Annotated in this window: 88 protein-coding genes, 1 tRNA gene and 7 pseudogenes (2 of these 96 running past the window's edge); 48 read left to right on the forward strand and 48 right to left on the reverse strand. The window is 53.8% G+C overall.

Going from position 1 to position 115,343, the window contains the following annotated elements; all coding sequences use genetic code 11:
* The 3 genes in view from citC to M1D91_RS19430 are tightly spaced (at most 22 nt apart) and all read right to left on the reverse strand, a layout consistent with a single transcriptional unit that may run on beyond the window.
* Positions 1-300 carry the 5' end (the start) of a [citrate (pro-3S)-lyase] ligase gene (citC, locus tag M1D91_RS19420; protein ID WP_437433567.1) on the reverse strand. 720 nt of this gene lie to the left of the window's left edge, so only the first 300 of its 1,020 coding nucleotides appear in the window; its start codon is at positions 298-300; its stop codon lies off the left edge, out of view.
* Between the two features lie 16 nt (positions 301-316).
* Complete coding sequence (locus tag M1D91_RS19425) at positions 317-1,183, reverse strand: fumarylacetoacetate hydrolase family protein (protein ID WP_437433568.1); 867 nt, start codon at positions 1,181-1,183, stop codon at positions 317-319.
* 22 nt (positions 1,184-1,205) lie between these two features.
* Positions 1,206-2,570, reverse strand: coding sequence for a 2-hydroxycarboxylate transporter family protein (locus tag M1D91_RS19430; protein ID WP_437433569.1), 1,365 nt, complete (start codon positions 2,568-2,570; stop codon positions 1,206-1,208).
* A 330-nt stretch (positions 2,571-2,900) separates the two neighbouring features.
* Between M1D91_RS19430 and M1D91_RS19435 the strand changes: the two genes are divergently transcribed.
* Complete coding sequence (locus M1D91_RS19435) at positions 2,901-4,532, forward strand: ATP-binding protein (RefSeq protein WP_437433592.1); 1,632 nt, start codon at positions 2,901-2,903, stop codon at positions 4,530-4,532.
* Positions 4,533-4,652: 120 nt separating this feature from the next.
* The gene (locus M1D91_RS19440; RefSeq protein ID WP_437433570.1) at positions 4,653-5,351 is read left to right on the forward strand and encodes a response regulator; all 699 of its coding nucleotides are present in this window, start codon (positions 4,653-4,655) and stop codon (positions 5,349-5,351) included.
* A gap of 146 nt (positions 5,352-5,497) precedes the next feature.
* On the opposite strand, the gene M1D91_RS19445 is transcribed toward M1D91_RS19440, so the two are convergent.
* Entirely contained in the window at positions 5,498-7,648 is a 2,151-nt protein-coding gene (locus M1D91_RS19445; protein WP_437433571.1) for an ornithine decarboxylase, read from the reverse strand.
* 493 nt (positions 7,649-8,141) lie between these two features.
* On the opposite strand from M1D91_RS19445, the pseudogene M1D91_RS19450 reads away from it, so the two are divergent.
* From M1D91_RS19450 to M1D91_RS19460, 3 genes and pseudogenes are all read left to right on the forward strand, one after another.
* A pseudogene (locus M1D91_RS19450) lies at positions 8,142-8,860 on the forward strand (DUF554 domain-containing protein).
* 105 nt (positions 8,861-8,965) lie between these two features.
* Positions 8,966-9,041 (forward strand) — tRNA-Phe (locus tag M1D91_RS19455).
* A gap of 322 nt (positions 9,042-9,363) precedes the next feature.
* A pseudogene (locus M1D91_RS19460) lies at positions 9,364-10,368 on the forward strand (tyrosine-type recombinase/integrase).
* Between the two features lie 187 nt (positions 10,369-10,555).
* Here M1D91_RS19460 and M1D91_RS19465 read toward each other — a convergent pair.
* Positions 10,556-11,242, reverse strand: a pseudogene (locus M1D91_RS19465) (integrase domain-containing protein); the annotation flags it as partial.
* Between the two features lies 1 nt (position 11,243).
* Positions 11,244-11,504: pseudogene (locus M1D91_RS19470) on the reverse strand (hypothetical protein); the annotation flags it as partial.
* A 541-nt stretch (positions 11,505-12,045) separates the two neighbouring features.
* Here M1D91_RS19470 and M1D91_RS19475 point away from each other — a divergent pair.
* The 4 genes and pseudogenes from M1D91_RS19475 (at position 12,046) to M1D91_RS19490 (ending at position 20,344) form a co-directional block, all read left to right on the forward strand.
* Positions 12,046-14,151, forward strand: coding sequence for a type VI secretion system Vgr family protein (locus tag M1D91_RS19475; RefSeq protein WP_437433572.1), 2,106 nt, complete (start codon positions 12,046-12,048; stop codon positions 14,149-14,151).
* A gap of 66 nt (positions 14,152-14,217) precedes the next feature.
* Positions 14,218-18,369 (forward strand): RHS element core protein, encoded by a 4,152-nt coding sequence (locus tag M1D91_RS19480; protein WP_437433573.1) that lies wholly within the window; start codon positions 14,218-14,220, stop codon positions 18,367-18,369.
* Positions 18,369-19,049, forward strand: coding sequence for an ankyrin repeat domain-containing protein (locus M1D91_RS19485; protein ID WP_437433574.1), 681 nt, complete (start codon positions 18,369-18,371; stop codon positions 19,047-19,049). Before M1D91_RS19480 ends, M1D91_RS19485 begins: the two co-directional genes overlap by 1 nt.
* Before the next feature lie 263 nt (positions 19,050-19,312).
* Positions 19,313-20,344: pseudogene (locus M1D91_RS19490) on the forward strand (IS630 family transposase).
* A 65-nt stretch (positions 20,345-20,409) separates the two neighbouring features.
* On the opposite strand, the gene M1D91_RS19495 reads toward M1D91_RS19490, so the two are convergent.
* The 3 genes and pseudogenes from M1D91_RS19495 to M1D91_RS19505 all read right to left on the reverse strand — a co-directional run bounded on the left by M1D91_RS19495 (position 20,410) and on the right by M1D91_RS19505 (position 22,788).
* Positions 20,410-21,552, reverse strand: coding sequence for a Fic family protein (locus tag M1D91_RS19495; protein ID WP_437433575.1), 1,143 nt, complete (start codon positions 21,550-21,552; stop codon positions 20,410-20,412).
* A gap of 395 nt (positions 21,553-21,947) precedes the next feature.
* Positions 21,948-22,457, reverse strand: a pseudogene (locus tag M1D91_RS19500) (Wadjet anti-phage system protein JetD domain-containing protein); the annotation flags it as partial.
* Positions 22,423-22,788, reverse strand: a complete 366-nt coding sequence (locus tag M1D91_RS19505; RefSeq protein ID WP_437433576.1) for a hypothetical protein — start codon at positions 22,786-22,788, stop codon at positions 22,423-22,425. The pseudogene M1D91_RS19500 and the gene M1D91_RS19505, both read right to left, overlap by 35 nt.
* A gap of 538 nt (positions 22,789-23,326) precedes the next feature.
* Here M1D91_RS19505 and M1D91_RS19510 point away from each other — a divergent pair.
* Positions 23,327-25,516, forward strand: coding sequence for a TonB-dependent siderophore receptor (locus M1D91_RS19510; protein WP_437433577.1), 2,190 nt, complete (start codon positions 23,327-23,329; stop codon positions 25,514-25,516).
* 896 nt (positions 25,517-26,412) lie between these two features.
* Here the strand turns inward: M1D91_RS19510 and M1D91_RS19515 are convergent.
* The gene (locus tag M1D91_RS19515) at positions 26,413-26,997 is read right to left on the reverse strand and encodes an NAD(P)H-dependent oxidoreductase (RefSeq protein WP_437433578.1); all 585 of its coding nucleotides are present in this window, start codon (positions 26,995-26,997) and stop codon (positions 26,413-26,415) included.
* A 114-nt stretch (positions 26,998-27,111) separates the two neighbouring features.
* Between M1D91_RS19515 and M1D91_RS19520 the strand changes: the two genes are divergently transcribed.
* Positions 27,112-27,705, forward strand: a complete 594-nt coding sequence (locus tag M1D91_RS19520) for a TetR/AcrR family transcriptional regulator (RefSeq protein WP_437433579.1) — start codon at positions 27,112-27,114, stop codon at positions 27,703-27,705.
* 207 nt (positions 27,706-27,912) lie between these two features.
* Here the strand turns inward: M1D91_RS19520 and M1D91_RS19525 are convergent, their stop codons facing one another.
* From M1D91_RS19525 to M1D91_RS19545, 5 genes are all read right to left on the reverse strand, one after another.
* Positions 27,913-28,947 carry a substrate-binding domain-containing protein gene (locus M1D91_RS19525; protein WP_437433580.1) on the reverse strand — a complete coding sequence of 345 codons (1,035 nt, stop codon included), beginning with the start codon at positions 28,945-28,947 and terminating at the stop codon, positions 27,913-27,915.
* Positions 28,948-28,976: 29 nt separating this feature from the next.
* On the reverse strand, positions 28,977-30,386 hold the full coding sequence (locus M1D91_RS19530; protein ID WP_437433581.1) for a sucrose-6-phosphate hydrolase: 1,410 nt from the start codon (positions 30,384-30,386) through the stop codon (positions 28,977-28,979).
* The gene (locus tag M1D91_RS19535; RefSeq protein WP_437433582.1) at positions 30,386-31,756 is read right to left on the reverse strand and encodes a sucrose-specific PTS transporter subunit IIBC; all 1,371 of its coding nucleotides are present in this window, start codon (positions 31,754-31,756) and stop codon (positions 30,386-30,388) included. Before M1D91_RS19535 ends, M1D91_RS19530 begins: the two co-directional genes overlap by 1 nt.
* Before the next feature lie 67 nt (positions 31,757-31,823).
* Entirely contained in the window at positions 31,824-33,341 is a 1,518-nt protein-coding gene (locus tag M1D91_RS19540; RefSeq protein ID WP_437433583.1) for a carbohydrate porin, read from the reverse strand.
* A 147-nt stretch (positions 33,342-33,488) separates the two neighbouring features.
* Positions 33,489-34,415: an aminoimidazole riboside kinase gene (locus tag M1D91_RS19545; protein WP_437433584.1), complete on the reverse strand. Its 927-nt coding sequence runs from the start codon at positions 34,413-34,415 to the stop codon at positions 33,489-33,491.
* 259 nt (positions 34,416-34,674) lie between these two features.
* On the opposite strand from M1D91_RS19545, the gene M1D91_RS19550 reads away from it, so the two are divergent.
* From M1D91_RS19550 to fucR, 4 genes are all read left to right on the forward strand, one after another.
* Positions 34,675-35,229 (forward strand): DsbA family protein, encoded by a 555-nt coding sequence (locus M1D91_RS19550; RefSeq protein WP_437433585.1) that lies wholly within the window; start codon positions 34,675-34,677, stop codon positions 35,227-35,229.
* Between the two features lie 89 nt (positions 35,230-35,318).
* A complete protein-coding gene (gene yghU, locus M1D91_RS19555) occupies positions 35,319-36,185 on the forward strand; it encodes a glutathione-dependent disulfide-bond oxidoreductase (RefSeq protein ID WP_437433586.1) in 867 nt (288 codons plus the stop codon).
* 130 nt (positions 36,186-36,315) lie between these two features.
* A complete protein-coding gene (locus M1D91_RS19560) occupies positions 36,316-37,302 on the forward strand; it encodes a diguanylate cyclase domain-containing protein (RefSeq protein WP_437433587.1) in 987 nt (328 codons plus the stop codon).
* Entirely contained in the window at positions 37,299-38,021 is a 723-nt protein-coding gene (fucR, locus tag M1D91_RS19565; protein ID WP_437433588.1) for an L-fucose operon activator, read from the forward strand. Before M1D91_RS19560 ends, fucR begins: the two co-directional genes overlap by 4 nt.
* 191 nt (positions 38,022-38,212) lie before the next feature.
* On the opposite strand, the gene M1D91_RS19570 is transcribed toward fucR, so the two are convergent.
* A complete protein-coding gene (locus M1D91_RS19570) occupies positions 38,213-39,862 on the reverse strand; it encodes a methyl-accepting chemotaxis protein (RefSeq protein ID WP_437433589.1) in 1,650 nt (549 codons plus the stop codon).
* 1,192 nt (positions 39,863-41,054) lie between these two features.
* On the opposite strand from M1D91_RS19570, the gene M1D91_RS19575 reads away from it, so the two are divergent.
* On the forward strand, positions 41,055-42,098 hold the full coding sequence (locus M1D91_RS19575; protein ID WP_437433590.1) for an aldo/keto reductase: 1,044 nt from the start codon (positions 41,055-41,057) through the stop codon (positions 42,096-42,098).
* A gap of 2,408 nt (positions 42,099-44,506) precedes the next feature.
* Here M1D91_RS19575 and M1D91_RS19580 read toward each other — a convergent pair.
* Both M1D91_RS19580 and M1D91_RS19585 read right to left on the reverse strand, forming a co-directional pair.
* Positions 44,507-45,001 carry a TIGR00645 family protein gene (locus M1D91_RS19580; protein WP_437434500.1) on the reverse strand — a complete coding sequence of 165 codons (495 nt, stop codon included), beginning with the start codon at positions 44,999-45,001 and terminating at the stop codon, positions 44,507-44,509.
* Positions 45,002-45,104: 103 nt separating this feature from the next.
* Entirely contained in the window at positions 45,105-45,611 is a 507-nt protein-coding gene (locus M1D91_RS19585; protein WP_437434499.1) for an ESA_00282 family adhesion-associated protein, read from the reverse strand.
* Between the two features lie 103 nt (positions 45,612-45,714).
* Here M1D91_RS19585 and M1D91_RS19590 point away from each other — a divergent pair, with 103 nt between their 5' ends.
* Positions 45,715-46,119, forward strand: a complete 405-nt coding sequence (locus M1D91_RS19590; RefSeq protein WP_437434498.1) for a hypothetical protein — start codon at positions 45,715-45,717, stop codon at positions 46,117-46,119.
* 1 nt (position 46,120) lies between these two features.
* Positions 46,121-46,579 carry a cytoplasmic protein gene (locus M1D91_RS19595; protein ID WP_437434497.1) on the forward strand — a complete coding sequence of 153 codons (459 nt, stop codon included), beginning with the start codon at positions 46,121-46,123 and terminating at the stop codon, positions 46,577-46,579.
* Positions 46,580-46,750: 171 nt separating this feature from the next.
* On the opposite strand, the gene exbD is transcribed toward M1D91_RS19595, so the two are convergent.
* On the reverse strand, positions 46,751-47,179 hold the full coding sequence (gene exbD, locus M1D91_RS19600; protein WP_437434496.1) for a TonB system transport protein ExbD: 429 nt from the start codon (positions 47,177-47,179) through the stop codon (positions 46,751-46,753).
* Between the two features lie 6 nt (positions 47,180-47,185).
* The gene (exbB, locus tag M1D91_RS19605) at positions 47,186-47,920 is read right to left on the reverse strand and encodes a tol-pal system-associated acyl-CoA thioesterase (protein ID WP_437434495.1); all 735 of its coding nucleotides are present in this window, start codon (positions 47,918-47,920) and stop codon (positions 47,186-47,188) included.
* A gap of 249 nt (positions 47,921-48,169) precedes the next feature.
* On the opposite strand from exbB, the gene metC reads away from it, so the two are divergent.
* Together metC and M1D91_RS19615 are read left to right on the forward strand one after the other, a co-directional pair.
* Positions 48,170-49,357, forward strand: a complete 1,188-nt coding sequence (gene metC / locus M1D91_RS19610; protein ID WP_437434494.1) for a cystathionine beta-lyase — start codon at positions 48,170-48,172, stop codon at positions 49,355-49,357.
* Between the two features lie 130 nt (positions 49,358-49,487).
* On the forward strand, positions 49,488-50,147 hold the full coding sequence (locus M1D91_RS19615; RefSeq protein WP_437434493.1) for a DedA family protein: 660 nt from the start codon (positions 49,488-49,490) through the stop codon (positions 50,145-50,147).
* Positions 50,148-50,190: 43 nt separating this feature from the next.
* Here M1D91_RS19615 and M1D91_RS19620 read toward each other — a convergent pair whose 3' ends face one another.
* Positions 50,191-51,090, reverse strand: coding sequence for an AraC family transcriptional regulator (locus M1D91_RS19620; RefSeq protein WP_437434492.1), 900 nt, complete (start codon positions 51,088-51,090; stop codon positions 50,191-50,193).
* 191 nt (positions 51,091-51,281) lie between these two features.
* Here M1D91_RS19620 and yqhD point away from each other — a divergent pair, with 191 nt between their 5' ends.
* Both yqhD and dkgA read left to right on the forward strand, forming a co-directional pair.
* The gene (gene yqhD / locus M1D91_RS19625) at positions 51,282-52,445 is read left to right on the forward strand and encodes an alcohol dehydrogenase (RefSeq protein ID WP_437434491.1); all 1,164 of its coding nucleotides are present in this window, start codon (positions 51,282-51,284) and stop codon (positions 52,443-52,445) included.
* A 101-nt stretch (positions 52,446-52,546) separates the two neighbouring features.
* A complete protein-coding gene (gene dkgA / locus M1D91_RS19630; RefSeq protein WP_437434490.1) occupies positions 52,547-53,374 on the forward strand; it encodes a 2,5-didehydrogluconate reductase DkgA in 828 nt (275 codons plus the stop codon).
* A 34-nt stretch (positions 53,375-53,408) separates the two neighbouring features.
* On the opposite strand, the gene M1D91_RS19635 is transcribed toward dkgA, so the two are convergent.
* On the reverse strand, positions 53,409-53,870 hold the full coding sequence (locus M1D91_RS19635; protein WP_437434489.1) for a carboxypeptidase-like regulatory domain-containing protein: 462 nt from the start codon (positions 53,868-53,870) through the stop codon (positions 53,409-53,411).
* A gap of 105 nt (positions 53,871-53,975) precedes the next feature.
* Here M1D91_RS19635 and M1D91_RS19640 point away from each other — a divergent pair, with 105 nt between their 5' ends.
* Entirely contained in the window at positions 53,976-54,509 is a 534-nt protein-coding gene (locus M1D91_RS19640; RefSeq protein WP_437434488.1) for a DUF3828 domain-containing protein, read from the forward strand.
* 116 nt (positions 54,510-54,625) lie between these two features.
* Here the strand turns inward: M1D91_RS19640 and M1D91_RS19645 are convergent, their stop codons facing one another.
* The 6 genes and pseudogenes from M1D91_RS19645 to M1D91_RS19670 all read right to left on the reverse strand — a co-directional run bounded on the left by M1D91_RS19645 (position 54,626) and on the right by M1D91_RS19670 (position 64,024).
* Complete coding sequence (locus M1D91_RS19645; protein ID WP_457975816.1) at positions 54,626-55,585, reverse strand: IS110 family RNA-guided transposase; 960 nt, start codon at positions 55,583-55,585, stop codon at positions 54,626-54,628.
* A 788-nt stretch (positions 55,586-56,373) separates the two neighbouring features.
* Positions 56,374-58,609, reverse strand: a pseudogene (locus M1D91_RS19650) (YgiQ family radical SAM protein); the annotation flags it as partial.
* Positions 58,610-58,836: 227 nt separating this feature from the next.
* Positions 58,837-60,249 carry a cell division protein FtsP gene (ftsP, locus tag M1D91_RS19655; protein ID WP_437432454.1) on the reverse strand — a complete coding sequence of 471 codons (1,413 nt, stop codon included), beginning with the start codon at positions 60,247-60,249 and terminating at the stop codon, positions 58,837-58,839.
* 67 nt (positions 60,250-60,316) lie between these two features.
* Positions 60,317-61,054, reverse strand: coding sequence for a 1-acylglycerol-3-phosphate O-acyltransferase (locus tag M1D91_RS19660; RefSeq protein ID WP_437432453.1), 738 nt, complete (start codon positions 61,052-61,054; stop codon positions 60,317-60,319).
* Between the two features lie 178 nt (positions 61,055-61,232).
* Positions 61,233-63,491 carry a DNA topoisomerase IV subunit A gene (gene parC, locus M1D91_RS19665; protein ID WP_437432452.1) on the reverse strand — a complete coding sequence of 753 codons (2,259 nt, stop codon included), beginning with the start codon at positions 63,489-63,491 and terminating at the stop codon, positions 61,233-61,235.
* Positions 63,492-63,610: 119 nt separating this feature from the next.
* Positions 63,611-64,024, reverse strand: coding sequence for a YgiW/YdeI family stress tolerance OB fold protein (locus M1D91_RS19670; RefSeq protein WP_437432451.1), 414 nt, complete (start codon positions 64,022-64,024; stop codon positions 63,611-63,613).
* 148 nt (positions 64,025-64,172) lie between these two features.
* On the opposite strand from M1D91_RS19670, the gene qseB reads away from it, so the two are divergent.
* The 4 genes from qseB to M1D91_RS19690 all read left to right on the forward strand — a co-directional run bounded on the left by qseB (position 64,173) and on the right by M1D91_RS19690 (position 67,210).
* Positions 64,173-64,832 carry a quorum sensing response regulator transcription factor QseB gene (qseB, locus tag M1D91_RS19675; RefSeq protein WP_437432450.1) on the forward strand — a complete coding sequence of 220 codons (660 nt, stop codon included), beginning with the start codon at positions 64,173-64,175 and terminating at the stop codon, positions 64,830-64,832.
* Positions 64,829-66,181 carry a quorum sensing histidine kinase QseC gene (qseC, locus tag M1D91_RS19680; RefSeq protein WP_437432449.1) on the forward strand — a complete coding sequence of 451 codons (1,353 nt, stop codon included), beginning with the start codon at positions 64,829-64,831 and terminating at the stop codon, positions 66,179-66,181. Before qseB ends, qseC begins: the two co-directional genes overlap by 4 nt.
* Before the next feature lie 102 nt (positions 66,182-66,283).
* Entirely contained in the window at positions 66,284-66,865 is a 582-nt protein-coding gene (locus M1D91_RS19685; RefSeq protein ID WP_437432448.1) for an NAD(P)H-dependent oxidoreductase, read from the forward strand.
* Positions 66,866-66,895: 30 nt separating this feature from the next.
* Positions 66,896-67,210 (forward strand): putative quinol monooxygenase, encoded by a 315-nt coding sequence (locus M1D91_RS19690; protein WP_437432447.1) that lies wholly within the window; start codon positions 66,896-66,898, stop codon positions 67,208-67,210.
* A 471-nt stretch (positions 67,211-67,681) separates the two neighbouring features.
* On the opposite strand, the gene M1D91_RS19695 is transcribed toward M1D91_RS19690, so the two are convergent.
* From M1D91_RS19695 to M1D91_RS19705, 3 genes are all read right to left on the reverse strand, one after another.
* The gene (locus M1D91_RS19695) at positions 67,682-68,872 is read right to left on the reverse strand and encodes a glycoside hydrolase family 88 protein (protein WP_437432446.1); all 1,191 of its coding nucleotides are present in this window, start codon (positions 68,870-68,872) and stop codon (positions 67,682-67,684) included.
* A 34-nt stretch (positions 68,873-68,906) separates the two neighbouring features.
* Positions 68,907-70,175: an oligosaccharide MFS transporter gene (locus M1D91_RS19700; protein WP_437432445.1), complete on the reverse strand. Its 1,269-nt coding sequence runs from the start codon at positions 70,173-70,175 to the stop codon at positions 68,907-68,909.
* A 78-nt stretch (positions 70,176-70,253) separates the two neighbouring features.
* A complete protein-coding gene (locus M1D91_RS19705; RefSeq protein ID WP_437432444.1) occupies positions 70,254-72,092 on the reverse strand; it encodes a DUF2264 domain-containing protein in 1,839 nt (612 codons plus the stop codon).
* A gap of 164 nt (positions 72,093-72,256) precedes the next feature.
* Between M1D91_RS19705 and M1D91_RS19710 the strand changes: the two genes are divergently transcribed.
* Complete coding sequence (locus tag M1D91_RS19710) at positions 72,257-73,114, forward strand: helix-turn-helix transcriptional regulator (protein ID WP_437432443.1); 858 nt, start codon at positions 72,257-72,259, stop codon at positions 73,112-73,114.
* 54 nt (positions 73,115-73,168) lie between these two features.
* On the opposite strand, the gene M1D91_RS19715 is transcribed toward M1D91_RS19710, so the two are convergent.
* The 3 genes from M1D91_RS19715 to uxuA form a co-directional block, all read right to left on the reverse strand.
* Positions 73,169-73,507, reverse strand: a complete 339-nt coding sequence (locus tag M1D91_RS19715) for a DUF1869 domain-containing protein (protein ID WP_437432442.1) — start codon at positions 73,505-73,507, stop codon at positions 73,169-73,171.
* An 11-nt stretch (positions 73,508-73,518) separates the two neighbouring features.
* A complete protein-coding gene (locus M1D91_RS19720; protein WP_437432441.1) occupies positions 73,519-73,851 on the reverse strand; it encodes a DUF1971 domain-containing protein in 333 nt (110 codons plus the stop codon).
* A gap of 186 nt (positions 73,852-74,037) precedes the next feature.
* Positions 74,038-75,102 carry a mannonate dehydratase gene (gene uxuA, locus M1D91_RS19725; RefSeq protein ID WP_437432440.1) on the reverse strand — a complete coding sequence of 355 codons (1,065 nt, stop codon included), beginning with the start codon at positions 75,100-75,102 and terminating at the stop codon, positions 74,038-74,040.
* 327 nt (positions 75,103-75,429) lie between these two features.
* Between uxuA and uxaC the strand changes: the two genes are divergently transcribed.
* Together uxaC and M1D91_RS19735 are read left to right on the forward strand one after the other, a co-directional pair.
* Positions 75,430-76,836, forward strand: coding sequence for a glucuronate isomerase (gene uxaC / locus M1D91_RS19730; protein WP_437432439.1), 1,407 nt, complete (start codon positions 75,430-75,432; stop codon positions 76,834-76,836).
* A 24-nt stretch (positions 76,837-76,860) separates the two neighbouring features.
* A complete protein-coding gene (locus tag M1D91_RS19735) occupies positions 76,861-78,393 on the forward strand; it encodes an MFS transporter (RefSeq protein ID WP_437432438.1) in 1,533 nt (510 codons plus the stop codon).
* 49 nt (positions 78,394-78,442) lie between these two features.
* Here M1D91_RS19735 and parE read toward each other — a convergent pair whose 3' ends face one another.
* The 5 genes from parE to nudF are packed head-to-tail and all read right to left on the reverse strand — an operon-like array spanning position 78,443 to position 82,855.
* Positions 78,443-80,335: a DNA topoisomerase IV subunit B gene (gene parE, locus M1D91_RS19740; protein WP_437432437.1), complete on the reverse strand. Its 1,893-nt coding sequence runs from the start codon at positions 80,333-80,335 to the stop codon at positions 78,443-78,445.
* Positions 80,336-80,376: 41 nt separating this feature from the next.
* The gene (gene yqiA / locus M1D91_RS19745; RefSeq protein ID WP_437432436.1) at positions 80,377-80,952 is read right to left on the reverse strand and encodes an esterase YqiA; all 576 of its coding nucleotides are present in this window, start codon (positions 80,950-80,952) and stop codon (positions 80,377-80,379) included.
* Complete coding sequence (cpdA, locus tag M1D91_RS19750; RefSeq protein WP_437432435.1) at positions 80,952-81,779, reverse strand: 3',5'-cyclic-AMP phosphodiesterase; 828 nt, start codon at positions 81,777-81,779, stop codon at positions 80,952-80,954. The genes yqiA and cpdA overlap by 1 nt, the downstream gene beginning before the upstream one ends.
* A 24-nt stretch (positions 81,780-81,803) precedes the next feature.
* Positions 81,804-82,226, reverse strand: a complete 423-nt coding sequence (locus tag M1D91_RS19755; protein ID WP_437432434.1) for a DUF1249 family protein — start codon at positions 82,224-82,226, stop codon at positions 81,804-81,806.
* A complete protein-coding gene (nudF, locus tag M1D91_RS19760; protein ID WP_437432433.1) occupies positions 82,223-82,855 on the reverse strand; it encodes an ADP-ribose diphosphatase in 633 nt (210 codons plus the stop codon). The genes M1D91_RS19755 and nudF overlap by 4 nt, the downstream gene beginning before the upstream one ends.
* Before the next feature lie 198 nt (positions 82,856-83,053).
* Between nudF and tolC the strand changes: the two genes are divergently transcribed.
* From tolC to M1D91_RS19775, 3 genes are all read left to right on the forward strand, one after another.
* Complete coding sequence (gene tolC / locus M1D91_RS19765; RefSeq protein ID WP_437432432.1) at positions 83,054-84,514, forward strand: outer membrane channel protein TolC; 1,461 nt, start codon at positions 83,054-83,056, stop codon at positions 84,512-84,514.
* Between the two features lie 153 nt (positions 84,515-84,667).
* Entirely contained in the window at positions 84,668-85,342 is a 675-nt protein-coding gene (locus tag M1D91_RS19770; RefSeq protein ID WP_437432431.1) for a DUF1190 family protein, read from the forward strand.
* Between the two features lie 5 nt (positions 85,343-85,347).
* Positions 85,348-86,508, forward strand: coding sequence for a glutathionylspermidine synthase family protein (locus M1D91_RS19775; RefSeq protein WP_437432430.1), 1,161 nt, complete (start codon positions 85,348-85,350; stop codon positions 86,506-86,508).
* A gap of 81 nt (positions 86,509-86,589) precedes the next feature.
* On the opposite strand, the gene ygiD is transcribed toward M1D91_RS19775, so the two are convergent.
* The gene (ygiD, locus tag M1D91_RS19780; RefSeq protein WP_437432429.1) at positions 86,590-87,378 is read right to left on the reverse strand and encodes a 4,5-DOPA-extradiol-dioxygenase; all 789 of its coding nucleotides are present in this window, start codon (positions 87,376-87,378) and stop codon (positions 86,590-86,592) included.
* A 196-nt stretch (positions 87,379-87,574) separates the two neighbouring features.
* Here ygiD and zupT point away from each other — a divergent pair, with 196 nt between their 5' ends.
* Complete coding sequence (zupT, locus tag M1D91_RS19785; protein WP_437432428.1) at positions 87,575-88,354, forward strand: zinc transporter ZupT; 780 nt, start codon at positions 87,575-87,577, stop codon at positions 88,352-88,354.
* An 18-nt stretch (positions 88,355-88,372) separates the two neighbouring features.
* Here the strand turns inward: zupT and M1D91_RS19790 are convergent, their stop codons facing one another.
* Both M1D91_RS19790 and ribB read right to left on the reverse strand, forming a co-directional pair.
* Complete coding sequence (locus tag M1D91_RS19790; RefSeq protein WP_437432427.1) at positions 88,373-88,618, reverse strand: hypothetical protein; 246 nt, start codon at positions 88,616-88,618, stop codon at positions 88,373-88,375.
* 149 nt (positions 88,619-88,767) lie between these two features.
* Complete coding sequence (gene ribB / locus M1D91_RS19795) at positions 88,768-89,421, reverse strand: 3,4-dihydroxy-2-butanone-4-phosphate synthase (protein WP_437432426.1); 654 nt, start codon at positions 89,419-89,421, stop codon at positions 88,768-88,770.
* Positions 89,422-89,909: 488 nt separating this feature from the next.
* Between ribB and ubiK the strand changes: the two genes are divergently transcribed.
* The 3 genes from ubiK (at position 89,910) to M1D91_RS19810 (ending at position 92,733) form a co-directional block, all read left to right on the forward strand.
* On the forward strand, positions 89,910-90,215 hold the full coding sequence (gene ubiK, locus M1D91_RS19800; RefSeq protein ID WP_437432425.1) for a ubiquinone biosynthesis accessory factor UbiK: 306 nt from the start codon (positions 89,910-89,912) through the stop codon (positions 90,213-90,215).
* A 145-nt stretch (positions 90,216-90,360) separates the two neighbouring features.
* Positions 90,361-90,990, forward strand: coding sequence for an OB-fold-containig protein (locus M1D91_RS19805; RefSeq protein ID WP_437432424.1), 630 nt, complete (start codon positions 90,361-90,363; stop codon positions 90,988-90,990).
* A gap of 18 nt (positions 90,991-91,008) precedes the next feature.
* A complete protein-coding gene (locus tag M1D91_RS19810) occupies positions 91,009-92,733 on the forward strand; it encodes a flotillin family protein (RefSeq protein ID WP_437432423.1) in 1,725 nt (574 codons plus the stop codon).
* A 54-nt stretch (positions 92,734-92,787) separates the two neighbouring features.
* Here the strand turns inward: M1D91_RS19810 and hldE are convergent, their stop codons facing one another.
* The 3 genes from hldE to M1D91_RS19825 are packed head-to-tail and all read right to left on the reverse strand — an operon-like array spanning position 92,788 to position 98,445.
* Positions 92,788-94,221, reverse strand: a complete 1,434-nt coding sequence (gene hldE, locus M1D91_RS19815; protein ID WP_437432422.1) for a bifunctional D-glycero-beta-D-manno-heptose-7-phosphate kinase/D-glycero-beta-D-manno-heptose 1-phosphate adenylyltransferase HldE — start codon at positions 94,219-94,221, stop codon at positions 92,788-92,790.
* 46 nt (positions 94,222-94,267) lie between these two features.
* On the reverse strand, positions 94,268-97,123 hold the full coding sequence (glnE, locus tag M1D91_RS19820; RefSeq protein ID WP_437432421.1) for a bifunctional [glutamate--ammonia ligase]-adenylyl-L-tyrosine phosphorylase/[glutamate--ammonia-ligase] adenylyltransferase: 2,856 nt from the start codon (positions 97,121-97,123) through the stop codon (positions 94,268-94,270).
* 20 nt (positions 97,124-97,143) lie between these two features.
* Positions 97,144-98,445 carry a CYTH domain-containing protein gene (locus M1D91_RS19825; RefSeq protein WP_437432420.1) on the reverse strand — a complete coding sequence of 434 codons (1,302 nt, stop codon included), beginning with the start codon at positions 98,443-98,445 and terminating at the stop codon, positions 97,144-97,146.
* Positions 98,446-98,683: 238 nt separating this feature from the next.
* Here M1D91_RS19825 and M1D91_RS19830 point away from each other — a divergent pair, with 238 nt between their 5' ends.
* Positions 98,684-99,304 carry a TIGR04211 family SH3 domain-containing protein gene (locus M1D91_RS19830; protein WP_437432419.1) on the forward strand — a complete coding sequence of 207 codons (621 nt, stop codon included), beginning with the start codon at positions 98,684-98,686 and terminating at the stop codon, positions 99,302-99,304.
* A 114-nt stretch (positions 99,305-99,418) separates the two neighbouring features.
* The gene (locus tag M1D91_RS19835; RefSeq protein WP_437432418.1) at positions 99,419-100,660 is read left to right on the forward strand and encodes a multifunctional CCA addition/repair protein; all 1,242 of its coding nucleotides are present in this window, start codon (positions 99,419-99,421) and stop codon (positions 100,658-100,660) included.
* An 11-nt stretch (positions 100,661-100,671) separates the two neighbouring features.
* Here M1D91_RS19835 and bacA read toward each other — a convergent pair whose 3' ends face one another.
* Entirely contained in the window at positions 100,672-101,490 is an 819-nt protein-coding gene (bacA, locus tag M1D91_RS19840) for an undecaprenyl-diphosphate phosphatase (RefSeq protein WP_437432417.1), read from the reverse strand.
* A gap of 101 nt (positions 101,491-101,591) precedes the next feature.
* Positions 101,592-101,960 carry a bifunctional dihydroneopterin aldolase/7,8-dihydroneopterin epimerase gene (gene folB / locus M1D91_RS19845; protein WP_437432416.1) on the reverse strand — a complete coding sequence of 123 codons (369 nt, stop codon included), beginning with the start codon at positions 101,958-101,960 and terminating at the stop codon, positions 101,592-101,594.
* A 107-nt stretch (positions 101,961-102,067) separates the two neighbouring features.
* Here folB and plsY point away from each other — a divergent pair, with 107 nt between their 5' ends.
* Positions 102,068-102,685, forward strand: coding sequence for a glycerol-3-phosphate 1-O-acyltransferase PlsY (gene plsY / locus M1D91_RS19850; protein ID WP_437432415.1), 618 nt, complete (start codon positions 102,068-102,070; stop codon positions 102,683-102,685).
* A 46-nt stretch (positions 102,686-102,731) separates the two neighbouring features.
* Here plsY and tsaD read toward each other — a convergent pair whose 3' ends face one another.
* On the reverse strand, positions 102,732-103,745 hold the full coding sequence (gene tsaD / locus M1D91_RS19855) for a tRNA (adenosine(37)-N6)-threonylcarbamoyltransferase complex transferase subunit TsaD (protein ID WP_437432414.1): 1,014 nt from the start codon (positions 103,743-103,745) through the stop codon (positions 102,732-102,734).
* A gap of 236 nt (positions 103,746-103,981) precedes the next feature.
* Here tsaD and rpsU point away from each other — a divergent pair, with 236 nt between their 5' ends.
* The 8 genes from rpsU to M1D91_RS19895 form a co-directional block, all read left to right on the forward strand.
* The gene (rpsU, locus tag M1D91_RS19860) at positions 103,982-104,197 is read left to right on the forward strand and encodes a 30S ribosomal protein S21 (protein ID WP_001144069.1); all 216 of its coding nucleotides are present in this window, start codon (positions 103,982-103,984) and stop codon (positions 104,195-104,197) included.
* A gap of 114 nt (positions 104,198-104,311) precedes the next feature.
* On the forward strand, positions 104,312-106,057 hold the full coding sequence (dnaG, locus tag M1D91_RS19865) for a DNA primase (RefSeq protein WP_437432413.1): 1,746 nt from the start codon (positions 104,312-104,314) through the stop codon (positions 106,055-106,057).
* A gap of 158 nt (positions 106,058-106,215) precedes the next feature.
* Positions 106,216-108,054 carry an RNA polymerase sigma factor RpoD gene (gene rpoD, locus M1D91_RS19870; protein WP_437432412.1) on the forward strand — a complete coding sequence of 613 codons (1,839 nt, stop codon included), beginning with the start codon at positions 106,216-106,218 and terminating at the stop codon, positions 108,052-108,054.
* 571 nt (positions 108,055-108,625) lie between these two features.
* Positions 108,626-109,594 carry a KpsF/GutQ family sugar-phosphate isomerase gene (locus M1D91_RS19875; protein ID WP_437432411.1) on the forward strand — a complete coding sequence of 323 codons (969 nt, stop codon included), beginning with the start codon at positions 108,626-108,628 and terminating at the stop codon, positions 109,592-109,594.
* A 73-nt stretch (positions 109,595-109,667) separates the two neighbouring features.
* Positions 109,668-110,819: a capsule biosynthesis protein gene (locus M1D91_RS19880; RefSeq protein WP_437432410.1), complete on the forward strand. Its 1,152-nt coding sequence runs from the start codon at positions 109,668-109,670 to the stop codon at positions 110,817-110,819.
* A 34-nt stretch (positions 110,820-110,853) separates the two neighbouring features.
* Positions 110,854-112,530 carry a polysaccharide biosynthesis/export family protein gene (locus M1D91_RS19885; RefSeq protein WP_437432409.1) on the forward strand — a complete coding sequence of 559 codons (1,677 nt, stop codon included), beginning with the start codon at positions 110,854-110,856 and terminating at the stop codon, positions 112,528-112,530.
* 106 nt (positions 112,531-112,636) lie between these two features.
* A complete protein-coding gene (locus M1D91_RS19890; RefSeq protein ID WP_437432457.1) occupies positions 112,637-114,661 on the forward strand; it encodes a capsular polysaccharide biosynthesis protein in 2,025 nt (674 codons plus the stop codon).
* A gap of 16 nt (positions 114,662-114,677) precedes the next feature.
* Positions 114,678-115,343, forward strand: the 5' portion of a protein-coding gene (locus M1D91_RS19895; protein ID WP_437432456.1) for a capsule biosynthesis protein. 591 nt of this gene lie beyond the right edge of the window; 666 of the gene's 1,257 nt are visible here — the first part of the coding sequence; its start codon is at positions 114,678-114,680; its stop codon lies beyond the right edge, outside the window.

A 115,343-nucleotide genomic window follows, 5' to 3' on the forward strand; every position in this document is an offset into this window, starting at 1 on the left:
TGTGCAGAGAAACAGATGAAAATGGCCTCTGGCGAGCGCCAGGTGCTCGACTTCCGCCAGCAACCGGGCGCTGAGATTTTCTCCACGCAGGGCTTCATCTACCGCCACACACTTGATGACGTTAGCGGTCAGACCCGCACAACCCACCAGCCGCGTACCGGACCAGGCTTCAACGAAGGTGGTGATATCGCTGTCCAGACCTAAGCCGCTGTCGGCGAGCAGTGAACGGATCTGCATAAAGCGCTGCGATCCGCTTGCCACGTCTGCCACGCGAAAATCGATGGGGAGTTGTGTTTGCATGATGCTGCCTGCTTCCTTAGTGCGCCGCCGCCAGGGTTTGCTGCATGGGTGCATCGGCGATCACATTGCTGAGGTGACCGATGTTTTCGATCTCCACTTCAATGCGATCCCCGGCATGCATGAACAGCGGAGGCGTGCGTTTTTTACCCACGCCGCCCGGAGAGCCCGTAATGATCACGTCGCCAGCGTTCAGGCGGGTAAAGGTACTGATGTACTCGATAAGCTCTGCCACCTTGTGGATCATGCTGGCGGTGTTGTCTTCCTGCACCATGCGACCATTCAGCCAGGTGCGGATGGCAAGACTATGCGGATCAGGGATCTCATCCGCCGTGGCCATCCAGGGGCCAAAGGCACCGGTCTGACGCCAGTTTTTACCGGCGGTAAACCAGGTGTGCTGCCAGTCGCGGGCGGAACCGTCCATGTAGCAGCTGTAGCCTGCGACAAAGTTCAGCGCCTCGTCGCGGGAGATGTCTTCTCCGCTTTTGCCGATGATCACCGCCAGCTCGCCCTCATAGTCAAACTCCCTGGAGTGGCGCGGCTTGAGGACGGGCGTCTGGTGTCCGGTTTGTGAATCAGCGAAGCGGATAAACAGCGTCGGCGCCGGATTGTGCTGGTCAAACTCTTTGCGTTTTTCGGCGTAGTTCATGCCAACGCAGAGAATTTTTCCTGGGTTATCAATCACCGGTAAAAATTCCAGTGCATCGAAGTGCAGATCCGCCTGGTCACCGGCAAACTGCCGGGCTTCGCTTAACGCGTCGGCGGCGAGCAGCGATTTCAAATCACTGTAACGGCTCCCCAGACGGCGTCCCAGATCGACCACACCATCCGCTTTCACGATCCCGTAACTGCGGATCCCCTGATGGACAAAGCTTGCGAGTTTCATATCAGTTCCTGTAACACATGAATCAAACGAGGAAGTTGCCAAGGACCAGCAGCGATACCGAGACATTGATTGCGCCGCCAATACGGGTGGCAATCTGCGCGAACGGCATCAGACTCATACGGTTACCCGCAGTGAGGATGGCAACATCCCCGGTGCCACCCTGCCCGCTCTGACAGCAGGAGACGATGGCAACATCAATCGGATGCATACCGATTTTTTCACCGACGAAGAAGCCGGTCGCGACAAGGGCAGACACGGTGCTGACGATAACCAGCAGGTTCGTCAGGGTGAAAGCGTGAACCAGCTCCTGCCACGGCGTGATAGCTACACCAACGGCAAAAAGGATGGGATAGGTCACGGAGGTCTGGAAGAATTTGTAAACGACCTGCGAGCCTTCAAGGATTTTCGGCGACACGCCGTGCACCAGCTTGACCAGCACCGCCATGAACAGCATGCCAACCGGTGCAGGCAGACCAATCAGCTTGTGGCCCAGCATACCCAGCATATAGAGCAGTACCGCCAGCAGCGCGCCGGAGGCAATGGTCGTGACGTCCGCTTTGCCGCTGAATGCCGGTGCAGGCGTTGACTTCTCAGCGCTGTTCGGTTGGTCAGGCATCAACTGGCCTTCGCCAGTCAGGTGCGGGAAGCGTTTACCCAGCTGGTTCAGGCAGCCGGAGATGATGATGGCGGTCAGCCCACCCAGCATCACCATCGGCAACACGCGACCGAGCGCAACACCCTGATCCATATGCAGAATAGTGGCGTAACCGATGGAGAGCGGAATAGCCCCTTCACCCACGCCGCCGGCCATAATAGGCAGAATAATAAAGAAGAAGATCTGGAAGGGTTCAAGACCGAGCAGCATACCGACGCTCATTCCCACGATCATGCCGACAATCTCGCCGCACAGCATCGGGAAGAAAATGCGCAGAAAGCCCTGAATCAGCGTGGTGCGGTTCATGCTCATGATACTGCCCACGATAATGCAGCAGATATAGAGATAGAGAATGTTGGTGGACTTGTAGAATTTGGTGGTGGACTCCACTACCACGTCGGGCAGCAGGCCATAATAGACCATTGCGGACGGGATAAAGGTGGCGCAAATTGCCGCCGCACCGAGTTTACCGATAATCGGCAGGCGTTTGCCAAATTCGCCGCAGGCGAAGCCGAAAAACGCGAGGGTAGCGACCATCACCACGATATCGCTCGGCAATTTCCCACCCAGACAGTCAACTGCTATCAATGCACCAGCGAGAACAAATAATGGCAATGGAATAATCCCGACCTTCCAGGTATCCATGATGTGCCACCATCTGTCTTTTAAAGATGTTTTTTGAATCGAGAGCGATTCAGAGGTAATAGAAAAAGAATCATCAGTTGTGCTCATAATTAAGCCCCTTGGTTATTTTGCAGCGTAAGAGTAAAGGGACAAGCGTTTACAATATGTGAGGGGTCGCATAATAAAACCAGAGTTTTAATGGCATCTATGGTTTTTATGGTTTCTATTTTTTAATGTGATTAACGCCGTAATTATTCCCGTGGTTTTTATGGTTTCTTTATATTAAAAAACAATTTAATAACATTTTCAGAAAATCTCTGTTTCTTTATCAGTATCACTGCCTGCCTGATGTGCAAAGGATCACAAGTTTCCGGTAAACTCGCCACCGCAGCGCTGAAAGATGTTACATTGCTGTTTTTCTCGCTCGCGCGTGGCCTCATGAAACTGTCGTTCCAGATTAAGCTGTTTATATCGCTGGTTCTTTTTTTCTCCGGTTTGTTTATCTTACTGGGTAGTTATTATTATATCGATGTGGGCCGCCAGCTTTATCAGGAAATGAGTGTCAGGGCAAAAATACAAGCAGAAGAAATAGCCATTATCCCAAGCTTACGCAAGTCGGTTGCTGAAAAAGATACGTCGGCTATTGCTAATTTTATGCAGAAGGTCGTCAAGCGCAGCGATGCCAGCTTTATTGTTATTGGTGATAATAAAGGCATTCATCTTTTTCATTCTGTTTACCAAGACAGAGTCGGCACATTATTGGTCGGCGGGGATAATCAGGAAGTGTTACAGGGGAAAAGCCTGACGACTATTCGTAAGGGCGGACTGGGTATTTCTTTACGCAGTAAAGCACCGATATTTAACGACGCAGGCCAGGTCATCGGCATTGTCTCGGTGGGCTATCTCACAAGCTACCTCGACACCATCACGCTTGGTAAAGCGATCAACATCTTTATTGCTGCCGTACTACTGCTGGCGGCGCTGTTTATCTTTTCGTGGTTCTTCACCCGCAGTATTAAAAAGCAGATCTTTTCTCTGGAGCCACGGGAAATTGGCCTGCTGGTACGCCAGCAAAAAGCGATGATGGAGTCAATTTATGAAGGGGTGATCGCTATCGACAGCAATCTGCGTATTGAAGTGATCAACCAGGCCGCCAGGAAACTGCTGAGTCTGAGCCAGCCGACGCGGGCGCTGCGCGGGCAGTTGATTACCGAATTGATCCCAGGCGTCCCCTTTTTCTCCCGTGAGCTGATGCTTGAAAAAGATACTCATGATGAGATTTGCCGCTTTAATCAGGTGACGGTGATCGCGAGCCGGGTACGCATCATGCTGGAAGACAAATTACAGGGCTGGGTTATCACCTTTCGCGATCGCAATGAGATAGACAGCCTCAGCGCCCAGCTCAGCCAGGTAAAACGCTACGTCGATAACCTGCGCATCATGCGCCACGAGCAGCTTAACCGGATGACGACCCTTTCCGGCCTGCTGCATATGGAGCGTTATGACGACGCCATACGCTACATACAGGCGCAGTCGGAACATGCCCAGGAGCTGCTCGACTTTATCTCGTCCCGTTTTCACTCGCCGACGCTGTGCGGTTTGCTGCTGGGCAAAGCAGCCCGCGCGCGGGAAAAGGGGGTTGAGCTGGCATTCGATCCTGGTTGCCAGATGGCAAGACCAGCCCACTCACTGGCCGAAGCCGAACTTATCTCGATCATTGGCAATTTGCTGGATAACGCCATCGAAGCAACCCAACGCGCAGCGCTGCCGCACGATCCGGTTGATGTGCTGATCCTGCAAAATGAACGCGAGCTTATCATCGAAGTGGCCGATCGCGGTGTGGGGATCGCCCCGGATCTACGGCATCACATTTTTGAACGCGGGATGACCACCAAGCGCAGTGGCGATCATGGCATTGGCCTCTATCTGATCGCAAGCTATGTCACCCAGGCAGGCGGCACGATCGAAGTGTCTGATAACACCCCGCGCGGCACGATTTTCTCTTTATTTATTCCTGAAACGGGCCACGTATACACAAAATCATTCAAGATGCATCAAGGCGGCAACTGAATGAATCCCCAGGAGCTTACATGAGTAAGTGACTGGGGTGAATAAAGGCAGCCAACGAAGAGGCAGTTTGAAGGATGAAGTGTATACAATGCCCCGCTACGACGCTGGAAAACCAGACTTATGCGACATGAACAGATAGGTGTACTGATAGTAGAAGATGAAAACGAGCTGGCGCAGCTCCATGCTGAACTTATCGGTAAACATCCGCGCTTGCGGCTGGTAGGCATTGCCACGTCTCTGACAGAGGCGAAGGCGCTGCTCACCAGTAAACAGCCACAGCTGGTGCTGCTGGATAACTATCTGCCGGATGGCAAGGGCATCACCCTGATTAGCGATCCGATGATTATCCGCGCTAACTGTTCGGTGATTTTTATCACCGCCGCCAGCGACATGGACACCTGTAGTCAGGCGATTCGCAACGGCGCCTTCGATTATATTCTCAAGCCGGTGTCGTGGAAGCGGCTTAGCCAGTCGCTGGAGCGTTTTGTGCAGTTCACCGAGCAGCAGCGGGTGTGGAAGATTGTCGACCAGCAGAACGTGGATTCGCTCTACCAGCTACAGGCGAAAAATTACAAGCTGGATAACGGCAGCAAAGGGATTGAGGAGAACACCTTGTCTCGCGTGCAGACGCTGTTTGCCGATGCCGGTGAGCGCTGTTTTTCGGTGGATGAGGTGGTGGTGGAGACGGGGTTAAGTAAAACCACCGCCCGCCGTTACCTGGAGCACGGCGTGGAGTCGGGCTTTTTAGCGGTGGAGATGCAGTACGGCAAGATTGGGCATCCAAGAAGGATGTACCGCCGGACGGCGGAGAGTGCATAGGGATTGTGCCCAGTTTTCCCCCTCACCCTCTCCCCAAAGGGGCGAGGGGACTGTTCAGTGCGATCTGGTAGACCTCACACTCCGCTTTTCTCCCTCTCCTCGTGGGAGAGGGCCGGGGTGAGGGCATCAGGCCGCAGAGGAAAGCATCAGGCCGCAGAGGACTGCTTCAGCACGTTCCCGTATAACCGCTTAATCCCGTCGGCATCCGTCTCGGAGTAGACCCCCTGCAACTCCGGTGAGAAGCCCGGTAGGAGGTTGACGCCCTCTTCCAGTGCCAGGAAGTAGCGCTGTACCGCTCCCCCCCACACTTCGCCGGGCACCACGCACAGCACACCCGGCGGATAGGGCAACGCGCCTTCGGCGGCAATGCGCCCTTCCGCTTCGCTGATACGAACCAGATCCACGTTGCCGCGAATATACTCCTGATGCGCGTCCTGGGGGTTAACCACCACTGCCGGGAAGCTCGCCTTGCGGAACATCTCTTTTTGCAGATCCTTCACATCAAAACTCACGTAAAGGTCGTGCATCTCCTGGCAAAGCTGGCGAAGTGTGTAATCGCGATAGCGTACCGGGTACTTGTTGTAGATGGTCGGTAGCACCGCGGCCAGTGGCGTGTCGTCTTCAATATGACGTTCAAACTGGGCAAGCATCGCCACCAGATGGGCCATTTTTGCCGTGCTCTCGGCCGGTGTCAGCAGGAACAGAATTGAATTGAGATCGCATTTTTCCGGCACGATGCCGTTCTCACGCAGGTAGTTCGCCAGGATCGTTGCCGGGATCCCAAATTCCGTGTACTCCCCCGTTTGCGCATCGATCCCAGGCGTGGTCAGCAGCAACTTGCAGGGATCGACAAAGTATTGATCCTGAGCATAGCCTTCAAAACCATGCCAGCGGGCACCCGGCTCAAAGCTGAAGAAGCGGCGCTCACGGGCAATCACCTCAGTTGGATGATCCTGCCACGGGCGACCGGCGATTTCCGGCGGCACGAACGGCTGGATCATTTTACAGTTGGCGATAATCGACTTGCGGGCTTCAATGCCCACCTCAACACACTCGGCCCACAGACGCCGCCCGCTCTCACCCTGATGGATTTTGGCGTTCACATCGAGTGCCGCGAAGAGCGGATAGAACGGGCTGGTCGAGGCATGCAGCATAAAGGCATTATTCAGCCGTTTGTGCGGGCAGAAACGGGCCTGTCCACGCAGGTGGTTATCCTTTTTATGGATCTGCGACGTCTGCGAGAAACCGGCCTGCTGTTTATGAACGGACTGGGTAACAAAGATCCCCGGATCGTTTTCGTTCAGATCCAGCAGCAGCGGCGAGGTGTCGGCCATCATCGGGATGAACTGTTCATAGCCTACCCAGGCAGAGTCAAACAGGATGTAGTCGCAGAGCGTGCCGATCTTGTCGATCACCTGCCGGGCGTTGTAAATCGTGCCGTCGTAAGTGCCGAGCTGAATAATCGCCAGGCGGAACGGGCGCGGCTGGTTGGCTTTTTCCGGCGCCACGTCGCGGATCAGTTCACGCAGGTATGCCTCATCAAAGCAGTGATCGTCAATGCCGCCAATAAAACCGAACGGGTTACGTGAGGCTTCCAGATAGACCGGCGTGGCTCCGGCCTGGATCAACGCGCCGTGGTGATTAGATTTATGGTTGTTGCGGTCAAACAGCACCAGATCGCCCCGGGTCAGCAGCGCATTGGTCACCACTTTATTGGCGGCAGACGTACCGTTCAGCACAAAGTAGGTTTTATCGGCGTTAAAGACTTTTGCCGCAAACTTCTGTGCGTGCTTCGCAGAGCCTTCGTGGATAAGCAGGTCGCCCAGCTTAACGTCGGCGTTGCACATGTCGGCACGAAAGACATTCTCGCCGAAGAAGTCGTAGAACTGCCTGCCAGCCGGGTGTTTCTTGAAGAATTCCCCGTGCTGATGGCCCGGACAGGCGAAGGTTTCGTTTTTCATCTCAACGTACTGGCGCAGGGTATCAAAAAAGGGCGGCAGCAGATCCTCTTCATAGGCGCAGGCGGCGGTTTCAATCTCCAGCCAGTCCTGATCCTGACCGTTAATAATCGCGGTAACCCCGTCCGGCAGCGCCTCGGTTTCATTGTCGAATAAAAACACCGGCAGGTTAAAGCCTGTCCGTTTGAGCAACGCCAGAATACCGCTACGGCTCTCTGCCAGGGTAATGACGACTGCCGCCACATCCGTGAAGTCGGTACTGTCCAGCGTCACCTTTTCGCGGTGCGTAGACAGGGTGGATATCAGCTCGCGGCTGACGGCAATTTTCATTGTTTTCATAAGCACACATACCCGTTACAGGGGGAAAAAGGCCCCGGATGAAGCGTTTGCCTCACCCCACGAAGGTGTCTGACTGGAACCCGCTCCGACCGCCAGACATCAGTAAAATCAGACAAGATCTGGTTTTAATGTTGTCCTGAAGTGAGCGTACGGTAGCCTCACCGCATGGTGAGTGAAGTATGGGATAAAATTGAACGGGTGAACATGCGCACGGGTGTGCGATGCTGATGTCTGAGTGAGGAGAGTCGCGTCATCCCAGGCCGTCCCGTGTGGTTGAGAGGAAAATCCGCGCAATCATGTCATCATTTATTAACAGCTGCAACCAACGAGACAACGGCAAACTTTAGCCTCATGCAGACGCATTTTCATTGGTTCACATAAGTAACTATATTCAAAAGATTAATACTCACCAGCACCGCATTATTCGGGCATAATAATGTGCATTACAGCGCCATACTATGCAGTTGCTCACGCCAGGTATCAGGAGAAAAACGTGTTTACTGGACCCTTTATCAATGCTGCCGCCGTTCTTTTAGGCGGCGTTCTGGGGGCGGTCCTTAGCCAGCGCTTGCCGGAACGTATTCGCGCCAATATGCCGTCGATTTTTGGCCTCGCATCCCTGGGGATCGGCATTCTGCTGGTGATTAAATGCGTCAATCTCCCCGTGATGGTGCTCTCTACTCTTGTCGGCACGCTAATTGGTGAACTCTGCTACGTGGAGCGCGGCATCAGCGGTAGCGTAAATGGCCTGCGCAACGTGCTGCAAAAGCGTCGTGGCGGTGAACACGCCCTCACTGGGCATGAGGCGTTTATTCAGAGTCTGGTGGCGATCATTATTCTGTTTTGTGCGAGCGGACCGGTATCTTCGGCGCGATGCGTGAAGGCATGACCGGGGATAACAGTATCCTCATTGCAAAAGCCTTTCTCGATTTCTTTACTGCATTAATTTTTGCCACCTCGCTGGGCATTGCCGTCGCCGCGATCAGCGTGCCAATGCTGGCGATTCAGCTCACCCTCGCTTACAGCGCCACGCTGATTATGCCGTTAACCACGCCTGCGATGATGGGCGATTTTACCGCCGTGGGCGGTGTGCTCCTGTTAGCTACGGGCTTAAGAATTTGTGGCATCAAGATGTTTGCAGTAGCGAACATGCTGCCTGCCCTCGTTCTGGCCATGCCGCTTTCCGCCCTGTGGACCGCCTTTTTTGCCTGAAGATACGTGCATCTCCTCTTTTCTGGTGATAGATTGTGCAGTCTGCAACGATTTGAAGAAATTTCGTTGACGAGGCGAGGCGAATCGGTTTTAATGCCCGCCGTTGCCCGGATAGCTCAGTCGGTAGAGCAGGGGATTGAAAATCCCCGTGTCCTTGGTTCGATTCCGAGTCCGGGCACCACTTATTCAGAGAACCCAGCCTATGGCTGGGTTTTTGCTTTTAGAGATGTGGACTCTCCATCGAACTTCGTTCGATTATTCGCCGCACGCGGCTCACCCCTTTGGGGCCAGCGCGACAAGCGCGCTGTTCAACGCCTGCGGCGTTAGTCCGAGCCCGGGCACCACCTTTCCTTTTTTATGCTTCCTTATGAATTCCTATGTGTATGCAATTCAATTAGTTAGCGTAAAAATCTTTCCGGATACGTTTTGATTTATCCCTGTGTATCCGGAAAATTGTGAGTCAGATTGAGGGTTCATTCAGTTCGATGAACGGAGAGACCCTCATGCTAACTGACAGTAAAATTCGCGCCGCGAACCCCCTCGCAAAGTCCTACAAAATCACCGATTCACGAGGTCTGTACCTGACGGTATCCACCAGCGGCGCTAAGTTATGGTATTTCCGCTATCGCTTCGATGACAAAGAAAATTGTCTAGCCTTTGGCGCTTATCCTCTGGTGACGCTGGCGGAAGCCCGCGAAAAACGCGATGCAGCGCGTAAGCTGCTGGCGTCCGGTATTTGTCCTTCGCAGATCCGCAAGGCGGATAACGCCGCCGTGGGTACATCCCGCACGTTTACCTTTATCGCCACCGCGTGGCACACCAGTTGCCTTAAGCTCTGGTCGGAAGGCCACGCCGATAACATCCTCACCTGTCTTCATCGCTACGTCTTTCCCGATATTGGCACGATGGATATCGCCAAAATTGAAACCCGCCATCTGGCGCTGGAGCTGAGCCTGCACGTCTTTCTGCGCTCCAGTGAGCTGCGCCTCGCCCACTGGGATGAGTTCAACCTGAAAGCCCATATCTGGACGGTGCCAGCACAGCGGGAAGCGGTTAAGGGCGTGAGATTTTCATCGCGTGGCGCAAAGATGAAAGATGAGCATCTGGTGCCGTTATCCGCACAGGCCGTCGCTCTGCTGGAGCAGATAAAGGAAATTACTGGAGAGTCGGTATTTGTCTTTGCGGGTGCGCATTCGATGAACAAGCCGATGAGTGAAAACACCATCAACAAAGCGCTACGGGTGATTGGCTACGACACCAAAACCGAGGTTTGCGGTCATGGTTTCAGAACAATGGCCTGTAGCGCCCTGAACGAGTCCGCACTGTGGTCGCAGGACGCCATCGAGCGCCAGATGAGCCACAAAGAGCGCAACGGCGTGCGATGTGCATAAGGCGGAGCATCTGGAAGCCGTATGGAGATGATGGAGTGGTGGTCGAATTATCTCGACGTGAGCCGCGAAGGGTACGTTGCGCCGTATATTTATGCGCGACAGCATAAGGCGGCCTGAGTCAGCGGCAATATAATTTGTTGAAAATGAAAACGCTGATCCTGATTGAGTCGGATCTGCGTTTCTGTATTAAAAGGTTTTGTATTTAATATCCCGGTGATTAATCGGAAAGCATACAAAAAATTTTGTCCTCAAAATTTTTTGTATGAAAACCAATCAATAATTCAATTTTTCAAGGTAGTAGCTATCAACCAGTCTTTTCCTGTCGCCCGTAAACCTGCGCCACATACCGTCCGCGCCCATCGCCGTGGCCCAAATCCATTGCCGTCAACGCCAGCGCTTCCTTCTCGCTGAATCCCTGCGCCAGGTAATGACGAATGGCATCCTGCGCCCACGCATAACGCAACGAGTGTGGGGAATAGGCGCCAGTTAAGTCAAGACCCGACGCCTGGCTGTGGCAGTATTTCATCGCGCTTTTCAGGTCAGGCTTATCGATCAGCCTGCCGTGGCGATCTTCTGCCACCGCCAGCGCATTATCCAGCGCTTTTCTGACAGCTATAGCATCAAGAATAACGGTTTCACGCGGACGGCCGTCTTTGGTGCCGAATACCACAGTCAGCCGGGACTCCTCCCGCTCCAGCGACTGTTTCCACGTTCTTAATGACTGCGCACTCTGTACCGCTTCCTGCGAGCGTAATCCCATCAGCCTTGCAAGTTCCAGCGTTGCCGCCAGCCCCGGCTCTCTGACTCTGGCGGTTTCCAGCCCCTGTCGGTAATGCTCCGGCGTGATGGCCCGTTTCGTACCGCTACGGGATGCGCCGGACAACCCCAGTGAATGGTTGTTTATCCGGTCACCGTCTGCCAGTTTTGCACGCCCGGCCTGTTTCAGGATACAGCGCACCGCCGCCATCTCATTTTGCAGGGAACGCTTTGTGGTGCGGTGGGATCGGATCGAATAATCCCGGTCTCAGCAGGGTGAGCGCAGCGGCCAGTCGTCCGCAGAATGCCATGCGCAGTGCCGGATCGTTGCATTCCGCCAGGGCAAGCGCGAGTTTGTCGCAGGGGGTGGCGAGGACGGTAAAATCGGTGTCGGCGCTGAAAGGGATGGAAAGTAACGGGTGTGTCGGGCTGAGGATTGTCGCCGTAAGGCAGCCTCCAGTGAGTAGCGAGTTACGCCCACCACCAGAGGTTCCAATCTCATGGGTGGTGGAACCGGACAGGGTTGGAACTACCAGCCTCACTGACACTGGCGCATCTTACGATGCCCCCGCCCGGCCCCACCATTGATATGTAGCAAAGCGCACGACACAAAAAAAGCGCAGACGCGCCTCGTGTCGTCAGTGAAGTCATTCAGGGTTCCAATCCCGGCACCTGATTTTGCAGATGCCAGTAAAAGATACGGCGATTGATGAACGCCGACAAGGGGGCAGAAACGCAGGCAAGATGCTCCCCACTGCCCGACAGCATTTCAGTAGCTCACCGGATGTAAAATAATACAGGCCATATATTCATGTGACGGATATAAATATAAAATACATTTTTAATAAAAATAAAACACAATTCACCATTCATTGACAGAAATCATAAAACAGGACAGGGAGTCGTTTTTAAATGGGACATTATTTATCAGTGATGCTAATCATTTCCCCGGTTATTCGCAGATAAGTCAGAAGACCAGATAACGCCTGTTGCGATGCCTGCGGAAATGCCCCGTTTTATTGATTCAGGGAGGCACTTATGTCGACAGGTTTACGTTTCACACTGGACGTGGATGGTCTGGGGTCAAAAACCTTCGCCGTGGTGAGCTTTCTGCTGAAACAGCGTTATTCATCCCCGTTTACTCTGGACATTGAAGTCGCCAGTGACGCTTTCGGACAGGCAGCGGAAAACGTACTGGAAAAGAACGCCACCCTGACTGTCTGGCAGGGAGATACACCACAGCGCCATATCAGCGGCATTGTCACCCGCTTCGGGATGAAAGAGTACAACGGCTGGCAGATGTGCTACAGCCTGACCATCAACCCTCCCCTGTGGCGCGCCGGGCTGCGACAAAATTTCCGTATCTTCCAGCAGCAGGATATTCAGACCATTTCCACCACGCTGCTGGAAGAAAACGGTATCACAGGCTGGGAATCGCTGTTTTATGAAGATCACCCGGCGCGGGAATTTTGCGTGCAGTATGGCGAGACCGACCTGGCGTTTCTCATCCGCCTGTGGTCGGAGGAAGGGATTTTCTTTTTTGACCGGCACGTTGCCGACACGCAAACATTAACGTTGTGCGATGACATGGCCGGGCTGTCCCGCACGGATGAAATCCCCTTTAACCCCAACCCCGCGACCACTCTTTTGCCCCTGACTGTCAGTACATTCAGTTACCAGGCGCAGATACGCCCCTCTTCGGTGGAAACCAAGGACTACACCTTTAAGGTGCCGGGATGGCCGGCGTATTACGGACGCGATGGCGAGCACCTTAACGGCCAGCGCACGCAGTATGAAGTTTTCGATTATCCGGGACGATTTAAGGATGAGCAACATGGGCAGGATTTCGCCCGCTATCAGATGGAGGGCTGGCGCAACAATGCGGAGACAGCCTCCTGCGTCAGCAATTCACCGACATTATGGCCGGGCGTCATTTTTACGCTTACCGGGCATCCGGTCAGAGAGCTTAACCGGCAATGGCAGGTTGTCAGCAGCGTTCTGACGGGCAAACAGCCGCAGGCGCTGAAAGGCAGTCAGGGGCCGGGCACCACGCTGGATAACCAGTTTGAGGTTATCCCCACTGACCGGACCTGGCGACCGCAGCCCCTGCTGAAACCGAAGGTGGATGGTCCGCAGAGCGCAATTGTGATGGGGCCGCCGGGAGAGGAAATCTTCTGCGATGAGCATGGCCGGGTGCGGGTGCGGTTTCACTGGGACCGTTACTGTCCGGGGAATGAGGACAGCTCCTGCTGGGTGCGGGTATCGCAGGCATGGGCAGGTGCCGGATTCGGCAATCTCGCCATTCCGCGCGTGGGTCAGGAGGTTATCGTGGACTTCCTCAATGGTGACCCTGACCAGCCCATCATCATGGGACGCACCTATCACCAGGACAACCGCTCTCCCGGCAGTCTGCCGGGAACGAAGACGCAGATGACCATCCGCTCAAAAACCTACAAAGGGGATGGTTTTAATGAGCTGCGCTTTGAGGATGCGACGGGGCAGGAGCAGGTTTATATCCATGCGCAGAAGGATATGGATACCGATGTGCTGAATAACCGCACCACCGATGTGACGGCAAACCACCGCGAAACCATCGGCGGCAATCAGCTCATCACCGTGAAGCAGAACCAGATACAGACGGTGGTACAGAATCAGAAAGAGACCGTGGGCCAGAACCAGAGCATTACCGTCGGCCAGAATCAGGCAGAAACGGTGGGCGTGGCGCGGGCGCTGACGGTCGGGGTGGCGTACCAGACCACGGTGGGCGGCGTGATGAATACCTCGGTGGCGCTGACGCAGTCCTCGCAGGTCGGTATTTATAAATCCCTGCTGGTTGGCAAAGGCTATGACGTCAGCGTGGGGGAAAACGTCACCTTCACGGTGGGCAAAAGCAAAACCGAAAACACAGGAAAGGTGGCGGTCTATTCCGCCGGGGAACATCTGGAACTGCGCTGCGGGCAGGCACGGCTGGTGCTGACGCAGGACGGAAAAATATTCCTTAACGGCACCGCCATTAACCTCCAGGGCGTCCAGACCCTCAGCGGCGATGCGCTGATGATTAACTGGAATTGCGGCGTAGCGGAAGATCCGCCGAAAGCACCGGAGGAAGACAGCAGCCAGCCGCCGGATATGCGGCAGTACTGAGCAATGTCACCGCAGCAACAGGGCAGTATGTTAAAGGAAAATAAAAATTTATAAAAGGACGGGAATATGAGCGGAAAACCGGCGGCGCGTCAGGGCGACGGCACCTTGAAGGGTGGCCCGATAATCCAGGGGTCGGCGGGTGTAATGATTGGCGCGCCCACCGGTGTCGCCTGTTCAGTATGCCCCGGTGGCATGACCTCCGGCAACCCGGTCAACCCATTGCTGGGGGCGAAAGTGCAGCCCGGCGAAACGGATTTTGCCCTGCCCGGCCCGATGCCGTTTGTGCTCTCTCGTTCTTACAGCAGTTACCGGACGAAAACGCCTGCGCCGGTGGGTATCTTTGGCCCCGGCTGGAAAGCGCCTTTTGATATCCGCTTACAGATTCGTGAAGATGAACTGATACTCAATGACAATGGCGGGCGCAGCATTCACTTTGACCCGTTGCTTCCCGGTGAAACGGCGTTCAGCCGCAGCGAATCGTTCTGGCTGGCGCGGGGCGGCGTTCCGGCGCTGCATGAAAGTAATCCGCTGCATACTCTCTGGCAGTCACTGCCCGAATCGCTCCGCGCCAGTCCACATATTTACTTCGCCACCAACAGCGTACAGGGGCCGTGGTGGATACTCGGCTGGTCTGAGCGCGTTCCTGAACCTGATGAAGCACTGCCCGCCCCGCTACCGCCGTACCGGGTGCTGACCGGGATTGTCGACAGATTCGGACACGCGCTGGCATTTCACCGGGATGTGTCAGGCGATTTTGCCGGAGATATCAACGGGGTGACAGATGGCGCAGGTCGCCGCTTCCGGCTGGTGCTGACCACCCAGGCACAGCGGGCAGAGCAGGTCCGCAAACAGGCCGCATCCGCAAAACAGCCCCCGGTGCCGGAGGTGCTGCCTGCCACGGAGTACGGCGCAGATGACGGTGTTCGCCTGGCAGAAGTGTGGCTTACCCGTGACCCGGCATACCCGGATAATTTGCCTGCTGCACCGCTGGCGCGTTATACCTACTCCCCGCGTGGCGAACTGGTGGCGGTATACGACCGCAGCAATACCGTGGTGCGTGATTTTGTTTATGACGCAAAACATCCGGGGCGAATGGTGGCGCACCACCACACCGGGCGTCCGCAGACTACATATCACTATGATGCCACAGGTCGGGTGACAGCGCAGCACAACCCGGCAGGCTTAAGCTACACCTATGCATACAAAAAAAACAGTATCACCATCACCGACAGTCTGAACCGCCGTGAAGTGCTGCACACTGAAGGTGACGGTGGACTGAAGCGGGTGGTGAAGCTGGAGCGCGCAGACGGCAGTGTCACGCAAAGCGAATATGACCCCGCAGGCAGGCTTATTGCGCAGACAGATGCGGCGGGCCGTAAAACGGAATATCGCCTGAGTCCCGGCTCCGGCCTGCTGAAAGAAATTATCACACCGGACGGCAGGCGCACCGAACTTTACCACAACAGCCAGCGCCAGCTGACCAGCACGCTGTACCCGGACGGGCTGAAAACCCGGCAGGAATACGATGACCTGGGCAGACTGATTGCCGAAACGACGCGCAACGGCGGTACAACCCGTTACTTTTATGCTGACTCGCGCAGTGAACATCCCTGCGCTACCGAAGACGCCACTGGCAGCAAAAAACAGATGGTGTGGAGCCGCTACGGGCAGTTGCTGACCTTCACCGACTGCTCTGGCTATGAAACCCGTTATGAATACGACCGTTTCGGGCAACTGACAGCCACACACCAGGAGGAAGGTATCAGCCTGTACCGCGCTTATGATAACCGTGGCAGGCTGGTCGGCCAGCGGAATACCGCAGAGCAGGAAACCCGTTACGAATACAATGTGGCGGGCGACCTGGCGGCAGTCATTTTTCCTGACGGTAGCCGCAGCGAAACCACCCACGATAACCGGGGCAACGCTATCAGCACCACGCAAGGCGGCCTGACGCGCCGGATGGAATACGACGCCGCAGGCCGGGTGACGCAACTCACCAGTGAAAACGGCAGCCATACGGCATTCACTTACGATGTGCTGGACAGGCTGACGCAGGAAACCGGTTTTGACGGCAGGGTGAAGCGTTACCGTTACAGCGCGACCGGACAGCTTGTGCGCAGCGAGGATGAAAGCCTTGTCACGGCGTGGCATTACGATGAATCTGACCGGCTGACATACAGAACCGTGAACGACGAACCGGCAGAACAGTGGTTCTACAACGAACGTGGCTGGCTGACAGACATCAGCCACCTCAGTGACGGACGGCGCGTCGCCGTGCATTACGGTCATGATAACCGGGGCCGCCTCATCAGCGAGCGCCAGACGGTACATCACCCGGAAACCGGTGAACTGCTGTGGCAGCATGAAACAAAGCAGGACTACAGCGATAAGGGACTGGCGACCATCACCACACCCGACCAACTGTCGCCGGTGGAATGGCTCACCTACGGCTCCGGCTATATTGCCGGAATGAAGCTCGGTGACGAACCGCTGGTTGATTTCATCCGCGACCGCCTGCACCGTGAAACGCTGCTCAGCTTTGGTCAGTATGAAAGAACCACAGCATACGCTGTCGCCGGGCAACCAGAGAGTTACCACTTTAACAAACCGCAGCTTAACCGCGACTATACCTGGAACGAAGCCGGGCAGCTTATCCGAATCAACGGCCCGCATGAACAGCGCGATTATCAGTACAGCGACGCCGGACGGCTGGTCAGCACGCACATCAAATCTCCACACCATGAGCTTACGCAGTGGGCACTCACCGACCCGGCGGGCAACCGGATAGCAGAGCGGGATAAATACCCGATGCTGTCGGAGGTCTGGCGCGACAACCGCATCGCCCTGGACACAGACTACTTTTACCACCACGACCAACACGGCAGGCTGACGGAAAAGGATGAGCGACGTGTCAGGAATGGCGGCAGCTATACGCATCACTACAGCTATGATGGCCAGCACCGACTCACGCATTACCGCCTGATGCAGCAGGGAGACACCCTGACGGAGAGTCGCTATGCCTATGATCCGCTGGGCCGCCGTATTGGTAAACGGGTATGGAAAAGCCGGACGGAGCATGACTCAAACGGGGACAGTTATCTGTGGCTGGATCCCGAGCCGGAAGTGACCTGGTACGGCTGGGATGGCGACCGCCTGACCACCACGCAGACGGGCACTACCCGCATCCAGACGGTGTACCAGCCAGGGAGCTTTACACCGTTAATCCGCATTGAAACGGCAACACCAGAGCTGAGCAGAACCGTCCGTCGCACGCTGGCGGAGAAACTGCAGCAGGACGCGGGGATGGCGTTTGCGCCGGAGCTGGTGGCAATGCTGGATAATCTGGAGCAGGAACTGAAAACAAATCAGATAAGCGAACAAAATCAGCAATGGCTGGCGATGTGCGGGCTGACCGTGGAGCAGATGAAAAATCAGGTGGAGCCGGAGTACACGCCGCAGCGGACAATCCACCTGTACCACTGCGACCACCGGGGACTGCCACTGGCGCTGATTAATACGGACGGCAATATCGCGTGGAGCGCAGAGTATGACGAGTGGGGAAATATGCTGCGTGAGGATAATCCGCATCATCTGCAACAGCTTATCCGGCTGCCAGGACAACAGTGGGATAAAGAGACGGGGCTGTACTATAATCGTCACCGGTATCTCGAGCCGTTGCAGGGGAGGTATATTACTCAGGATCCGATTGGATGGCGTGGAGAATGGAATCAATATATATATCCATTAAATCCAATTGAAAAAATTGATTCACTTGGTCTGGATATACAAAACGCATTAGGGCCATTTGTAAATTCCCCGGGTATTCAATCTGAATTAACAAAATCAATGGCAGAATATTTTGAAGCCGCAAAACCAGTATCGATGCGTCCTGATGGTAATCCTTGGGGTTATGGCTGTGGTGATAAAGATTCAGACTGGTATGTTCCTGATAGTTTATTTGGTGCTGACTTTATGCCAGCCTGTAGAACCCATGATATATGTTATGGTACGTTAGAAAGTAATAAAGCATATTGCGACACCCAATTAGGAAAAAATATAGTTTTAGCATGTAATAAAAGTTTGAAAGACATTCCCGGCCTTGAGGATACATTATCTAATTGTTATGCTGCTGCTGGTATCTATCAACTCGCAGTGGAACAACTTGGTGGCGATGCATATCTTGCTGCACAAGAAGATGCAAAAATGAGAGGGAAGTAATGATAATTTTAAATAAAGTGAGATTATTACTATTTTTTTTATTACCAGCAATCATATGTTCGTGTGATTCATATGAATATAAAAGAAATTTTTCTTTGAGTTCTGTAGCCAGTTTTCCATCAACGATACGTGAATTAAAAAACAGATGGTTTTTTTGTGAAAAATGCCTAAACAGTACGCAATGTAATTTAAATGATGTTAAGCAATGCAAAACAATTACGTTACCAGACAGGAATGAGGCCTTAAGTTTAGCTGTAGGAAGAGCCAACACTGAAGCAGTCCATTTTTTGGTCAGCACCACTAAAGCAGACGTCAATAGTGCCATTGGAGAATATAAGGAAACACCATTAATCGTTGCCGCATACTATGGAACAGAAAAACACAGAGAAATAGCAAACTTTTTGATCTCACATGGCGCAGATATTAATGCAACTGCACACGCCCCTACAGATACTGCATTAGTTACTGCTCTCTGGAAAAATAATATTGAATTCTCAATATTTCTACTCAAAAACGGGGCTGATCCCACAGTGACAGCATCAGGGAAAAAAGATGGCTATATTTGCTTGTATGCGATAGAAAAAAAGCAAGCTGAAATTATCCCATACATCCCCGACTGTTGTTCAACAGTCAAACAGGATTCACATTGGCTTCGTGAAGCTGGATATTTATGCCCATGACATAATATCGTCTACTTATAGGGAGATATAAACATCTGTCGATATTTCTCTCAACTAAAATAAGCTTCCAGATAAACAACTCTCATGATCTGACTATTAGGATAAGGACAGCAGCATGAATATCAAAAATACTTTATCTAATATACCGAATATGCATTCCTAAATAGCTGCGCGGAATAGTAGATCACTTTGAGGGAACTCAGCCCGGATTGTGCGATCTGATCAATCGCCAAATCAAAACAAATCACCAACCGGACTGAGCGATGCCGATCATAGCACCAATTCCCCGTGACGAACGACGCCTGATGCAGAAAGCAATCCATAAAACGCACGATAAAAATTATGCCCGCAGGCTGACGGCCATGCTGATGCTGCATCGGGGCGACCGCGTCAGCGATGTTGCAAGAACTCTCTGCTGCGCCCGTTCCTCCGTCGGACGCTGGATTAACTGGTTCACGCTGTCGGGTGTTGAAGGGCTGAAATAATTACCTGCCGGACGAACCCGTCGCTGGCCGTTTGAGCATATCTGCACGTTATTACGTGAGCTGGTAAAACATGCTCCCGGCGATTTTGGCTACCAGCGTTCACGCTGGAGTACAGAACTGCTGGCAATAAAAATCAACGAGATAACCGGATGCCAGTTACATGCAGGAACTGTACGTCGCTGGTTGCCTTCAGCGGGACTTGTGTGGCGCAGGGCTGCGCCAACCCTGCGTATCCGTGACCCGCATAAAGATGAAAAGATGGCGGCAATCCATAAAGCCCTGGACGAATACAGCGCAGAGCATCCGGTCTTTTATGAAGATGAAGTGGATATCCATCTTAATCCCAAAATTGGTGCGGACTGGCAGCTACGCGGACAGCAAAAACGTGTGGTCACGCCGGGACAGAATGAAAAATATTATCTGGCTGGCGCGCTGCATAGCGGAACAGGTAAAGTCAGTTATGTGGGTGGAAACAGTAAAAGTTCAGCATTATTTATCAGTCTGTTAAAGCATCTGAAAGCGACATACCGACGGGCAAAAACGATAACGCTCATCGTGGACAACTATATTATCCACAAAAGCCGGGAAACACCGCGCTGGCTGAAGCAGAATCCGAAGTTCAGGTTGATTTATCAGCCAGTGTACTCGCCATGGGTAAATCATGTTGAACAGCTATGGCAGGCGCTTCATGACACGATAACACGCAATCATCAGTGCCGTTCAATGTGGCAACTACTGAAAAAGGTTCATCATTTTATGGAAACCGTCAGCCCATTCCCAGGAGGCAAACATGGGCTGGCAAAAGTGTAGCGGTATTAGGCGCAGCTATTTAGTCTGCTCTTAAACTTAAATTGTCAGTCAATGATATTTTGACATCACAAATCAGGAATAAACCCTTCTTCCCGAAGAACCTTAATCACCCCACGAATCAGATACGAATTAGAAAACTTCGCCGTATAGGTACGCGCCCCTTCTTCTACTGGCTGGAGCAGTCCCCGCTCAATCAGCTTACCAAGCTGATAAGTCACCTGCGTCGGCTTCAGGTCCGGTAAAACAGCGCGTAGGTCGCCCGCTTTTATCGTTCCTAACTCAACAGAACGTTTCAGAACCTTCGATTCCAGCGGATTTATCAGCCCCCTCTCCGACGAAAAATCGATAGCCGGATACAGAATTTTTTCGCTCAGGAAAGCGTGATTTGTCAGTTGATCGACTTTCTTCAGCTCAGAGGAGATCCCTGAAAGCACATATAAACACCATTCTTCCAGCCCCTGCTCTGTTCCCTTATCGGCTAACGAAAGCATGGCGTAATAGCGTTCACGATCGTTACAGAATACCGCTGTCGGATTGAGAACCCGACCACCTGCCTGAACATTAAAACCATACTTTATAAGCAACGCGTAGGTCAGCAATCTGACGGTTCTGCCATTACCGTTGCCAAAAGGATGTATCCAGCCAAAGCGATGATGTACCAGAGCAATCTTCATCAGATCGTACTTTGGCTTATCGGCACGGTTAATAAAGGCGGTCAGTTCCGCCATATAATCAGGAACGCGGATGTGGTCCGGCGGTAAATGGTCAGACTGAGCAATGCTGACGTTATGTTGCCGATATGCACCGGGCGTTCTGTCGCCTTCCTGTTGCAGCCCGGCGACCGCCAGACTATGCAACTCGCGGATAAAATATTCCGTTATGTCATCGCCATTGCTCAGATATTCATCGATGAACTCCATCGCGGCTTCAATGTTGTTAATTTCTTTGAGCTGGTCCGTCGAACTTTGTGTTCCTTCCACTTTGCTTTCAACATAGTCAGCAAGTGTAGTGTGGTTTCCTTCAATCCTTGCAGAGCCAAGGCTCTCCAGCATGTGGAAAACGGCCTTCATCTGCGCAAAAAGGATGGGATGAACGTCGGTTTCCAGCCGCAGATGCCGGAGGATCTCTAGTTCCGTCAGCGCGTCGACCAAAGGGGAGTCAAAGCTGGGGTTCAGAAGCGAGAGTTCAAAGTGATTAAATTGAGCCATAATGTTTAGTTATCTCAACTGGTGCATGACGATATCTCAAAAGTATAGCAAAAATACTAATAGAATCTATCAATTAGAAAATACACCAATTTTAATTATCTCAAAAATCATTGTTCAAACATATCAAATGTATGTTTGGAAGATATTCAACACAAAGGGGGATGGGGTTTTTTCTGCATCATGCATTATGGAATCGTTATGTGTGGAGTTCTGACCGTGATATGTGGACCTCAGACCGTTATGTGTGGAGTTCCATCCACTATATGTGGACCTCAGACCGTTATGTGTGGACCTGACTCCACACATAACGAAACCATTATCCATTTCTGCACCGATTTTTGCGACAACCATGAGAAAATACCGCGTAAACTGCCCCCGCAGCCAGCATGATCTCCTTAGTTCTCTTTTCCCCACCTGACCAGCGCCTCTTCAACTAGCCCCGCAGGCAAAAATTCCTGCTCCAGACGACCACGCGGTAAGCAGGTTAAGTAGCGATAAAAATCGATCTCTTCATTAAGCAAGCCATCAGGTATTGCTTGCTGCGCTTTTACCGGTTCAGGAACGGCGCTATAGCTGGCATATTGCTCAAACAATTCACGGTTCATGAGCAGAACATCAAGCGTCGGACGACAGCGCCTGGCTCTCGCCAGCATCAGTAGCCCCCAGCTATCCATGTCCCCCCAATAGGCAACGTGTTTTTCATCCAGAACTGAGCTGGATAACCATTGCACGTCAAGGCCACACCCTAAAATCGCGATAGTGTTAGATAACGCTGGGAGCTGGTGCAGACACTGTTCATTTTCAATCACCAGAATCCGCGACGCGGGCAATGTCGTTTCCGCCAGTTCCGCCGTCGTCACCCGGCATTTTTTAAAAGGGAGCAATCCTGGCGACTTCAATACCCAACGGATTAGTTTTGACGTTAACGCAGTTTGGTTTAATTTCACCAGTACCCGCAGCAGGGGTAAGATCAACAAGTTGTCTTGCTGTCATGAAACCATAAGGTTTACCCGGACTGATTTCCTCCTTCACCTCCACAACACCAGCATAATATATTTCTTTCACCCCAAATTCGTATTTTCTACCCGATTCTGCAAAAGGTGGGAGAAGTGTACTCAAAATACTATTTGAATAAACGCTCTCCTCCCCGTTATATTTTGCAAGTTGCTGGAAGAAAAAAATTTCTTTTTGCTTCGAGGATTTATTAGTTACTACAATTTTAATTTCAGTAGGCATAAGTCATCTTTCCATATGAAAAATATCGACTAACAATGCTCTATTTACATGAGGAGAAGTTTCTACTGGGTAAATGAAACATTCCATAAGCAAGTTAAAAATGCTTTTTTAATAATTAACTTGCCTGCTTATTAATATGGGCGTGAAGCTCGCTTAATTTTGTGAAGATAGTCACATAAACCAACCATAGATCGATTTTAACGATCAATAACAAGTTAACAATAGGATTTATGAATCAATATTCAACATACATATCTTTAGATATATAAAATATCCAAATAGCGGATTAAGCGTTACTCGAACACTTCTGTATCAGCCTAAGAGTTAGCGATCGGTGACAGAAAATCAGAGATACCCTGCCCATCCAAAAACCACATAAAAATCATGGTATTGCATTAACATTTTTTAACATTAACTATTTACATGGTAACGATAATTCATATCATCTTGATAATTACTATCACCTGCGAAGGTGATGTTGGCGTAATGCGGGGCATCCATGCCGCCGAAACCTCGATAAATCAGGACGATCCTAATAATGAAATCCCGTTGCTCCTGGGCATTAAGCCCTTGTTTACTAATGATGCTCGCTGCAAATGCATCGGCTGAAGAACAAAAAGAAGAGACCCTGGTGGTGGCCGCCAGCCGTGCGAATCACAGCGTTGCTGATATGGCGCAGACCACCTGGGTTATTGAACAGGCTGAAATTGAACAGCAGGTTCAGGGCGGGAAAGAGTTCAAAGAGGTGCTGGCTCAGCTGATTCCCGGAATGGACGTCAGCAGTCAGGGGCGTACCAACTACGGCATGAACATGCGCGGGCGTTCGATGATGGTGATGGTTGACGGCGTGCGCTTAAACTCCTCACGCAGCGACAGCCGTCAGTTGGACGCCATCGATCCGTTTAACATTGCCCGCGTCGAAGTCATCTCCGGTGCCACTTCCCTCTACGGCGGGGGGAGTACCGGCGGCTTAATCAATATCGTTACCAAAAAAGGTCAGCCGGAAACCGAAGCGGAGTTTCAGACCGGCCTCAAAACCGGCTTCAACAGCCATAACGATAATGATGAAAACGTGGCGGCGGCGGTCAGCGGCGGAAACGATAACGCGTCGGGCCGTCTGTCGGTGGCGTATCAGCGCTTCGGCGGCTGGTATGACGGCAAAGGCAACGAGGTCAACATCGATAATACCCAGACCGGTCTGCAATATTCTGACCGTCTGGACGTGATGGGCACCGGCACGCTGAACATTGACGATCGTCAGCAACTGCAGCTCACCACCCAGTATTACAAAAGCGAATCCGACGGTAAGCATGGCCTGTACCTTGGCGAGAACTTCTCGGCGGTGACCGGTTCCGGCAACGCGTACAACAAGAACAATCTCGACGCTGACCGCATCCCCGGCACCGAGCGCCACCTGATCAACCTGCAATATTCCAACACCGATTTCTGGGGCCAGGATCTCGTCGCACAGATTTATTATCGTGATGAGAGCCTGACGTTTTACCCCTTCCCGACCCTGGCCGGCGGCCGGGTGACCAGCATTGGCGCGTCGCAGCAAAAAACCGACTTCTATGGCGGCAAACTTACTGTTAACAGCAAACCGCTGGAGGATTTGACCCTGACGTGGGGTGTCGATGCCGAACACGAAGAATTCGATGCCAACCAGCAATTTTTCGACCTCAACAAAGCGGCGGCCAGTGGCGGCATGAAGCTCGACAACGCCTGGAACGTTGACCGCTATCCGGGCTACAGCATCACAAACCTCGCCCCCTTCCTGCAGAGCAGTTACGACATCTCCGCCGTCACTTTGAGCGCTGGGGTGCGCTACCAGTACACGGAAAATAAGGTCGATGACTTCATTGGTTATAGTCAGCAGCAGGCCATCGCCACGGGTAAGGCGACATCCGCAGACGCCGTGCCGGGCGGAAAAACGGACTACAACAACCTGCTGTTTAATGCCGGGATTCTGGGCCATCTGACCGAGCGTCAGCAGCTGTGGTTTAACTTCTCACAAGGGTTTGAGATCCCGGATCTGGCGAAATATTACGGATCTGGTACCTATCAGCTGCAAAATGGCCACTATCGTCTGGTCAACAGCGTAAACGTCAATGACTCGAAACTCGACGGCATCAAAGTCGATGCCTACGAACTGGGCTGGCGTTTCACCGGCGATAATCTGCGCACGCAGATTGCTGGCTATTACTCGCTTTCTGACAAGACCATCAACATCAACAAGACCGACATGACCATCAATATTGAAGATGATAAGCGCCGCATCTATGGTGTTGAAGGTCAAGTGGATTACTTCTTTACCGACAGCGAGTGGAGTACCGGTGCGAACTTTAACGCCATCAGGTCGCAAACCCGCGTCGACGGGAAATGGGAAAAGCTGACGGTAGACAGCGCCAGCCCATCAAAAATGAGCGCCTGGGTAACCTGGGCTCCGGGCGACTGGACGCTGCGCCTGCAAAGCACGCAGACGTTTGACCTCTCTGACGAAGCCGGTAAGCACATTGACGGCTATAACACTGTCGATCTGTTAGGCAGCTACCTGCTGCCGGTGGGCAAGCTGAGCTTCAGTGTGGAAAACCTGCTGGATGAAGATTACACCACCGCCTGGGGACAGCGCGCACCGGGCCTCTACAGCCCCACCTACGGTGCTGAGAACCTCTATACCTACAAAGGTCGTGGCCGTACCTTTGGCCTGAATTACTCGGTATTGTTCTGATAATCCGTGCCGCCTGCAATGTGGGCGGCAGTTTTTTACTCTGAACAGCGTCACTCCCCCGGCCGTACGCAGCCAGCGCGGGGCTTTCATTCCCGCCGCAAAGAACATCACCAGGTCATACAGCAAGCCTCGTATCTCTTTCTTAACATCTGCGAGATGCCCTTCCCTGCGAACACGTTGGTCAGCGCCTGGCAGTAGCGGCAAAGCCCGGTGCGTTCAGGTTCGAAACGGGGGCGCTTTCAGGGCGAACATCGGCCGTCAGGCTGGCAACAAGATGAGCAGGAATGGGCTCCAGCAAGATGGGTCCGGGCAGGTTCAGGCAGGAACGGAGCCTGCTATAAAGCGCTTTTTCAACCTGGAGATCGTCGTTATCTATCAGGGCTTCGGCGATGGGTTGTATTAAAAGATCCCGACGTTCAGTTATGGGACACGCTGTTTGATGCAGTTGGTCAGTTTATGAAGTAGAAATCACCCGGATCAATTATTCATCCTTAGGTGCCATGAAAAATGTTACGCCGATAACCAACGGTAAGTGACCACATGCAGAGATCATTTTTTATCCTCCCATAGATCTGACGCCATCATGATTTTACACAACGCTGCATTGGGCGCAGGTGGCCTATTCAGACGATCGATACATGCCTGATACTTAACTGGATCATCTACGAAAATTCGCTGTTCAAATAGTACACTTTCGGCGGGGCTGCCATCGATAGGCTGATTCTCATCAGTAGAGACGAACAAATCCAGCAGGTCGTGAATGTTCGGGTTATTTTTTGATAAAGGCATAACCAATCGCTTTCTCAGGTGGGGAAAATTCATTATGCACACTGCAGAAACCTGATGTTATTACTGGACCTTCGACTAACCCGCCTTCCGGCGGGTCATCACTTCCCTCAGCCAAACACCCTCTCCCCCAGCGTCCGTCCTTTGTCCAGATACCCCTCCCCGCTTCCCAGTTCCGGCAGCAACAAAAGTTCAGAGGCTTTGACCTGGGCGCCGCAGTAATCAAAAATGCCGTGAGCGATCTGCGCATTAAAGGCGGCTGTATAACCGTGGCGGTCGTAAGCGCCCTGGCTGGCGGCCCCGAGGCCGATAATGTGTACGGGCAGGTGGCCGAGCTTTTTGACTACCTCACCTTCGGCGGTCTCTTCATATGCCCAACCGTGGGTAAACACGCGGTCAATCCAGCCTTTGAGCAGTGCAGGCATTGACCACCAGTAGACCGGGAACACCAGCACCAGCGCATCGGCCTTATCAATTCGCGCCTGCTCTGCCACAATCTCTGCAGGCAATGAACCGGAAAGTTTAAATGCCGCGAAGTCCTGGGCGGTAAAGGTGGGGTTAAAACCTTCGGCGGTCAGATCAACAATATCGGCGGTGTGCTGCGCACTGGCGGTGATCCCTTTCGCCACGGCCGCAGCCACGTGATGGGTTAACGCGTCTTTGTCAGGATGAGAAACAACGATTAAAGCATGCATAAGGCGACTCCTGGTTGCGGGATGGCGTAAGCAAACGTACTCTATATACCAAAGGTAAGTTATGCTCATTAAGTTACCTTTGGTATATAAACATGTCAATGGAGAATCTGTTTGATGACAAATCCGCCCACCCGCCAGCGTTTATCGCGCGAAGATCGCTATGCTCAACTGGTCGATGTGGCCTGGCAGATTGTGCGTGAAGAGGGCACTGAAGCGCTGACGCTGGGACATCTGGCCGAGCGTGCCGGGATCACCAAGCCAGTGGTTTATGACCATTTCACCAGCCGCTCTGGTCTGTTCGCCGCACTTTATCGGGAATACGATCTTCGCTCGACGGCACGCATGGACGAACAGATAAGCCGCACGGAACCTGCGCTGGATAAGCTGGCCGCGGTGATCGCCGACGCTTACATTGAGTGTGTGCTGCTCTCAGGGCGCGAAATGCCCGCGGTCATTGCCGCGCTCAGCGGCACGCCGGAGCTTGAGCAAATGCGTCAGGAGTACGCCACGACCTTCACTGAAAAATGCCGGACGTTGTTCAACCCTTTCTGCACGGGTAAAACGCTACAAACCCCCGCCCTGTGGGCGATGCTCGGGGCTGCGGAAGGGTTAGCCTGGGCGGTAGTGATAGGCAAAATCAGCGCGCAACAGGCGAAGGACGAGCTGGTGGAGAGCATCATTTGCATGGTGCGCGGCGGCGCTGAATAAACCAAAATGGCCGGTTGCCCGGCCATTCACATTTTTTGTCATCGATAACGTTAAGGAGCGCTCCGTTACCCCCTTCGGTGATGACGTAAAGGCGAAACAGAAGCCTGCCTGTTTTAAACGAGCCTCATGTTTAAAAGCAGGGAATCTCAGGTGAGGAGTACCCACATTGGCGTCACTGCATCTGGACTGTGGGCACTGATAATCAGATTAAGGAATGCGATCGGCTTGTTTCAGTTGCGCGTTACGCAGGCGCAGGGTCGCGGGCAAAATACGTTGCTGTTCGGCCGGCTCATTACCCTCAATCAGGCCGGTGATAAGGTCGAAACAGTCATACGCCAGGCGCGGAATGTTCTGCTCAACGGTATCAATACTCAGCGACAGCGAGTCATAAAGATAGTGGTCATCAAAGCTGGCAATGTGGATATCGCTTTCCAGCAGATGGTGCTGGCTCATATAACGCAGTACCCCTTCCAGCAGTCCGCATGCCGCAGTAAACAGGGCTTTTGGCGGGCGTCCCAGCTTCGCGCAGAGGGCGGCAAACATTTCGTAGCCGCTGCTCGGATGATAATTGCCATGAATAATCCACTCAGGGCGCAGCGTCACACCTGCTCTTTCCAGACCTTGCATGAAGCCCGTCAGGCGATCTTTGGTGGGTGACAGTCGCGGTTGCCCGCCCAGGAAGTAGATTTCGTCAGGATGAGCGCGGGCCAGTCGTTCTACCAGGTCGGCGGTTGGCGTCACCGCGTCGGTGATGACCAGCGGCAAAGGCGTGCTGTTCATATAGCGGTCGAACAGCACAACCGGAAGTTGCTCGCTGAGCTTCAGGTAATCGGCATCGTTGAGCATACTGGAGGCGACAATCAGCCCATCCACCTGGCGGGAGACCAGATTGTTAACCACGACAGATTCCTGACTGGCGTTTTCATCGGTACAGGAGATAAGAAGCTGTAACCCCGCCTCACGGCACAGGTTCTCCAGCTCATGAGAAAAGGCAGCAAACCCGTGGTTGATGATTTCAGGCACCACCAGCCCCAGCGTATGGCTGCGATCCTCGCGCAGCAGCCGGGCATGAATACTCGGCTGATAATGGTGCTGCTGAGCAAGCGAAAGCACACGCTGACGGGTTTCCTGCGCCACGCGTAACTCTTTACCTCGTCCATTGAGCACCAGGCTGGCGGTGGCTTTTGAGACACCCGCCAGCGCGGCGATATCAGTGATGGTAACGCGTTTTGTTTTTCTCACGACAATGCATCGGTTAATGAAACAAGCCGTTATTCTACCATGCAAGGGCGTAACGACCAGTATTGCGCCCGCACTTCTCCACGTCCTTCAAAGGTTAATTGTGCAGGATGTGACGGAAAATAACGGCTGCTCATGACACCCGCACCGTCATTGATGAAGATCTCAACGCTTGAGTGGTCACAGAGGATCTGAAGTTTGTACGCCTCCCCCTGCCAGAACCGCGAGAGCCACTCGCCGTTCTCCAGACTCCGGCGGTCAAGTCGCAGCTGGTTTTTATGCCAGTGCAAGAGCAACGTATCGCCGAAGTTCAGCGTCAGCTCGCCTTCACTTTCCACAACCACTTCCAGACGTTGTGCGTCGATGCTGGGTGCATTATCCGCCGGACCTGCAAAATGGTGTTCCGCTTCGCGCAGCGCCTGCAGCTCCCGCACCGGCTGTTGATACAGCCTGCCGTCGCGGGAGGAGAGTTCGCGCACGCAGGTCATTTGATGGATCCAGCCCTGTGCGACCGTAGGCTGGCGCATCTCTTCGCCATCCGGCACACCCATCCAGCCCACCAGCAGACGTCGACCGTCGGCGCTTTGGGTGGTTTGCGGTGCGTAAAACTCAAACCCGGCGTCGAGTTCATGCAGCTCGCCGTGTGCAAATGTCGCCTGCTCAGGGGAAAAGGTCCCGCTGAGGTACGCACTCGGATGGGTATTGAGGAAACGGAACTCTTCGCGGGCCACCCCTTGCGGGCAGCATATCAGGAAGGTGTCCGCCCCCAGGGTGAACAGGTCCGGGCACTCCCACATGTACCCTGCGTCTCCTAGCCCCCCGAGGCCGCTACCCGCCAGTTCACCGAGCAGCTGCCACTGGTGCAAATCGTCTGAACGCAGCAGCAGTACCTTGCCCTGTCGCGCCAGATCCTGAGCGCCCAGCACCATATACCACTGATTTTCATGGCGCCAGAGTTTCGGATCTCTGACATGCCCGGTGTAGCCTTCCGGCAACGCTATCACCGGCCCGAGCTTATCAAAGCCCCCTTCGGCGTTCTGCACCGCCAGGCACTGCCACGCCGTGCGCCCGCCGTCAGCGAATTTGACGTTGCCGGTGTAGCACAGCGTCAGTTCGCCCTGATTGTCGACCGCGCTGCCGGAGTAACAGCCGCTGCGGTCATACTCGTCAACCGGCATCAGGGCTAACGGCTCATGCTGCCAGTGCAGCAAATCCGCCGAACTCCAGTGGCCCCAGCACTTGTGGTTATGCTGACAGCCGAGCGGATTCCACTGATAGAACAGATGAAACCGCCCCTGGAAATGGATAAAGCCGTTAGGGTCATTCAACAGCCCGGTCACCGGAGCCAGATGCCAGGCCGGATAGTGGCTGTCACGCAGCGCTTTCGGTTGCCCTTTCAGCACTGACAGTAAAATCTCCGGCAACAGGGTGGATGCAGTCATTATTCCGAGTCCGTTTTGTATTTAAGCAGATAAGAGATAACAAAGGCGACGCTGAAGGCAATCACCATCCCTATAGCATAATTCAGCAGCGAACTGGCCTGCACAATCGCCATTCCCGGAATGCCGGTCAGGCCAACAGCAGTCATGTAGACATGGACGGAAACCACCCAGGCCCCACCCACTGCACCGCCGATCAGCGCCGCAATAAAGGGTTTCACAAACCGCAGGTTGATACCAAAAATGGCCGCTTCGGTAATGCCGAGCACTGCGGAAAACGCCGAGGGCAGCGTGATGGCTTTAATTTTCGCATCTTTGGTTTTGAACCACACCGCCAGACAGGCCCCGCCCTGCGCGACGTTAGCCATCGCCCAGATGGGCAGCAGGAAATTCACGCCAATAGAGGGATTGCCCAGCAATCCGGCTTCAATAGCATGGAAACTGTGGTGCACACCGGTGATAACAATCACCGAGTAAAGCCCGCCGAACAGTAACCCGGCCAGCCAGCCCGCATGCGTAATAAGAGTACTCAGCACAAAGGAGATACCGTCACCCAGCGCACGACCCGCCGGGCCGATGACCAGCATTGCAACGAAACCGGTAATAATGACCGTCAAAAATGGCGTCAGAATCAGATCCAGCGCATCCGGGATCATCCGGCGAAGCTGCTTTTCGATGATGCTCATAAACCAGACGGCAAGCAGCACCGGGAAGACGGTGCCCTGATAGCCGATCATCGCCACGTCGATACCAAAAAAGTTCATGGTATGGAAGCCGGCGGCCACGCCCCAGGCGTTGGTCAGCGCCGGGTGGGTCAGAATGCCGCCCAGCGTCGCGCCCAGATAAGGGTTACCACCAAATTCCCGCGCGGCGGTAAAGCCAATCAGGATAGGCAGAATGATGAATGCCGCCGAGCTGAACATGTCCAGCATGATGTAGAGCGCATTTTCCGGGTTCACCCAACCGTAGGTTTTCACCATCCCGAGCAGCCCCATCAGCAAACCCGAGGCCACAATGGCCGGGATGATGGGGACGAAAATATTGGACAACAAACGGGCCACGCGCTGGAACGGATTCAGTTTACGGGCAGCGATGGCGGCAGCTTCTGATTTGCTCGTTTCACCAATACCGGCTTCCTTGATGAACGCGGCGTAGACTTTGTTCACCACGCCAGTGCCAAAAATCACCTGTAGCTGACCGGCGTTACGAAAGCAGCCTTTCACTCCATCAATTTTGCCGATTGCGGTGGTGTCCGCTTTGGCATCTTCCGCCAGCACCAGACGCAGTCGCGTGGCGCAGTGCGCAGCACTGACGATATTGTCCTTGCCGCCCAGCAGCGGTAAGAGCGACCGGGAAATCTGTTCGAAATCCATATAAACCTCTGTTTTTGAAAATTTATAATAATTAGCGCGTCAAAAGCCCCTTACCGGGGCTTGATTATCAGAACCAGGTTTCCATCTGCACGCCGAAGGTCCACTCGCCGCCAGACTTAAAGCCGCTGCTGCCGAGCGCATCATCGCTGGCGTAGTGGTCGAGCTTATGATCCCAGTCCATCCAGGAGGCAAAGAGACGCAGTTCCGGGCGTTTCAGGAACTCGCCCACGTCTCCCGCTTTCAGCGTTGGCGCCACGGTCAGTTTGTAGAAGCTGCCGTTCACCGCGTTACGGCTGTTGTAGCCCTCAGGCTTGAGATCCATGTACTGATAGCTGCCTTCGTACTGCATCTCGAAGTTTTGCGTCAGCTCCTGAATCAGGCGCATGTTAAAGGTCGCCCACTCGTAGCTGTCACCTTTGACGTAGCGATCTTTGCTGCTCTGGGCCAGCACCGCCGGCGCAATGTGCCAGCCTCCCCCCAGCGGCGTCATGCCGTAGGTCGCCAGACGCCAGGTGTCCGCCTGCGGTAACAGTGCGCCATCAGAGCCTACGGCTTTCACTTCAGCGCCGAGGCCATGACCATACAGCAGCGCCGTTTTCGACGACCCCTCACCCAGGCCGTAGAAGCTCTCGTTATGCAGCCCTAACAGGGCATGAACACCGGTGTTCGCCGCATCGCTTTTTACTTTATTGCCGTCATTGTCGAGACGATCATCGTTATCTTTCGCCCGCATACCGCTGACCATCATCTGCACCGGGCCAACGTAGTTATTCAGCGTCAGAATGTAGTTCTGGGCGTTGTTTTCACTGTTCTCGATGTCGCCAAAGGTGCGTCCATAGAGAGAGAAGTTGCTGCGCGCGTTGTCGCTCCACTTCATGTCATAGATACCGGCCCCGGTCCCGGCGAGAAACACCACGTCCGAGTCTATCCAGTGGATATCGAAGTTATCGCGGTCAAAACGCTTACCGGCCCAGACCGTGGAATCCTTAAATGCGCCGGTGAACGTCGGCAGATGGCCCAGTTCGGTAAACGCCTGACGCAGATTGAGATCGCTGCTGGAGGCCGTCCAGTCGTTATAGCTGCGCTGCCCGTCGGCCAGCATCACCTTAAAGCGGGTAGTGGCGCCACTGGCGAGCGTCTGTTTATGCTCAAGATTCAACTCGACATAGGTGTCCGGCTCGTTACCCAGACGCCCGACATGCCCGCCGGTTTGCCCCGCTGGCGTCATTGAAGGTCCCCCCTGGGTTTTGGCCGCCGAGTCACTCATCAGCAGGCCTGAACGGGCATAGCCGTGAAACTCGAACCCACCCTCCCCGGTGGATCTCTGCTCCAGCTGGGTGGTGCGCTGCGCAACCTCTGCCGTGGTGGTTTGCGTTTTCTGCTGCTCTGCCGCCAGGTTTTTAGCCTGTAGCTCCGCAGCTTCGGCTCTTTTCTCGGCGTGAGTGGCTCGTTGTTCCGCTGCCTGCAGACGTTGCTCCAGCGCCGCAAGACGCGCTTCGATACTGTTCATGCCCGGATCTGCCGCCAGCGCAGACCCCGATCCCATTAACAAACCAAGCGTGATAGCGAGCGTACTTTTTTTCATTATTTTTGCGTCCCTATGAAAGAGGTAAAGGTGCTGAACTTTTGCTAAACCGGTTTAGGCGCGAATCATAATCCTGGATAATTTCATCGTGCAAACAAATTAGCTAAACCGGTTTAGTGAATGTGAGGAGGGTCGCAAATCCTGACGTCAGCCCTGAGGAGATAACAGCGCGTCCAGGCGGGGTAGCGCCGTCATCGCCCCTTTCGCCGTGGTTGCCAGCGCTCCGCAGCGCTGCGCATTTTTCAGGTAAGCCGCCAGTTGTGGTTCACTCTGCGGCAGGCCTCCCTGCGCCAGCCCCCATAACAGCCCGGCGACAAAGGCATCTCCGGCCCCCGTCGTATCGACGCTTTTCACCGGGGTGCCGGGGTAGTGAAAAATGTCGCCCTGAAAGAGTGCCAGCACCCCGGCTTTTCCCTGGGTGACCAGCAGAAGCTTGATAGCAAAACGCGCTGCCAGTGTTTTCATACCACCGGGTAAATCGGAGGAGGCCGTCATAAAAGCCAGCTCCTCTTCAGAGAGCTTGACCACGTCCGCCTGTTCAAGCGCGAGATCCAGACTGCGGTGCAGTACCTGCGGATCCGGCCAGAGATCGGTTCGAATATTAGGGTCAAAACTGACGAATCCGCCGGCCTCCCGCATACGCTGCATGGCGAGCAGCGTGGTGGAGCGTGAAGGTTCGGAAGAGAGGGCAATAGAACAGCTATGCAGCCACTCTCCCTGCTGAAAGAGCGGCAAATCATCGGCCTGCAAGAAAAGATCGGCACTCGGGCGCACCATGAACGTAAAGGAACGCTCCCCGTGATCGTCAAGGTCGACGACCACAGTTGAGGTGCGTCGGGCCTCGTCAAAGGTCATATAGTTGGTATTCACTCTCTCCTCGCGCAGCGTGGCGTGCATGAACTGGCCGAAGGGGTCCTGCCCCACCCTGCCAATAAAGCCACTGTTGCCCCCCAGTCTTGCAATGCCAACGGCCACATTGGCCGGAGCCCCACCCGCACACTGTTTTAAACGATCCTCGCCTTCCGGCAAGAGATCCACAACGGCGTCACCCAGACACCAGACTTGAGCTGACATAATGTTCTCCCAATAGAATGTATGGCTAAAATTTAATTAAACCGGTTTAGCAAAGCAATCAATTATCCTGATTCAGAAGGATTACGTGCGTTTCCTCACTGTGTCCTGCGTGCGATGAATTGGCTTTTTGGGCGGTTAAGGGGCAGAAAAAAGCCAGATACAGTAATTCCAGTGCCTCACGAAAACACATCCTGATATTCTCTTTTGTCATTGAAACTCTCACCGTTGCACAACATTGCGTTAACTATCAGGAGTGAACATGAGCCAACCGTTACATGCCGAGCCGCTGATCTGGGGTCACGGCCCACGCACTTTCGAGGTTTTTCTGGAGCCGACCTGCCCCTTCTCCGTACGCGCATTTAACAAGCTGGATGCGCTGTTAAAAGAAGTGGGTGAAGACAAGGTGACGGTAAAAATTCGCCTGCAATCGCAGCCCTGGCATCTCTTCTCCGGGGTGATTGTGCGCTGTATTCTTGCTGCCTCCACCCTGGCCAATGGGCGCGAAGCCGCACACAACGTGATGCAGGCCGTCGCTGACCATCGGGAAGAGTTTGAGTTTACTGACCACTGCAGTGGCCCGAACATGGATACCACGCCGCAGCAGATTATCGAGCGAATCGAAAACTACAGCGGCGTCAAGCTGGGTGAAGCCTTCGCCCGCCCGGAACTGCAGGCCGAAATCAAATGGCACTGCAAATACGCCCGCCAGAATGGCATTCACGTCTCGCCCACTTTTATGGTCAATGGCCTGGTACAGGCGGACCTCGGCAGCGGCGACGATATCAGCACCTGGGCGGCACGCATTCTGGCGTGATACTCAGCGTTAACCCCGGGTGGGGGCAAATGCACCCCGCCTGGCGACTGCTACACTGCTTCAACACCTTAACGAAAAGGCAGGTCAACATGTCAGACAACAACTATCAGCCTCCGAAAGTCTGGACGTGGGATAAGTCCGGCGGCGGCGCATTCGCTAACATTAACCGCCCGATTTCCGGCGCAACACACGATAAAGCGCTCCCCGTTGGTAAGCACCCGCTACAGCTCTACTCGCTTGGCACGCCGAACGGGCAGAAGGTCACTATTCTGCTGGAGGAGCTACTGGCGAAGGGCGTTACCGAAGCGGAGTACGACGCCTGGCTGATTCGCATTGGCGAAGGCGATCAGTTCTCCAGCGGCTTCGTGGACGTGAACCCAAACTCAAAAATCCCGGCCCTGCGTGACCACTCCACCACCCCGCCGACCCGCGTGTTTGAATCCGGCAATATCCTGCTGTACCTCGCAGAGAAATTTGGTCACTTCCTGCCAAAAGATCTCGCCGGGCGCACCGAAACCCTGAACTGGCTGTTCTGGTTACAGGGCTCTGCTCCCTTCCTCGGCGGCGGCTTTGGTCACTTTTACCATTACGCGCCGGTGAAGCTGGAGTACGCCATTAACCGCTTCACCATGGAAGCCAAGCGTCAACTGGATGTGCTCGATAAGCAACTGGCAGAGCATCGCTATGTGGCCGGCGATGAGTACACCATTGCCGATATGGCTATCTGGCCGTGGTATGGCAACGTGGTACTGGGCAATGTTTATGATGCCGATACCTTCCTTGAAGCCGGTAGCTACACCCATGTGCTGCGCTGGGCGAAAGAGGTGGCAGCCCGCCCGGCAGTCATTCGTGGACGTATGGTCAACCGCACCTTCGGCGAACCGGGCGAACAGCTGCATGAGCGTCACGATGCCAGCGATTTTGACACCCAAACCGAAGATAAACGCAACGGCTAACCCTTCTCTCCCGGGCACCCTTCTGCCCGGGATCTCCCTTTTTTCCTCACCTGACTGTTTTTCTCACATCATATTTACATCCCTGAAATAACTGGTAAGAATGCCTTTTATTTATTCATAAACACGGCAAATGTCTGAAAGCGCGCTAAAACAGCAGATCCTCAATCTGAAAAAGCATAACGCACGCCTGGTGCGGATAGCGCGTGACGCCCGGAGCAAGCTCAGTGCTGCGCTGGACGGCACCGGGCTGTGTTTGTGGCAACTTGATATCCCAAGCGGAAAGTTGATTATTTTCAACCGCCGCTGGGGCTCGATGCTGGGCTACCAGCCGAAAGAGCTCAGCGCCCGCTTTGAGGTCTGGCGGGAGCACCTTCATCCGGAGGATCGGGGGTGGGTGCTGGACGCGTTTTATGGTCATCTCGATGGAAAAACCCCGTTTTATGAGGCGCTGCACCGCATGCAGCATAAAAACGGCACTGTCACCTGGGTGCTGGATCGCGGACGGGTTAGTCAATGGGATGAAAACGGTAGGCCGCTTACGGTCACCGGCACCCATATCGATATGACTAAAGAAAAACAGTACGAAGAGCAGCTCGCGGTGCTGGCAAATCATGACCCGTTAACGGGTCTTGCTAATCGCCATGCGTTGGTCAAACATTTTGATGAACTAAAGCAGGCCGGGCCGCTTTGCATCGCCTTTATCGATCTTGATGATTTTAAAGTGGTAAACGATACCCTTGGGCACCGCAGCGGCGACGAGTTGCTTATCCAGCTCAGTCTGCGTCTGCGTGAAGCCTGCCCGGAGGGCACGGTGGTCGGCCGCCTGGGCGGTGATGAATTTGTGCTGCTTCTTCCCTTTGCTGCCGGTAGCCTTGCGATACAACGCGCCGCACATCACTGCCTTCAGGCTGCTCTGATGCCCTTTGAACTGGACAATGGCGATGCCAGCGTAGGGGCCTCAGTCGGGATCGATGAGGTGCACCCAACGGATGATTTTGTGAATGCCCTCAAACGCGCCGATATGGCGATGTACCACATTAAGCACTCGGGTAAGAATGGCGCGGCGGTGGGGAAAACGGTGCTCTCTCTCCCCCCGGTTGAGAGGGTTGTGCAATGAAGATCACCCGCCAGCAGGCCCTTTTGCAGCTTCTGAACGATCATGAAACCTTAACGACCACGGCCCTGGCCGGACAGCTCGGGGTGAGCCTTGAGACGATACGACGGGATCTGAAAACCCTGCAAACCGAGGGAAAAATCATCCGGCGACACGGTCGTGCCAGGCGTCTGCACAATGCACAAAACGACAGTGGTGAGCCGTTCTATAACCGCCTGAAAAGCCATTATGCTGATAAGGCCGACATTGCCCGTCACGCCCTGAACTGGATAGTACCTGGCATGACCCTGGCGCTGGATGCCAGTTCGACCTGTTTTCACCTCGCCAAACAGTTACCAGATATCCCGCTTACGGTGTTTACCAACAGCGTGCCGGTTTGCCAGGAGATGGCGCGCCGCGAAAACATCCATTTGATCTGTTCCGGCGGTGAACTGGATCGCCGATCCCGCTGCTACGTTAACGCCGTACTGCCCACTATGCTCAAATCGCTGGAGACGGACCTGTTTATCTTCTCCTGCGAAGGCGTTGACGCTAACGGGGAGATGTGGGATTCAACCCACAGCAACGCCCGCTTTAAAACGCTGTTGTTAAAAAGGGCGCACCAGTCGCTGCTGTTGATTGATAAAAGCAAGTTTTATCGTGCCGGGGAAGCCAGAATTGGCAATCTGTCGCTGGTTACGCAAATGGTGACAGACGCGAAGCCTGATGCCGCTTCGCGCTGATGTTATAAGGACATGACCAGACGTTACAGGCCTAAAGCCTCGCGTAGCGTCAGTACAACATGGTGACATGGTTTGCACGCGGCCAGTCCTTAAGCCTCACCATCAACTCTTTGCCAACCGCTTTTTCACGCTTTTGCACCCATCGCTACATAAAACATCACATAGCGACAGGCTGAGCGGTAGCCGCTTATTTAGAAAGCCACCCATTCATCCGTAGATGCCGTGCTGCTTTTTGGCGCAGTGCGCAGCACCGGCGATTTTAGCGGAGCCGGGGTAACTACGGTCTGGCGATCATCATCTGACAAACGGAACTGCTGGACAGCGCGCTGCAACTCTTCCGTCTGTCGGGCAAGTGCGGCAGCAGCCGTTGAAACCTCTTCCACCAGCGTCGCGTTCTGCTGCGTCACGTTATCCATCTGGGAGATCGCAACGCCGACCTGAGAGATACCTTTACTCTGCTCAGCTGACGCTGACGCAATCTGTTTCATGATGGTAGTCACTTCAGTAACCGCACGTAAAATGCCTTCCATCGTGGTGCCGGTATCGCTGACCAGTTTGGCACCTTTATTCACGCGGGTAACCGAATCGGCGATCAGCGTTTCAATCTCTTTGGCAGCACCCGCACTGCGGCTGGCAAGGTTACGAACTTCACCTGCAACCACCGCAAAACCACGCCCCTGCTCCCCCGCTCGCGCCGCTTCTACCGCCGCGTTAAGCGCAAGAATGTTGGTCTGGAAAGCAATGCTGTTTATCACGGTTGTGATTTCGGCGATTTTCTTCGAACTGTCGGAGATGCCCGCCATAGTGCTGATGACCTCATCAACCAGTTCGCCACCTTTGCTGGCCGTGGTAGAGGCGACATCCGCAAGCTCGCTTGCCTGGTTGGCGTTTTCGGCGTTCAGCTTCACGGTTGCGGTAAGCTGCTCCATGCTGGCGGCCGTCTCTTCCAGCGCAGCGGCCTGCTCTTCGGTACGCGAAGAGAGATCGTTGTTGCCGCTGGAGATTTCGGTCGCGCCACGCCAGATGTTGTCACTACCCTGACGGATAGTACTGACCGCATCACGCAGACTATCCTGCATGGCACGCAGCAGCGGAACGACACGCCCAACACAGTTACGACCAAAGTCCTGGATTGGCTGACTCAGATCGCCCTGCGCCATTTTCGTGAAGTGATCACGAATAATATCCAGAGGACGAACCAGCGTGGTAACCAGATAACGATCGGTAAACAGCAGGATCAGGATCCCGAGCACCATTGCGGCAATAATAACGGTACGCATCACCGTGGTCTGACTATCGACCAACACGCGCGTGGTGTCGAGACTGTCGCTGGCGGCCTTATTAAAGCTGTCGGCAGCCGAACCGAAAGCACGGCTTAATGCCGGCGTCACGTTATTCGCCTGCTGGCGATACGCCTCGACCGAACCTTGTTGTGCCGCCTGCATCTGCGGAGTCACGCCCTGGTCCAGCAGCCCCTGCCAGGCGCTGATGACCTGCTCAGATACTTTTGGATCCATCGGGCCCGGAGAGATGGCCTTAAAGTCCGCCAGCTTCTTTGACATCCCGTCGAGAGCCTGCTGAACCGGCCCAAAGTCCACCGTACCGCCAGCGGATTTGGTTTCCATCACACGCCCTAAGCGGGTGACGAAGCGAAAGTACTGATCATTGCCCTGGCTGAGTAATGTCATTTGTGACACGAGTTGACGATCAATCTCGTTGCCCTCTGCCACTTTCGAAAGTGAATAAATACTATACAAACCGACGCCAGACCACAGCAGGCCAAAAATGCCCAGGATCACCAGCATGACGATTCGGATAGTAAAGTTTTGAAGCATACGCATATTTATTTTCCTTGCCGTGAAGGTACATTCCCACTTTGAAGTGGGACTTACCTCCGTTATCGGCACGTTTTAGAGAAGTTGTATGGGTCTAAGAAAAAATTTTGATCATAAAACAGGCAGGCAGAAACCTTTATGTTTATAAGATGAAAAATAGGCCAGAATCATATTTTGTAAACTACTGGAGCAATTTATTGTTCATTCGGAAATGATAGTACCACCCCGAAACTACAGGTAACCCTATAATATTAATGGAAAAATATTATTAAAACCTCTCAACACATCCGTAAAAATCATCTTCCTGTTTATTTTTAATAGTTTCAAAATACCGGATTAAAGACAGCGCAAATTAATTAAACCCCCTACCTTAACCAGGCCACATTAAATAAAAAACCACACCCCCACCCACCCTTAAAATTAAAAATAATGCACAATTAAAACCTGTTTAAGTAATTACTAAAGAGGTCAACAAACGCATCATAAATAAGAGTTAAGCGCCGTTAAATACCCATTCACTCATCCTTAACAATCTTAACACTACGGGAATGATCATTTTTGCAATAGTTCCACTTCAGCATGGAAACCCGGCAAAGCCAGTGCTGGCGCGGGCTGCAGAGCAGGCTTTAACAGCAAGGTTATATACCCAGGAATTTTCGTAGAAAAGTCGGCACGCTGACCCTATTTTCGGCTGCACTCAGGAGTGGTATATGCGTGGCGAAGAAACGTTTTACCGCTCACACTTTCGACCTCATCGGGTATAAGAATTTTCTCAGGAAGAAGTGAGTGCCGAAGGCAATTTGTCCAGGATTTGTCGTTTCCGGTGAGTTAAAAATGAAGAGGCTTACCAGGTCTATTTTCCTACCCGACGCCCCCAGGCGGAAATATCATAAAAGGCTTCCAGAACTTACCAAAAACCTCGCATCCGCAAGCAGATTAAACCAGGTGGTGAACCCTGTGCTGAAATTATGCCCCTGGAGTTTAACCAGAACAGGAAACGTCCAGGAGCTGGCGGGTTACACCCGGAGCAGCGTCCCGCCAGGCGTGCCAGTCGCTTGCGGGCCTGTAGATGTAACAGCCCCGGACTCACTTTTACCCAAAAATCCAACATCGTGACAGGTAAGCGGTTGTTGTGTGATGTCGACGCGATAGAATGGAAACGCTGTTTCGAATTTACATCGACTAAAAAGGAGACATCATGCCCTGGTTTGCTAACCCTGCACGCTATGAACAGATGCAATATCGTTACTGCGGCAAAAGTGGGCTGCGCCTGCCCGCCTTATCACTGGGCTTGTGGCACAGCTTTGGTCACGTCCATGACCTCGAATCCCAGCGAGCCCTTCTGCGTAAGGCTTTTGATTCAGGCATCACCCACTTTGACTTAGCCAATAACTATGGGCCGCCTCCGGGCAGCGCTGAGGAAAACTTTGGCCGCCTGCTGCGTGAGGATTTCGCCGCCTATCGTGATGAACTGATCATCTCCACCAAAGCCGGTTATGACATGTGGCCTGGCCCTTACGGTTCCGGTGGTTCGCGTAAGTATTTGTTAGCCAGTCTGGACCAGAGCCTGTTACGTATGGGGGTGGACTACGTTGATATTTTCTACTCCCACCGTGTTGATGAAAATACGCCGATGGAAGAGACAGCCGCCGCGCTGGCCCATGCGGTACAAAGCGGGAAAGCGTTATATGTCGGCATTTCCTCTTATTCTACGCCGCGTACTCAGGCGATGGTGTCGCTGCTACGCGAGTGGAAAGTGCCGCTATTGATCCACCAGCCATCCTACAACCTGCTCAATCGTTGGGTTGATAAAACCGGGCTTCTGGATACGCTGGAAGAGAATGGCGTTGGCTGTATAGCCTTCACTCCACTGGCGCAGGGGCTGTTAACCGGCAAGTACCTCAATGGTATTCCGGACGGCTCCAGAATGCAGAAAGAGGGCAAAAAGGTGCGCGGCCTTACGGAAAAAATGCTTACTGAAGCGAACCTCAACAGCCTGAAGCTGCTTAATGAGATGGCGGCCGCGCGCGGACAGACCATGGCACAGATGGCGCTAAGCTGGCTGCTGAAAGATTCGCGCGTCACGTCGGTGCTGATTGGTGCTTCTCGTCCAGAGCAACTGGAGGAGAATGTGCTGGCGCTGAATAATCTGACCTTTACGGCTGATGAGCTGGCACGGATTGATAAGCATGTGGCTGATGGAGAGCTGAACCTCTGGCAGGCCTCTTCGGATAAGCAGTAACGCCGTGATTCATGGAAGGTGCCATTTACCATACGCGGCCCCTTCCGGTCACCTCACGAGCAACCCGGACTCGTTTTTCCCCTCGCCTCTGGGGGAAGAGGGGATAGTTCGTGCCCGCACACAATTCCCCCCTCACCCTGGCCCTCTCCCTCAGGGAGAGGGAAATGTTCGTGCCCGTTTGAAACTGCGCCAGCCGTAAGCGGAACGGTTCCGCTTGCCACTTATGGAACTGTTCCGTTCACCTCCTGTGCTAAACCGGGCACGCTTGTCCCCCTCGCCCCTTTGGGGAGAGGGTCGGGGTGAGGGGCAACTCTGGGCGCATGGCTGGAACGATTTCAGCCGTAAAAAGCGCGGTTCCGCTTACCTCCGGTGGAATGGTTCCGTTCACCTCATGTGCTAAACCGGGCACGCTTTTCCCCCTCGCCCCTTCGGGGAGAGGGTCGGGGTGAGGGGAACAGCGGGTGACTGGCTCAAAGGGTTCCGCTAACCGCCGGTGGAATCGTTCCGTTCATCTCACATGCTAAACCGGGCACGCTTTTCCCCCTCGCCCCTTCGGGGAGAGGGTCGGGGTGAGGGGAACAGTGGGTGACTGGCTCAAAGGGTTCCGCTTACCTCCGGTGGAATGGTTCCGTTCACCTCACATGCTAAACCGGGCACGCTTTTCCCCCTCGCCCCTTCGGGGAGAGGGTCGGGGTGAGGGGAACAGCGGGTGACTGGCCCTAAGGGTTCCGCTGACCTCCGGTGGAATGGTTCCGTTCACCTCATGTGCCGCGCTTCCATGCAGCACCCTCCCCCGTGAACGTGTTAAGGGCGTTCTCCGCCACGCCCTTAACAATCCCGGCTCCCGGCACGAAAACTGCCGCTTCGCGGTGACCCTCCGCTTATTTCTCCGGGCTTACCGGGACCGGGCGCGATGCAGCGTCCCTGCAACGCGCGCCCTCGCCGCGCCTCCCTGCGCGTCGTCCCGGCCCTGCGAAAACGCGTCGGCAGTTTCCAGCCGGACTCGCCACACCTTACCCTCCGCGCGGTTTGTAAGTCATTAAAGCGATGCGGTGCCTTTTGAAACACAGGGGCGTGCAGCGGGGGCTTACGGGTCCGCCTGTAAAAGCGGGCTCGCTTTTCTCCCTCGCCCCTTCGGGGAGAGGGTTGGGGTGAGGGGACTGTGGGTGACTGGCCCGGACGGTTTCAGCCATAAAAAGAGCGGTTCCGCTAACCGCCGGTGAAATCGTTCCGTTCATCTCACATGCTAAACCGGGCACGCTTTTCCCCCTCGCCCCTTCGGGGAGAGGGTCGGGGTGAGGGGAACAGTGGGTGACTGGCTCAAAGGGTTCCGCTTACCTCCGGTGGAATGGTTCCGTTCACCTCATGTGCCGCGCTTCCATGAAACACCTTCACCCGTGAACGTGTTAAGGGCGTTCTCCGCCACGCCCTTAACAATCCCGGCTCCCGGCACGAAAACTGCCGCTTCGCGGTGACCCTCCGCGTGTTTCTCCGGGCTTACCGGGACCGGGCGCGATGCAGCGTCCCTGCAACGCGCGCCCTCGCCGCGCCTCCCTGCGCGTCGCCCCGGCCCTGCGAAAACGCGTCGGCAGTTTCCAGCCGGACTCCCCACACCCTACCCACCGCGCGGTTTTTGGCTTTTAACAGCAAAGGCTTTTTATCTGAAACTCCTGGCGTGCAGCGGGGGGGGGCGGCCCCGCGAAAACGCGTCGGCAGTTTCCAGCCGGACTCCCCACACCTGACCCACGGCGCGGTTTTTAAGTCCTTAAAGCGATGCGGTGTCTGTTGAAACGCAGTGGCGTGCAGCGAGGGGGTTGCGGTCCGGCTGAAAATCGGTGAGGCGTTGACGACGGGCCGGGACCGCCCGCAGGGACGCGGGCGGAGGGGATAGCCTGCAGGGATGCAGGCTGGTCCCCGACCCGACAGCACGGCGGCATAAGACGAACGGACCGCGCAGCGGCGATTTTCCTGGCCGGGAGCCTGGGTTGCAAGGGAGGCGGCGGCGAGCCTCCCTTGCACGTTCACGGGTGCAGCGGCTTCAGAGGGAGAATGCACTCAGGGTGAACGGAACCATTCCACGTAGCCTGCATGGGAGTGTTCCACTATCTGCAACAGACTCTCCTTGAGCATCCGTGCGGAATGTTCCCCCTCACCCTGACCCTCTCCCCAAAGGGGCGAGGGGACCGTCCGTGCCCACATACAATTCCCCCTCACCCTGGCCCTCTCCCCAAAGGGGCGAGGGGACCGTCCGTGCCCACATACAATTCCCCCTCACCCTGGCCCTCTCCCCAGAGGGGAGAGGGGATGGACCGTGCCCACATACAATTCCCCCTCACCCTGACACTCTCCCTCAGGGAGAGGGAAATGTTCGTACCCGAAAGCAACGCCTCCCGCAGAAGGCTCCCTTCTTAATGCTTATCCCGCGTCATGCGGTCGAGATATCCCATCAAAAATGCTGACACTACAAACGTCAGATGGATTATCACGTACCACATCAGCTTATTATCCGGCACATTTTTGGCGTCCATAAACACCCGCAGCAGATGAATAGACGAGATGGCAACAATCGACGCTGCCACTTTGTTTTTCAGGGACGTGGCGTCCATTTTCCCCAACCAGCTAAGTTTCTCTTTATTAGGGGAGATGTCGAGTTGCGAGACGAAGTTTTCATAGCCTGAGAACATCACCATGACCAGTAACCCTCCCACCAGCGTCATATCCACCAGCGAGAGCAATGTCAGGATAAGATCGGCTTCTGCCAGATTAAAAATATTGGGCAGAACGTGAAGAATCTCCTGAAAAAATTTAACTGTCAGGGCGAGCAGTGCAAGAGACAGACCAAAGTAAACCGGGGCGAGCAACCAGCGCGAGGCATACATTGCGTTTTCAAGAAATCGTTCCATAGCATCCTTTAAGAGTGTGTTACCCGCAGCCAGTATACCGCAGCCTACTGGCGGAAATGCAACACTATGCCAACCCCCTTACAACGATTTACCAACTACTCGGCTACACGTCTGCGGGAGTGATCTCCGGGCGCTTATACTCTGGCCACACCAGCGTGACAAGCTCAGGGTAGGCCTCCATGCTGAATTCCCGAAAACACTGGCGCAGGTTTAGCACATCCAGATCGGAATGCAGGACTTTCTCACCATTAAGACAACGCTTTTTTATATTGTCGTAATACTTATACACCGCAGAATTGAGATCGCTGCAACGACGCTGCGCCTCGAATAATCCCGGAACACTATTTAACTCCGCCATGTTCATGCGTTTAATGGTGGCATGAAGGAAATCGATATATTCATGATTAACCCGCCAGTACCATACCGGCGTAATGGCATTCATGAGCATAGAGAAATGGTCTTCCCCTTCCTCTTTCGATAACGGATTACTTTGAGGTGGCGACAATAGATTTTCACTACCTGCTGACGGGTTATTGTTAGCGCGCATCAATAAAAGCACCCCACCCGTCAACAGCAATAAAGCAACAACAGAATAAAAAATACTGTTCATGTGCAGACTCCATTTTTTTTGATTTTAAAAGTGCGCCATGATATTGTCAACGAACCTCACGCCTGGACTTACCCCACCCTGTTGATATTAAAGGATATTAGAAATGCTGCCCGAGAATCTGGTCCCGGCTCGCTTTCACATTTCCGCTGCAGAATCCGACTCCGGTGAAGCAGAAAAAAACAGTAATTTAACTCAGGGAAAAACAACTCTCTCTGATTACGCCAGCGACATATTAGCCAGTGTGACGCGTACCGGGCAATCGCGGAATATGTTACTTGAGGAACGCGACCGACATATAAAAGATCGATTATTTCGCGTCGTTAAAATCGATACTTTTGCCAGACTACTTAATGATTTACAGGCTGAAGGCGAGATCGACGCTCAGACATTAAGTCAAATTATTGCCGACAAAACCAAAGAAATTAATGATGCGGGTAATGAAATTTGGCTTAATCTCATAACCCGCGAAAAAGATATGCCTTTGTTTTATAAACTTGGGGATGAATAGCGTGAAAGACGTTGAAGATAACGACGTTTATTTGGTTTTCGACAACCATAAAAGCGACGAATTTATCTTAAAGCAAAATATTGAAGCGTTAATTCAAAGTAAGAATGCCGCTATCCAGCGCATCGCCCACGAACTGGTTTCCATCCCGGCCGCGCTGGTACGTCTGAAATGGCAAAACCGCCGTGAAATCTACGCGCTTCAGGTAAAAGAAGAGATTTATGGTGCTGCCATCAATGCCATCATTGAAGCGCGACCTGAATTACATGACAAAATCATGGCCAGGCTGGAAGCGAACTATCAGTATATCCTTGCACGCGAAGCTGCAACGCTGCGCATCAGTCGTAAGCTCGCAGATGAAGAATACCGCACGGCGATGGTGACCACGGTCGCCCTGGAAGAGCGCGCGGCCTCCCCGCAAGATGAAGCCTCCCTGCCCGCCGTAAGACCTGCGGTGGAATAACCCTTCCCTGACCCCTGGTTCCCCCCGAATTAAGCGTGAAATATTCTGTTAACGGTTGGTCTTTTAATAAAAATTAAAAATGATGTAGTCACGCTCAAATTAAGGTTTCTCCGGCGGCTTTACGCGCAAAAAAAGGCCTGCGTCATGCAGGCCTTTTCAGTAAAACAGAAACTATTTAGCAGCGGCCGCGACCTCTTCGCCTACCAGACCAATTTTGAGATAACCCGCCTGATGAAGGGTATCCATGACTTTCATCATGGTTTCGTAGTCGACCGTCTTATCCGCACGGAAGAAGATGGTGGTCTCTTTTTTTCCTTCTGTCACAGCATTCAGCGCACTCACCATCGTTTCGTCCGTCACCGGATCGTTACCGATAAACATAGTGTTATCCGCTTTGACAGAAAGATAAACCGGTTTTTCCGGACGGGGTTGCGGCTGGCTGGAAGAGGCTGGCAGATTCACTTTGACATCGACGGTAGCAAGCGGAGCCGCCACCATAAAGATAATCAGCAGAACCAACATCACGTCGATAAACGGCGTCACGTTGATCTCGTGCATTTCGCCATTATCGTCCAGGTTTTCGTTTAGACGCATTGCCATGAGACATCAACCTACTCGTAATTTCTGGGCCGTATGGACGGGTTTAGCAGACGAGCTGGCCGCCAGGTCCAGATCGCGGCTTTGTAACAGCAGAACCTGCGCAGCAACATCGCCAAGGGTCGCTTTATAGCCGCCGATCATACGGGCGAAAATGTTATAGATGACTACGGCTGGAATTGCCGCGACAAGACCAATGGCTGTTGCCAGCAGCGCTTCGGCAATACCAGGAGCCACGACGGCAAGGTTTGTGGTCTGCGTCTGAGCAATACCAATAAAGCTGTTCATGATCCCCCACACGGTGCCGAACAGGCCGACAAACGGGGAGATAGCGCCTATGGTCGCAAGGAAGCCATTGCCACGGCCCATATGACGGCCGGTTGCAGCAACCCGGCGTTCGAGACGAAAACCAGTACGCTCTTTGATCCCTTCGTTATCTTCGCTACCGGCGGATAACTCCAGTTCGTTCTGCGCTTCGTTAATCAGCTGAGTGCTCAGGCTGCGGGCGTGGAAAGAGGCGGCGATGTCGCTGGCCTGATCCAGAGAACGCACGTCAGAAAGCAACTGCTGCTCACGCTTGAGGCGGCGCTTTTGCGAAAGTAATTCCACGCTTTTACTAAAGAAGATGGCCCATGTAACTACTGATGCCAGAATCAACCCGATCATCACAATCTTCACGACGATGTCGGCATGTTGATACATACCCCAAACGGAAAGATCCGTCTGCATCAAATTATTACCCACTGTGTTTCTCCAGGACGCCTATCACAAAATCTGAATATAATAATATCAAATCGACGTCGAATTGATAGTAGTTCTCATTAGTATTTACATACTGCCCTAATGCCCCCGCTTTTTCTTTGCGGTTACGCAGTAAAAAGTCCCGCCGGGCGATATTCAGGGAATTTTATACTTTATAACCGTGTCGACGGTGCATCGCCGGGCAATCATGGTAGTCTGGACATCCAGACGTATAAAACAGGTGAAGTGAACATGACGGCGAAGAAAATGGATACCGCCCTGGTCAACGCAGGGCGCAGCAAAAAATACACCCAGGGCGCGGTAAATAGCGTCATTCAGCGAGCTTCTTCACTCGTGTTCGACAGTGTGGAGGCCAAGAAGCATGCCACCCGCAATCGTGCAAAAGGCGAGTTGTTTTATGGCCGTCGGGGCACGCTGACTCATTTTTCATTGCAGGAAGCCATGTGCGAACTGGAAGGCGGGGCAGGCTGCGCCCTGTTCCCGTGTGGTGCGGCAGCCGTTGCGAATACTATTCTGGCGTTCGTCAGCCAGGGCGATCATATTCTCGTGACTAACACGGCCTATGAACCCACCCAGGATTTCAGTACCAAAGTCCTTGCCAAACTGGGGGTCACCACCGGTTGGTTCGACCCGCTAATTGGCGCAGGCATCGCAGAGCTGATTCAACCAAACACGAAAGTGGTGTTTCTCGAATCTCCAGGCTCCATCACCATGGAAGTGCACGACGTCCCTGCCATTGTTGCCGCGGTACGGCGCGTTGCCCCAGAAGCCATTATCATGATCGACAACACCTGGGCTGCGGGCATTCTGTTTAAAGCACTGGAATTTGATATAGATATTTCTCTTCAGGCGGCGACCAAATACCTGATAGGTCATTCAGACGGGATGATAGGCACCGCCGTCGCCAATGCTCGTTGTTGGGATCAACTGCGTGAGAATGCCTATTTAATGGGGCAGATGGTCGATGCCGACACCGCCTATATGACCAGCCGCGGTCTGCGTACGCTCGGTGTGCGGCTGCGTCAGCACCATGAAAGCAGCGTCAAGGTCGCCGAGTGGCTGGCCTCCCATCCGCAGGTGGCACGCGTCAACCATCCAGCCTTGCCCGGCAGCAAAGGGCACGAATTCTGGAAGCGGGATTTCAGTGGCAGCAGCGGCCTCTTCTCATTTGTCCTGAATAAACGCCTTAACGATAACGAACTGGCCACCTTTCTCGACCAGTTTACCCTCTTTGCGATGGCCTACTCCTGGGGCGGTTTTGAATCACTCATTCTGGCCAATCAGCCGGAACAGATTGCGGCGATTCGCCCCCAGGGCCAGGTGGATTTTGAGGGTACGCTCATTCGGTTGCATATTGGTTTAGAAAACGTTGATGATTTAATCGAGGATTTAGCAGCAGGGTTTCAACGCATCGTGTAGATTGATAAGGCTGGTTAAAAATTCTCTTTATGCCAGCAGATAACTCTGTATTAATTGCGCCCGGGATCAAGGTGTTTCGGGCAATAAACGCGTACAATAGCCTCTTCTAAGCGGTACCACAGGAAAGTCCATGGTTGTAATTCAAGACATTATCGCTGCGCTCTGGCAACACGACTTTGCAGCGCTGGCGAACCCACATGTGGTTGGCGTCGTCTACTTTGTGATGTTCGTCACCCTCTTTTTAGAAAATGGATTGCTTCCTGCCTCCTTTTTACCTGGAGACAGCCTGCTTTTGCTGGCAGGAGCGCTCATCGCTCGCGGCTGTATGGATTACATTTCTACCCTGCTTATCCTCACCTCGGCGGCAAGCCTGGGATGCTGGCTCAGTTACCTGCAGGGGCGCTGGCTTGGAAATACTCGGGTGGTAAAAAGCTGGCTGGCCCAGTTGCCAGAAAAATATCATCAGCGCGCAACCTGCATGTTCGACAGGCACGGTTTACTGGCGCTGCTGGCGGGTCGGTTCCTGGCGTTCATCCGCACGCTGCTCCCCACGATGGCCGGTATCTCCGGGTTATCTAACCGCCGCTTCCAGATATTCAACTGGCTGAGCGCGCTGCTGTGGGTCGGCATTATTACCTCCCTCGGTTATGCCATCAGCATGATCCCGTTTGTGAAACGTCATGAAGACCAGGTGATGACCTTCCTGATGATCCTGCCGGTATTCCTGCTGGTAGCGGGTCTGGTGGGGACGCTCGCGGTGGTTATCAAGAAGAAATATTGCAACGCCTGAAAACACGCCGGGCACCGACAGGCTGACCCGGCTTTTTTGCGCCTTATATCCCCTGCATCGTGCGAATGCGTGCGGCATCCTCTCCCGGCGTCACGCCGAAATAGCGCTTGAATTCACGACTAAACTGAGACGGGCTTTCGTACCCTACACGAATGGCGGCCGCACTGGCCTTAAGACCATCGTGAATCATCAACATGCGTGCTTTGTGCAGACGGAATGACTTCAGGTACTGCAAGGGTGAGGTACTGGTGACCGACTTGAAGTTATGGTGAAACGCCGAGACGCTCATGTTCGCCTCTGATGCCAGTTGATCCACGCTCAGGTTCTCTGTGTACTGGCTTTCGATACGCTTGAGTACGCGGCTTATCAGGCTGAAATGAGTCTGACGGCTGACCAGCGCCAGCAGAGCACCGCCTCCTGGCCCCAGCAGCACATGGTAGAGGATCTCACGCACAATCTGCTTGCCGAGAATACGGGCGTCCAGCGGCCTGTCCATCACGTCCAGCAGACGCTCAATGGCACAAAGGATCTCGTCCGAGAGCGTAGCGGAATTAATCCCACTCGATGCCATTGCCGGGCGAAACAGCTCATCCTCGCCAATATCCATTAACAGCTCTTGCAGCTGGAGAATATCAACATTCAGGCGGATCCCTGCCAGCGGCACCGCCTCCGTCGCGAAGGTTTCACACTCGAAGGGCAGAGGCACGGTCAGGAGCAGATATTCATTGGTGTCATAGCGGAATACCCGCTCATTGATATAACCAATTTTATGCCCGGAAAAGAGAAAAACGATGCCAGGCTGATACATCACCGGGGTGCGCGTTCCAGGCTGAGTCCCGTAGAGCAGACGGACATCCGGCAGCAGCTCACTTAATCTATTTTCATGACTTTTAAGGCATTTAATTTGCTCAGTTAACTGCTGGCAGATAGCTTCACGGTTCATTTGTTCTCACTCCAGGTGCAATTCCCGACGCTGACAGTGTGCGCAGTTTTTTTCGCTTTCTCCAGCGCTGAGTAGAAATGGGCAAGACATCGGCAGGAATGTGCATTGAGAGGATGCGCCTTGCTGTCCACAATGTTCAGCATCAGGCCGCGTTGTGCCGCCACCTTTCTACCCACATAAGGGAACGAGCAATGAACAACTTTACTCTTCATACCCCCACCCGCATTCTGTTTGGCAAAGATGCCATCTCCGATTTGCGTGAACAGATTCCCGCTGATGCCCGCGTGCTTATTACTTACGGCGGCGGCAGCGTAAAGAAAAATGGTGTGCTGGACCAGGTTTACCGCGCGCTGGACGGGCTGGACGTGCGTGAGTTCAGCGGCATTGAGCCCAACCCCTCTTACGAAACGCTGATGAACGCGGTAAAAATTGCTAAAGAAGAAAACATTACCTTCCTGCTGGCGGTCGGTGGCGGTTCGGTGCTCGACGGCACCAAATTCATCGCCGCCGCGGCCCACTACGCTGACGGCGTTGACCCCTGGGAAATTCTGCAGACCTCCGGCAGTAAAATAACCAGCGCAATCCCGATGGGTTCCGTGTTAACGCTGCCGGCAACGGGTTCTGAATCGAATAAAGGTGCGGTTATCTCCCGTAAAACCACGGGCGATAAACAAGCCTTCCACTCTGTGCATGTGCAGCCGGTCTTTGCCGTACTCGATCCGGTGTATACCTACACCCTGCCGCCGCGCCAGGTCGCGAACGGCGTGGTCGATGCCTTTGTGCATACCGTTGAACAGTACGTCACCTGGCCTGTGAATGCCAAAATTCAGGACCGTTTCGCCGAGGGCATTCTGCTGACGCTTATCGAAGAGGGTCCGAAAGCACTGCAGGAGCCGGAAAATTACGACGTGCGTGCCAACGTCATGTGGGCTGCAACCCAGGCGCTTAATGGTCTGATTGGTGCAGGCGTGCCACAGGACTGGGCAACCCATATGCTGGGCCACGAACTGACGGCGATGCACGGTCTGGATCATGCCCAGACGCTGGCGGTGGTGCTGCCTGCACTGTGGAATGAAAAACGCGACACCAAACGTGGCAAACTGCTGCAGTACGCAGAACGCGTCTGGAACATCACCGAAGGCTCAGACGATGCCCGTATTGATGCAGCTATCGAAGCCACACGCGGGTTCTTCGAGCAGATGGGCGTACCGACCCGCCTGTCCGGTTACGGTCTGGACGGCAGTTCTGTCCCGGCCCTGCTGGCAAAACTGGAAGAGCATGGCATGACAAAACTCGGCGAACATCAGGATATTACCCTGGATGTCAGCCGTCGCATTTATGAAGCGGCACGCTAAGCTTTTTACGCCCTCGCCTTTCGTTTTTGGGCTTTTCGTCCAGACTTAATGCACACAACCTTACCGGGCTCCGTCCCGGTAAGTACATAGAGGAGGCATGCATGACACATTCAACCGTGATTAAACTTGCTGATGGCAATCTGATGCCGCAGCTCGGTCTCGGCGTGTGGAAAGCGGGTAATGAGGAAGTGGTTTCCGCCATTCACAAAGCGCTGGAGGTGGGTTATCGGTCTATTGATACCGCAGCGGCGTATAAAAATGAAGACGGCGTAGGCGATGCGCTGCGAAGCGCAGGCGTCCCACGTGACGAGCTGTTCATCACCACAAAGTTGTGGAATGACGATCAGAAACGTCCCCGTGAAGCATTGCAGGAGAGCCTTGAAAAGCTGAAGCTGGATCATGTGGATCTGTATCTGATGCACTGGCCGGTTCCGGCTATCGACCATTATGTCGACGCCTGGCAGGGGATGATCGAGCTACAGCAGCAGGGGCTGGTGAAGAGTATTGGGGTCTGTAACTTCCAGATCCATCATCTGCAAAAGATCATTGATGAAACTAACGTGACGCCCGTGATCAACCAGATAGAGCTGCACCCGCTACTCCAGCAGCGCCAGCTGCACGCCTGGAATGCCACGCACAAAATTCAGACCGAGTCCTGGAGCCCGCTCGCACAGGGTGGCGAAGGGGTATTCGATCAGAAAATTATTCGTACTCTTGCGGATAAGTATGGCAAAACGGCAGCACAGATTGTCATTCGCTGGCACCTCGACAGCGGCCTGGTGGTGATTCCGAAATCCGTGACCCCGTCGCGTATTGCCGAAAACTTTGACGTCTGGGACTTCCGCCTCGATAAAGACGAGATGGTCGAAATAGCGAAGCTGGATCAGGGCAAACGCCTGGGGCCAGACCCGGATGAGTTCGGAGGCTAATCTCTCTGCGCCCGGCCCTCTGGCCGGGCTTATTCTATCCTGCGGTGTTGACCCGACTAAGCGGTACAGGTCTGCAGATATCATGCTCACCCGTTTGTGTGTCGGGCGATTGCTGCGTTCGCGGTAGGGTGCACACAACTCCCATCTCATCAGGCGCGCCCTCATAGGAGCCACTCAGACGATAAGAGAGCAATACATCGTAATGTTGCCCCCTGGCTGTAATAAGTAACCGGGAAATATTAATTTTATCAATAGGGCCGATGGGCAAAAAGAGTGACCATTCATGGTCGCCCCTGAAGAAAAATGCCCCCTTGCTATCGGTGAGCGTGCTGGCGTCAGAGCCATTGCTTTTCAGCGTGATCTCCGCCGCCGAAATCGCGTTGCCATCGCTGTCCAGCAGACGCCCTTCCACCACCGGTTGCGACCGGGTATACGCAACGCATCCGCTTTGCAGTAGTGCCAGCAATACCAGGCCCGGCCAGAACCGTTTTGCCATCGTTCACTCCCTGAATACAGGTTAACCTCTCTTCACTGCAGAGACTTACACACCGCCGAAGGCAGTGCTACTCTGAGTACCGTACCCCCAAAAAAAGATGCCGCTATGCAAAAATGTTTAGCCCTGCTTATTGTGTGCAGTTTTTCAGTCTTTGGGCAGTCTCCACAGCGTAGCGTGGAACTGCTTTATCAGCACTATGCGAATAACGCACCGGGTGTGGTTTTTGATGCATCCGGCCAGGAGCAGATCATCTCAGGCCGCCTTATGAAAGTGGTCGCGGAAGATCAGAAACTGACAGCGCAAGGCGATGTGGGCTATCTGAATTACGACCCGGTGTGCAGCTGCCAGGATTATGACAACCTGGTACTGGAGCAGGTTGATATCGTGACACACGATCCGCAGCATGTGGATGCAGTGGTACGTTTTCGCCCGTTCAGCGACGGGCCAGAAACCGTGACGCAAACGCTGGTGCTGGTGGATGAAAACGGTCGCTGGCTGATTGATGATATCGTCAATGAAACGAGCAGCCTGTATGAAGGGATGAAAGCGTATAACCGCGAGCGAATTGAAGAAGCGCAAAGTGATAAAGCATCGGAGAAAGGTACCGTCAGTTCACCCTCACCCCAGCCCTCTCCCTGAGAGCGAAATGGCGGCGCCGGGCAGTTCCCTCTCCCGGTGAGCCGAGGGATCGTCACAAAAAAATGCAATCCCATCCGGTTCCCTCTCCTCTTTGGGGAGAGATACCGTCTTGCGGTTCAGGCCGCAAGCGGTATCTCAGCGTCGAATATGCGACCCGATTTCACTACGCCATAAGCCAGTTGCAACAGCTTTCTCATTCCCGCGCAGACCTGCTCTTTCCCTGATTTTCCTCGTTCAGCCAGCCGCCCCATCAGGCTCTTCACCACTTCGTTATATCTGCCCGCGACGATGGCAGGCATGTACAACGCGCTACGTAACTCTCCCTGCCCCACCTTCGATATCCGGCTTTTCCCTTTCCACAACCCCGATTCACAGCGCCGTGGATTCAGTCCTGCATACGCCACCAGCGCCTTGCTGCTACTGAACCGGCGCAGGTTTCCCGCATATGCCAGCAGGCTGGCACTCAGCATATCTCCCACGCCCGGAATGCTCTTCAGCAGGGCTTTATCACGCTTCAGATCCGGGTTGTCGTCGATGTGCTGATTGATTTTCTTCTTCGTCTCTTCTATCAGCGCATCCAACTGGGCGATATGTTCAGTCAGGGACGCAAGGATGACCTCTTCAGCCCCTTCCAGCCGGTTTTCCTCCATCTGGCGCATCTCTTCCAGATTTTTCAGATGGCGGACCAGCGCAGTCAGTTGCCGCTCGTACAACGGCGCCGGGAACCAGGCCGATGGCTTATGCAGGGCGCAGTAACGCGCTATCAGCGCAGCATCACCTTTATCCGTCTTATTGCGGGTCAGTTCAGCCTTGCCAAAAGCGCTGATGCGCGCCGGATTTTCGAGGCTTACCCTGCAACCGTTATCAGCCAGCAGAGTGGCAAGTTCAGTGCTGTAGCAACCGGTGGCTTCCATGCAGACATGGCAGTCGCCAAAGCGCTTCAGCCAGGCCAGGAACTCGCGCGCCCCGGAAGAGGTATTCGCGAATTTTTTAGTTTTGTATTTCTGATTAGGAAGCAGAACGGCAACATCAAATTTGAGTTTGGCGATATCCACGCCGACAGGAACAAGATTCATGATGGCACTCCGTAACCTTATGACAATATCGCCGGACCATCCTTATATGTGGGTGCTCAGGGCACAGGATACCGTTCGGTCTTGAGGCGACAGGGAAACAGGTGACCGGGGCATAATCTCTCCCACGGGCTCAGAGGCACCAGGGCCAGGGGATGCTCACCGGTCACCTCCCGATGATCAGTCGGGGATCTTCTCCGGCTGAGCGGAGAAGATCAAGACATAAGGGTCAGGGTAAGGGGGAAAAGGCGGCGCTGAGGGCTATTCCGTTCACCTTATGTTCCCTGCTTTTCAGTAGCGACAGAACCCGTGAACGTGCCATAGCCGTTCACCGCCACCGCCACCACCCGGGCTCCCGGCCACGAAAATCGCCGCTGGCGCAGTCCATTATTCGCCCCATCCCAGGAGCTTACCCCTTCAGGGCTAGCGCAGGCACTATTCAAAATTGCTCCCGGCAATGTTGTCAGTTCCTCCTTCAGGCTTATCGGGGATGGGCGAAGGTAACGTCCCTGTAAGTTCGCCCTCGCCGCGCATCTGCACATCGCCCCGGCCTTGCGGATACGCGTCGTCGATTTTCAGCCGGCCCCCGTTATCGCGGTGATTGTCTTATTCTCATTACACCGTGATATCGCTGTAAAACGTAATATTACTGAGGATTCCTCAACCCGATGGATGAGGACATCAGACTGCCGTCAGCCAGCGTTACGTTTGACCACTTTCCTGGCACTCTCACTTCTGACAGCGCCGCTTTTCACCGTGCCGCTCTTTGCAACACCGCCTCTGGCGACGCCGCTTTTCGCCGTGCCCTGACCTGCCGTCGCAGGCTTCGCTGAGCCATTCTGACGTTGGTGCACAATCGGCGTATGCTTGGTCAGCGCAGGGCGGGTATTGCGGTTCTGTCGGCGCGCTTCGCGCATCTCATCCAGGGTCGGCGCTGGCACCAGACAGTCGCGGCGTGAACCAATCAGATGCTTTTTACCCATCTCTTCCAGTGCCTGACGGATAAGCGCCCAGTTCGCCGGATCATGGTAGCGCAGCAGCGCTTTATGCAGACGACGCTGCTTGTCCCCTTTTGGCACCACCACCTCTTCACTCTTGTAACCAATTTTACTGAGCGGATTTTTCCCGGTGTAATACATGGTCGTTGAGTTGGCCAGCGGCGACGGGTAGAAGTTCTGCACCTGGTCCAGACGGAAGCGGTGTTTCTTCAGCCACAGCGCCAGGTTAACCATATCTTCATCACGCGTGCCTGGATGCGCGGAGATGAAATAGGGAATCAAATACTGCTCTTTACCTGCCTGCTTAGAGTAAGTGTCGAACAGTTGTTTAAAGCGGTCATAGCTCCCCATGCCCGGCTTCATCATCTTCGACAGTGGCCCTTCTTCCGTGTGCTCCGGCGCGATCTTCAGGTATCCACCCACGTGATGGGAGGCCAGCTCTTTGATGTAACGAGGATCTTCCACGGCGATGTCGTAACGGACCCCGGAGGCGATCAGGATCTTTTTGATCCCTTTCAGGTCGCGGGCGCGACGATAGAGATTGATCGTCGGCTCATGGTTAGTATCCATGTGCTGGCAAATGTCGGGGTATACGCACGACAGGCGGCGGCAGGTCTGCTCCGCGCGCGGGGACTTGCAACGCAACATATACATGTTGGCCGTGGGGCCGCCTAAATCGGAGATAACCCCGGTAAAACCTGGCACTGTGTCGCGAATGGCTTCGATCTCGTTAATGATCGAATCTTCGGAGCGGCTCTGGATGATGCGTCCTTCGTGTTCGGTTATGGAGCAGAAGGAACAGCCGCCGAAGCAGCCACGCATGATGTTAATTGAGAAGCGGATCATATCATACGCAGGAATACGGCTGTTGCCGTAAGCCGGGTGCGGTACGCGTTTGTACGGCAAGGCGAAGACACTGTCCATCTCTTCAGTCGAGAGCGGGATAGCCGGTGGGTTAACCCAGATATAGCGATCGCCATGTTTCTGCATCAGAGCCCGCGCACAACCGGGGTTAGTTTCATGGTGGAGAATGCGCGATGCATGGGCGTACAGAACCTTGTCGGCTTTGACCTTCTCGAAAGAGGGCAGCAGCACGTAGGTTTTTTCCCAGGGTTTAGGGCGCGGCGGCTGCACCACAACGGCTTTGGCTTCCGTTTGGCTGGGTTCGACCGGCTTGTTGTCGGCGCAGGGTAAATCCTCACCGTAAGGATGGGGAATGGGGTCGATTTTTCCCGGCATATCAATAATGCGGGAGTCGACACCGCTCCAGCCCGGCAGCGCTTCTTTAACCATAATGGCGGTGTTGCGCACATCACGGATCTGCGCGATGGCTTCCCCCTGAGACAAACGGTGGGCCACCTCCACCAGCGGACGTTCACCGTTACCGAAGATCAGCATGTCGGCTTTGGAATCCACCAGCACCGAGCGGCGCACGGTGTCTGACCAGTAATCGTAATGCGCCGTGCGGCGCAGGCTCGCTTCGATGCCACCGAGAATCACCGGCACCTCTTTCCAGGCTTCCTTGCAGCGCTGGGTATAGGCAAGCGTAGCGCGATCCGGACGTTTGCCCGCCACGTTATCCGGGGTATAGGCGTCATCATGGCGGAGTTTACGATCTGCCGTGTAGCGGTTAATCATTGAGTCCATATTGCCGGCGGTCACGCCAAAAAAGAGGTTCGGTTTCCCAAGGCGCATGAAGTCATCTTTGCTGTTCCAGTCCGGCTGCGCAATGATGCCTACGCGAAAGCCCTGCGCTTCCAGCATACGACCGCAAATTGCCATCCCGAAACTCGGATGATCGACATAGGCGTCACCGGTAACCAGAATGATGTCGCAGCTATCCCAGCCAAGTTGGTCCATTTCACTACGGGACATGGGTAAAAATGGGGCCGGACCAAAACAGGCCGCCCAGTACTGGGGCCAGGAAAAGAGGTCTCGATCCGGCTGGATCAGGGATATTGCGCTCATCTTGCTTCCAAAAAAGTGGCAAAAAAATAATCAAAGGGCGGGGATTATACGCCGGATCAATAGATGAATTGAAGGATTAACTGTGGGGTTTTTCCCCTCACCCTAACCCTCTCCCCAAAGGGGCGAGGGGACCGATTGTGCTCGCATTTTTTTCTGGGGATTCTTCAGCCCAGAGGGAGAGGGAATCTATCGAGCGGGCCGGGAGTCGGTTTTCTCACTCAATCTATCGAGCGGGCTGGCGGGAGGCTTTCTCCCTCTCCCTTTGGGAGAGGGCCGGGGTGAGGGATATTAGGGTGCCGGGTTCACCAGCAGCTGGCCTATAGACCCTCTGTCAGCCATTTCAAGCGTCTGGCTACCGTACTGGAACGGGAAGTGAGGCCATGAAGGCTGGCCGTAATAGACCAGTAGCTCAACCTGCCCGTCCACCCAGATGGTGTCTTTCCAGCCACGATCTTCCGGGAACGGCATGGCGCCATTGACGTTGCGTACCTGGAACATGACCCCTTCCATATGGAAAGACTGCGGCATATCCGCACGCACCGTCCAGCGCTCCCACGTTCCCTGTTGCGCGGTAATATCAAGACGCTGTGGATCCCAGAGCTGACCATTAATGCCCGGATCGCTGCCAAGCGTAATATCGCGGCTGCGCGTCGGCGTGCCGGTCATGATGTCCGCAGGCAGCAGGCGCATCGGTAGCGTATCAGTCACCAGCGGCAGAAGCCCGGTAGGTCGCAGCGTCAGTACCAGCGTAGAGATAAGAATGCTTGAGGGTTCAAAGAAGCCGCGCAGACGATCCACAATGCCTGCAGCTTCACCACAGGTGAGCGATACTTCATCGCCATTGGTCATATCGACGAGAATTTCGCGGCGCTCGCCCGGTGCCAGCGCCAGCTGTTTAATCGATACCGGCGCGGTGAGAAAACCCTGGTCCCCGGAAATGACATGCAGCGCACGTCCATCGCTCATCTGCAATTGATAGCGTCGGGAGTTGGATGCGTTCAGCAGACGCAGGCGCACCCAGCCGCGGGAGACTTCAACAAACGGGCTTTGCGCACCGTTGACCATCAGGGTATCACCCACAAACCCACCGCTGCCCGGCTCGCTGTATTCCGGGGTGCCGAAGTTATCCAGACGTTTATCCTGAATAATGACCGGAAAATCATCCACGCCATAGTGGTTAGGAATAGGCAGTGATTTACTGATCTCATCTTCCACCAGCCACATTCCTGCCAGCCCGTTGTAGACCTGCTGAGCAGTGCGATTCGGTGTGTTAGCGTGATACCACAGGGTGGCGGCACTCTGGCGGACAGGCAGGACAGGCGCCCAGTCATTATTGGTGGTCATCATCCTGGCCGCTCCCCCCATCAGCGGGCCGGGAACCTGTAGCCCACTCACGGTCATGGCGACATTATCGGCCAGGCGGTTACTGTAAATCAGTTTGACATCATCGCCGTTCCACACGCGGATCGTCGGCCCAAGATAGCGACCGTTAATTCCCCATACCTGCGCCCGCGTCCCGGTCGCAAAAGACCAGTGGGCACGTTGCAGGGTAAGAAACAGCGGCTGGCCACGGCGGGACTCCAGCAGAGGAGGAATGGGCAGCGGGGGTTGCTGCCCGGCGGCGTTCGCCCTCAGCGGCATCGCGCTGGCGCAAAGCGCTGCGCCAGATGCCTGGATAAATTGACGCCGACTGAGTGACATAGATGCTCCGTGTAATACTGAATAAACCGTACGGGAAGTCATTTCCCGGGACATTAACAGCGGGGACTTACACCCGACCCGTGGCTTCGCGTTCCGCCACTTCTTTATCTAATTCGCCAATCTTCTTCGCCATCAGCTCATGGCAATGCGCTGCCAGCTCACGAATCTGATCTTTACCATAGCCGCTGGTGTCGACAGGTGGCAGCATTTCCACAATCACCAGCCCATTTTTGATGCGGTTGAGATTGATTTTATTCGAGGTGGTAGAGACACACACGGGAATGACAGGAACGCCGGCAGCAATGGCGGCGTGGAATGCCCCGGTCTTAAACGGCAGTAAGCCACGGCCACGGCTACGGGTGCCTTCCGGAAACATCCAGACGGAGATATTGCGTTTCTGAATGTGCTTAACCACCTGCGCAATGGTGCCGTGTGCTTTTGCCCGGTTATTGCGGTCAATCAGCAGGTTGCCCGTCAGCCAGTAGAGAAGACCAAAAAAGGGTACCCAAAGCAGGCTCTTTTTCCCCACCGTCACCGTCGGCGGCTGCACGATATTAGACGCCGTGACCATATCGTAGTTGTTCTGATGATTAGCGATATAAATCGCCTTGCCGAAGTTCGCATAATCCTGCGGCAGGCGTTGTTCAACCTTCAGACCAAAGACGGGAGCAAGACGACCAAACATATGCCCGAACGTAGCGACATGCTTTGGATTACGGGGGCTCAACAAGCAGTACAGGCAGCCAAATACACAAACCAAAATAGAATAAATGACAACGATGATGACGCGAATAATAAAAAGCATAGCTACCTCGAAAACCCATCCTTATGAGCATGAAACGTTAGCCATCAACACACAGGGCCAGGTCAGATGCGGGTCCGTAAAAGTCATATTGTTAATCGCAATTCTCGAATAAACAACGCTTTTACGGGAAAATTTACCACTGCCCCCCTCAGAACGAAGGGGGCAAGAAATGCACGAATTACTCTTCGCTGTTGCCAGCGCTGGCGCGTGCTGGCGCGTCAATTTCAACGCGATCAATGCGTTGTAATCCCCGCATCAACGTGCCCCGACGCCCACGCTCACCCTGTACTTTTTGCAGCTCTTCAGGGCGCAGTTTGATCTTGCGTTTTCCGACGTGAATGGTCAGCGTGCTCTGCGGAGGTAACAGATAAAGATGCGCCAGCCCATCTTCACCTTTCGCCGCCTCCGCAGCAGGGATGCCAATGATTTTGTTTCCTTTACCTTTAGAAAGCTGCGGCAGATCGCTGACCGGGAACATTAGCATCCGTCCTGCCTGGGTAATGGCCAGCAGCATATCAGCGTCGTTTTCAATTTCCAGCGGCGGCATGACGCGCGCGCTATCCGGCAGGCTGATTAAGGTCTTACCGGCGCGATTGCGCGCCACCAGATCGTTAAAGGTGCAGACGAAGCCATAACCGGCGTCGCTTGCCATCAGTAATTTCTGATCCTCACTGGTCATTACCATATGCTCGACGGTTGCCCCTGGCGGCAGCGTCAGTTTACCGGTCAGCGGCTCGCCCTGCCCACGGGCAGAGGGTAGCGTAATGGGGTCAATGGCATAGCTGCGGCCAGTAGAGTCGATGAAGACAACCGGCTGGTTACTCTTCCCTTTGGCAGAGGCTTTCCAGCTATCGCCGGACTTAAAGCTCAGCCCTTGCGCATCGATATCATGGCCTTTGGCGCTACGCACCCAGCCCATCTGTGACAACACAATGGTGACAGGCTCGGACGGCAGCATATCGTGCTCGTTCATCGCCTTCGCTTCTTCGCGCTCATGCAGCGGAGAGCGACGATCGTCGCCGAAGGCATCCGCATCCGCCTGGAGCTCTTTCTTGAGCAGCGTATTCATCTTGCGTTCAGACGCCAGAATGCCTTGCAACTGATCGCGCTCTTTTGCCAGATCGTCCTGCTCGCCACGAATTTTCATCTCTTCGAGTTTGGCAAGATGGCGTAATTTCAGCTCAAGAATGGCTTCCGCCTGGGTTTCGCTGATGCCAAAACGCGACATCAGAACCGGCTTCGGCTCATCTTCGGTACGAATAATGTGAATGACGTCGTCGATATTGAGAAACGCCACCAGCAAACCTTCCAGGATATGCAGGCGCTTAAGCACTTTCTCCAGACGATAGTTCAGACGGCGGCGCACGGTGTCGCGACGGAACACCAGCCACTCATTGAGGATTTCCAGCAGGTTCTTCACCGCCGGGCGTCCATCAAGACCAATCATGTTGAGATTGATGCGGTAGCTCTTCTCAAGATCGGTAGTGGCGAAGAGGTGATTCATCACCTGCTCCATATCCACACGATTGGATCGCGGCACAATCACCAGACGGGTTGGGTTTTCATGATCGGATTCGTCGCGAAGATCGTCAACCATCGGCAACTTTTTATTGCGCATCTGTGCCGCAATCTGCTCCAGCACGCGCGCGCCGGACACCTGATGCGGCAGTGCGGTAATCACCACCGCACCGTCCTCTTTTTTCCACACAGCGCGCATGCGCACTGAGCCACGACCGTTTTCGTAGATTTTACGAATCTCCGCACGGGAGGTAATGATCTCCGCTTCGGTCGGATAATCCGGCCCCTGGACAATATCCAGTAACTGGTCGAGGGTGGTTTTGGGCTGCTCAATCAGCGTAATCGCAGCGTTGGCCACTTCACGCAGGTTATGCGGTGGGATATCCGTAGCCATGCCCACGGCGATGCCGGTAGTCCCGTTGAGCAGAATGTTAGGCAGACGCGCAGGCAGCATTTTCGGCTCCTGCAGAGTGCCATCAAAGTTCGGCACCCACTCCACGGTTCCCTGACCGAGTTCGCCCAGCAGGACGTCGGCGTAGCGGGACAGACGGGATTCGGTATAACGCATCGCGGCGAAGGATTTAGGATCGTCCGGTGCACCCCAGTTCCCCTGACCGTCCACCAGCGGGTAGCGGTACGAGAACGGCTGCGCCATCAAGACCATAGCTTCGTAACAGGCACTGTCACCGTGCGGATGATATTTACCCAGCACATCGCCCACGGTACGGGCGGATTTTTTGAATTTGGCGCTGGCACTCAGCCCCAGCTCAGACATCGCGTACACGATGCGACGCTGAACAGGTTTCAGGCCATCACCGATGAACGGCAACGCCCTGTCCATGATGACGTACATGGAGTAGTTCAGATAGGCGTTTTCCGTGAATTCATGCAGCGCAAGGCGCTCTGCCATATCGCTCATTAATCGTGATTCCTCAACGTGTGCGCCCGCCTTTTCGGCGGCAATATTGCCGCAGATACTAACCTATCTGCGGCGAGGAGTCATAACTATGCGCGATTTTTTGAAACCGGGTAAAGCCGCTACTGAGTGACCTTATTAACTTGCTTAACGTCGATCTCAACCGAGTTCCAGTCTTTGTCCACTTCCCCCTGAATTTCCACCACATCCTGCGGCCCTACGCTCACGCCGTTCCAGCGTTTATGGTCAATATCCACGTTGATGGTGCCGGTCGTATCCTTGAAGGTATATACATCATCGGACAGGCGCTCAACGATATTGCCCCGCAGCGTCACCCAGGCATCGTCACGCATGGACTTAGCACGCTCTACCGTTGCCGTACCGCCGGCAGGTCCGGTGAATCCACCGCCTTGTGCGCTGGTTGCGCCAGGCCCGTTAAACCCGCCGCCCTGGGCGGCAGTTTGATTTGTATTCGCCGCAAACACGGGGGCAGAACAGATCATGACAATCGCGGTCATCGCAGCAATCTTTTTCATCTTTTCTCTTCCTTTGTCAGTCGATTCACCCCTATTAAACCCGCCAGTTCTTAACAACTTCTTAAGGCAAAAAAAGAAATCTTTTTTCTGTACAGCCCACTGAAACTGCATGTTTACTTGCTGACAGGCGAGAAAAAAGGGATGTCACATGCGCGTGTTACTGATTGAAGACGACAAACTCATTGGCGACGGAATCAAAGCGGGGTTAAGCAAACTTGGCTTTAGCCCTGACTGGTTCACGGATGGGCTGCTTGGCAAGCAGGCGCTCTACAGCGCGCCTTATGATGCCGTCGTGCTGGATCTGACCCTGCCCGGTCTGGACGGCCTTGAGATCCTTCGTGAATGGCGCGACAAAGGCCACAGCGAGCCAGTGCTCATCCTCACCGCCCGCGATGCGCTCGATCAGCGCGTGGAAGGGTTACGCCTCGGCGCAGATGACTATCTGTGTAAGCCCTTTGCGCTGATAGAGGTGGCCGCCCGGCTTGAGGCGCTGGTTCGCCGTAGCCACGGTCAGACTCGCAGCGAACTGCGCCACGGAAAGATAACGCTTGATCCCGTAAGCCTTGTCGCCACCCTGGCAGACGAGCCCCTGTCCCTTAAGCCAAAAGAGTTCGCGCTACTGGAGTTGCTGCTACGGAATGTTGGTCGCGTGCTGCCACGCGCGCTGATTGAAGAAAAAATCTACAGCTGGGATGACGAGGTGACGAGTAACGCCGTCGAGGTGCATGTTCACCATTTACGCCGAAAGCTTGGCAGCGACGTTATCCGCACCGTTCACGGCATCGGCTATACCCTGGGTGACGCATGAGATGGCCTGTTATCGCAAGCCTGCGCCTGCGCCTGACGCTGCTGTTTTTGCTGCTGGCGACGGTCGCCTGGCTTTGCGCCAGCGTGGTGGCCTGGCAGCAGACCCGCGAAAAGCTGGACGAGCTCTTTGATACCCAGCAGATGCTGTTTGCCAAACGACTGAGCACCATGAGCAGCGATGAGGCCGGTCATCTTCGCTCTACCGCGCCACCTGACAAAAAAGTGAAGCGGGGGCATCTGGACGACGACGCCCTGGCCTTCGCCATTTTTTCGCTGGACGGTAAACCTGTACTGCACGATGGGGAAAACGGTAAGCAGATCCCGTGGAATTATCATCGTGACGGATTTGAAAATGGTCATCTGAAAGATGACGACGATGACTGGCGGTTCCTGTGGTTAACCTCGGCTGACGGGCAGTACCGTATTGCTGTTGGGCAGGAGTGGGACTACCGCAAAGAGATGGCGGTAGAGATCATTCGCTCGCAGCTCACCCCCTGGCTGGTGGCGCTTCCGCTGATGCTTATCGTGCTTATCCTGCTACTGAGCCGGGAGCTGACCCCGCTCAGACGGCTTGCGCAGTCGCTGCGGACACGCGAGCCAGACAGCGCCACCCCGCTCCCCCACACCGGCGTACCCAATGAAGTTCGCCCGCTGCTGGATGCCCTCAACCAGCTGTTTGCCCGCACGCAAAACATGATGCAGCGTGAACGCCGTTTCACCTCCGACGCCGCGCATGAGCTTCGTAGCCCCTTAACCGCCCTGAAAGTTCAGGCCGACGTGGCGCAGCTGTCGCAGGACGATCCGTGCGCGCGCGATAAGGCCCTGAATCAGTTACATGCAGGCATTGAGCGCGCCTCGCGCCTGGTCGATCAGTTGCTCACCCTCTCCCGCCTTGACTCTCTGGAAAACCTGGAAGATGTGGAGCCTGTGGCATTAGCGCCTTTGCTTGAGTCAGCAGTGATGGACATTTACCACACTGCCAGACAGGCCGGGGTGGATGTGCGCCTGAACATCATTGCGCCGCAGGTCACCCGCATCGGGCAACCTCTGCTGCTCAGCCTGCTGGTGCGCAATTTACTGGATAATGCCGTGCGCTACAGTCCCGCCGGCAGTGTGGTACGGGTGACGCTGGAGGCCCGGGGTTTTAGCGTCAGCGATAACGGCCCTGGTATCAGCGCCGAGGCGCTGGCCCGCATTGGTGAGCGTTTTTATCGTCCCGCGGGCCAGCACGCCACGGGCAGTGGGCTGGGTCTCTCCATTGTCAGGCGCATCGCTCATATGCATCGCATGACAGTGACCTTTCAGAACGCCCCCACCGGAGGATTCATCGCCGCGATCGCACTGCCATAATTATTGCTGCTAGCGCAAAAGTCTTTGCACGCTTTGCCTGGTTCGTCAAAGGTCTTATCGGGATAGAATTGCCGTCATTGACGTTCCCTAAGGACAAACCTGATGAGCAATATCCTGATTATCAACGGCGCAAAGAAATTCGCCCACTCTAATGGTCAACTCAATGACACGCTGACCTCCGTTGCTGAAAGCGTACTGCGCGATACCGGGCACCAGGTAAAAACCGTGCGTACCGACGGCGACTACGACATTCAAGCGCAAGTGCAGAACTTTCTTTGGGCTGACGTGGTTATCTGGCAGATGCCAGGCTGGTGGATGGGCGCGCCGTGGACCGTGAAGAAATATATGGATGATATCTTTACGGAAGGCCACGGCGCACTGTACGCCAGCGATGGCCGCAGCCGTTCTGATGCCGCTAAAAAATACGGTTCCGGCGGCCTGATTCAGGGCAAAAAATATATGCTCTCTCTGACCTGGAACGCACCGCTGGAGGCCTTTAACGATGAAGAGCAGTTCTTCCACGGCGTGGGCGTGGATGGCGTTTACCTGCCTTTCCACAAAGCCAACCAGTTTCTGGGCATGGAACCACTGCCAACCTTTATCGTTAACGACGTCATTAAAATGCCAGACGTGCCGCGCTACATTGAGGAATATCGCAAGCATCTTGGGCAAATTTTTGGTTAACTGAGAGACTGGACTTAGAAGGAGTTAACCATGTTGACAGTGATTGCTGAAATTCGCACCCGTCCGGGGCTGCACCATCGCCAGGCCGTACTTGAAAGATTTGCCGAAATTATCCCCACCGTACTGCAGGAAGAGGGTTGCCACGGTTATGCCCCCTGGGTTGACCACGCCGCTGGCGTCAGTTTCCAGACCGCCGCACCTGATTCCATTGTGATGGTTGAGCAGTGGGAAACGGTCGCCCATCTGGAAGCGCACCTTGCCACTGCGCACATGAAAGCCTGGAGCGAAGCGGTGAAAGGCGACGTGCTGGAAACCCATATTCGCATTCTGGAGCAAGGGGTTTAATCCTCTGCGTTCAACGCTCTCCCACTGGGCTGCGGGATCCCCAGTAATATGTTTTTGCAGCGACAACATTGCGCCATGAGAATAGAACAGTCACCGCGATGACAGGGTCCGGCTGAAAATCGACGACGCGTATCCGCAAGGCCGGGGCGCCGCGCAGGGATGCGCGGCGAGGGCGACTTTACAGGGATGTTACCTTCGCCCGTCCCCGATAAGCCTGAAGGATTAAGCGTCGTGGACCGCGAAGCGGCGATTTTCCTTGCCGGGAGCCCGGGTCGCCAGGGTGGTGGCGGTGAACCACCCTGGCACGTTCACGGGTTCTGGCGTGACAGAGAAGCAAGAAACATAAGGTGAACGGAATGCCCTCAGAGCCGCATGTTCCCCTCACCCTGACCCTCTCCCCAAAGGGGAGAGGGAACCTGACGTGCTCGCATTTTTTTGTGGCGATTTTTAAGTCCGTAGGGCGACAGCACGCTACCAGTACAGCTTCCAGCTCTGGCTAAACCGCATCAGCGCCTCGACGTAAAAATAATCTCCCCAGCTGCAGCATTCATCCACGCCTTTGTCGCTCGCAAGATGGTAGACCGAGTGCTTGAGTAGCCCGTTGGTAGGCTCATTTTTACCCGCCAGATAGTGCTTACCCAGCGACGACATAATGCGCATCGCCCAGTGCTGATAGCGCTCACGATCCGGATCGGTGACCGGCAGATGCTTGATAAGCTCAAGCAGCCCGCAGACAGCAATCGCCGCCGACGAGGAGTCCCGCAGCGCGTCGGTCTCCACCAGCGCCAGATCCCAGTGACAGACAGCATCTTCCGGCAGGCGGTTCAGGAAGTAATTAGCCAGCCTTTTCGAAAGCGCGACCATCTCGTTGTCGCCGGTGTAGATGAAACTCAGAAGGAAGCCGTAAATCCCCCACGCCTGGCCGCGCGACCAGCAGGAGTCATCCGCATAGCCCTGCTGGGTGTTGCCATAACGCGGCGCGCCTGTTTTCACATCCATATAGTAGGTGTGAAAAGTGGAAGCATCCTCGCGTATTAAATAGGTCGCCGCCTGATTCACATGCGCCTGCGCCGCTTTAGCAAAACGCGGATCGCCGGTCTGCTCACTTGCCCAGTAGAGCAGCGGCAGGTTCATATTACAGTCAATGATCATACGCCCGGCCTGCTCCGGGTCGCGAAGATCCCCCCATGCCTGAATGATCTGCGCCTTCTGGTGAAAGCGTTCGAGCAGCGCTTCTGCCGCCTGCAGGGCAAAGCCGCGTGCCTCGCGATGACCGGTCAGTCGCCAGGCCGACACGCACGAGAGGGTGTACAGGAACCCCAAATCATGAGTGTTTGTGTCAAGACGTCCCGCAATGCGCAGGCCAAATGAGCGCACATTTTTTTCCGCCAGCTCGCGAAAAACCTCATCCCCGGTCATCTCCCAGGCAAGCCATAACTGCCCGGTCCAGAAACTGGTCGTCCACTCCACATTTTCGGTGAGCGGGTAGTAGCCGTTTACACAGGTTTCAGCGGGAAACTTCTCACCGAACTGCGTTAAATGACGACGAATCAGTTCGAGGGTATGCTGCCGTGCGCTGTCCAGTTCATCTGCAAATCGCTGCCGGTCAACCGGCGCACCTGGACACTCCCGTAACGGTTCCTCAACGATTTTACTTAACATAGTTCGGTTCCTTCTTTTAAAAAAATACCCGGTATTAACGCGAAAGATGATTGCCTGCTATATCCAGCGGTGCACGCTGACGCCATTTGCTCTGGCAGGCCGAGAGGGTCCATGCGGATATCAAGGTAAAGGTCAGTGCCGTCGCGCCCATAATAATGTAGGTATTTTCAAAACCGATGCGGTCATAGAGTAAGCCGGCGGGAGAAGAGACCACCACATTACCTACATACAACATCGCCTGATAACCCAATAAATACATGGTTGCATTAACACGCTTATCAAAATGCTCTGCAATGTATTTAAATACCGAGACCAGCAGCAGACAGATTTCCAGACCGTACAGCGGCTTCAGCACGGAAATTAATAAATGAGAATCACAGAGGCCGGATATAATCAGCCGCGCTCCGACTACCATCCCCACAATTAACAGACCACGTTTAGCGCCGATATAATTCACCACCAGTGGAATTACCATATACATGATAAATTCCATCCCGGACTGCACGGTGCCCAGGTAGCCAAATACCGCATTCCCCTGATGCACATCGTCAAAGAAGGTGACGAAATAGCGCGAGAACTGCTGCTCGGCGATAAACATCATCCATGCCACGCCAGCAACATAGAGGCAGAATGCCCAGAATTTGCGGTTACGCAACAGCGCGTAAACGTCCGCAGGCACAATCTTCTCTTTGGTCAACACCTCGCTGGCGTTAGCCGCATTGACGTTCACCTTCAGGCTCAGCAGCACAATAAACATCACCACCGATGCCACGCTACCCATGATGAAGTTCCACGCCGGTGAAATGTTAAACAGCAGGCCGGAGAAAGAGGACGCCACGGCCCAGCCCAGCGATCCCCACATGCGGATCTGCCCAAACTCCATGCTGTTTAAACGGCTATAGCGGTCACTGTAAGATTCGCAGGCCGCCACCCCGGCATACCAGGCAAAGCTTAAATAAATGGCCCCGACAATAATTCCCATCATGGTATTCGTCAGCAATAACGGCTGATACACATAAATAAAGAACGGTGCCATTAAGGCCGACATTAACACGACAAAATAGAGCAGGTATTTACTCATTCCGATTTTATCAAGAATATAACCGTAAATCGGTTTCAGAATTACTGAGAAAATACCATTAACAGCAAATACCGTACCGATAACCGTGCCACTCAGATTGGCTTTTTGTCCAAGCCAGATGGCTAACAAACCGATACTTGCTGACCAGGTAAAAAAATAGAGAAAGATAAATGAACTGATTTTGTAATATTCAGTCCGGGTGTTGATGGCTGATTTTTCCATACTATCCTCGACAAATCGTGTAGCGTTCAGAGATTGCGAATGACGAAAATATTTCTGTTATTGTTCTGGCCGCGCGGATTAATGCGCAAAGGTTATTATTGTATTGTGCTCTTTACTCTTCACCCGAATCCCTTCGGGCTCAATGGTTAATTCCGGTACAACAGAATAAAAATCATGTGAGCTTAAACTGGCCTGCACTGCGCAGGCCAGCCAGTGTTCCCCGACTGGCAGGATGTTATGTAGCATGGGGATGGTCGCACACTCAGCAAACATGACGCTGCTATTAGGTGGGGTTACCACACAATCGGCTTCGCGCACACGCAGCGGTGAGAGATCGACAATCGCACTCACCCCATTGGCAGCCTGCACAAGCCCGCCCCTCTGCGTCCCCTGCGCAAGCGGCCGCAGAGGGGCCTTCATCACGGCAAAACCGCCCTCCACGCTGTGCAGTTCACGCGCCGTGCGGATGCGGTGTACCCGCAGATGCCACTCCCCACAGGGGATAAGCCAGGTCGCGATCTGTACATCACGCCACGGCGACCAGCGAGAGAAGATGTGGTTATCCTGCACCACCACCTCGTCACAGGCCCGACGCCCACGAAAATAGTTGTCACCCTCGCTCAGCAGCAACATAGAGTCACATGCCGCGTGCTTAATACCGTAGCGCCCGCGCTCAATGGTGAAACCAAAGCGGCTGGAGTAGGCAAATTTGGTGTATTTTGCCTCGGTATTGACGTAGTTATTCAGCTCAAGCTGACCGGAAGTCAGCATGTAGACATGGCGGGACCCGGCGGAATGCACCAGAATCTGCTGCGCATGAGCAATAGCACGGTGCGAAGCCAGCGTCGGCAGCGGCGCCTCTTCGGCCTGCCAGAAAGCGTGATGCGCTGGCAACGCCAGAATTAAAAATACCTTCAACGCCCAGTAAGGCGAACCGGGCGAGTTGTAGTCCTCACACATCGCCAGGTTGGGGTATGCAAACCCAAGCGTCAGCACGCCGTCACGGTCAAAAATGGGTTGTGACAGCCACCAGCGAAGATGGCGCAGAATAATGCCTTTCACGATACCAGGCGTGAGCACCGGTAGTGCAGACCAGGCCACCGAGCTCCAGAACGCCACCATTGCAAACCGGTAAGTCAGACTGCGACCAAAGGGGATGGATTCGCCGTCGGCGGCAGACATATAGATAAAATCATCGGCGAACTGCACCGCACGTTCGCGCAGCACCGCGGCGCGCTCCGGGTCATCTTCCCCGTTGAGGGTGGCATAAATCAGGCCATAAAAATGAAAGGCCATCGAGATGTAATAGTCTTTTGGACGACCAGGACCGTCGGAATACCAGCCGTCTCCCAGATAGTAGGCTTCCATCAGCGTAAAGCGGCGATCGATAGCCTGCTTATCCCAGGGTAGCCCCGCACGCTTAAAGCCCAGCTGCACCAGAATCGCGAAATAATTCCAGTTACTGTCGGGCATCTGTGCATCGGTGATTTGATTCAGCCAGCGGTGCAGGTTGTCGCGCTCACGCGGGCTGAAACCGGCCAGACACTCTCCCTGGAGCAGCGCCAGCCCCAGTCCCCAGGCTGCCATCTCCACCAGCCGCTGGTCGTAGGGGCCAGTCTCGCCCCAGTATTCGCGACTTTCAGGATCGGTTCCCTGCTTCAGCGCGGCGAAGTATTTGTCGGCAAGCGGCGTTGCATCCCCACCGGCCAGCAGCGGGAACAGCCCCCACATTGCCCGCGACAACCCTTCCATCTCTGCAATTTTTGCCCCGTAATGCGCCTGGGTTTCACCGAGCGAGAATCCTGAACGGCCCGCAGGAAACGCGATATCCAGCGCGTTTAACATTGTCGTCAGTTCCGCCACGACATCCTGCCGGGAAGACAATGAAATTGATTTTTTTTCGTCGGGCATCGGCATCGGTTCACTCCCCTGATAAGTGGCTAAAGAATAGTGAACCGACACTGTGTAGAAATGTTACCCCGGTCACACTGATGAGCTTTGTTTAAACCCCGTGTTGAGAAAATTTAAAATGGTGGTTTATAACGTTCGCTATTGCGATAAAAATTGAGATCTGTTGCACCATGAGTGACCGCTGGCATGCAGAACGTCTGGAGCTCATCACCCTCAACGATACGGTAGTGTCGTTCAGCCGTCTTTTTGCCAATACGGTGCGCTACCATCACTGGCATCAGTGTTTAGAAGTGTTGTATGTCGAGGAAGGGTTTGGCGTGGTGATTGTGGATAATCGCCAGTACACCATGCGCCCCGGCAGGCTCTTTTTTTTCCCGCCGTTTACGCTGCATAAAGTGATGGTTGATGAACAGGCGCAGAACAGCTACCGGCGAACCATCATTCATGTCGACCAGCATGCGGTACTGAAGCTGTTTCGTGATTTTCCGCATAATCAGCGGCGATTACAGCGTCTTTCCGCGCGCGGTGGCGCAGCCGTGGTGATGGATGCTGCGGCCATTCATGCGCACATCGACCATCTGTTCAGCGACTACGCCCGGATGGCGACGCTGGCACGGCTGACCGCTGAGCAGGTCGCCTGCCTGCTGCTCACTTTGCTCAATATGCTACCTGAAGAGCAGGAAACGATGCCGGAAACGCAGACCGGCATCGCCACACCGGTGATGTTCTGGCTGGAGGAGAATTATCAGCGCAAGTTTAGTCTGAATCAGCTGGCTGCCGACCTTGGAAAGTCACGCAGTTATGTTTCCCGTCGTTTCCATTTCGAAACCGGCGAGCCTGTCCACCAGTACTTAAACACGTTGCGCTTACGAAAAGCCTGCGAACTGCTGTTACACAGCACCCGCAGCATTCGCGACATTGCCAGCGAAAGCGGCTTTTCCGATGTGACCTACTTTATCAGCGCCTTTAAAAAGGGGATTGGCGAGACGCCGTTGCGCTATCGCAAGAATCACACCCCGGCCAGCTAACATACGCCCGGTCAGCCCTGTGGGGTGGCCAGGCTTGTCACGTTCCGCCGTGACTTACCAGCCGCAGACGTTGGTCTCTTCGTCGGACTCATAGCCACGCACGATGTTGATCAAGTCCTTCACGGCATCAGCAGCAAAGGTTGGATCGTTCAGCTTTGCCAGGCTGAGCTGGTCTTTATCAACAGAAACGCCGTTGTTTTTGTTTGTCACGGTCAGCACAAAACCTTTTTCACTTTCGCTTTTATCTGTCAGCTGTTCCAGGAGCGCGTTGACCGCCCCGACGGCAACATCGGGCACATACAGCGCCATCGGCTTCAACCAGATTTTTTCATGGGTTTCGCCATTACTGCGGTTGGTTACGGCTAAGGCATAGCCCAGATTTTCAGTGGTCATTTTTTTCTCCCTCATCCTTCAATCAAAATTTTGGGATCAACCCAAAAATCGACGTTAAACACCGTATCGTCCGTCAGGGCTTCGATGCGATGCCAGACTTCTGCCGGGAAAACACCGAACTGCCCGGCTTCGATTGTTAATGTTTCAACAGGCTCCGGGCTGGTCTCATCGGCATAACCGTAGTACCGAATCGTGCCCTGCATCACGCTCAGGCGCGGAAAAACGCCCTGACGGGTGCCTGCATCAAGATGACGTTGCCAGATGGAGGCCGGAGCTGTTTCGTTTGTCCATAAGGGTGTGGTGCGGACGTGTACATAATTCGTAGGTATAACAATGCGTTGCATGTTTCATCCTCGTAGGAATGTGTGTCGGGAGAAACGTTATGTTGCAAACAAAATACTACTTTAAGCAGATAATGGGAACGACAAAAGGCTTAGTACAACAAGAGGGGTAGAGAGGAGGTAGAACGGAATAAGTCATTAGTCAGGCGATAATGCTGGCGAAAATGTATCGCCAGCATTCAACGTCTGTTACCGTTTTTGCAGGGCTTCCCACAGGCCAAGCAGATAGGTCACGCCCAGTGCCCGATCGTATAAGCCATAGCCCGGACGGCCAGTTTCTCCCCAGATAAAACGCCCGTGATCGGGGCGGATATAACCATCAAAACCATTGTCATGCAGCGACTGCATTACTTTGTACATGTCTAACGAACCGTATTGTGATGGGTGAGCGCACTCATAAAAATCTTTATCTTTGATGAGCTTAATATTGCGTACATGGGCAAAATGGATGCGCTTACGACGGCTAAACTCCGCGAGGATTTCATAGACGTTGTTGTCAGGATCCTCGGCGATGGAGCCGGTACAAAGGGTGATCCCATTGGCGGGTGAATCCACGGCATTGCACAGCCAGTCCAGATCCTGACGATTTTTCACTACCCGCGGCAGGCCGAAGATGGAGTACGGCGGATCGTCCGGGTGGATTGCCATTTTGACTCCGACCTCTTCACAGACTGGAATAACCGCTTTCAGGAAGTAGACCAGGTTTTCACGCAGCTTCGCATCATCCACCGCCTTATAGCTGGCGAATAACTCCTGCACCTGAGCCAGTCGTTCAGGCTCCCATCCTGGCAGCGCAAATCCGTTGGCGTTGCTCAGCACTTCACTGACCACCTCTTCCAGGCTCTTGTCGATATCTTTCTTTTCAAAAGCCATCGTCACTGAACCATCCGGCAGAACATAGTTCATGTCGGTTTTCATCCAGTCGAAGACCGGCATGAAGTTGTAGCAAATGACTTTTACGCCATACTGCGCCAGGTTACGGATGGTTTGCTTGTAGTTTTCGATGTAGCGGTCGCGGCTGGGCAGGCCAATTTTGATGTCATCGTGGATATTCACGCTTTCAATGACTTCCATTTTCAGCCCGGCTGCATGCGCCTGATTCACCAGTGCTTCAATTTTATCAACGGGCCACAACTCACCTGGCGGTACATCGTAAAGCGCACCGACAACCCCTTCCACACCCGGCACCTGCCGGATGTACTCAAGGGACACTTTGTCTTCTTTTGGCCCAAACCACCGCATTGTCATCCGCATACAACAACCTCGATTCGAATTTGTTAACATCCACTACCATACTAGTAGCTACTGACTGCTACAGTAATCCCCTGCGCGCCATTAATCAATATATTCCTCAAACAAATAATAATCGGTGAATAAAATGAGATTGATATTAATTTTCAGTTAATAAACAAAAGAAACTTGAGACAAAACCAGGATATTAAATCTTGACGTGGTTCACATTATTAAAAATCAATCTTGTATGGTAGTAGACTATCATTTTTATCGGTATACCGTAAAAAAGATTGAAGGTAATTGGTTCATTAAAAAACCGCACACGGAAAATTCAGGAGCAGGTAGAAAATGTCACTGATTAATGAGGACTTTATGCTTACCAGCAAGGCTGGTCAGACACTCTACAAGCGCTACGCAAAGCATCAACCTATTATTGATTATCATTGTCATCTGGAAGCCAGAGACATTTTTGAGAATAAACCTTTTCGCGATATTACCCAGCTTTGGCTTGAAGGCGATCACTATAAATGGCGTGCCATGCGGGCAAATGGTATTCATGAGAAATATATTACTGGTGACGCTTCCTCAGAAGAAAAATTTGAAGCCTGGGCAAAAACCGTAGAATCAAGTTTTGGTAATCCGCTGTATCACTGGACTCACCTTGAACTTGCCAGCTATTTCTCTCTCCATCAGCCGCTGAGTCATAAAAACTGGCGGGACGTGATGACGGCGTGTAATGAACAGATCGCCGGACGCGATTTTTTACCCAGAGCATTAATAACGCGCTCAAACGTGGCGGTGATTTGCACTACCGATAAACCCCTGGATGATTTGAAATATCACAAGCTATTACAACAGGAAGAGGGATTTAATACCCGCGTCCTGCCGACGTTTCGCCCGGATGAACTGTTTGATGCCGATCCGACACGCTTTGCTCACTTCCTCTTTCAGTTAGGGAGTGCGACAGGGACAACCATCCGTAACCTGGCCTCGTTCGTCGCCGCGATCGCCGCGAGGATTGACTATTTCCATCAGGTCGGCTGTCGGATCTCCGATCACGGCCCGCTGGAGATGACTTACTGCCCGGTAACGCCCGCGCAGGCAGAAGCCCTTTTCCAGTCCCGAATGGCGGAGCGTGAACTCACACCTGATGAGATGCAGGCGTGGAACAGCATGATCTTTGTCGAACTCGCCGCGCTCTATCAGCAGAAAGCCTGGGCGATGCAAATACATTTTGGCGCCATCCGTAATAATAATTCCCGCCAGTATCGGGAGATTGGAATAAACAGTGGTTTCGATTCTGTTGCCGACCAGGTAAATCTGGCGGCCCATCTTAATGGGCTGCTTAATGCGATGGCAGAAAATAACGGGCTGCCAAAAACCATTATTTACAACCTTAACGCAGGTTATAACGACATCGTGGCGTCCACCCTGGCGAATTTCCAGAGTGGAGAGGAGGGTATTAAATCCCCTATGCAATTTGGCTCCGGCTGGTGGTTTAACGACACGCATCGCGGCATGGTAAATCAACTCACTACCCTTGCCGATCAAGGTTTGTTGGCTAATTTCATTGGCATGCTGACCGACTCACGTAGTTTCGTCTCTTATCCCCGCCACGATTATTTTCGACGCATACTTTGCAACCTTATTGGTGGCTGGGTAGATCGCGGGGAAGTCCCGGAAGACATGGATATTTTATCAAGGATGGTAAAAGGGATTTGTTGTGATAACGCCCGCGCTTATTTCAATTTTTAATTTATCCATTCACGAGATAAAAATATGAAGCGTTCAGAAAGAAAAATCACTATCCCCGTCAGTATTGGTTACGGCCTTACTGATATTATGGGAGGCGGCGCCTTTACAGTTATTGGCGCATGGCTGTTATTTTATTACACCACCTTCGTGGGGCTGTCGCCTCTGGAAGCGGCATCCATTGTGGCGATCGCACGTATCGTAGACGCCATTATCAGCCTCTTTATGGGCTCTTTTACCGACCACTTCTATAAAAATGCCCTCGGGAAGCGATTTGGCCGCCGCCGTTTCTTCTTGCTGATTGGCTCCCCCTTAATGCTGGTTTATGCCCTGCTGTGGCTCAACGGGATGAACTACTGGTTCTATCTGAGCGTCTATCTGGCGTTTGAGATCATTGCGGCGATGGTGCTTATCCCCTGGGAAACCCTGCCATCCGAAATGACCAAAGACTTTAACGCCAGAACCAAGCTTTCAACCGGACGCATGTTTTTATCGGCCACTGGGACCTTCCTTGCCACCTTTATTCCGGGGCTGCTGATTGGTTACCTGGGTGAAAAGAGTGCTGAAGCCTACCTGATTAACGGTATCGTCTTCGCCGTAGCCTTTATGGTTTGTGTCCTGATCTCGTGGAAAGTTACCTGGGAGCGTGAATTAACGCCTGAAATGCTGGCGGAACTGGAAAACGAGCGCTCGGCATCACGGGTGAATATTCTGGGGTTGTTCAAAGATTATCTTTCTACGCTGAAAGTGCGCGCCTTTCGTAAACATCTGGCGATTTATCTGCTCTCTTTTACCGCAAAAGATATCTATAACACCGTTTTTGTTTTCTTCTGTGTTTACTGCCTGCAGGTCTCCTCTGCGTTTGCAGGCAGCCTGCTCTCAATGAGTATTATTGGTCTTCCCGTGACCCTGGTCGCTGGCTTTGCCATCATTAAGTTTGGCCCATCAAAACTGTATGTCTTCGCCTACAGCCTGATGATGCTCTGCCTGGGCGGCATTTTGCTGATTTACCTCTTCCCGACGGCGCAGAAAGCACTTTTACTCATTATTCTTGCCGGTCTGTATCAGGTGGGTCGCTGCGTTCTGGAATTCACGCCGTGGAATGTGTTTCCGTTCATTCCTGATATTGATGAGATGATCACCCGCCAGCGTCGTGAAGGGCTGTTCGCTGCGGTGATGACCTTCTCACGTAAGACAACGGTCGCTATCGCCACTTTTGTTGTCGGTTTCATTTTACAGGAAGGCGGTTTTGTTAAAGGCAGCCAGATTCAGCCGCCGGAAGCGGTACAAACCATCGCGATGACGCTGTTTATCGGCACCGCAGGTTTACTTGTCCTCGCCCTGTGGCAGGCGCTGACCTTCCATCTGAACAAACAGACGCACAAAATCTTTGTTGATGAAGTGGAGAGACTGAAAAATCAGGGTTCGCGTCTGGCGGTGACGCCTGAAACACGCCGGGTTGTGGAAGATCTGACCGGCATGCATTACGAGCAACTGTGGCCGGAAGTGGAAGCGGATAAAGTGAACGCGCCGCGTGCCCCACATCCATTAACCGATTAATGAGTAATAAAAACGCTTCAGGTTTGACGGCCTGAAGCGTTTGTCAGGATCAGGCTTCGATATCCGCCCTGTCCCCTTTCTCCTGCAGCCAGTTACGGCGATCCTCAGAGCGTTTTTTCGCTAACAGCATATCCATCGTCGCATTGGTCTGCTGCTCATCTTCATCGCTGATAATCAGCTGCACCAGACGACGCGTATTAGGATCCAGTGTGGTTTCGCGCAGTTGCAGAGGGTTCATCTCGCCGAGTCCTTTGAAGCGCTGAACGTTCGGTTTACCCTTCTTACGCTTCAGTTGCTCCAGCACACCGGTTTTCTCTTCTTCCGTTAACGCGTAGTAAACCTCTTTACCCAGATCGATACGGTAGAGCGGCGGCAGGGCGACATACACATGGCCGTTTTTCACCAGCGTGCGGAAGTGCTTCACAAAGAGCGCGCACAACAGCGTGGCAATGTGCAGACCATCGGAGTCGGCATCCGCCAGGATGCAAATTTTCCCGTAGCGCAGCTGGCTCAAATCCTCACTGTCAGGATCCATACCGATCGCCACGGAAATATCATGCACCTCCTGAGAGGCCAGGACTTCATCGGATGAGACTTCCCAGGTGTTAAGGATCTTGCCCTTAAGCGGCATGATCGCCTGATATTCACGGTCGCGCGCCTGCTTGGCAGAACCGCCCGCCGAATCCCCTTCCACAAGGAAAAGCTCGGTGCGATTCAGATCCTGCGCGGTACAGTCCGCCAGTTTTCCGGGTAAGGCTGGCCCACTGGTCAGCTTTTTACGAATGACCTTTTTGGCTGCACGCATCCGGCGCTGTGCGCTGGAAATCGCCATTTCAGCCAGCATTTCTGCTGCCTGCACATTCTGATTAAGCCAGAGACTGAATGCGTCTTTCACCACGCCGGACACAAAGGCAGCGCACTGACGCGAGGATAAACGTTCTTTGGTTTGACCGGCGAACTGCGGGTCCTGCATTTTCACTGACAGCACGTACGCACAGCGGTCCCAGATATCCTCAGCCGACAGTTTCACGCCGCGCGGCAGAATATTTCGGTACTCGCAGAATTCACGCATGGCATCGAGCAGCCCCTGACGCAGACCGTTGACGTGCGTACCGCCCTGCATGGTGGGGATGAGGTTGACGTAGCTTTCCGTCAGCAGCTCACCGCCTTCCGGCAACCACAGCAGCGCCCAGTCCACGGCTTCCGTCTCGGCGGCAAAATTACCGACAAAGGGTTTTTCCGGAAGCGTTGGCAGGCCGTTAACGGTCTCCATCAGATAGTCGGTAAGACCATCCTGATAGCACCAGCGTTGTTCGGTATTGTTCACTTCATCTTTGAACGTGATCTCAACGCCCGGGCAGAGTACCGCCTTGGCTTTGAGCAGGTGCGAAAGACGTGAAACAGAAAAACGCGGACTATCGAAGAACTGTTCATCCGGCCAGAAATGAACGCTGGTCCCCGTGTTACGTTTTGCGCAGCTACCGACGACGTTCAGATCCTGAACTTTATCGCCATTTTCGAAGGCAATGTTATAGATTTGCCCGTCACGTTTGACGTTAACTTCAACGCGACGTGAAAGCGCATTCACAACCGAGATGCCCACACCGTGGAGACCACCGGAGAACTGGTAATTTTTGTTTGAGAACTTGCCGCCTGCATGCAAACGACACAGGATCAGCTCGACCGCAGGCACGCCCTCTTCAGGGTGAATGTCCACGGGCATACCGCGCCCGTCATCAATGACTTCCAGAGACTGATCGGCGTGCAGAATGACATCAACACGCTTCGCGTGGCCTGCCAGCGCTTCATCCACGCTGTTATCAATGACTTCCTGACCAAGATGGTTAGGGCGGGTGGTATCGGTATACATCCCCGGACGGCGGCGAACCGGCTCAAGCCCGGTGAGTACCTCTATGGCATCAGCGTTATAGGATTGCGTCATGGTTTGTTCGTAGATAGTGATCGGGTCGTTTCCCTGGCGGCTCAACGAAGCCCAAGGAAGTCGACAATCTGTGTGAAATGATTCTCAAAGCCCACAAAAGCATGATTACCGCCTTCTTCTACCGTCTGGCGGCACGCATCGTAGTAGTCGACGGCCTGACGGTAATCCAGCACTTCATCGCCCGTTTGTTGCAGAAGCCAGAGCAAGTCCGGTGCTTCCAGAGGGTCAACCTGCATCACTTTGAGATCGTAAATATGGCGTGACTCTAGCACATATTGCTGCCCCGTGTAGGGGTTCTCGTTATGACCAAGAAAATCGGCCAGTAACTCGAACGGACGAACCGCCGGATTCACCACAACGGCAGGCAGGGTAAAGCATTGCGAAAGCCAGGTCGCGTAGTAACCGCCTAAGGACGATCCCACGATGCCAAGCGGCTGCCCACCGTTCTCCAGCACCAGCAACTCCAGTAGTTCTGCGGCTTCGGCCGGATAGGGCGGTAACTGCGGCACGACAACATTAATATCAGGGTGATGGCGTGCCAGCCACTCTCTCAGACAGGTCGCTTTCGCAGAGCGCGGTGAGCTATTAAAACCATGCAGATATAAGAGGGTGGCCATCAGTAGCCTTCTGACGCGGTATCGGGGCTGAATCGGGCACTTTGCAAGCGGCAGACTTCCGTATGCATACTGCCGTCGGCGTGTAACTCAAGCCAACGCCATCCAGGGGCGATAGTATCCAGCGTGAAGTTGGCGCAGTGGGGCTTAAACTGAACGCAGGTCGAAGGCGTTGCCAGCATCCGGCGGCCATTCCAGTTGAGATCCAGCTCCTGGTGAATATGCCCACACAACATGTTCTTCACGTTGGGGTAGCGCACCAGTACGTTATCCAGCTCGGCGGCATTGCGCAAACTGTGCTGATCGAGCCAGCTACATCCGGAAGGCAAAGGGTGATGGTGCAGCAGCAGCAACGTATAACGCTCGCCGGCATCCGTCAGCTTTTTCTCCAGCCAGTCGAGCTGAAATTCGCTGAGTTCGCCATGCGGAACGCCAAACACCTGGCTGTCCAGCAAAAGAATTTGCCAGTGCTCACCCACAAACACGCGTTTAGCCGGCGAAATGCCCGCCTCGTGGAGGGCGTTGTACATGGCAGGCTGGAAATCATGATTACCAGGTAGCCAAACGCAGGGTACGCCAAACCTTGCGATGCCTTCAGCGAAGTGCTGATAAGCCGCAGCCGTTTGATCCTGCGCCAGGTCGCCCGTGGCGACGATTAAATCGCAGTGACGCTGCTGAGCCTGAATGGCATCCAGTACGGCCTGATAGCTTTCCCAGGTATTCACCCCTAACAACGTGTCGTGCTTTTCGGCAAACAAATGAGTATCAGTAATTTGTAATATCCTGACACTGGACTCATCCGCCAGATTCAGGTTTAACAGGCTTTCCAAATGGTGTCCTTAGGTTTCACTACGCTAACAAACCGGAATCGCCATTGCTCCATGTGCTAGACAGTAACGTAGCCAGTCGGCCAGAAACTGATTAATTTGATGCTTTTCGTCGCGTTGATGCAACTTTTTATTCGGGTAATCATAACGCGCCTTGAAGCGAAAGATCTGCTGACTCGAACACACTTCGGCCACCATAGCGTCATGATATAGACGCACCGTCATTGATGGCAGGCTCCAGTAGCTAATTGCCGGCACGGTTTGTTTGATCTCCACAAGCGTAGTGTAGCGGGTGGACTCTATTATCGTTAACCGGTATTGCGCATTCGTCACCTGATAGCTCACCGTTTCGCCTGCCTCGTCGTTACGTGGCAACAGGCGACGCAACTGGGCGAAGTTGGTTTCGCACAGGCGCATCATTTCTGGGAAGTCAGGTGTATAACGCTTCATTTTTTCCACTCTTTTCGTAAGTTCTCATAATGCAGTTGCAGCCATTGCAATGCGATGACAGACGCTGCGTTGTCGATTTTCCCCTCTTCTACCCACTGGTAAGCCTGTTCCCGGCTTACCACATGAACACGAATATCTTCGTTTTCATCCACCAGACCGTGAATACCTTCGGCCTGCGTGGCGTCCACTTCGCCAACTAGTAAAGATAAGCGCTCGCTGGTCCCGCCAGGGCTTGCAAGATAGCTCATAAACGTCTTCACGCGGCCGACGTCTAGTCCTGCTTCTTCTTGCGCTTCCCGACGGGCCACATCCTCAACGGTTTCGCCCTCTTCAATCATTCCGGCGACCAGTTCAAGCAGCCAGGGGCTGTCGCTGGTGTCATACGCCGCAATACGAATCTGTTCAATCAGCACCACTTCGTCACGCACTGGGTCAAAGGGTAGCAAGACTGAAGCATGACCGCGCTCAAAAATTTCACGTTGCACTTCGCCGCTCATTTCACCATTAAATAAACGGTGGCGAAAACGATAGCGCTCAAGCGAAAAAAAACCGCTGTAGAGCGTTTCCCGTGCAATAATTTCTACATCATTTTTAGTGAAAGTCACTGTGGATGCTGTCGGCTTATTCATGCGGGTATCCTGTTCGTAATAAAGGTGAATTCGTGGATTTCAAGCCTGTTTAACTGTCGTTTCAAGCGCTATATGATAGATTGGTGCGAATTTACGCCGGATGGCACGTAACGCCAATCTTAAGCGATGGCAGTCTCTGTTAGAATCGGCGATTATTTCTGAATTAAGATCAGCGCTATTCATGCTTCACAACAAGGAATGCAAATGAAGAAATTGCTCCCCATCCTTATCGGCCTGAGCCTGACGGGTTTCAGCGCTATGAGCCAGGCAGAGAACCTGTTACAGGTATATCAGCAGGCGCGTACAAGCAACCCGGATCTGCGTAAATCTGGCGCAGATCGCGATGCTGCTTTCGAGAAAATTAACGAAGCACGCAGCCCGTTACTGCCACAACTGGGTTTGGGTGCAGATTACACTTATGGCAATGGTTATCGCGATAGCAATGGCATTAATTCAAATGCGACAAGTGCTTCTTTGCAGCTCACACAGACTATCTTTGATATGTCCAAATGGCGTGCCCTGACGTTACAAGAAAAATCCGCGGGCATCCAGGATGTGACTTATCAGACCGATCAACAAACCCTGATCCTCAATACCGCGACAGCCTACTTTAACGTTCTGAGCGCGATTGATTCCTTGTCTTATACCGAAGCGCAAAAACAAGCTATTTATCGTCAGTTAGACCAAACGACACAGCGCTTTAATGTGGGTCTGGTTGCCATTACCGACGTACAAAACGCGCGTTCTCAGTACGATACCGTGTTGGCAAATGAAGTCACCGCGCGCAACAATCTGGACAATGCCGTTGAGTCACTGCGTCAGGTCACCGGTAATTATTATCCACAACTGGCGTCACTGAACGTCGATGGTTTCAAAACAGATAAACCGAAAGCCGTTAATACCCTGTTGAAAGATGCAGAATCCCGCAACCTCTCTTTATTGCAGGCGCGTCTGACCCAGGATCTGGCGCGTGAGCAAATTCGTCAGGCGCAGGATGGTCATCTGCCGACCCTGGATTTGACGGCATCAACCAGCGTGTCTAATACCAAATATAATGGTTCCGCCACCAGCGGGGCTAATTCTCAGGCCTATCAGGATCGAAATATCGGTCAGAACTCTGTTGGTCTCAGTTTCTCCCTGCCGTTGTATCAGGGCGGTATGGTGAACTCACAGGTTAAGCAAGCGCAGTACAATTTTGTCGGTGCCAGCGAGCAGCTTGAAAGCGCACACCGCAGCGTGGTGCAGACCGTTCGCTCCTCGTATAACAACCTCAACGCTTCCATCAGTAGTATCAACGCTTACAAACAAGCCGTTGTCTCTGCACAAAGCTCCCTGGATGCGATGGAAGCCGGGTACTCCGTGGGTACACGTACAATCGTGGACGTTCTGGATGCCACCACCACCCTGTACAATGCGAAGCAGCAGCTCTCCAGCGCTCGTTATAACTACCTGATTAACCAGTTGAATATCAAATCAGCGCTGGGTACGTTAAATGAGCAGGACCTGGTGGCGTTGAACAATACCCTGGGTAAAGCCATCTCCACGACCCCGGAAAGCGTAGCGCCGGAAAATCCTGAACAGGATGCGCGCGTGAACGATATGTCGAATGGCAATCAGGCGCCCTTTACACAAGCCGCGTCTGCACGTTCGACCCGCTAAGTCATTGATACTTTAAATCGGGGGCACACAGCCCCCGTTTTTACGTAAGGCAACGTAAAGATCCCCCCTCCCGGCCCGCATCCTGCTTCATTTTCAGCCATTCATCCTCTATCCTGACCTTTTATACATACCTTTGGGTGTCGGAAGACAAATATGAAACGGACAAAGAGCATTAATCATGCAGTGTTTCGCAAAAGCTGGAGCGCGCGTCACCTTACGCCAGTTGCGCTGGCGGTGACCGCCGTCTTTATGCTGGCCGGCTGCGAGCAGAATGATGAAACAGTATCTATGTATCAAAACGCCGACGACTGCTCTGCCGCGAATCCGGGTAAGAGCGCCGAATGTACGGCGACGTATAACAATGCGCTGAAAGAAGCTGAGCGCACCGCACCGAAATACGCCTCACGCGAAGACTGTGTTGCTGAATTTGGTGAAGGTCAGTGTCAGCAGGCTCCTGCGCAGGCAGGCGTTGCGCCTGAGAATCAGGCACAGGCACAGCAGTCCGGCGGTAGCTTCTGGATGCCGCTGATGGCAGGCTACATGATGGGCCGTATGATGGGCGGTGGCGCGGGTTTCGCGCAGCAGCCTCTGTTCAGCTCTCGTAACCCTGCAAGCCCGGCCTACGGTCAGTACACCGATGCGGGCGGCAAGAGCTATGGCGCGGCTCAGCCGGGTCGTTCCACTACCGTATCGAAAACCGCCATGGCACCGAAACCGGCGACCACCTCTACCGTTACCCGCGGTGGGTTTGGTGAATCTGTTGCGAAACAAAATACCATGCAACGCAGCAGCGCCAGCGGTTCGTCAACTCGCTCAATGGGCGGCTGATCAGAATGGAAAGAATCAGCGTTACGGAACGCCCGAACTGGCGCGAGAAAGCCACCGAATTCGGTTTTAATTTTCACACCATGTATGGCGAACCTTACTGGTGTGAAGATGCTTACTACAAGCTCACCCTTGCTCAGGTTGAGAAGCTGGAAGACGTTACGGCTGAGTTACATCAGATGTGCCTGAAGGTGGTGGAAAAGGTCATTGACAGCGATGAACTGCTGGCCAAATTCCGCATCCCTAAACACACCTGGGCATTCGTGCGTCAGTCCTGGAAAACGCATCAGCCCTCCTTATATTCCCGTCTCGATCTGGCGTGGGATGGCACGGGTGAACCTAAGCTTCTGGAAAACAACGCCGACACGCCAACGTCACTGTATGAAGCGGCTTTCTTCCAGTGGATTTGGCTGGAAGACCAGGCCAATGCCGGTCAGTTACCGGAAGGCAGCGACCAGTTCAACAGTCTTCAGGAAAAGCTCATCGAGCGTTTTGGCCAACTGCGCGAGCAGTATGGCTTTAATCTGCTGCATTTTGCCTGCTGCCGCGACACGGTCGAAGATCGTGGCACCGTACAGTACCTGCAGGATTGTGCAGCCGAGGCCGATATCGCCACAGAATTTCTTTATATCGAAGATATCGGGCTTGGCGAAAAAGGCCAGTTTTCAGATTTGCAGGATCAGGTCATCAGCAATCTGTTCAAGCTCTATCCCTGGGAATATATGCTGCGTGAGGTCTTCTCGACCAAACTGGAAGATGCTGGCGTACGCTGGCTCGAACCAGCGTGGAAGAGCATTATCTCTAACAAAGCCCTGCTGCCGATGTTATGGGAGATGTTCCCCGATCATCCGAACCTGCTCCCGGCTTATTTTGCGGAAGATGCACACCCGGAGATGGAAAAATATGTCATCAAACCGATCTTCTCTCGTGAAGGGGCAAATGTCTCCATTATTGAAAACGGCAAGACCGTAGAAGAGGTGGAAGGCCCGTATGGCGAAGAAGGGATGATTGTGCAGCAGTTCTGCCAGCTTCCCAAATTTGGCGACAGCTACGTGCTGATTGGCAGTTGGCTGATTAACGATCAGCCCGCCGGCATTGGCATTCGCGAAGATCGGGCGTTGATCACTCAGGATCTCTCCCGTTTCTACCCGCATATCTTTGTGGAATAAGATAGCCCTGAAGGGTGAAGGCGCGCCTTCACAGGCATCGGAATAAAGCCCGTTGAACTTGCGCCATCGGGCTTTATTTTATTATCCAACCTGTACTGACAGCATACTCAGGCTGCCCATTTCAATCCCATCCACTGGAACGGAAATTGGCTCTTCCCCATCCCATGCGCCCAGCACATACAGTAACGGCAGGAAATGCTCCGGCGTCGGATTAGAAAGCGAGCCGCCTTCATGCTCCTTGTAATTCACCAGCGGATGCTCTTCAGCCGGACCTTTCCACGCCAGGTTCTCTTTAACAAAATCATTGAAAGCGCTCGCCCACGGATAGGGGGAACTTTCGCCATGCCAGCGTGCCGTGCGCAGGTTATGCACCACGTTACCACTTGCCACCAGCATAATGCCTTCGTCACGCAGGACCGCCAGCTTACGGCCAAGTTCCAGGTGCCAGACCGCAGGTCTGGTGCTATCAATACTCAGTTGCACCATGGGAATATCTGCGTTCGGGTACATCTTTATCAGTACTCCCCAGGAGCCGTGATCAAAGCCCCAGGCTTCTTTATCAAGCCCTACCGGGACAGGGGCAAGTAGCTCAACCAGGCGTTGAGCAAGAGCCGGAGAGCCTGGTGCAGGATAGTGAGTGTCATACAGCGCTTGTGGGAAACCACCAAAATCATGGATAGTTTTTGGCGCTTCCATCGCCGTGACGCCGGTACCGCGTGTAAACCAGTGCGCGGAGACCACCACGATGGCCTTTGGACGCGGTAGCCTGTCGCCAAGGTGTGCCCAGGCGCGGGTATACACATTATCCTCCAGCACGTTCATCGGGCTGCCGTGGCCCAAAAACAGTGCTGGCATACGCGGTGCAGACATGATGATATCCTTACTGTGTGTATCAATATAATGAGCTCACATTACGCTCTTTTATCAGACGATGAACTCAGATAAGCATGATGAAGATGTTCAGAATTTTTGAATGTAAGGATTACGTAAAGGTGGCCGGGCGGCCTCGCTTTGATATCCATTAATACTTAGCATTAATGAGAATCGTTATCATAAGGAGTGATACATGTCAGCACCGCTGATTCTGACGCTACTTGCTGGCGCTGCAACGTTCATCGGCGCCATTCTGGGCGTGATGGGCCAGAAACCGTCAAACCGCGTACTGGCGTTTTCATTGGGATTTGCAGCTGGGATCATGCTACTTATCTCACTCATGGAGATGCTACCCGCTGCGCTCGCCACGCCTGGCATGTCGCCGCTGCTTGGCTATGGCATGTTTGTCGTGGGCTTACTGGGCTATTTTGCGCTCGATCGCCTGTTACCACATGCACACCCGCAGGATCTGGTGCAGGAGTCTGGAGAGGCAAGTCCTGCGCCGCGTAATATTCAGCGCACCGCCATACTATTGACGCTGGGCATCAGCCTGCACAACTTCCCGGAAGGTATTGCCACATTCGTCACGGCCAGTAACGACCTGGAGCTGGGGTTTGGTATCGCGCTGGCCGTTGCATTACACAATATTCCTGAAGGACTTGCGGTGGCAGGCCCGGTCTATGCTGCGACAGGATCAAAGCGTACGGCCGTCTTCTGGGCCGGAATATCGGGGCTTGCGGAAATACTGGGTGGCGTGTTGGCCTGGCTGATTCTGGGAAGCCTCTTCTCACCAGTCATGATGGCCGCCATCATGGCGGCGGTCGCAGGCATAATGATAGCGCTCTCGGTGGATGAACTGATGCCGCTGGCAAAAGAGATAGACCCGAACAATAACCCAAGCTACGGTGTGTTGTGCGGGATGTCTGTTATGGGACTTAGCCTGGTAGCCTTACAGGCAATGGGGTTCGGTTAACGAAGAGGGCGTTGCTCGTCAGAAGCGGGCAACGTCTTCGGGTTTTGACTCAACGCGATCCGCCTGCAGGTGCTGAATGAGCTCAAGCGCCCGCTGATAGCCTTCCTGAAGCGCATCACGATCCTGACGATAGGCGCGACAGTTCCGCTTCAGACAGAGGATATGCGCAAACATCACAAAAACGACGACAAAAAACCGCACCAGTAAATCAGCATCTTCCCTCCTCCTGGCCTCGTAAAATGGAATGCGTCCGTCATTCAGCACGGACTACCACTTTATAAGTAGCGCACGGTTCTATCCATTAGCGAGATCAACAAAGGGGAGGAAAGCAATGATTCAGGCAGGCGCAAAACGCAGATATAAAAAATCCGAAGCCAGTTTCCTGACTTCGGATGGGGCGCACGGACTACCGCTTAGCTGGCTTTACGCTCATGCTCCTGGCGATAGGCAATCAGATCTTCGATAGTAACCACGGCCATATTGTGCTGGCGAGCAAAGGCAATACACTCAGGAGCACGGCCCATTGAGCCGTCATCGTTGGTCAGTTCACACAGCACGCCTGCTGGCCTGAAACCAGCCAGCGTGACCAGATCGATAGTCGCTTCAGTATGACCACCCCGGGTCAATACGCCGCCCGGCTGCGCGCGCAGTGGGAAGACGTGACCAGGACGGTTAAGGTCAGAAGGTTTTGCATCATCGGCAATGGCTGCGCGCACGGTGGTCAGGCGGTCAGCCGCGGAAACACCGGTGCTCACACCCTCAGCCGCTTCGATGGTCACGGTAAAGCCGGTGCCATAAGCGCTGGTGTTGTTTTCAACCATCATTGGCAGGTCGAGTTGCTTACGACGATCTTCGGTCAGACAGAGGCATACGATGCCGCTACCGTGGCGAATCGTCAGCGCCATTTGTTCTACGGTCATCGTTTCAGCGGCAAAAATCATGTCGCCTTCATTCTCACGATTCTCATCGTCGAGGACCATAACACCGCGACCTTCGCGCAGTGCAGTTAATGCATTTTCAATACGTTCGAATGGCGTGCCAAAAGAAGAAAGCAGCGTCTGATTCATGGTAAAAGACCTCAATAAAGTTATGGTTACCAGAATCAGGGCAGTCTTAGGAGTATAAAAAAATAACGCGAGCGGGCCTCCAGGCCCTACTGACTCGTTACTCTCTCCCATCCGGACTCTAACCGTCGGCCCCGGAATTTCACCGGATCTGCTGACCTTCAAAGTTGCCTCTGAAGCGCTCGCGGGCTTTCAACCTGTCCTTGATCTTTCACGTCGCTGCTGCGTTGGCTTCCTTCACTCATTCCAGTCACATAGTTGGTTATGTTCCTGGAATTCGCTCAGTTGCCGCCTTGCCGCAACGCGAAATCTATTCGACATCGCTGATTTACCGCCGGTGGGGAATTTCGCCCCGCCCTGAGAATAAGCGCGATAACTATAACGCTAATGATTTCCTACGGCAACGCATAACCTTCATACAAATCTGGTTTATCGACACCGGATATCAAACTACAATAAATGTCAGAACCTATCCGAACAGGGAACCCAAAATGATTGACCCGAAGAAAATTGAACAGATTGCGCGTCAGGTTCACGAATCCATGCCGAAAGGTATTCGTGAGTTCGGGGAAGATGTGGAAAAGAAAATCCGCCAGACCTTACAGTCCCAGCTAACGCGTCTGGACCTGGTCAGCAGGGAAGAGTTTGACGTACAAACTCAGGTGCTGCTGCGCACCCGTGAAAAGCTGGCGCTGCTTGAACAACGGCTGAACGATCTTGAGGGCCGTAGCACCACGGCAGAAGTAAAACCGGCTCCGGCCATTCCTCCGGTTGATTCACCAGACACTCAACCCTAATCCATCACTGCCTGCTTTAATGCCCTGGCGTCCTGCCCTATATAAATATTTGTAGGGGGACGCTCTGGCTATCTATGATATTATCCACCTGGTAATAAAAGAGGATCTTTGTTTGGCTCAGGCATGAATACACCAAGGAGAATATATGGATATTTTTCCTGCTTACTACTCCCCTTACCTTTTTGCTATCGCATTTGTTGCCCTCGTCGGCGCGGTAGAAATTATTTCCCTTTTCTTTGGTAATGTTATTTCCGGCACCCTTGATTCACATTTAGGTGATTATGATGGCGCCGCCTCTGGCCATTTACAGCAGTTTTTCCACTATTTGAATTTTGGTCGCGTACCTGCGCTGGTAGTGCTTTGCCTTATTGCCGGCGGCTTCGGGTTATCGGGCATTTTGCTTCAACACTTGAGCGTAACCCTTTTCCAGTTTCCCCTGCCCAATCTTCTGCTGACGCCATTTTGTCTGCTCTTTTCCGTGGTCTGCACGCACTACACCGGCAAGCTGCTAGGGCGCTGGCTGCCCGGAGATGAAACCAGCGCCATCACCGAAGAAGATTTTATTGGAAAAATGGCCATCATCACCGGGCATACAGCCTGCGCTGAACGACCATGTGAAGGTAAATTCACAGACAACTTCGGGCAAGTGCATTATTTGCTGCTGGAGCCGGAAGAGGGAAAAGAATTTAAGAAGGGCGATAAGGTACTCATTATTTGTCGGCTTTCCGCAAGCCGGTATCTGGCAGAACTGAATCCCTGGCCGAACGAACTGTAATAATCTAAAGGACGCATTATGGAAAATATGTTGAACGTAGTACCGTCATGGATGACTTCTGCTGTCGTCATTGTTTTAATCCTGCTTGTTATCGGCATTATTTTTGCGCGCCTTTATCGCCGCGCTTCAGCAGAACAGGCTTTCGTGCGAACAGGGCTTGGCGGACAGAAAGTAGTGATGAGCGGCGGTGCGATCGTCATGCCCATCTTTCATGAAATTATTCCTATCAATATGAACACGCTCAAGCTTGAGGTCAGCCGCGCTACCGTCGACAGCCTGATTACCAAAGACCGCATGCGTGTTGATGTTGTTGTTGCCTTTTTTGTGCGCGTAAAACCTTCGGTTGAAGGGATCGCCACCGCCGCCCAGACGTTGGGTCAGCGTACCTTGTCGCCCGAAGATCTCCGCGTGTTAATTGAAGATAAATTCGTTGATGCCCTGCGTGCCACCGCCTCGCAAATGACCATGCATGAGTTGCAGGATACCCGCGAAAACTTCGTACAGGGCGTGCAAAACACCGTGGCTGAAGACCTCTCTAAAAACGGTCTGGAGCTGGAGAGCGTTTCGTTAACCAACTTCAACCAGACGGAAAAGGTGCATTTTAACCCGAACAACGCCTTTGATGCCGAAGGTCTGACAAAACTGACCCAGGAAACCGAGCGTCGTCGCCGGGAGCGTAACGAAGTCGAGCAGGACGTGGAAGTCGCCGTGCGTGAGAAAAACCGCGATGCGCTGGCGCGTAAGCTGGAAATCGAGCAGCAGGAGTCCTTTATGACGCTTGAGCAGGAGCAGCAGGTGAAAACCCGCACGGCCGAGCAGAACGCCAAAATTGCCGCCTTTGAAGCTGAGCGTCGCCGCGAAGCAGAACAGACGCGCATCCTGGCGGAGCGTCAGATCCAGGAGACGGAAATCGAACGTGAGCAGGCCGTGCGTTCCAGAAAAGTCGAAGCTGAACGTGAAGTCCGTATTAAAGAGATCGAGCAGCAGCAGGTAACGGAAATAGCCAACCAGACGAAATCTATCGCCATTGCCGCAAAATCAGAACAGCAGTCGCAGGCTGAAGCCCGTGCAAACGACGCGCTGGCGGAAGCGGTTCGGGCCCAGCAGAACGTGGAAACAACACGGCAGACAGCGGAAGCGGATCGTGCCAAACAGGTCGCGCTGATAGCCGCCGCGCAGGATGCAGAGACCAAAGCGGTCGAACTGACGGTTCGCGCGAAAGCAGAAAAAGAGGCGGCGGAACTGCAGGCGGCGGCCATTGTAGAGCTGGCGGAAGCTGCCCGCAAAAAAGGGCTGGCGGAAGCCGAAGCGCAGCGAGCCCTTAACGATGCTATCAACGTACTGTCCGACGAACAGACCAGCCTGAAGTTCAAACTGGCCCTGTTGCAGGCCCTGCCAGCGGTTATTGAGAAATCCGTTGAGCCGATGAAAGCCATTGATGGCATTAAGATTGTGCAGGTTGACGGTCTGAACCGGGGTGGTGCGGCAAGTAATGCGACAGCAGGTACGGTTAACGGTGGCAATCTCGCGGAGCAGGCATTATCTGCCGCCCTTTCCTATCGTACCCAGGCGCCGCTGATTGATTCATTGCTCAATGAAATTGGCCTTTCAGGTGGGTCGCTGGCTGCCCTGACTGAGCCGTTGAAACAGGACGCTCCCCCTGCGGTCGCGGAGGCAAACACGGCAGATCCGGTGGTTGTCGCGATGGCGGATAAAGTAAAAACCGTCCCGGTTGAAGAATAAGTCTCATCAGGGGCGGACCGGGTGTTAACACCTTGTCCGGCCCCTTCTTAACGATTATTTATCGCTGTCTTTCTGGATTTTTTTGATGATGTTGGTGGTGGAGCAGCCGTCTTCGAAGTTCAGCACCAGCACCTCCCCTCCGTTGGCCCACACCTCTTTACTGCCTGCAATATCTTCCGGCTTGTAATCACCACCTTTGACCAGCAGATCGGGCAGTACACCGGCAATCAGACGCTGCGGCGTATCTTCCTCAAACGAAACAACCCAGTCGACGGCTTCCAGGGCTCCCAGCACAATCATGCGCTGCTCAAGCGGGTTTACCGGCCGCGTTTCGCCCTTCAGACGTTTGGTGGAAGCATCGCTGTTCACCGCCACAATCAGGCGATCGCCAAGCTTGCGCGCATTGGCCAGATAGGAGACATGGCCGGCGTGCAGAATGTCGAACACGCCATTGGTCATCACCACTTTCTCACCACGCTTACGTGCTGCCGCCACAGCGTCACGCAGCTCTTCTTCGGTCATTACGCCAAAGCCGGTTTCGGAACGTCCACGCACCGCATTTTCCAGTTCGATAGGTGAAACGGTGGAAGTCCCCAGTTTCCCCACGACCACACCCGCCGCCGCATTGGCGAAGAAACAGGCCTCTTCGAGCGAGTTACCTGCCGCCAGCGTCGCCGCCAGTACGCCTATCACGGTATCCCCGGCGCCGGTGACATCGTAAACTTCCTGCGCCTGGGTCGGCATATGCAGCGGTGCTTTGCCTGGCTGTAACAAGGTCATGCCCTGTTCAGAGCGTGTAACCAGCAGTGCGGAGAGTTCGAAATCAGCGATCAGGGCCATGCCGCGCTCGACAATTTCAGCTTCGCTTTTGCATTTTCCGGCTACCGCTTCAAATTCAGAAAGATTAGGGGTCAGCAGTGTGGCCCCCCGGTAGCGTTCGAAATCGGTCCCTTTCGGGTCGATCAGCACCGGTACATTGGCGTTACGTGCCAGCTGGATCATCTGCTGAATACTGACGAGCGCACCTTTCGCATAATCAGAAAGCACCAGCGCGCCAATGCTACCGAGCGCCTGGCTTATTCTATCGTGCATTGGTTGCGGATCGACCCCGTCGAAGCCCTCTTCAAAATCGAGGCGAATCAGTTGCTGATTGCGCGACAACACGCGCAGCTTGGTGATCGTCGGATGGGTCGGGACGGAGACGAAGTCGCATTTAACGTTAACGTCGGCCAGCGCTTTGCTCAGAGCACGTGCAGCGTCATCAATGCCCGTTAACCCCACCAGACGAGCCGTTGCGCCAAGGGAAGCAATGTTCATCGCCACGTTTGCCGCACCGCCAGGGCGCTCTTCAATCGTATCGACTTTTACCACCGGCACCGGTGCTTCAGGGGAGATACGGCTGGTAGGGCCGTACCAGTAACGATCCAACATTACATCGCCAACAACCAGCACACCTGCTTGATTAAACTCTGGCAGCGTTACTTTCATTCCAGTCTCCTGAGAGATGCAAAATTTGCGCGCGATAATATCATACTTAGGCTTCCGCGCACGGCTCCACCAGCCACTTGTTCCAGCAGGCCCTTACCATCGCCCGCTCCGCCACGAAACAGCTCTGCGGCATGTGCCCCGGTAACTCCTGCAGTGCCAGATGGTGCAGCTCATCGCGCAGCGTGGTATAGGCCAGGGTCAGCGCGCGCGCCTCCTGCTCATCCATAATATCGTTTTGCGCGAGCAGCTCGAGAATGCGCACATTATCGGACCAGCGCGTGAGCTTCGGCTTTTCATGGGCATAGCGCAGCACCAGATACTGCGTAATAAATTCGATGTCGGTAATGCCGCCTTCGTCCGCTTTAATATCAAAGCGATCGCGATGTTTGTTACCCAGATGGGCGCGCATTTTTTCACGCATCTCGCGCACGTCGGTTTGTAGTGTGTTGCCATCACGCTGCGTCATCATGATGTCGCGGCGAATCGCGTCGAACTGAGTGGTCAGTAGCGGATCGCCATAGACCACGCGCGCGCGTACCAGGGCCTGGTGTTCCCAGGTCCAGGCTTCATTATGCTGATAATCTGCGAAAGATTCCGTTGAGGTGACCAGCATACCCGCCGCCCCAGACGGGCGCAGGCGGGCATCCACCTCATACAAAATGCCGGACGACGTACGGGTACTGAACAGATGCATGACGCGCTGTGCAAGACGCAGGTAGAACTGGCGCCCATCTATCTCACGCTCGCCGTCGGTCATCACATCGGCCGGACAGTCATGAAGAAAAATCAAATCCAGATCGGAGCTGTAACCCAGCTCCCACCCACCCAGCTTGCCATAACCCACCACGGCAAAACCGCGACCCTGCCGGTCATGTAAGTGTTTTGGCTGCCCGTAACGGGACACCATCAGACTCCACGCCTGCTGCACCACCGCATCAATCATTGCTTCGGCAAGCCAGGTTAAGTGATCGCTCACTTTCATTACCGGCAGCGTGCCTGCAATATCTGCCGCCGCCACGCGCAGCATTTGCGCCTGTTTAAACTGACGCAGCGCCTCCAGCTGTTGCTCTTCGTCGTCATCGGGCACGCGCAGCAGATACTGGCGCAATTCGTCACGATAAGCATTCATTGCTGTAGGCTGATAGAGCGTGTTCGGGTCGAGCAGCTCATCCAGCAGCAACGGGTAGCGCGCCAGTTTACCGGCCACCATCGGCGAGGCTGCGCAGAGAGAAATCAAATGTTTACGTGCGCCAGGGAATTCACTTAGCAGCTCAAGATAGGTGGTCCGAGTGACGATCCCCGTCAGCAGCGGCGTAATGCGCGATAAGGGTACGGGAGCGTCATCACGGGAACAGACATCGCTCAGCAAATGTGGCATCAGATGGTCAAGCACCTGACGACCACGCGGGCCAATAGTGCGTTTGTCCAGCTCTTTGCGGAACTCGGCAATCAGCACCAGCACACGATGGCGATCATCATCAGACAGATGCGCCAGCGCGGGGGTACTGTCATCTTCCTGCAAGGCGTCCTGCCATAACTCACGCCAGTGTTCAGCCAGGGCGTCATCCTGCGCTTCGGTAGCATCGTCTTCGCCAATCAGCGCGTTGAATATTCGCCGCACTGCCGCCATCTGTTGTGCCAGGGTTGCCGTTAAACTCTCCCAGTCCGCCATCCCCATCCCCCAGCAGAGACGGGCGCGATTCAGTTCATCACCCGGCAGGGTCTGGGTCTGTTCATCATTAATGCTCTGCAGCAGGTTCTCCAGACGGCGCAGGAAAAGATAGGCATCACGCAGCGTGGGGGCATCATTTTCTGGTAGCAGGCCGAGTTGCGCAATGGCTTCAAGGGTGGGTAACAACGAGCGGGATTGCAGCGTCGGCTCACGTCCACCACGAATAAGCTGAAAGACCTGGACGATAAATTCGATTTCGCGAATACCGCCCGCCCCAAGCTTAATATTATCGACCAGCCCACGACGGCGCACCTCGCGGGCAATCATCCCTTTCATGTTACGCAGCGACTGGATCACGCTAAAATCGATATAACGTCGGAAGACAAAAGGCCGCAGCATGGCGCGTAACTCAGTGGCATAGACATCATCCTGGTCACCCATAATGCGCGCTTTGACCATTGCATAACGCTCCCAGTCACGCCCCTGCTCCTGATAGTAATCCTCCAGCGCAGCGAAACTGAGCACCAGCGGCCCGCTTTCACCAAAGGGGCGCAGGCGCATGTCCACACGGTAGACAAAACCATCCTGAGTGGGCTGATCCAGCACTTTAATCAGGCGCTGACCCAGGCGGGTAAAGAACTGCGCATTATCAAGCTCACGCCGTCCGCCCTGCGTGGTGCCGTTTTCCGGCCAGGCGAAAATCAGATCGATATCCGAGGAGAAGTTAAGCTCCCCGCCCCCCAGTTTTCCCATGCCCAGGATGAGCAGCGGCTGCGCGTCACCCTGCGCATTGCTCGGGGTGCCCCACTCTTTACAGCAGGCCGCATATAACCAGTCACGAGCGGCAACAATCACTGTTTCTGCCAGCACGCTGAGCTGTTGCAGCGTATCCTGTTCAGCCACCAGCGACAGGGATTGCGCCCAGGCAATACGCACCATCGTGCGACGGCGAAACAGACGCAGCACGTGCATAAGCGTGGCCTCATCCGTTACCCTTTCCAGTGATTCGCGCAACGTATCGGCATAACCCTGCCACTCCTCCGCCTGCGGTGGGGCGCTCTCCAGTTCAGCCAGCCAGTCAGGATGGGCAATAAGACTGTCCTGAACAAAATCACTAAAAGTAAGCACTGACTTCGCCTGCTCACTAAATGGTTGCTGGCGTAGTGACTCAGGCAGACGCGCCAGTACGGTCTGCCAGTGCTGCTGTAACTGTGAGGATTGCGGCATCATGGGGGGTGTCCTTCACCGGATTAGCGTTTTCCGCTGTGGAGCCAGAAAGGAGACTGGCAGATCGCCTCATTGCGAAAATGTTCAATCTCAATGTGCTGACGAGTGACGATGGCGTGATGTAAACCCTGCCAGTTTTCGATCCAGGCATGTGCCAGCGCGTTGTCATAATACCCCGCCAGCAGCAGGACGCTGTCGATGTCCCTCGCCAGGCGCGGCAACTGATCGCGGTAACTGTCGCCAAGCGGGTGGGCAAAGGTTTTTTTCAGCTCCGAGGCGCTACGTGATAAATGGGTATCGGCAAAGCGCTTAAAGGAGTCGGCGAATTTCGCCTGCGCTTTTTCATCCAGGAACTGACGCCAGCCCTGGCTGACCAACCACTCGGTCAACAGCAGTTTTGCGCTGGATGCCTCTGCACTCCAGGCGGCCGTTACGGCAGAGACATCGGAGGTGAGGGTCGCTTCCGTCTGCGTCAGCAAATCACGCAGCCGCGCGCTGGCTTTACGTGGCACAATGCCGCCAAACAGCATCAGCGTATGGCGAATCAGGCTGATGGCAGCCTGTACCTCCTCTTTCGCACGATGGTCCCCGCGCACCCAGAGCTCTTCGTGGTACTGCCAGTGGGAGAGCGCGGTTTCCAGCGCCGTGGCAAACCCTGTTTCCGTAGAGGCTTTAGCCGGGACTTTCATAATCGTCAGGGCACGACGCTCGCGCGCAGGATTTCCCTGTGCCAGATGATAACCGCGCGCGGCTTTGCTGAGGCTTCCCTGACGCAGGCCGGACTGGGTAACCAGCTGGCGCGCCAGTTTAAGGATGTCAGCCGGATCGCCGCTCAGGAGTTCCAGCTCCATCTCGCAGAGAGGTTCAGCATGCTCACCCGCTTTCACCTCACCGAGGTCAAGGCCAATTTCAATCCGGCTTTCACCAACGCTGACCAGCCATTTTTCCCGGAAGAAATCGGTGCTGAACAGCGGCTGAACACGTTCGGCAAGATCCTCAGGCAGATGACCTTCCGGCCAGACTTCCACGGGAAACCGTGACAGTTCCAGTTCGGGTTTATCCAGAGCAATGTTATATTCCGGGCGTTGATGTAACCCGCCAACCACACGGCCAGCGATTTTCATCGTCATTTCGTACTTGCCGTCGTACCCGCGAATACGTAACCCCATATCATGACGACGTAGCCAGTTATCCGGCGTCTCGTAATAGATATTGAGTAACTGAGACGCCGCGACATGCTCGCCAGTAAGGGTATGAAGATGATGACGAAGCGTGTCGACGCTATCGGGATGAACGTAAAACTTTAATTCGATTTCCTGAGCCATGGCTTTGCACTTATGGTTATGTCACATCAGTGGAAATTTCGGCGAACTAACGCGCCAGATGTTTGTCAGTAGATAGTATTTTGTGTCAGATTGCCATGCAATGCGCTTTCTTGCAGGAGCAAATGTTCATTTATGCGTTCTGTTCGACCTGGAAGATTCCGATTGATGCCGCCTGCCAGCTGTCGTCAGACTGTTGGCATTATTACCGTTCACGTTTAAAGATAATAACGACTGCCTGATGCTTAAATTACGCCTGATTGGATTAACCTTATTTGCGCTTAGCGTTTCCACCCTGGCTCACGCCGAAGAAAAACGTTACGTTTCTGATGAATTGAACACCTGGGTACGCAGTGGCCCGGGCGACAATTACCGCCTGCTGGGTACGCTGAACGCGGGCGAAGAGGTAGAACTGCTGCAAACTAACGATGCCAGCAATTATGCCCAAATCCGTGATAACACCGGCCGCACGGCCTGGATCCCCCTGAAAGAGTTAAACACGCAGCCAAGCCTGCGCACCCGCGTTCCCGATCTCGAAAATCAGGTTAAGACGCTGACCGAAAAACTCAATAACATTGATAACACCTGGAACCAGCGCACCGCAGAAATGCAGCAAAAAGTGGCCGGTAGCGATAGCGCAATTAACGACCTGAAGGCAGAGAATCAAAAGCTCAAAAATGAGTTGATTGTCGCCCAGAAGAAAGTGAATGCAGCGAACCTGCAACTTGACGATAAGCAACGCACCATCATCATGCAGTGGTTTATGTACGGCGGTGGCGTGCTGGGTGTTGGCCTGTTCCTCGGCCTGGTATTGCCGCACCTCATCCCTACCCGCAAGCGTAAAGATCGCTGGATGAACTAACCGATTAGCCATCTTCTGCACGCTTACGTATTATCTGTCGGCTAAAATGAAGAACCTGTCGCACTCTCGTGGCAGGTTCAGCTAAGCGTCAGCAGACGTAAGGAGCAGGACGGCGTGAAGAGTTATCTGGTCGGTGGTGCAGTTCGTGATGCGTTATTAGGTCTGCCGGTCAAAGACAAAGATTGGGTAGTAGTGGGTGCAACGCCCGAAGCAATGCTCGACGCGGGCTACCAGCAGGTAGGCCGTGATTTTCCCGTGTTTCTCCATCCTCAAAGCCATGAAGAGTATGCCCTTGCCCGAACCGAGCGAAAATCCGGTTTCGGCTACACCGGTTTTACCTGCTATGCCGCACCGGATGTCACGCTTGAGCAAGACCTGTTGCGCCGTGATCTGACCGTCAATGCCCTCGCACAGGACAGTGATGGCAACATTATTGACCCCTACGGCGGGCAGCAGGACCTGAGTAATCGCCTGCTTCGCCATGTCTCCCCGGCCTTTGCTGAAGATCCCCTGCGCGTACTGCGCGTGGCTCGTTTCGCCGCCCGCTATGCACACCTGGGTTTTCGCATTGCTGATGAAACCATGACGCTAATGCGCGACGTGACAGCCGCTGGCGAGCTGGCGCATTTAACACCTGAGCGCGTCTGGAAAGAGATGGAGAATGCGCTCAGAAGCCGCAACCCTCAGGTTTTTTTCCAGACGCTACGCGACTGCGGCGCTCTGAAAGTGCTTTTCCCGGAAGTGGATGTGCTGTTTGGCATTCCGGCACCCGCCAAATGGCACCCGGAGATTGATACCGGCGTACATACGCTGATGACCGTCTCGATGGCCGCCATGCTCAGCCCGGAGGTCGATGTTCGCTTCGCGACCCTCTGCCACGATCTTGGCAAAGGGCTCACACCACCTGAACTATGGCCTCGCCACCACGGACATGGTCCCGCTGGCGTGAGGCTGGTGGACGGTGTATGTCGACGTTTTCGCGTACCGAACGAGATCCGCGATCTGGCAAAACTGGTGGCTGAATTTCACGATCTGATCCACACCTTCCCGATTCTGCAGCCTAAAACCATCGTCAAGCTGTTCGATACTATCGACGCCTGGCGCAAACCCGTGCGCGTGGAGCAAATCGCTCTGACCAGCGAAGCGGATGTGCGTGGACGAGCGGGCCTGGAAGCCAGTGACTATCCGCAGGGGCGTCTGCTGCGTGAGGCGTGGGATGTCGCACGCAGTGTGCCAACCAAAGCGGTCATTGAGGCAGGTTTTAAAGGAAGTGAGGTGCGGGAGGAGCTGACGCGTCGACGCATTGAGGCCGTCAGGCTCTGGAAAGAACATCGCTGCCCTCAGCCCAAAGACTGAGGGCATCAGCGTTACACGAAGATCATGTAGACAGCGGCTGCGACGATAAAACGGTAAATCGCAAAAGGGATGAACGAAATACGTTTAATCAGATGCAGGAAGGTTTTAATCGCCACCAGCGCCACAATGAATGCCGTCACAAAACCGACGGCAAACATCGGGATATCCCCTGCGGTAAGGAATTTCATGCTTTTATAGAGATCCAGCGCCGTTGCCCCCATCATCATCGGCACCGCCAGCAAAAACGAGAATTCCGATGCAGCATAACGGCTTACGCCCATCAGCATGCCGCCGGAAATCGTGGCACCCGAACGCGAGAAGCCCGGCCAGAGAGCCAGACACTGAAAACAGCCAATCATAAAGGCCTGCAGGTAAGTCATATCATCCACGCCCGGAGCGCGCGGCGTTTTCGGTTTAAACATTTCCGCGGCAATCAGCAAAACGCCGCCCACCACCAGGGCATACATGACGTTAACAGGGTTAAACAGCGACTTGATGGCGTCGTGGAATACCAGCCCCAGCACCACGGCCGGGATCATACCCAGCAGAATGTGGCCTAACGTCAGACGACGTTGCCCTGTTCCTTCATGAGGAGGGTGACCAAAGTGGATGCCAATTAACCCGAACAGACGCCGCCAGAACATCACCACCACGGCCAGAATTGAACCTAACTGAATGACCACTTCAAAGGTTTTTGCCGTCTCTCCTTCAAACCCCAGCAGATGCCCCACAATAATCATGTGGCCTGTACTGGAAACCGGTAAAAACTCCGTCAATCCTTCGACAACACCCAAAATTGCTGCCACCAGCAGCGAGTGCATATCGCTCATCAAATACCCCTACACATAAAAAACGGCTACCCTCCAGGGAAGCCGCAAAACGGTCATCACGTATGACCAGAAGACTAGCGTTTGGTTTAACGATTATGAATTTAAATAATTTTTTTCGGATTATTGCCACGCTCAATGATAACGCCGACATTTGCCGCACGCGCAACCGCGCCTGGCTTGCTCAATTTGATCCGCACCCAGGGTGAGTTAAAGCGGCTCAGCAGTAAGTCCGCGACCTCTTCCGCCACCCTTTCTACTAATGCGAACCGAGCACCTTCCACATGGCCAATTACCGTTTCGGCAATATCGGCATAACTCAAACAATCGCTGACATCATCGCTTTTTGCTGCCTGGCGGTTGTCCCATGCCATTTCGATATCGAAAACCAACTTTTGTTCGATGGTTTGTTCCCAGTCATACACACCAATAGTGGTGATTACCGAAAGTTGCTCTATAAATACAATGTCCATCACGCCCCACCTGCTTTTTGGCTAACCTGGATACCACTTTCCATAAATTGTGCGTATTATCCACTGATGCAGAAAATAAAACGACATTTTCACAATGGAACAGCGTTATGAGTGCAATCGCGCCTGGGATGATCCTCCTCGCGTACCTTTGTGGCTCAATATCCAGCGCCATTCTGGTCTGCCGCATCGCCGGTCTGCCTGACCCTCGCGAGAGTGGTTCCGGTAACCCCGGAGCGACCAACGTTTTAAGAATTGGCGGCAAGGGAGCAGCCGTAACGGTACTGATTTTCGATGTGCTAAAAGGCATGTTACCCGTCTGGGGCGCCTATGCTCTGGGCGTCACGCCATTCTGGCTTGGGCTTATTGCCATTGCCGCCTGTTTAGGCCACATCTGGCCCGTTTTCTTTCGTTTTCAGGGGGGAAAAGGGGTCGCAACCGCCTTTGGTGCCATTGCCCCTATCGGCTGGGATTTAACGGGCGTGATGGCCGGCACCTGGCTGTTAAGCGTGCTGCTTAGTGGTTATTCATCGCTGGGTGCGATTGTCAGCGCGTTAATTGCGCCCTTCTACGTCTGGTGGTTTAAACCACAGTTTACCTTTCCGGTCGCCATGCTCTCCTGCCTGATTCTGATTCGCCATCACGACAATATTCAGCGTCTGTGGCGGCATCAGGAGACAAAAATCTGGCACAAGCTGAAGAAGAAAAAAGAGGCGGATAAGCCGTAAGACGAAGCATAAAAGCCCGGTAAGCCACATGCCACCGGGCAATCTGTTATGCAGCAGGCAGTTCAGACAGCGGCCAGCGCGGGCGCACCGTCACACCTAATCCAGCAGGTTCCCCCACTTTCAGACGTACCATGCCCGCATAGGCAATCATCGCGCCATTATCGGTACAAAACTCAGGGCGGGCATAAAACACCTCGCCGCGACGCTTTTTCATCATCTCGGCGAGCTTCGTGCGCAGTGTACGGTTAGCACTCACGCCACCGGCCATCACCAGCCGGGAAAAACCGGTCTGATCCAGGGCACGCTTGCACTTAATCATCAGCGTATCGACTACCGCATCCTCAAACGCACGGGCGATATTGGCACGGGTCTGGTCGTCGTTGCCATTATTACGAATCGTGTTCGCCGCGAAGGTTTTCAGGCCGGAGAAGCTGAAATCCAGCCCCGGACGGTCGGTCATCGGGCGCGGGAAAACAAAGTGACCTTCTTCGCCCTGAGCAGCCAGTTTAGAGAGCATCGGGCCGCCGGGGTAATCCAGCCCCAGGAGTTTCGCTGTCTTATCGAAAGCTTCACCCGCGGCATCATCAATGGACTCACCCAGCAGTTCATAGTGACCGATGCCCGTCACGCTGATTAGCTGAGTATGACCACCAGAGACCAGCAGCGCGACAAAGGGGAAGTCAGGCGGATTATCCTCCAGCATGGGCGCCAGCAGATGGCCTTCCATGTGGTGCACCGGAATGGCCGGCACGTTCCAGGCGAACGCCAGTGAACGCCCCACGGTCGCCCCGACCAGCAGCGCGCCCACAAGCCCCGGACCGGCGGTATACGCCACGGCATCAATATCTTGTGCTGTCAGGCCTGCTTCTTTGATTGCCGCCTGGATCAGCGGTACCGTTTTGCGAACGTGATCGCGGGAAGCCAGTTCCGGCACCACGCCGCCGTAGTCGGCATGAAGTTTTACCTGACTATACAGTTGGTTGGCGATTAAGCCTTTTTCGTCGTCGTAAATCGCGATGCCAGTTTCATCGCAGGATGTTTCTATACCCAGTACACGCATGGCTATTTTTACCTCGCTTTTATGCCGCGCAGTGTAGGTCCAATGGGCCTTGTTGTAAAACTTTACTCTCCCCTTGAAAGGAGTTCGTGTATACTCCCCTCCCTTACAAAAGTCCCTTTCAAAAACGGTAGTGGTGCTTTACAAAGCAGCAGCTGTTGAAGTAAAATTCCGCACCATTTTGAAATAAGCTGGCGTTGATGCCAGCGGCAAACCGAATTTATTAAGGTGAGAGTTACATGCCGGTAATTAAAGTACGTGAAAACGAGCCGTTCGACGTAGCACTGCGTCGCTTCAAACGTTCCTGCGAGAAAGCAGGTGTTCTGGCGGAAGTTCGTCGTCGTGAGTTCTATGAAAAACCGACTACCGAACGCAAACGCGCCAAAGCATCCGCAGTGAAACGTCACGCGAAGAAACTGGCTCGCGAAAACGCACGCCGTACTCGTCTGTACTAATCTCCTGAGGGCTTAAGCTCTCAGAACAGACAGAGTTGTAGTTGAAAGGCCGTGCTTCCGAAAGGAATGCGCGGCTTATTTTCGTTTATGAATTGTTAAAAATGAATGGGGCATATGGCTGGACGAATCCCACGTGTTTTTATCAATGACCTGCTGGCACGCACGGACATCATCGATCTGATCGATGCGCGGGTGAAGCTGAAAAAGCAGGGCAAGAACTGGCACGCTTGCTGCCCTTTCCATAACGAAAAAAGTCCTTCCTTCACCGTGAACGGTGAAAAACAGTTTTATCACTGCTTCGGCTGTGGGGTGCACGGCAACGCTATCGATTTTCTGATGAACTACGACAAGCTCGAGTTCGTGGAAACCGTCGAAGAGCTGGCGGCCATGCATAACCTGGAAGTGCCTTATGAAGCAGGCAGCGGGCCCAGTCAGATAGAGCGCCACCAGCGGCAAAGTCTCTATCAGTTGATGGATGGTCTGAATGCGTTTTATCAGCAATCCCTGACGCATTCTGCAGCGGAACCGGCGCGCCAGTATCTGGAAAGACGCGGTTTGAGCAGCGATGTCATCGCCCGTTTTGCGATTGGTTACGCCCCTCCCGGCTGGGACAACGTCTTAAAGCGTTTTGGTGCAAACCAGGAAAATCGTCAATCTCTGATTGATGCGGGCATGCTGGTCACTAACGATCAGGGGCGTAGTTACGATCGCTTTCGCGAAAGGGTGATGTTCCCCATCCGTGATAAACGCGGTCGGGTGATAGGTTTTGGTGGGCGCGTTCTGGGTAACGACACGCCTAAGTACCTTAACTCACCAGAAACGGACATTTTCCATAAAGGTCGTCAACTGTATGGCCTTTATGAAGCCCAGCAGGCGAGTGATGAACCTCAACGGCTTCTTGTCGTCGAAGGGTATATGGACGTCGTCGCGCTGGCGCAATATGACATTAACTATGCGGTGGCGTCGCTGGGCACGTCTACAACGGCGGATCACATACAGCTGTTGTTTCGGGCGACCAAAAACGTCATTTGCTGTTACGACGGCGATCGGGCAGGTCGTGACGCCGCCTGGCGTGCGCTGGAGACGGCGCTGCCATACATGAACGATGGCAGGCAGTTGCGCTTTATGTTTCTGCCTGACGGTGAAGATCCGGATACGCTGGTGCGTAAAGAGGGCAAAGCGGCTTTTGAAGCACGAATGGAGCAGGCTCTGCCCCTTTCAACGTTTCTGTTTAACAGTTTGTTGCCGCAAGCCGATCTGACAACACCGGACGGCACAACGCAGCTTGCTGCACTGGCGCTGCCTTTGATTAGCCAGGTACCCGGCGAGACACTGCGCATTCAGTTGCGTCAGCTGTTAGGCAACAAGATTGGCATTTTCGACGATGCTCAGCTTGATCGTTTAATGCCAAAACAGGCAGAAAATGCCGCGCCGCGCCCGGGTCCTCAGCTAAAACGCACAACCATGCGTATACTTATAGGGTTGCTGGTACAAAGCCCTGAACTGGCGCCTCTGGTGCCACCGTTGACGGGTCTTGATGATTCAAAAATGGCCGGACTTGGCTTATTTGCAGAACTGGTCAACACTTGTCTGTCACAGCCTGGTCTAACCACCGGACAACTGCTCGAACAGTATCGCGGCACAAAAGAAGCCGCGACCCTTGAAAAACTGGCCACGTGGGACGATATAGCAGATAAGGACATTGCAGAAAAAACGTTCACCGATGCGCTCAATCATATGTTCGATTCGATGCTTGAACGGCGGCAGGAAGAGTTGATAGCTCGCGACCGCACACACGGCTTAAGCAGCGAAGAACGCCGGGAACTCTGGCAACTAAACCAGGAACTGGCAAAAAAGTAAATTCAACGGCTTAAGTGCCGATAATCGTTCGGGAAGCGCCCGACAGCCGCACTGAGAGGCAGCGGCAAAAATATAAGTAAGCCCTCGTTACACCAAGTTGGCGGTTTCATTTCGCTAACCGACACCAACCCTCTTGAATTAAGTGTGGATACCGTCTTATGGAGCAAAACCCGCAGTCACAGCTGAAACTTCTTGTCCAACGTGGTAAGGAGCAAGGCTATCTGACCTATGCCGAGGTCAATGACCATCTGCCGGAAGATATCGTCGACTCCGACCAGATCGAAGACATCATCCAAATGATCAACGACATGGGCATTCAGGTGATGGAAGAAGCACCGGATGCCGATGATCTGCTGCTTGCCGAAACCTCCAACAACACTGATGAAGATGCTGAAGAAGCTGCTGCACAGGTTCTGTCGAGCGTTGAATCTGAAATCGGCCGCACGACTGACCCGGTGCGTATGTACATGCGCGAAATGGGGACAGTTGAGCTGTTGACCCGTGAAGGCGAAATTGACATCGCCAAACGCATCGAAGATGGGATCAACCAGGTCCAGTGTTCTGTTGCCGAGTACCCGGAAGCGATTACTTATCTGCTGGAGCAGTACGACCGTGTTGAAGCTGAAGAAGCTCGCCTGTCTGACCTCATCACCGGCTTTGTCGATCCTAACGCTGAAGAAGATTTAGCCCCAACGGCGACGCACGTGGGCTCTGAGTTGTCTCAGGAAGAGCGTGATGACGACGAAGACGAGGATGAAGAAGACGAAGAAGAGGAAGATGACAACAGCATCGACCCTGAGCTGGCACGTGAAAAATTTGCCGAGCTGCGCGCGCAGTATGAAAAAACGCGTGACACCATCAAGGCAAAAGGTCGTAGCCATGCTGATGCCGCTGCCGAAATTCTGCAATTGTCTGAAGTCTTCAAACAGTTCCGCCTGGTACCAAAGCAGTTTGATTACCTGGTAAACAGCATGCGCGTCATGATGGATCGCGTTCGTACGCAAGAACGTATCATCATGAAAATGTGTGTTGAGCAGTGCAAGATGCCGAAGAAAAACTTCATTACGCTCTTCACGGGTAATGAAACCAATGAGACCTGGTTTAACGCCGCGCTGGCTATGAACAAACCCTGGTCTGAAAAACTGCACGATGTCGCGGAAGATGTTCAGCGCAGTCTGCAGAAACTGCAGCAGATCGAAGAAGAGACCGGCCTGACCATTGAGCAGGTAAAAGACATCAACCGTCGCATGTCCATTGGTGAAGCGAAAGCCCGCCGTGCGAAGAAAGAGATGGTAGAAGCGAACCTGCGTCTGGTTATCTCTATCGCCAAAAAATACACCAACCGTGGTCTGCAGTTCCTGGATCTGATTCAGGAAGGCAACATCGGTCTGATGAAAGCGGTTGATAAGTTTGAATACCGCCGTGGTTACAAGTTCTCGACCTATGCAACCTGGTGGATCCGTCAGGCGATCACCCGCTCTATCGCAGACCAGGCGCGTACCATCCGTATTCCGGTGCATATGATTGAGACCATTAACAAACTCAACCGTATCTCCCGCCAGATGCTACAGGAGATGGGTCGCGAGCCGACGCCGGAAGAGCTGGCTGAACGCATGTTGATGCCGGAAGACAAAATCCGCAAAGTGCTGAAAATTGCCAAAGAGCCAATCTCCATGGAAACACCAATCGGTGACGATGAAGATTCGCATCTGGGTGATTTCATCGAGGATACCACCCTCGAGCTGCCGCTGGACTCTGCCACCACCGAGAGCCTGCGTGCTGCAACGCACGACGTGCTGGCTGGCCTGACGGCCCGTGAAGCGAAAGTGCTGCGTATGCGCTTCGGTATCGATATGAACACCGACCATACTCTGGAAGAAGTGGGTAAACAGTTCGACGTGACCCGCGAACGTATCCGTCAGATCGAAGCGAAGGCATTGCGTAAACTGCGCCACCCGAGCCGTTCTGAAGTGCTGCGTAGCTTCCTGGACGATTAACCGTCTGTAGCACCACGCTAAGCGCCACCCTCTGCGGTGGCGTTTTTTTTTTGCCTGCTTTTTGGGTTGTAACCCTGTCGCCAGTAGTTACTACGCTAAACTATTGAAACTCCATTCATCTATATTAATTTTCTATATATATAGTGCGTTGTGCGCTGAGGTAATAAACATAATGGCCGACGAAGATATATTAAATTAAGTGGCTGTAATTGAAGTAAAGATATAGCGTATGGCCTTTCTCAAATGTGCAAAAAATCTTTTACCTGCGCCCCGTCAGGCATTATCACCCCGCTGACGATTGCACAAGCTATTAATTCTGGTAACCCATACCCTGTTGAGGTTGTGTATAAATGCCGCTTGTGCTAAAAAGCATGGCAAATAGAAACAGTCCCCATTTCCATAGCATCAACGAACCCAGACAACGGTCACCCCGCGGTGGCAGGGTATTTTTTTGCATTTCTCTAAAACGACTGACAACGGATAAGTAGATACTGAATCGGTTGTTGTGACGGCGCGCCTGTTAGCAGTGATTGGGTTACCGTCACGTTGAAAAATTCAACAGGAAAAAAAGATGGATTTTAATTTGAAAACGGAAACAGGTGAGCAGGCACTTATCGCCAGTGTTCGCAACACGTTATCAGAACAAGCCGATGCATTGCGCCATCTTTCCGAGGTGATCAATGCGGAAGAATATGAGACCGCATTGCGTTTGATGGTGGGCTGTAAAGGCCACGTCATTGTCTCCGGAATGGGTAAATCCGGGCATGTCGGGCGTAAGATGTCAGCCACCCTCGCCTCCACCGGCACCCCCAGCTTCTTTATTCATCCTGCAGAAGCGTTCCACGGCGATTTAGGCATGATCACCCCGTACGATGTGCTGATTCTTATCTCAGCCAGCGGTGAAACGGACGAAGTTCTCAAATTAGTGCCGTCGTTACAAAATTTTGGCAACAAAATTATCGCTATCACCAATAATGCGCACTCCACGCTCGCCAGACATGCCGATGCAACGCTTGAACTTAATATGACAAGCGAAACCTGTCCCAATAATCTGGCACCCACCACGTCCACGACACTGACGATGGCTATTGGCGATGCGCTGGCAATTGCACTGATTCGCGAGCGTCACTTTAAACCTGATGACTTTGCCCGTTATCATCCGGGCGGTTCACTGGGTCGCCGTTTACTGACCCGCGTGGCAGATGTCATGCAGGCGCATGTGCCTAATGTAGAAATTAACGCCACTTTCCGCCAGATCATCCAGGAATTAACCAGCGGTTGTCAGGGTATGGTGGCAGTGAAAGCAAATGGCAAGCTGGCCGGTATCATTACCGACGGCGACTTACGTCGGTATATGGAAAAATGCGAAGATTTTGTTAACGCGACCGCCGAAGTCATGATGACGCGTAATCCGATCACCATGCAACAAAACGCGATGATCACGGAGGCGGAAGAGAAAATGACAAAACACCGTATCTCTACGCTGCTGATCACTGATGACAGCCAGGATGTAGTTGGTTTGGTTCGAATTTTCGACTAATACACGCCTGATCATAAGACCCATTCAGTATCCCCCTTCAGCGTCCTGTTGGGGGCTAAACGTTGAAAGTGACATGTCTACACAAAAAGTAAAGCTGCTGGCTTCCTCGTTACGTGCGCGTACAGCCAAAATTAATCTCGCCTGGGTCCAGCAACACCTTGCATGGATTGTTATCGGTGCCCCTATGGCGCTGCTGATCGTCTATCTGGTTGTCTTTAGTCAGCCCCGTTACATGAGTGAGTCGAAGGTCGCCGTTAAGCGCCCGAGTGATATCGAAGGCGCCAGCCTGAACGTAGGTCTGCTGTTAGGTGCCTCTAACCCCAGCTCTGCTGAAGATTCACTTTATTTAAAAGAGTACATTAATTCAGCGGACATGCTGAAGGTGCTTGATAAACAGCTCAATTTCCACGATGCCTGGAGTAAGAGCGGGCTGGATTTTATCTATCACCTGTCGAAAGACACCACTGCAGAAAAATATCTTAACTATTACCGCGACCGTATATCCGTCACCTTTGATGATAAAACCGGTTTGCTTGCCATTCAGACACAAGGTTTTGACCCTGAATTTGCTCAGCGTTTTAACCGGGCGGTACTGAAAGAGTCCGAACGTTTTATTAACGAGCTCTCGCATAGTATTGCCCGCGATCAGCTGAACTTTGCTCAGGAAGAGCTGCAACAGGTACGCGCGCGTCTTGATAAAAGTAAACAGGAACTGCTGACCTACCAGAACCAGAACAACATCCTCGATCCGGAGGCTTCTGCAACGGCGGCAAGCTCCCTGATCATGACGTTGCAGGGCAAAAAAATTGAGCTGGAAGCGCAACTGCGCAACCTGTTGAGCTATCTGCGTGAAGATGCCCCGCAGGTGATCAGCACGCAAAACGCTATTAAAGCGCTGCAAGCACAGATTGATGCAGAGCAGAGCAAAATCACCGCACCAGGCACCAATAAGCTCAACAGCATGGCGGCGGATTTTGAAGAGATTAAAGCCCGCGTCACCTTTGATACCGAGATGTACACCATGGCGATTAAAGCCATTGAAAAAACCCGTCTCGAAAGCGCCCGTAAGCTGAAAGTGCTGTCGGTTATCAGTTCGCCACAGCGCCCGGAGGAGTCCACCTTCCCTAATAGTGGCTACCTGCTGGCAAGCTGGCTGCTGGTCTGCTGCTTACTTTTCGGCACCATTAAGTTGCTACTGGCCGTGATTGAAGATCATAAAGATTAATTTTGACGCATCGTTGAGTTTACAGAGTTTAAAAATGAAATTACTGAAAACGGTACTGCTGCTTTTGGCTTGCCAGACGGCATACGCGGCAGGTCCAACTGACATCACCGCCGATCCAGCCCTGACCGGAGCAGCTCCATTGCCTTCGCTCATCTCAGGAAAAACAGAAGAAACCCAGGTTGCGTCCGGTTTCGACGACACACCACCGCCCGTGGCGGCTGCGCTGCCAAGCCGTATGTTTGGTGCCCAGCTGTTTACCTCTATCAGCGCGGCTTCAGGCGCTGGACTGGGCTTTAACCCAGGGTATGTGATTGGCCTCGGCGATAGCATCCAGGTCCGCCTGTGGGGCGCATTTGAATATGATGGCGCGCTGACCGTGGACCCGAAAGGCAACATTTTCCTGCCTAATATCGGCCCGTTGAAAGTCGCCGGGATGACCAATGCCCAGCTCAACAATGCCGTCACGCAGAGAATCAAACAGGTTTATACCGCCAATGTGAACGTCTATGCGTCATTGCTGCAGGCGCAGCCGGTAAAAGTCTTTGTGACCGGCTATGTGCGCAGTCCGGGCCTGTATGGCGGCGTCGCATCTGACTCCCTGCTCTCTTACCTGAGCAAAGCCGGCGGCGTTGACAGCGAACGCGGAAGCTATGTCGATATCACCGTGAAACGCGGCAAAAACGTCCGCTCGCGTGTGAACCTCTATGACTTCCTGCTCAACGGCCAGTTAGGTCTCACGCAGTTTGTAGATGGGGACACTATCATCGTCGGCCCGCGCCAGCACACTTTCAGCGTGGAAGGTGATGTCTTTAACAGCTACGACTTTGAGTTTGCCAACAGCTCTATTCCCATCACCGAAGCACTGAGCTGGGCACGCCCGAAACCGGGTGCGACCCACATGACCATTATCCGTCAGCAGGGCACCATGAAACGCAGTGAATACTACCCGCTGAGCTCTGCACCGGGCCGCTCGTTGCAGGACGGCGATCGTCTGATTGTCAGCTCCGATCGCTATGCAGGTACGATTCAGGTACGTATCGATGGCGCACACTCTGGCGAGCATGCTGTGGTGCTGCCATACGGCGCCACCATGCGCCAGGTGCTTGCACAAATTCGTCCGAACAGCATGTCGCAAATGAACGCGATTCAGCTTTACAGAACGTCCGTCGCCACGCGTCAGAAAGAGATGCTGAACCTGTCGCTGCAAAAACTGGAAGAAGCGTCGCTCTCAGCCCAGTCGTCGACGCAGGAAGAAGCTCGCTTACGTATTCAGGAAGCGCAACTGGTCAGCCGTTTCGTGGCAAAAGCCCGCACGGTGGTGCCTAAAGGTGAAGTGGTGCTCAATGAGAGCAACATTGATTCCGTTTTGCTGGAAGATGGCGATGTCATCATGATCCCGGAGAAGACCTCACTGGTGATGGTACATGGCGAAGTCCTGTTCCCGAATGCCGTCAGCTGGCAGAAGGGCATGGACGCAGACGATTACATCAAAAAATGTGGTGGTCTGACGCAGAAATCGGGGAATGCGAAAATCATCGTAATTCGTCAGAATGGCGAATCGGTTGATGCTGATGACGCCGGAGATCTGCGCGCTGGCGATGAAATCATGGTTCTGCCGAAGTACGAATCGAAAAACATCGAAGTGACACGTGGGATCTCTACCATCCTGTATCAACTGGCTGTAGCTGCCAAAGTGGTACTGACGCTGTAATCCATACACAGCTTATGCCTCCTCCGGGCGACCCCGGGGAGGCCTGATAATCCTCTCTGGATTATTTTCTGGAATGAATAACAAGTTAATGGAGCCAATGAGCAGCGTGCTGGGCATTTTTTCTGGGGGTATCTGGCGCATTCCTTACCTGGGGAGTTTTCTGCCCGGCGAACGCGTGCGCTTATCGACGCTGAAAGCGATTCCTGAAAATGTCAGCGCGGTGGCCGTCTGGGGTTATCGTCCAAGCGCAGAGAAACCCACCGCTCTGGCTAAGGCAGCAGGTGTGCCTGTTGTGCGCCTTGAGGACGGGTTTATCCGTTCTGCTGGCCTGGGCGTCCAGGGTTGCCCTCCCCTGTCGATGGTCATCGACTATGCGGGCATCTATTACGATGCCTCCACGCCCAGTAGCCTTGAACAGCTGATTCAGGACAGCGCCGGCAATCAGGCCCTTTCGCAAGAAGCGCAGGCCATGATGCACGCCATCGTTGACCAGGACTTGTCTAAATATAATCAGGCCCCGCCTTTTGTCGCCCCCGACCCGATGCCCGATGCCGTACTGGTCGTTGATCAGACTTTTGGCGATGTCTCGGTGACGAAAGGCAATGCCAGCGCAGAGAGTTTTCTGCAGATGCTGGAATGCGCGAAGCAGGAAAACCCGAACGCTGAAATCTGGGTGAAAGTTCACCCGGACGTCTTGTGCGGCAAAAAAAGCGGCTATTTCAGCGCCCTAAAAGCCGACGCGCGGGTGCGTCTGTTTGCTGAAGATGTCAGCCCACAGTCGCTGCTGCGTCATATGCGAAAAGTGTATGTTGTCACCTCGCAATATGGTTTTGAAGCCCTGCTGGCGGGCAAGACCGTGGTTTGTTTTGGTCAACCCTGGTACGCCGGCTGGGGACTCACGGACGACCGCCATCCGCAGGCTAACGCCCTTGCCGCTCGCCGCCAGCCTGCATCACTCATCGATCTCTTCACCGCCGCTTATCTTCGCTACAGCCATTATCGCCACCCGGTGACCGGCGAACCCGCATCGCTGGGTTGCGTGGTGGACTGGCTCAGCCTGCAGCGTCGCCATACGCTTGCCCGTCGGGGCGTTCTGTGGGCGCCTGGTCTGAGTTTATGGAAAACAGCCATTCTCAAGCCTTATCTGAAGACCGCTGAGAATGAAGTTCGCTTTGCCAGACAGTGCCCGCGCGCGACCGCGCTTATCGCATGGGGCACGCGCGGAGAAGCTAAATGGCAGGCTCAGGCGGACGCACAGGGCATAGCGCTATGGCGCATGGAAGACGGTTTCATCCGCTCATCCGGCCTGGGCTCTGATCTGCTGGCGCCTTTGTCACTGGTGCTTGATAAGTGCGGTATTTATTACGATGCTTCACGCCCAAGCGATCTGGAAAACTTACTCAACGCAAGCCAGCTCTCAGCGCGTGAGTCAGCACGCGCTCATGCCCTGCGTTTACAGCTGGTACGCCACAAAGTCAGCAAGTACAACCTGGGGAATGACTGGCAACTCCCGGCGCAGGCCGCGGGTAAGAAAGTCATCTTAGTGCCGGGTCAGGTAGAGGATGACGCGTCTATTGCTACCGGCGCGCTCTCAGTGCGTACCAATGGCGATTTGCTTCGCACGGTGCGCCAGCGTAACCCGGATGCGTTTATTGTTTTCAAACCGCACCCGGATGTGCTGGTCGGTAACCGTAAAGGGCAGGTCCCGGCCGAAGACGTGGCACGCTGGGCTGACTGCCAGGCGCTGGATGCAGATATTATTCAGTGCATTCAGCATGCCGATGAGCTACATACTATGACATCGCTCTCCGGGTTTGAGGCACTCATGCATGGCAAGAAAGTGTACTGCTACGGAATGCCTTTCTATGCTGGCTGGGGATTGACGTCGGACGAGCACCGGCTGGCTCGTCGTACCCGTCAGCTCAGCCTTGATGACCTGGTCTGGCAGACATTAATAGCCTACCCGACTTATATTCATCCGCAGCGTTTAACGCCAATGACGGCTGAAGAGGCCGCGCTTTGGCTGATTTCCGCTCCTCGCGGTGAAATGAAAATAACGCCAAGAAAAATCGGCCGCTTAGCCCGGCAGTACCGCAAAGTAAAAATGTTCTACAAAGTCAGATTTGGATAGGGTGCAACGGAAGATGATGCAAAATAACACCGTTAAGACACTGCTCGCAGGGAAGAAATATCTGCTGCTACAAGGACCCATGGGCCCCTTCTTTAATGATGTTGCAAACTGGCTGGAAACGCTTGAACGCGAAGCGGTGAACGTCGTGTTTAACGGTGGGGATCGATTCTACTGCCGCAACCGCCCCTATCTGACTTTTACCCAAACGCCAAAAGAATTCCCGGCCTGGCTGAAAGAGACCTGGAAAGACTATGCGTTTGACACCATTCTCTGCTTTGGTGACTGCCGTCCGCTGCACCAGGCCGCTCGCGCCTGGGCCAAATCGAAAGGTATCCGTTTTCTTGCTTTTGAAGAAGGCTACCTGCGCCCCCACTTTATTACGGTGGAAGAAGGTGGCGTCAATGCCTATTCACCGCTGCCACGTGATGCGGAGTTTTACCGCAATTTACCGGAGCTTCCTCCTGCTAATGTGCAGGAACTGAAGCCCTCTGCACGTAAACGTTATTTTCATGCCATCTGGTATTATCTGGTTGGCTGGAACTATCGACATGAGTTTGCGAAATATCGCCATCACAAATCCTTTTCACCCTGGTATGAAGGCAAATGCTGGATCCGTGCCTCCTGGCGTAAATACTGGTATGGCTTTAAAGAGCGTAATGTTATCGACACGCTACGCACGACA

This window comes from Enterobacter sp. SA197 (assembly GCF_054131575.1).

Bases quoted from the DNA above. Each gene is read 5' to 3' on its own strand.
- rpsU (WP_001144069.1), top strand. From the start codon at position 103,982: ATGCCGGTAATTAAAGTACGTGAAAACGAGCCGTTCGACGTAGCACTG.
- M1D91_RS19720 (WP_437432441.1), bottom strand. From the start codon at position 73,851: ATGCAACGCATTGTTATACCTACGAATTATGTACACGTCCGCACCACA.
- rpoD (WP_437432412.1), top strand. From the start codon at position 106,216: ATGGAGCAAAACCCGCAGTCACAGCTGAAACTTCTTGTCCAACGTGGT.
- M1D91_RS19480 (WP_437433573.1), top strand. From the start codon at position 14,218: ATGAGCGGAAAACCGGCGGCGCGTCAGGGCGACGGCACCTTGAAGGGT.
- M1D91_RS19670 (WP_437432451.1), bottom strand. From the start codon at position 64,024: ATGAAAAAGATTGCTGCGATGACCGCGATTGTCATGATCTGTTCTGCC.
- M1D91_RS19550 (WP_437433585.1), top strand. From the start codon at position 34,675: ATGAGCCAACCGTTACATGCCGAGCCGCTGATCTGGGGTCACGGCCCA.
- M1D91_RS19635 (WP_437434489.1), bottom strand. From the start codon at position 53,870: ATGGCAAAACGGTTCTGGCCGGGCCTGGTATTGCTGGCACTACTGCAA.
- nudF (WP_437432433.1), bottom strand. From the start codon at position 82,855: ATGAATAAGCCGACAGCATCCACAGTGACTTTCACTAAAAATGATGTA.
- M1D91_RS19755 (WP_437432434.1), bottom strand. From the start codon at position 82,226: ATGAAGCGTTATACACCTGACTTCCCAGAAATGATGCGCCTGTGCGAA.
- M1D91_RS19880 (WP_437432410.1), top strand. From the start codon at position 109,668: ATGTCTACACAAAAAGTAAAGCTGCTGGCTTCCTCGTTACGTGCGCGT.
- dnaG (WP_437432413.1), top strand. From the start codon at position 104,312: ATGGCTGGACGAATCCCACGTGTTTTTATCAATGACCTGCTGGCACGC.
- uxuA (WP_437432440.1), bottom strand. From the start codon at position 75,102: ATGCGGATGACAATGCGGTGGTTTGGGCCAAAAGAAGACAAAGTGTCC.
- M1D91_RS19510 (WP_437433577.1), top strand. From the start codon at position 23,327: ATGAAATCCCGTTGCTCCTGGGCATTAAGCCCTTGTTTACTAATGATG.
- exbD (WP_437434496.1), bottom strand. From the start codon at position 47,179: ATGGCAATGCGTCTAAACGAAAACCTGGACGATAATGGCGAAATGCAC.
- M1D91_RS19690 (WP_437432447.1), top strand. From the start codon at position 66,896: ATGTTGACAGTGATTGCTGAAATTCGCACCCGTCCGGGGCTGCACCAT.
- bacA (WP_437432417.1), bottom strand. From the start codon at position 101,490: ATGAGCGATATGCACTCGCTGCTGGTGGCAGCAATTTTGGGTGTTGTC.
- M1D91_RS19570 (WP_437433589.1), bottom strand. From the start codon at position 39,862: ATGCGTATGCTTCAAAACTTTACTATCCGAATCGTCATGCTGGTGATC.
- M1D91_RS19705 (WP_437432444.1), bottom strand. From the start codon at position 72,092: ATGCCGATGCCCGACGAAAAAAAATCAATTTCATTGTCTTCCCGGCAG.
- M1D91_RS19540 (WP_437433583.1), bottom strand. From the start codon at position 33,341: ATGAAAAAAAGTACGCTCGCTATCACGCTTGGTTTGTTAATGGGATCG.
- M1D91_RS19770 (WP_437432431.1), top strand. From the start codon at position 84,668: ATGAAACGGACAAAGAGCATTAATCATGCAGTGTTTCGCAAAAGCTGG.
- parE (WP_437432437.1), bottom strand. From the start codon at position 80,335: ATGACGCAATCCTATAACGCTGATGCCATAGAGGTACTCACCGGGCTT.
- qseB (WP_437432450.1), top strand. From the start codon at position 64,173: ATGCGCGTGTTACTGATTGAAGACGACAAACTCATTGGCGACGGAATC.
- M1D91_RS19445 (WP_437433571.1), bottom strand. From the start codon at position 7,648: ATGAAAACAATGAAAATTGCCGTCAGCCGCGAGCTGATATCCACCCTG.
- tolC (WP_437432432.1), top strand. From the start codon at position 83,054: ATGCAAATGAAGAAATTGCTCCCCATCCTTATCGGCCTGAGCCTGACG.
- parC (WP_437432452.1), bottom strand. From the start codon at position 63,491: ATGAGCGATATGGCAGAGCGCCTTGCGCTGCATGAATTCACGGAAAAC.
- hldE (WP_437432422.1), bottom strand. From the start codon at position 94,221: ATGAAAGTAACGCTGCCAGAGTTTAATCAAGCAGGTGTGCTGGTTGTT.
- M1D91_RS19515 (WP_437433578.1), bottom strand. From the start codon at position 26,997: ATGCATGCTTTAATCGTTGTTTCTCATCCTGACAAAGACGCGTTAACC.
- M1D91_RS19695 (WP_437432446.1), bottom strand. From the start codon at position 68,872: ATGTTAAGTAAAATCGTTGAGGAACCGTTACGGGAGTGTCCAGGTGCG.
- M1D91_RS19710 (WP_437432443.1), top strand. From the start codon at position 72,257: ATGAGTGACCGCTGGCATGCAGAACGTCTGGAGCTCATCACCCTCAAC.
- zupT (WP_437432428.1), top strand. From the start codon at position 87,575: ATGTCAGCACCGCTGATTCTGACGCTACTTGCTGGCGCTGCAACGTTC.
- ftsP (WP_437432454.1), bottom strand. From the start codon at position 60,249: ATGTCACTCAGTCGGCGTCAATTTATCCAGGCATCTGGCGCAGCGCTT.
- qseC (WP_437432449.1), top strand. From the start codon at position 64,829: ATGAGATGGCCTGTTATCGCAAGCCTGCGCCTGCGCCTGACGCTGCTG.
- uxaC (WP_437432439.1), top strand. From the start codon at position 75,430: ATGTCACTGATTAATGAGGACTTTATGCTTACCAGCAAGGCTGGTCAG.
- ubiK (WP_437432425.1), top strand. From the start codon at position 89,910: ATGATTGACCCGAAGAAAATTGAACAGATTGCGCGTCAGGTTCACGAA.
- dkgA (WP_437434490.1), top strand. From the start codon at position 52,547: ATGACACATTCAACCGTGATTAAACTTGCTGATGGCAATCTGATGCCG.
- M1D91_RS19530 (WP_437433581.1), bottom strand. From the start codon at position 30,386: ATGACTGCATCCACCCTGTTGCCGGAGATTTTACTGTCAGTGCTGAAA.
- M1D91_RS19735 (WP_437432438.1), top strand. From the start codon at position 76,861: ATGAAGCGTTCAGAAAGAAAAATCACTATCCCCGTCAGTATTGGTTAC.
- M1D91_RS19775 (WP_437432430.1), top strand. From the start codon at position 85,348: ATGGAAAGAATCAGCGTTACGGAACGCCCGAACTGGCGCGAGAAAGCC.
- M1D91_RS19505 (WP_437433576.1), bottom strand. From the start codon at position 22,788: ATGCCTACTGAAATTAAAATTGTAGTAACTAATAAATCCTCGAAGCAA.
- yqhD (WP_437434491.1), top strand. From the start codon at position 51,282: ATGAACAACTTTACTCTTCATACCCCCACCCGCATTCTGTTTGGCAAA.
- M1D91_RS19440 (WP_437433570.1), top strand. From the start codon at position 4,653: ATGCGACATGAACAGATAGGTGTACTGATAGTAGAAGATGAAAACGAG.
- M1D91_RS19545 (WP_437433584.1), bottom strand. From the start codon at position 34,415: ATGTCAGCTCAAGTCTGGTGTCTGGGTGACGCCGTTGTGGATCTCTTG.
- glnE (WP_437432421.1), bottom strand. From the start codon at position 97,123: ATGATGCCGCAATCCTCACAGTTACAGCAGCACTGGCAGACCGTACTG.
- M1D91_RS19520 (WP_437433579.1), top strand. From the start codon at position 27,112: ATGACAAATCCGCCCACCCGCCAGCGTTTATCGCGCGAAGATCGCTAT.
- M1D91_RS19640 (WP_437434488.1), top strand. From the start codon at position 53,976: ATGCAAAAATGTTTAGCCCTGCTTATTGTGTGCAGTTTTTCAGTCTTT.
- M1D91_RS19495 (WP_437433575.1), bottom strand. From the start codon at position 21,552: ATGGCTCAATTTAATCACTTTGAACTCTCGCTTCTGAACCCCAGCTTT.
- M1D91_RS19875 (WP_437432411.1), top strand. From the start codon at position 108,626: ATGGATTTTAATTTGAAAACGGAAACAGGTGAGCAGGCACTTATCGCC.
- M1D91_RS19435 (WP_437433592.1), top strand. From the start codon at position 2,901: ATGAAACTGTCGTTCCAGATTAAGCTGTTTATATCGCTGGTTCTTTTT.
- M1D91_RS19475 (WP_437433572.1), top strand. From the start codon at position 12,046: ATGTCGACAGGTTTACGTTTCACACTGGACGTGGATGGTCTGGGGTCA.
- folB (WP_437432416.1), bottom strand. From the start codon at position 101,960: ATGGACATTGTATTTATAGAGCAACTTTCGGTAATCACCACTATTGGT.
- M1D91_RS19580 (WP_437434500.1), bottom strand. From the start codon at position 45,001: ATGGAACGATTTCTTGAAAACGCAATGTATGCCTCGCGCTGGTTGCTC.
- M1D91_RS19830 (WP_437432419.1), top strand. From the start codon at position 98,684: ATGCTTAAATTACGCCTGATTGGATTAACCTTATTTGCGCTTAGCGTT.
- M1D91_RS19715 (WP_437432442.1), bottom strand. From the start codon at position 73,507: ATGACCACTGAAAATCTGGGCTATGCCTTAGCCGTAACCAACCGCAGT.
- ribB (WP_437432426.1), bottom strand. From the start codon at position 89,421: ATGAATCAGACGCTGCTTTCTTCTTTTGGCACGCCATTCGAACGTATT.
- M1D91_RS19825 (WP_437432420.1), bottom strand. From the start codon at position 98,445: ATGGCTCAGGAAATCGAATTAAAGTTTTACGTTCATCCCGATAGCGTC.
- M1D91_RS19805 (WP_437432424.1), top strand. From the start codon at position 90,361: ATGGATATTTTTCCTGCTTACTACTCCCCTTACCTTTTTGCTATCGCA.
- M1D91_RS19645 (WP_457975816.1), bottom strand. From the start codon at position 55,585: ATGAATCTTGTTCCTGTCGGCGTGGATATCGCCAAACTCAAATTTGAT.
- M1D91_RS19535 (WP_437433582.1), bottom strand. From the start codon at position 31,756: ATGGATTTCGAACAGATTTCCCGGTCGCTCTTACCGCTGCTGGGCGGC.
- M1D91_RS19430 (WP_437433569.1), bottom strand. From the start codon at position 2,570: ATGAGCACAACTGATGATTCTTTTTCTATTACCTCTGAATCGCTCTCG.
- M1D91_RS19585 (WP_437434499.1), bottom strand. From the start codon at position 45,611: ATGAACAGTATTTTTTATTCTGTTGTTGCTTTATTGCTGTTGACGGGT.
- M1D91_RS19660 (WP_437432453.1), bottom strand. From the start codon at position 61,054: ATGCTTTTTATTATTCGCGTCATCATCGTTGTCATTTATTCTATTTTG.
- M1D91_RS19485 (WP_437433574.1), top strand. From the start codon at position 18,369: ATGATAATTTTAAATAAAGTGAGATTATTACTATTTTTTTTATTACCA.
- M1D91_RS19425 (WP_437433568.1), bottom strand. From the start codon at position 1,183: ATGAAACTCGCAAGCTTTGTCCATCAGGGGATCCGCAGTTACGGGATC.
- ygiD (WP_437432429.1), bottom strand. From the start codon at position 87,378: ATGTCTGCACCGCGTATGCCAGCACTGTTTTTGGGCCACGGCAGCCCG.
- M1D91_RS19615 (WP_437434493.1), top strand. From the start codon at position 49,488: ATGGTTGTAATTCAAGACATTATCGCTGCGCTCTGGCAACACGACTTT.
- M1D91_RS19560 (WP_437433587.1), top strand. From the start codon at position 36,316: ATGTCTGAAAGCGCGCTAAAACAGCAGATCCTCAATCTGAAAAAGCAT.
- M1D91_RS19885 (WP_437432409.1), top strand. From the start codon at position 110,854: ATGAAATTACTGAAAACGGTACTGCTGCTTTTGGCTTGCCAGACGGCA.
- yghU (WP_437433586.1), top strand. From the start codon at position 35,319: ATGTCAGACAACAACTATCAGCCTCCGAAAGTCTGGACGTGGGATAAG.
- fucR (WP_437433588.1), top strand. From the start codon at position 37,299: ATGAAGATCACCCGCCAGCAGGCCCTTTTGCAGCTTCTGAACGATCAT.
- M1D91_RS19620 (WP_437434492.1), bottom strand. From the start codon at position 51,090: ATGAACCGTGAAGCTATCTGCCAGCAGTTAACTGAGCAAATTAAATGC.
- plsY (WP_437432415.1), top strand. From the start codon at position 102,068: ATGAGTGCAATCGCGCCTGGGATGATCCTCCTCGCGTACCTTTGTGGC.
- M1D91_RS19590 (WP_437434498.1), top strand. From the start codon at position 45,715: ATGCTGCCCGAGAATCTGGTCCCGGCTCGCTTTCACATTTCCGCTGCA.
- M1D91_RS19685 (WP_437432448.1), top strand. From the start codon at position 66,284: ATGAGCAATATCCTGATTATCAACGGCGCAAAGAAATTCGCCCACTCT.
- yqiA (WP_437432436.1), bottom strand. From the start codon at position 80,952: ATGGCCACCCTCTTATATCTGCATGGTTTTAATAGCTCACCGCGCTCT.
- tsaD (WP_437432414.1), bottom strand. From the start codon at position 103,745: ATGCGTGTACTGGGTATAGAAACATCCTGCGATGAAACTGGCATCGCG.
- M1D91_RS19700 (WP_437432445.1), bottom strand. From the start codon at position 70,175: ATGGAAAAATCAGCCATCAACACCCGGACTGAATATTACAAAATCAGT.
- M1D91_RS19810 (WP_437432423.1), top strand. From the start codon at position 91,009: ATGGAAAATATGTTGAACGTAGTACCGTCATGGATGACTTCTGCTGTC.
- M1D91_RS19575 (WP_437433590.1), top strand. From the start codon at position 41,055: ATGCCCTGGTTTGCTAACCCTGCACGCTATGAACAGATGCAATATCGT.
- metC (WP_437434494.1), top strand. From the start codon at position 48,170: ATGACGGCGAAGAAAATGGATACCGCCCTGGTCAACGCAGGGCGCAGC.